Origin of the sequence: [Clostridium] citroniae WAL-17108 (assembly GCF_000233455.1) — a bacterium.
Taxonomy (GTDB): domain Bacteria; phylum Bacillota; class Clostridia; order Lachnospirales; family Lachnospiraceae; genus Enterocloster; species Enterocloster citroniae.
Genome location: NZ_JH376420.1, coordinates 2,026,049 through 2,141,391, shown reverse-complemented (window position 1 = coordinate 2,141,391; position 115,343 = coordinate 2,026,049). Strand labels below are relative to the sequence as shown.

Here is a 115,343-nt window from a genome sequence, read left to right as displayed (position 1 = left end):
AATATGCTGTAAGGGAACAGGGGATCTATGATCCTGTGGGCCGTGAGCAACATGGCCGGGGACAGGGCTGCACTGAACAGAATCCCCCGGGACAAAACAGCATGGCACAGAGCAGCATAGTACAGAGCAGTATGGCACAGAGCAGCATGGCACAGAGCAGCGCGGCACAGAGCGGTATGAAACAGAACTCCGTGGGACAGAATGACGCGGGACAAAACTCCACTGGACAGAATCCCATGGGGCAGAATCCCACAGGGCAGAACCTTATGGGACGGAATGCCATGGCGCAGAACCCTGCGGGACAGGCCTCAGGCGAACCTACAATTGAGGTCCGGGAAGCCGGGGACACGCCTGTGTATTCAGCGGAACAGGTAAACCGCCTTTCCCAGGACGAGGAATTTTCCCAGCTTCTCTACATTGCCCAGAAGTATATGAATAAGGTCTTTACACCAAGGGACTGCCAAGTGTTCGCTTACCTGTATGAGGATCTGGGGATGGGAAGCGAATTGCTGGAGTACCTGGTGGAATACTGTGTACAGAATGGCCATACCTCAGTGCGTTACATTGAGGCAGTGGCCAGGAACTGGCATGAAAAGGGGATCCGCACGGCCCAGGAGGCCAAGGATTATTCATCCGCCTATAATAAGGATTCCTTTGCCGTGATGAAGGCATTTGGAATCAACAGCAGAAAGCCGGCCGCGCCGGAGCAGAAACTAATGGATAAATGGTTCAGGGATTACGGCTTTACCAGGGAGGTCGTGCTGGAGGCCTGTGACAGGACCATCACGGCGATCCACAACCCCAGCTTCCAGTATGCGGATAAGATCCTCACGGACTGGAAGAAGTCCGGAGTCCGCGTTCTGGGGGATATCAGGGAACTGGACCACAAACGCATGGCGGACAAGGAGCAGAATGCCCAGGCCAGGGACAAGCGCCTCCAGAAATATGACACAGGCGTAAGCACCCAGGGCAGCCGTCCCAGAAAAGGAGCTCCCAACCAGTTCCATAATTTTGAACAGAGGGACACGGACTACGATGCCCTGATGTTAAAGCAGGTAAAGGAATGGGTAGGCCAGCAGCAATAGTAAGGAGAACAGACAATGGCACTTAGCAATTCCCAGTATGACGCAATCATGAGGGCATATGGAAGACAGCAGATCGAGAACCACCACCAGCTGGAGGAACGCCGCCGGGAGATTTACAGGAAGCTGCCTGTGATCAGGGAACTGGAGGCGGAGATCGCCGGCCGCTCCGTGGCCTGCGCCAGGAAGCTGCTGGAGGGGGAGACGGGCGTTCTTGACAAGCTGAGGGAGGATCTTCAGGATCTGCGGGAACAGAAAGCCCTGATCATTAAGGCGGCAGGTTATCCGGACAACTATCTGGAGCTACAGTACCGCTGCCCTGACTGCCGGGACACGGGCCTGGTGGACGGAAAGAAATGCCACTGTTTCCTCAAGGCCCAGATGAAGCTGCTCCATGACCAGTCCAATCTGGAGGATGTTCTGGAGCGGGAGAATTTTTCAGCCCTGTCCTTTGCATACTATGATGACAAGGAGATACTTCCTCAGATCGGCATGACCAATGCCGTCTACATGAGACGGGTGGTGAAGGAATGCCGGGATTTTGTAAAGGAGTTTGACAAGCAGCACGAGAACCTTCTGTTTACAGGAAGCACCGGGGTGGGGAAGACATTTCTCACCAACTGTATTGCCAGGGAACTGATGGACACGTACCATTCCGTTGTCTACCTTACCGCCAGTGACCTGTTTGAGGTTTTTTCCAGGAATAAGTTTGACTATGAAAATGCAGAGGATATGAGGGATATGTACCGCTTTATCCTGGACTGTGACCTGCTGATCATCGATGACCTGGGTACGGAGCTGAACAACAGCTTTACCTCGTCCCAGCTGTTCTACTGCATCAATGAGCGGATGAACATGAAGCGCTCCACGATTATTTCCACCAATCTGTCTCCGGCCCGTTTAAGGGATTCCTACACGGACAGGGTGACATCCAGGATCATGAGCGGGTACAGGATGATCCCGCTGTACGGTGGGGATATCAGACTGTTAAAAAAATAACCGCAAAACATGGCAATCCCTAAGGGATATGCCCTTGACGAACCATGGAGAATGATGGTATAAAAGTATATGCCGGTCCGGCAAAGAGGCCGCCGGCTAAAACAGGAGGATTAAAACCATGTTATATGAGGAAAAGATCATTGAGACTATCCCGGTAGGACCGCTGGGTCTGATTCCGCTGAAAAGCTGTACGGAACTGGGGGACAAGGTAAATGCTTATCTGGTAGACTGGAGACGGGAGCGGGAGAGCGAGCACAAATCTACGATTGCATTTTCAGGATATCAAAGGGATTCCTATATTATAAATGCGATTACGCCCAGGTTTGGCTCTGGCGAAGGCAAGGGGCTTGTACTTGAGTCCATCCGTGGGGATGACCTGTATATCATGGTTGACATATGTAATTACAGTCTCACTTATTCCCTTTTTGGAATGACCAACCATATGTCTCCCGATGACCATTTTCAGGATTTAAAGCGTGTGATCGCGGCCGCTGCGGGCAAGGCCCACAGGATCAATGTGATCATGCCTTTCTTATATGAGAGCAGACAGCACAAGCGCTCCGGCAGGGAGTCCCTGGACTGTGCCCTGGCCCTTAAGGAACTGGTAAACATGGGAGTGGAGAACATCATTACCTTTGACGCCCATGACCCACGTGTCCAGAACGCCATTCCTCTCAGGGGATTTGAGACGGTTCAGCCGATTTATCAGTTCTTAAAATACCTTCTGAAAAATGAGACCGATCTTCAAATCGACAGCGACCACATGATGGTCATCAGCCCGGATGAGGGCGGTACGGGCCGTGCCGTGTACTTTGCCAACATGCTGGGACTGGATATGGGTATGTTCTATAAGCGCCGTGACTACACAAGGATCGTCAATGGCCGTAATCCAATCGTGGCCCATGAGTTCCTGGGAGCCAGCGTGGAGAACAAGGATGTGCTGATCATTGACGATATGATCTCATCAGGGGAAAGCGTGCTGGATGTCGCAAAGGAACTGAAGCGCAGAAAAGCCAGAAAGGTATTTGTATGCGCCACCTTTGGTCTATTTACCGGCGGGCTTACCAAGTTTGACGAGTACTATGAAAAGGGTATCATAGACAGGATCCTGACCACCAACCTGGTTTACCAGACTCCTGACCTGCTTGAAAGACCGTATTACATTGACGTTGATATGAGCAAGTACATTGCCCTTATCATTGACAACCTGAATCATGATGCTTCATTAAGCGATCTGCTCACACCTACCAAGAGGATCAACAAGCTGCTGGCACAGTACCGCAGTTAGGTCTTTAGCGTAGGTACGGTGGGCGACACAGCACAGTATGTGTCTGAACCCTGCTGTTCGCAAATGATCCAAAGGCCGTTTTCCGGTAATGAGGGCTGTAAGGTCCCGGGAAGCGGTCTTTCTTTTTCGGGAGCGTACATTGTGTTCGATCGAAGTTTCCCCGGCACCTATCTTTGCGGCTGATTTCCCGCCGGCCGCACACAGATTGATTTAACGTACACACCGTGTACGCCTCACAAATTTATGTACAACCGACAAAAACCCATCTCTCAAATCTGAGTGCCAGGAGATTTTTGGCGAACACCATTATCAAGGGGAGGATATCTTTTATGGAAGACAGGCAGTTTCGCAACCGGATCTACTGGATCACATTTCTGTTCAGTATCCTTGTCATATGGGTGCATTCGTTTAATGCAGAGTTATACCTGGGAGCCACAGAGGCCGCTGCCCGTGCGGGCCGTCTGGAACGTATTCTGGGCGAAGACCTGGGACAGATCGCAGTGCCCGGCTTTTTCATGGTGTCTTCCTATCTGTTCTACCGCAATTTTCAGTGGTCCCTTCTGGCCGCCAAATGGAGATCCCGCATTCAAAGCATCCTAATTCCCTATCTGCTTTGGAATTTTTTGTATTATGCAGGGTATGTGGCAGTCACCCATATACCGGCAATACACGGCCTCATAGGAAAACCTCCCATTCCCTTTAACCTGCCCAACCTTCTGGATGCCCTTATAAACTACGCTTATAATCCCGTATTCTGGTACTTGTACCAGCTCCTTATCCTCATTGCCCTGGCCCCTGTTATCTATCCTGTTTTTAGACGGACTCTGACCGGGGGAGCGGCCCTGCTCCTGATCGCCTTTGCCCTGTGGAAAGGCTGGGATTTTCCGCACCTGAACATGGATGCCCTGTTCTATTTCTGCATTGCCGCCTATATAAGCCTTCACCGCACTGCATGGGGGGCAGGGGCTGAAGCACGCCCGGCACACGCCGGAAAGCTGTTTGCCCTCCTGGGTTCTGCCCTGCTTTTGCTCATTTTTTTGTCCCTTCCGGGAAGCCTTCTGCATGGCAGGGCTCTTGCGATCGTCCTGTACCGGGTATGGGGCGTTGCCGCTGTCTGGTCCGTCCTGGCGGTTCTCCCCCTTCCCCTGGCCGGGGAGTGGATGAAGCATAATTTTTTCCTCTATGCCATCCACTTTGCCTGGGTCCGCCTTTTTAACAAGGCAGGAGCCCTGATCCTGCCTTCTCACCCGGCCTCCGCGCTGGCTGCCTACTTTTTCATGCCCCTTATGATGGTAGCCATCAATACCCTGCTGGTAAAAGTCCTGACCCGCTTTTCACCCGGACTATACCGCATTCTTTCCGGCAACCGCTAAGGCGAGAGCCAAAAGGGACAGGCGGATGCAGACAGGCAGAGGAACCCTGCTGCCTTCCTGCCGCCAAACCTTCCTGTTGCCAAACCTTCCTTTCTATGCTATCCTAAAACTACTTCCGCAGGCATCTACCTGCGACAGCTTTGGTCTGCGCCGCGGCGCGGTCTGTTGGGTGCATGCACAGGCACCTGTGAAGGGGCGGTTCGCCCGGTACTCACAAGGAAAGAACAGCGTGGAAAGGGGGAATCCCGGGAAAATAGTGGTTGACATTTTCATTGAATTATACTATGATTGTAACTGTTAGAGAACATTTGTTCGCATTGGAGGATATGATGGCCAGAGAAGAGAAAAGTAATATAATCAACAGAGATATGAATAAAGAAGAGAAGTTAAAGGCCCTTGATGCGGCCCTGACACAGATAGAGAAAGCATATGGCAAGGGATCCGTGATGAAGCTGGGGGATTCCAGGGCTAATATGAATATCGAGACAGTTCCCACCGGCTCCATCAGCCTGGACATTGCCCTGGGCTTGGGCGGTGTTCCCAAGGGAAGGATCATAGAGGTTTACGGACCGGAGTCCTCCGGTAAGACCACGGTTGCGCTGCACATGGTGGCGGAGGTTCAGAAGAGGGGAGGGATTGCCGGCTTTATCGATGCGGAGCATGCCCTGGATCCCGTGTACGCAAGGAATATCGGCGTGGATATTGATAACCTGTACATATCCCAGCCTGATAACGGAGAGCAGGCCCTGGAGATCACTGAGACCATGGTGCGTTCCGGCGCCGTTGATATTGTGATCGTGGACTCCGTGGCTGCCCTGGTTCCCAAGGCGGAGATCGATGGAGAGATGGGTGATTCCCATGTTGGCCTCCAGGCAAGACTGATGTCCCAGGCCCTCCGTAAGCTGACTGCTGTTATCAGCAAGTCCAACTGTATTGTTATTTTCATCAACCAGCTCCGTGAGAAGGTAGGGGTTATGTTTGGCAACCCGGAGACCACCACTGGCGGACGTGCCCTGAAGTTTTACTCATCCGTGCGTCTGGATGTGCGCAGGATCGAAACCTTAAAGCAGGGCGGGGAAGTGACCGGCAACCGTGTCCGGGTAAAGGTGGTTAAGAATAAGATCGCGCCTCCGTTTAAGGAAGCTGAATTTGATATCATGTTTGGCAAGGGCATTTCCAAGGAAGGAGATATCCTGGACCTGGCAGTTAAGGAGAATATCATAGAGAAGAGCGGTGCCTGGTTTGCCTACGGCGGTGCCAAGATTGGACAGGGCCGTGAGAACTCCAAGCAGTACCTGGCGGATAACCCGGCCATGATGGCTGAGGTGGAGGCAAAGGTAAGGGCCAGATATGAGCTGCCGGGAGCCGAAGAAGCTATGGAGGCGGCTGAGAATGCAGCTGCCAAGACCTTGAAGACCAAGGCACCGGAGGGAGCTAAGACCGAAGATGCTCCCGGGCTGGTATGATGGTCACATCCATCACCCCTGTAGATAAGAAAAAGAGCAAAGTCTTCCTTGAGGAAGGCTTTGCCTTTGTTTTATACAGAGGTGAGGTGGAACGGTTTGGCATAGAAGAGGGAAAGGAACTGGAGGAAGCGGTTTACCGCAGGATCCTGGATGAGGTATTATTAGGGCGGGCTAAGGAGCGCGCCCTATATCTGCTTAAATCCTCAGGCAAGACAGAATCCTGGATGAAAAAAAAGCTTTCCGATTGCGGATACCCCGAAGATGCGGTGGATTATGCCATGAATTTCCTGAAGGAGTATGGTTTTATTAATGACAGGGACTATGCAGACAGCTATATCCGATCCTATGGTGAGAAGAAGAGCCGCAGGCAGCTGGTCTATGATCTGCAGCAAAAAGGAGTGTGCCAGGAGTATATTGAGGAGGCTTTTTCACAATCCAAAGTGGATGATGAGGAAAGCGCCAGACAGCTTTTGTGCAAGCGTTTGAGGGGGAAAAGAGAGATTTCATATGAGGAAAAGGGCCGATTATCTGCCTATTTAGGCAGAAAAGGGTATTCTTATGAGATAATCAACCGAGTTATACGGGAATTAACGGACCATATGGACCAGAATTGGCAGGACTGAAAATTTGTCTATATTGACTGTATTAACGGGAAAATAGAGGGAAGATACTTGACATAATTCTGAAAAAAGTATAAAATTAATACGTTGTAGTTAGTACAATGAAAATTAAATAAGGAGGTGCTCCTGTGTCAGAGATAATGGTCCCTATGATGATTATCGCTATGATAATTGTGGCTATTATTACTTGGTTTGCAGCACGTAACTATGAGCGTAAGCAGTACGACAGCAAAGTAGGAAGTGCAGAAGAGAAATCAAGGGAAATAATAGATGAAGCATTAAAAACCGCAGAGACAAAGAAGCGAGAAGCTCTCCTGGAAGCCAAGGAAGAATCTTTAAAGACGAAAAATGAATTAGAGAAGGAAACCAAGGAAAGAAGAGCGGAACTTCAACGTTATGAAAAACGTGTATTAAGCAAAGAAGAAAACGTTGAGAAAAAGGCAGATGCCCTGGAAAAGAAGGAGGCTGACCTGGTCAGAAGGGAAAATGTTCTCAGTAAGCGCACAGCTGAAGTGGAAGCCCAGTATGAGCAGGGGATACAGGAACTGGAACGGATATCCGGTCTAACCTCCGAACAAGCAAAAGAATATCTTTTAAAATCTGTTGAAGAAGATGTAAAACATGACACTGCTAAATTAATTAAGGAACTTGAAAACAAGGCAAGAGAAGAAGCTGACAAGAAGGCCAGGGATCTGGTGGTGACAGCCATACAGCGCTGTGCCGCGGATCATGTGGCCGAGACAACAGTTTCTGTTGTACAGCTTCCCAATGACGAGATGAAAGGACGCATCATCGGACGTGAGGGCCGCAATATCCGTACTTTGGAGACCCTGACTGGTGTGGAATTGATTATCGACGATACCCCGGAGGCAGTTGTGTTATCCGGATTTGATCCAATACGTAGAGAAGTTGCAAGAATTGCATTGGAGCGTTTGATTGTGGACGGACGTATTCATCCGGCCAGAATTGAGGAAATGGTAGAGAAGGCACAGAAAGAAGTGGAGAACAACATGAGGGAAGAAGGCGAAGCCGCCTGTCTTGAGGTTGGTATCCATGGAATTCACCCCGAACTGGTTAAGTTACTTGGTAAGATGAAGTTCAGGACAAGCTATGGACAGAATGCCCTTAAGCATTCCATTGAAGTGTCCCAGCTGTCAGGACTTCTGGCATCGGAACTTGGAGTGGATGTACGTTTAGCAAAACGTGCCGGTTTATTACATGACATCGGTAAATCCGTTGACCATGATATGGAAGGTACACATGTACAGCTGGGAGCAGATCTTTGTAAGAAGTACAAAGAGTCCGCAACCGTGCTGAACGCAGTGGAATCCCATCATGGCGATGTTGAACCCACCAACCTCATCTCCTGCATTGTTCAGGCAGCTGATACCATATCTGCTGCTAGACCTGGTGCAAGACGTGAGACATTGGAGACATATACAAACAGATTAAAACAATTAGAAGATATCACCAACTCCTTTAAGGGAGTGGACAAGTCTTTTGCTATTCAGGCAGGCCGTGAGGTTCGTATCATGGTTGTTCCGGAGCAGATCAGCGATGACGATATGATATTGCTGGCAAGAGATGTTTCGAAGCGAATTGAGGACGAGCTTGAGTATCCGGGACAGATTAAAGTCAATGTAATACGTGAGAGCCGGGTTACCGACTACGCGAAGTAGTGAATTAGAAAACAAAGATAATGCCCTAAAACCGTAAGAATATAAGATTCTGAGGTTTTAGGGCATTTTTTATATGGGTATTATACCGCCGCGCTTTAGGAGACCGGTTCCCCTCCCTGGGGATTTCCGATCACAAGGGTTCCGTTTGCGATCTCCTCCAGCCGTTTCCTGTCCACGATCACATAACAGTTTCTGGCTTTTTCCAGGACGCCCATGGCGCAGAAGCATTTTAACATCCGCAGCAAGTGGCGGTAGCTGGTGTTAAGGATATCCGCGCAGTTGGTCAGCTGAAATGTAAAGATCTGGTTGACGGAATAGGTAAGGACAAAACGGGAGAGCCGTACCTCCAGCGGTTCCGACAAGGTCTGGGACAGTTCGTTCTCAGAGTTCAGCTTGCAGGTAAGGATCTGGCATATATTCTGCAGGAACAAAAGATCGTTTAACAGAATCTGGCGGTGTTTGGTCAGGTTGATGCCGATACAGGTGCACCGGGTCAGGGCTTTGACGCTGCGGCAGGGCGCCATCTGCCACAGGGAGGCGGCTTCGCCGATAATGGTAAACTGACGGCAGTAGCTGATGCAGGTACTCTTGTCATTGGTGGAGCAGGAGGAGATGATGACCTCTCCGCTTACAAGGAAACACAGGTAGTCGGCGGGATATCCGGCCTGCACAAGATAATCATTTTTATCAAACAGGAGCAGTTCTGAGATGGTGAAAATATCAGCGGACATATAGTTTTCAAGATGGTTGTCCCGGATATAAGAATGCAGTTTTTCTTCATCATACTCCCGTCTCATGTCAGTCCTCCCTCTGCCGCCTGATGGCCTTTCCTCTCCCATTATAGTCAAGGTTTCGGTCTGCCGCAAGAGCGGGAGGCGGTTTTTTGGAAAATTGGCGTAAAATGTAAGTAAACATTATACAAAATGTGACATAGGTCATTTTGCAATGGGAAATCAGTCTGGTATACTTTTTATGATTCATATGCCCTCAGTGCACAACCGTGTGTTCCCCTGTGCGCTGGGAGTGGTAACAGACAAAGAAAACAGCGGTATCATCGAAAGGAGAAACAGGGACATGAAAAAGAAAGTTGTGGTCTGTACATTAGCATTGGGGTTAAGCCTGCTGGCGCTGGCCGGATGCGGCGGTAAAAAAGAGGCATCTGCCGGGGCAAAGGAGTTAAATGTTCAGTTTGTACCCACCAATAATGACGGTTCCATGGAGGCAAAGGCAAAACCCTTTGCAGAATACCTGTCTGAAAAGCTGGGATGTAAAGTAAATGTAACACTGGCCACTGATTATTCCACCATTGTGGAAGCCATGGCTTCAGGAAAGGTGGATATCGGGATCATGCCTCCGGCCGCCTATGTGCAGGCCAGGGATCAGAAAGCGGCGCAGGCGATCCTGACCTCACAGCTGGGAGCTTACAGCCATGAGACAGGCCTTCCTGAGGAGGGAAAGCTCAGTGGAACCTTTAAGGGAGAGGTGCTGGTAAAGGCAGACAGTGACCTTCAGACACTGGAGGATCTAAAGGGCAAAAGAATCGCCACATTAAGCCCCAATTCGGCCAGCGGTTATATTTATCCGGTTGCGGAGATGAAGGATCTGGGAATTGACCCAACCAAGGACTGCACCCTCACCACGGTCAATGATATCCCAAGTGAGATGACCGCTGTCTTAAGCGGGCAGCAGGATGCGTGCTTTGTCTTTGAGGGCGCCAGGAACGTGTTTGCGTCCAAGTTTTCAGATCATGACCTGCTGAAGGACTTAAGGGTCCTCTACCTCACGGAAGGGGACATTCCCAATGACGCCATTGCGGTCCAGACAGATATGGAGCCGGAATTAAAGGAAAAGGTCAAGGAAGTGTTCCTGAACATGAAAGATGATGAAGCAGGCCAGGAGGCCATGTCCTTATGGAACCACAAGGGATATGAGGAAGCAAATGACTCTGTGTATGATACGGTAAAGGACTATACGGCAAAAGCAGCTGAGTAAGGTTGGATGGAAAGGGACGCGTTATGATTATATTTGAACATGTTTCCAAAATATACAGCAACGGCGTAAAGGGGCTGGACCAGGTGGACCTGTCCATTGGAGATGGCGAGCTGGTGGCGGTGATCGGCCTCAGCGGCGCTGGGAAAAGTACATTCCTGCGTTCCATCAACCGTCTGCATGATATTACGGAAGGGGATATACGTATCAACGATGTCTCGGTAACCAGGGCAGGGAAAAAACAGCTAAGGGTCATCCGGCGTCATATCGGCATGATTTCCCAGACATTTAATCTGGTAAAGAGGAGCACGGTGCAAAAGAATGTCCTTTCAGGGCGGCTGGGATATTATCCAACCTGGAAGAGCATTCTGGGAATATTTTCCAAAGAAGATTACAGGCTGGCCAGTGAGGCACTGGAAAAGGTGGGGCTTTTAGACAAGCTCCACTCCAGGAGTGATGAGCTTTCCGGCGGGCAGCAGCAGCGTGTATCCATTGCCAGGACCCTGGTGCAGCAGGCGGATATCATCCTTGCGGATGAGCCGGTGGCATCCCTGGATCCGGTGACCACAAGAAAGATCCTGGAAGACCTGAGACAGATCAACCGGAATATGAAAAAGACAGTGATCATCAACATCCATTCCGTGGAGCTGGCAAAGGAGTTTGCAGGCAGGATCCTGGGGTTCCAGGCGGGCAGGGTTATTTTTGACGGGACCCCGGCAGAACTCACTTCAGAAGAATTGAAACGGATTTACGGAAAGGATATTGGAAGTGAAAAGGAAGGGGCTGCCGATGAAGCTTAAAGATACCATCCATTTCAACTGGTATAAGCATCTGTTCATTGTGCTTGTGATCGGCCTGTGTGTTGCGGCAAGCGCTGGGGTCACAGAGGCGGATATCCTGGATGTGTTCGGAAACCTGGAGCAGATGTCCGGCTTCCTGTCCCGCTTTCTGAAACCTGACTTTTCCTATATTCCCAAGCTGATCGGTCCCATGATCTCCACCCTCCAGATGTCGGTGGTGGGAACTGCCCTGGGGGTGGTGTTTGCAGTGCCGGTGGCATTTTTAGGCACCACCGTGGTGACGGGAAACCGTGTGGTTACATCAGCGATCCGGTTTTTCTTGGACATTATACGCACCATACCCAATTTGCTGTTGGCAGCCCTGATGGTTGCTATTGTGGGGATCGGGGAGTTTACAGGCGTTATGACCATTGCCGTGTTTACCTTTGGTCTGGTTTCCCAGCTTGTGTATGAGGCCATAGAAGCCATAGATGAGGGGCCTATTGAGGCTGCCGTGTCAGTGGGGGCCAACAAGGTGCAGGTTGCGTTCTGGTCCGTGGCACCCCAGATCATGAGCCAGGTGGCCGGGTATACCTTCTATGCCCTGGAGGTAAATGTGCGTGCCTCCGCGGTATTGGGTTATGTGGGCGCGGGAGGAATTGGGATCATCCTTAATTCATCCCTGGCCCTGCTCCAGTACGACAGGGTGTCCATCATCATTCTCCTGATCCTTGTGGTGGTGGCGGCCGTGGACGGCCTCAGCGAGGCGATCAGAAGGAGGCTGGCATGATGACGGATAAGAGAACAAGGAAACAATGGGTGATCGCAGCCGTGGTGCTGGCGGTTCTGGTCTACTCCGCTGCAGGGATTGATTATTCAGGCCTGGCGTATTTTTCACCATCCATGGCAGGGGATGTGTTCCGGGGACTGGCAAAGCCGGCCTGGGGATATATCTATGACGGAAGCGGGGAGGATCTGATCAGCCTTCTGCTTCTCACACTGGGGATCGCATGTTTGGGAACAGCCATTGCAACGATCCTGGCCCTTCCCATTACGCTTTTAAGCTCATCCAACCTGTGGCGTTCCTATCCCTGGGTGGCCAAGGCAGGGAAATTTGTCTGTAATGTGCTGCGGGCATTCCCGGAGCTGGTTTATGCCATTATTTTTGTTAAGATGGTAGGACCAGGGCCCTTTGCAGGCGTGCTGGCCATTGGCGTCCATCAGATCGGTATGCTGGGCAAATTGTATACCGAGGAAATGGAGGCCATGGAGGAGAGCCCGGTGGAGGCCATGACGGCCGTTGGCGCCGGGTTCTGGCAGACCATGTTTTTTGCAAGGATCCCACAGCTTATGCCCATATACAGCTCCCTTTCACTGAACCATTTTGAGATCGCGGTGAGAAGCGCCACCACCTTGGGACTGGTAGGAGCGGGCGGTATTGGAGCGCCTCTGGTATTTGCCATCCAGGCCAGAAACTGGGATAAGGTGAGCGTGATCCTGATCGGTGTGATCGTGGCGGTATTTGCCATTGACAGCCTGGCAGGTTACATTCGCAAAAAGCTGAAATAGGGGCTGAGACAGAAAAAGGAAAGGATATAGGAAATGTATATTTTACATCTGTCAGACATTCATTACAGGAGAGAATTTGGAAAAGGGTTCAGGAACGCCAATGGAGATGGATATCAGAACATGCTGTCCGCCATGCAGAACCCCACGGTTTTCCTGGATGAATGCCTGGACCGGGTGGCAGGGGACCGGGAGACGGTAGATCTGGTGGTTGTCACCGGCGATTTGACGGAAGATGGGAACGCAGAGGATTACAGAAGCCTGAAACACCATATCAGGGAGCGGATCGGGGATGTTCCCCTGGTGGTGACATTGGGTAACCATGATAACAAACAAAGCTTCAGGGAAGGGTGGTTAAAGGAGGGGACGGACGGAGAAAGAACTGCAGGTTCCTGTGACAGCCGGCCCTATCACCAGGTGGAGTGGGTGGATGGGACTGCTGTGATCTCCTTTGACACCTCGGCTCAGGGGGTTCCGGACGGAAGGTTGGACGAGGAACGGCTCAACTGGCTCAGGACTGCCTTAAAGGAAGTGGGAAACCACCCGGCCATCCTGGTAACCCACCACCATCTGCTGTGCGAACAGGGGCAGATCCCGCCCCTGCCGGAAAGCGGCAGACTGTTGGAACTGATCGGGGACAGCGGGATCTTCCTGATCCTATGCGGCCATACCCATCACCACTACGCGGGCCTGGCCGCGGGACGTCCCTGCCACATTGCGGACAGCCTGTCCTTTTGCGGGGATAACGTGGGAGGCGGGAAGGTGCGGTTCCAGGAAAAGTACGGTTATAATAGTTACAGGATAGAAGAGGGTATGGTCAGGATGAGCAGAAGCGAGACCTTTGCAAATGGCCGTATACTGGGCACTCTGACGTTTTAAGGAAACTTCAGGGTGCAGTTTTTTTAGGAGGTAATTAAACATGAGATTGGTTTTAGATACCCACACCCACACCATTGCCAGCGCCCACGCCTACTCCACAGTGGCGGAGATGGCCAGGGCGGCGGCGGACAGGAAACTGGAGCTTTTGGCCATCACGGACCACGGCCCGGCCCTGGCGGATTCCAGCCATAAGCTGCATTTTATGAACTATCATGTGCTGCCCGGGGAAATGTACGGTGTCCGTATGCTTTATGGGGTGGAGCTGAACATACTGGACTTTGAGGGAAATGTGGATCTGGATGAGGAGATCCTTAAGCGGCAGGACCTGTGCATTGCCAGCTTCCACACTGCCTGCACAAAAGCCGGGACCATGGAGGAAAACACACAGGCCTATTTAAAGGCCATGGAAAATCCATATGTGGATATCATCGGGCATCCGGAGGACGGATACATCCCGGTGGATTTTGAACGTCTTGTAAAAAAGGCAAAAGAGCAGGGGGTATTGCTGGAAATCAACAACTCCTCTGTAAAGACAGCATTTTACCGCCTGAATACCAGGGAGAATATGAAGACCATGCTTAAGCTGTGCAAACAGTACCAGGTCCCTGTTTCCATGGGTACGGACGCCCACTATGCGGGTGCGGTGGGCCTGTTTGACCAGGCGCCCCAGGTACTCCGGGAGGTGGATTTCCCGGAGGAACTGGTGGCCAATACTTCAACAGAGAGATTCCTGGACCTTTTGGCCCGGAGAAGAAAGAGGCGCTGCCTGGAAGCCTGAGCCGGACGGGCCGCGCAATATGATACGGGCAGGGACGGGCCGCGCATTATGATACGGGCAGAGACAGGCGCCGCGCATTATGATACGGGCAGGGTGGATGCGGGAACGCCGCATGTGTGGTTCTCACACAGATAGTAAAGAACTCCCTGCCCGGGAATAGGATAAGCGTTTGTAAACGGAGCGATCCGGGACAGGCGATCCTCATTCCCGGGGCACTTAAACAGAATGGAGATAGGCGTTTTTTTCTGCCTCCTCATATAATCAAAAAGCTCATCCGGCGCCTTGTTGTCTGCCGATACACACACCAGCTCCCGGGATATGGAGAGGGCTTTCATAAACGCCATGAGAGAGAAACAGTGGGCCGAGGGATACCCCTTTGCACCGGCTGCAAGAAATGCCAGCTGCCGGTCTGCAAACTCCTGCCATCTTGGTTCTGCCGTGAGGGAGGCCAGTGCAAGAAGCACATGGGCGGCGGCTGAATTTCCGGAGGGAACAGCTCCGTCATAGATCTCCTTTGGCCGATGGATCAGTTCCTGGACATCCCTGCCGTAAAAGTAAAAGCCTCCCTGCCGGCTGTCCCAGAACAGGTCCGCCATCTGCGCCGCCCTTTTAAGGGCCAGTTCCAGGTAATCCACCTCCAGTGTGGCCTCATACAGTGCCAGCAGCCCCAGGCAGTAGTAGGCATAATCGTCAAGATTGCCCGGAAAGGCGCGTTCGCCGTCCCGGTATCTCACAAACATTCTGTGGTTTTCATCCACCAGATGCTGTTCCACAAACATCTGAGCGTTTCGGGCCTTTTTCTCATAGGCCTTTTGATCCAGCAGCAGACCGGCTTTTGCATAAGCCGTGATCATCATTGAATTCCAGGAAGTCAAAATCTTATCATCCCTGTGAAGAGCCATCCGTTTGATACGGTGATCATATACCTTTTTGCAGACCGGACCCATGAAAGGGAAGGTATCTTTATAGCCGGGGTTGTGAAGGAGATTGGGAATGTTCTTCCCCTCAAAGTTCCCCTTTTCCGTAATGCCGAACCACTGGCAGAAATCATCATATTCCCGGGGGGTATCCAGAATCTGTCTGATCTCATCTTTTGAAAATACATAAAACTTTCCTTCCACCCCCTCGCTGTCAGCGTCCTGACCACAGTAGAATCCTCCGTCACTGTCACTTAATTCCCGTTCCACGTAGATCAGGATCCTTTCCGCGATCTGCCTGTAATAGGGATTGTCCGTGAGCCGGTATCCTTCCAGGTAAGCCAGGGCCAGCAGGGCATTGTCATACAGCATTTTTTCAAAATGGGGAACCAGCCAGGCTTCATCCGTGGAATAACGGGAGAAGCCTCCGCCGATCTGATCGTGGATCCCGCCCCGGGCCATGGCTGTCAGCGTTTGTTCCGCCATGTCCATGGCATGATCCTCATCCCGCGCAGCGTAGTACATCATTAGGAACAGAAGGTTATGGGGAGCAGGGAATTTGGGAGCCCGGCCAAAACCGCCGTGTTTTTTGTCAAACATGGCGCTGAGCTCCTTAAATCCTTCATGGGCCAGTTCCCATGATACAGAATCTTCCGTTCTATCCCCGGCCGTTCCCGTGCCATCCATCCCATCTCCGGCCGTTCCCATCCCATCCGCCCCATTCCCTTCCCTGCCGTGGATCAGGGACATGACCTGCCGGCTCATCTGAAGCAGCTGTTCCCGGTCTGTCTCCCAAAGCCCGGACACCTTTTCAAGGAGTTCCGTCAGCCCAGTCATCCCATACCTGGACCTGGGCGGCAGGTAAGTTCCTGCGAAAAACGGTTTTTTATCCGGCGTCATGATGATGGTAAGGGGCCATCCGCCCCGGCCTGTCATGGCCTGGCAGACCGACATATATACCATGTCAATCTCCGGGCGTTCCTCCCGGTCCACTTTCACAGGCACAAAATGGGTATTTAGGATCCGGGCGATTTCTTTGTCTTCAAAGGATTCGTGTGCCATCACATGGCACCAGTGGCATGTGGAGTATCCGATGCTTAAAAACACCGGTTTTCCTTCTGATTGCGCCTTGAGAAACGCCTGGTCGGACCAGGGATACCAGTCCACGGGATTTTCGCTGTGCTGCAGCAGATAAGGGGATTTTTCGCTGTACAGATGATTGGGCATATTGCTTCCTCTCTTTTCCTGATCGTTTGGGAATAGTATCCGCGGTTTTTCGGATCTTAACCGGAAATCAGGAAAGTCTCACCGGCCACCTCCTCTGCCTGGCTGATCCCTAATTCAAGAAGTGCCTGTTTGGTTGACAGAAAGGCTCTCTCAGACAAAAGCCGGAATGTCCCTGCCAGCAATGCACTGTCTTTTGCAGCACAGCTTTCCTGTATCCTGTGGGAGATCATGTTCCATCCGCTGACCGGCCCGGGACCTGTTACTTCCGGGCGCAGGACATTTCCCTCTGACAAAAACAGTGTGATCTTGCGGTAGATGTCCCGTATGGTCATAAGGGGACAGAAACGGATCACTGCCTGCATCACGGCGTTGAGCACAGCTGTAGTGGACTCCTTTGTATCCGGTACAGAGGCGGCCATAGCAATGCTGTCCACAGCCTTCTGTGAAAAATAGGGAAATGAATGCATGATAACAGGCTCGCAGGTCACTGCCAGCAGTTGAAGGGCTTCCAGAAAACCCCTGAGATGATCTTCCATCATCAGTTCCCTGATCTTATAGAGGAGCTCAGGCCCGCTGGCGGAAATGACCCGCGTGCCGATTCCGTTCAAGGTCTTGACCACTCCCAACTGGTTCAGCAGATGGATGGTCCTGCGCATGGTGATCTCAGATACATGGTAGATATCTGCCAGCGCTGACCCGCTTGGCAAAAGCGTTCCAACAGGATAAACACCCTGATTGATTTTACATACAATGTTGATCGCCAGGGTATCGCAGTACCGTGTGCGTCCCTTGCGGGGCGCCCAGGAAAAGACCTCCCTCTGACCCGGTGCCGTGATACCGGGGACTTCCAGCAGGTAAGATTCTATGATTCCATAAAAGATACCGCTTAAATGCTCCAGGCGCTGCCTGATCCGGACAGGGGGAAGCGTTCTGCTGTTCCGGACGCAGTAATCGTATTCCGCTGATACATCCGTCATCAGGTCATCTGCTTTGGAACTTCCCAGCTTGGAGTAAAGGATATCCAGCAGGGCGCTTTCGGCAAATGAGCTGATGTCATAATAGAGACTGAGGGCGGTCCGGCTTCCAAGGGCCAGAAAGGAATTTTCAAACTGCTGGTAGAGATATCTGCCGGGGATGCTGAGAGCGTTTCTGTCACCCGGCTGTACGGACAGGTGGCGGCTGTCACCGTGGATCATGCCGTATAAACAGAGGTCCGGCAGGATTAAATTCAGGGTCCGTATCACATCTAAGAGGGAATGGGCACGTTGTTTGAAAACAGGGCTTTCCAGGTAATCCCTGTATGGTTTGTCAAGGATCGCAGTGGATTTTCCGCGGCAAAGCTTAATAAGGCCACCCTGTTCAAGCATCTTAAGGGCCCTTTGGGCAGGACAGTAGGATACCTGATACTGGCTGGCGATTTCCTTGGCAGAGGGAAAGCGGGTTTCATTATCATAAAAGCCCAGCTGTATTTTTCCTGCCAGGCTCCGATAAATGGTCCGTTCCCTGCTGTTGGAATTGGACATGGGACGTCTTCCTTTCATGAGTATTTATAGTTGCTGAAAAAACATGGTAAGAAATCCATGCTTTAGCAGGAGACAGGGAAGATGCCCGGTGTCAATAGGCGGAGCATACAGCCTGTGAATACTCATCCATCATCCAGTGGAGGTACTGCATCCTTGGTTCGGCTGCATCCGTCTGTTCGGTGATGTCGGACAGGGATGCGGAGAACATGGGACGGCTGTTGGCTGTGGCGCCGGTTAACATAATGTTCAGACGGAACCATAAAAGTCTTCCATCCTTTGCTGGCAGAAGGCAGGCTGTGACAAGATGCTTGCTTCCATTGGCCGCGGCCTCTGTCAGCGCAAGCCTTAATTTGTCAAATTCCTTGGTGTGTTGGCTTAAATACTGGCGCAGACCCATAAAATTGGAAAGAAAATCCTCCTTGGTATAGCCGATCTCCTTATAAAAGGACGCGTTTGCCACCAGAATGGTCAGATCTTCATCCAATATGCACTTGATGATACTGCTGTCCGTACCGGCCATTATTTTGTTGGATTTGTTGGTGGGAGCTGCAGCAGACCTGCTGGGATCACTGTTAATCGATGTATTATTCTGAAGTACCATATTTGAATTGTTCTCCTTTGTCGGTGTAAAAATAATGGATAGATCCCTTTAGCAAACAATATGAAAATCTACCTTGATCATATTATATCTAATAAACGGAATAAAAGCAATAGGGTGATTTGCCTCTTTGGTTGCCTGTGCAACGTACTTTTTAATGGTTTTAAATTATAATGGGCAAAACAGGAAATAACAGGAGGTAGATCAATGAATCTGACATTTACAGGGCTTTTATATGGAGCGGCCGCAGCCTGTCTGGCCGTATCCTTCCGTAAGGACCGGGAAAAGACAAATCAGGCAGTAAAAAAGGGGTTTCGCATGTTTCTGGGAGTGCTGCCCCATTTTCTCACCATCCTTTTGATCACAGGCATTCTATTTACAGCCGTGACACCGGGGATGATCCGGGACGTGATCGGAACCGGGTCCGGTTTCAGGGGAATGGTCCTGTCAGCCTTGACCGGAGCAGTTGCCCTGGTACCGGTGCTGGCAGTGTTTCCTATGGTCTCCCGGCTCCTTGAAAGCGGGGCTGGTATTCCCCAGATGGCAGTGTTTATCTCCACGCTCACCACGGTGGGAATTGCCACGCTTCCACTGGAGATACGGTATCTGGGAGTGAAGGCTTCTATTTTGCGCAACCTTTTTTTCTTTGTGTCCGCATTTATCACATCCTGGGCATTGGGGGTGATCCTGGCATGAAGAACAGGAGGATATGGGGGCTGGCAGCGGCCCTGATCGCTGCATTGATTGTGATCCGGCCGGATGGAGCCAAGGATGTGCTTGTGTATACGGGAAAGGGGACGGTTCAGTTTCTGTGGAATCTGATCCCTGTTTTTCTGTGCGTAGGCCTGATGGACGTGTGGGTGGAGAAAGAAAAAATGATGCAGATCATGGGAACGGATTCCGGGCTTAGGGGTATGGCCATCTCACTGCTGATTGGGATTGTAACTGCGGTGCCTATTTACGCACTGCTGCCCATTGCCGGCATGCTCCTGAAAAAGGGGGGCAGGATATCCAATGTACTCATTTTCCTGTGTTCCAGCGCAAGCGTACGGATCCCTCTTTTGCTGTTTGAGATATCTTCCCTGGGAGCTGCGTTTTCCCTTTGCCGCTTTTTAATGAATCTTCTGGCGGTGTTTGCCATAGCGGCCCTGGTGGAGAGGGCGCTGACACAAACGGAAAGGGAGGAGATGTACAGAAGGAACCAATCCTAAAATACGATTGTGCCAAAGTAAAAAACTGTTTATAATGAAGAGAGGGGAAAGGTGAATTTCCCATTGGGGTAAACGGAGGAGCAGCATATGACAACGGTGATCGAAAAGGGAACAGCGGCTGATACGGACGAGCTGGAACAGCTGTATGGCAGGTTACATGAGCATTTGGGAAAACATATTAATTATCCCGGATGGATCAGCGGTATCTATCCGGCCCGGGACACTGCTGAGAGCGGGATCGGGGAAGGGTGCCTGTATGTGGTCAGGGAGTGCGGGAACCGGGAACCGGGGCCTATTGCGGGGACTGTGATCCTGCGCCGTGAGCCTGAACCGGGATATGAGAAGGCGGACTGGCATACGGACCTGGATTACCGGGACATATTGGTGGTGTACACCCTAGCGGTCCACCCGGATTATCTGAACAAAGGGGTGGGAATGCAGCTGATGGATTTTATCATAAGCCACGCAGAAGCCGAGGGGGCAAAGGCCGTACGCCTGGATGTATATGAAAAGAATCTGCCGGCGATCAGGCTGTACAGAAAGTATGGCTTTCAGTATATTGATACAGTGGATCTGGGATACGGCAAATACGGCCTGGATCGGTTTGAACTGTATCAAAAGCTGTTATAGGCAGCTGGACAGAAAGAAAACACCCCAATACATATGGGGCAGGGATGATGAAGGAGGAACTTTGTGGGAATACGTTTAATTGCGTCCGATATGGATGGCACGCTCCTGGATCGGCATTCTGATGTTTCAGAGGCCAATATCAGGGCCATTCAGGCTCTGGATGAGTATGGAGTGGAGTTTATAATATGCAGCGGCCGCGATTATGGCGGAGCCAAAGCCCTGCTGGAAAGCAAGGGGATCAAGTGTGGGTTTATCTGCCTCAGCGGCGCTGCCGTCTATGACAGGGAAGGAAAACGGCTGCTGGAAATACCCATGGCGCGGCAGGATGTGGCCGATGCCGAGGCAGTGCTTCTAAGCCAGGGGGCAACCATGAAATTCATGACGTCCGGCGGATGGTACAGCACTTCAAAAAGGGAGGCGGTGCTGGACGAACTGTGCAGGCATTGGAACGGCGGCATAGCGGATCCCGGCCGGCTGCCGCCTTCGCTTCGGGAACGGGTTGAGGAGCGGATGGACTCCATCACCTTTATCAGGCATTCCTCGGAGATCCCTTCCCAGGTGTCGGTCTATAAAATATGTGCCGATGACCTGGCGGAGGAAACCGTGATGGAGATAAAAGATGAATTCCAGGCCTATGCGGAGCTGGCAGTGGCCTCCTCCTTTCCCACCAATATCGAGGTCACTGGAAAAAATGCCCAAAAGGGACTGGCCCTTAAGTATTATGCCGGGCGAAAGCAGATCCCGCTGGAGGACGTGATGGTCCTGGGGGACAGTGACAACGACCTGTCTATGTTTACCCAGGACTTTGGCTGGACCGTTGCCATGTCCAACTCCATGCCGTGCATCCTGGAAGCGGCCCGGTACCGCACCCTCTCCAATGAGGAGGATGGGGTGGCCTGGGCGATCAGAACGTATGTGTTTGGAGAAACGGATTAGGGAAATGAATCGGAAAATGGGTTAGGAAAATGATTGGGTCTGGTTTGAAGCGTAGAGCACTGTTTCCAGACAGTCGGAATCAATTCCAAAGCGTATCCGCGCAGCATAATCGGAAGCAGCCTGTTCAAAATATGGACCGGCTCCCGGAATCCGGCTGACTGCTGAGCGGATCGCGGGTTTTATGCATGTGCAGATCTCTTCCACGCAAGAAGATAGGAAGCGGGTCCGCAGCAGGTTGCATTCTTCAACGGTCAGCAGAGGTATATCCAAAGCCCTGGGAGACCATTACAAGTCTTGTATTTAGGCCGTTTTTGTGGTATTATAATGGTGTGGAAAATAGAAAAAACATGGCGCCAAGCATAAGCAGGGCGTTATCAGAGGTGATCTGCGGGCATACCGGCAGATAGCAACAATTTTAAGAAATCCCATACCGGCGTTGATGACGCCGGTATTTTCATGTCCTGACGCCGGAACGGGAGACGGGGGCATGTGAGAGAAGGATCCCAACCACAAATAGAGACTCTTGTCATTTTGCATAAAATTAATTAAATGAATTAAACAATATGACGAAATCAAAAATATCGGAAGAAGTCCATTGACATCTGGTAAGATTTACTATATTATTTGGATACAAGCTGATGGAATAAAGGCAATAATACAGCGCTTATCTGTTCGGCTTTCTTTCACAAGAATTGATTAATCAAATTAACAAATCAAACAAGAAGGAAATATAAGGAGGATGTAAGATTATGAAGTATTTTTTAGACAGTGCAAAGCTTGATGAGATCCAGTATGCGTACAACACATTCGGCATTGATGGTGTGACCACCAACCCGAGACACATTATGTTAAGCGGCAAGCCGTTCCTCACAGCCATCCAGGGAATAGCGGATTGGATCAAATCCGAGAGTCTGGACGGATATGAGCGTTTTCCTGTGTCTGTTGAGATCAACCCACATCTGGATGAGGCGGAGGTGATGGTCACTGAGGCCAGGAAGATCGCGGCCATCAGTTCCAACTTCGTAATCAAGATCCCGGCAACCGAGGCGGGCGTGTCAGCGGCCAGGAAGCTGGAGGCAGAGGGAATCCGCACCAATGTGACACTGGTATTCTCACCGGCCCAGGCCATCCTTCCGGCAAAGAACAACTCCCTGTTCGTCTCCCCGTTTATCGGATGGAAGGAAGCCAACGGAGAGGACTGTAAGGCATACATACAGAACATTGTGGACATTTATAAGAACTACGGCTTTTATGGAAAGACCCAGATCATCTGCGCAGCTATCCGCACACCGAAGCAGATCGTGGACTGCGCGGTGGCCGGAGCCGACATCGTGACCACCGGATTGGCCGTGTATCAGGATACCATGAAGCATGCATTTACAAACCAGGGAATCGGGACATTTATCAATGCATGGGACAACACCATTACAGAGTAAAGGAGGACCTGCTGTGAAGATCGGATTTATCGGGCTTGGCATCATGGGTGAATCCATGAGCGAGAATATTGTAAAAAAACATGATGATACGGTGTATGTATTCGATTTTGTAAAGGGAAAGGTGGAGCAACTGGCTGCAAAGGGCGCGGTGGCCTGCAAGGATTCCGTGGAACTGGCAAAGAATTCGGATGTGATCATTTCCATGGTCCCAAAGTCGGAACATTCCAGGGCAGTGTACGCCGGAATCCTGGATGTTCTGGACTCCACCAAGACCTGTATTGACATGAGTACCATTGATCCCGGCGTTTCCGTGGAGATCGCGGAGATGGTAAAGAAAACAGGGGCCGGATTCATGGATGCGCCGGTTGTAAAGTCAAAGCCTGCGGCTATCGCCGGCAAGCTGGGCATCTACATGGGCGGAGATGAGGAGACATGTGAGAAAATGCGCCCCATTCTTCTGTACATGGGGGAACATGTCAAGCGCATGGGTGAGAACGGCAAGGGCCTGGTGATGAAGATCTGCCACAACGCTCTGGTGTCACAGATCCAGAACGGCGTCAATGAGACACTGGCCCTGGCAGCCAGAAACGGTATTTCCGTCATGGATTATGCGGAAGCGGTCTCCTATGGAGGAGGCCAGAATTTCTATCTGGATTCCAAGAAAGGCCCCATTGAGGAGGAGGATTATACCACGGCCTTTTCTGTGGAAAACATGGCCAAGGACGTGAATATCTGTTTAAAACTGGCAGCGGAATGCGGCCTGGATATGAAGGGCGAGGAAGCGGCCGGCCGGGTTTATGAAAAGGCGCTGGAACAGGGATATGGAAAAGAAGATTTTTGTGCTACGATAAAGGTGGTGAGGGGGGAATCATGACAAGGGATACCATACTGGAACAACTGAACAAGGTGAATGATGTCACGGTTTACTCTGTTCATGACAGGGAATTTATGACATACGGCCGTGTGGTGGAGGGATATGACTTTTCAGACATGATCTCCTATATGGAGCAGCATACTCCCATACCGGAGAATGGGAATATTTACCTGGCTTGTGTCCCGGAGCTGGAGGCGGAACCGGCCGCGGTGCTTGTGAAAGACGGCTGTTACGGCGGTATGGAGATCCAGGTGGGATATTGTAATGGAAGGAATACCACCTACAATGGATTTGAATACCACAAGGGCAGCGAGATCAACGTGGCGGTGACGGATTTTATGCTGGTGCTGGGACATACATGGGAGATAAAGGACAATACATACAAGGTGGAGGACGCGGCCGTGTTCTTTGTGGAAAAGGGAACAGCTGTTGAGATGTACCAGACCACGCTCCACCTCTCGCCCTGCAGGACCAGTGATGAGGGATTTAAGGATATCGTAATTCTTCCAAGAGGAACCAACACGCCGTTTAAGCGCAGACCGGAACCGGCTGACCAGGAGGGAAAACTCCTTTTGCAGCGCAACAAATGGGTGATTGCCCATCCGGAGCGCGAACCGCTGATCCGGCAGGGAGCATACCCCGGACTTCTGGGAGAGAATAAAGAACTGAAATACAAGGCATAAAATATTATGGCGGACGATCCATAAAAAATAAAAAATACCGCCCGGTACAGCTTGTATCCTGGCAGATGGGGCTGGACCCGGGCGGCATACGGTTGAGGCATGTGTACCTCTGACGCATATACATGGTATCACAACGGCCCGACTGAGTATACAGGTAAATTGTACAAAATTAAAAACGGGGGAATAATTTATGGAACATTTGATGTTTACATTAGTGACGTTTATTCTTTTTACCGCCGCAGTGGGCGTGATATCAGCAAAGATCGTAAAGGGCGGGGATGACCAGAAAACCGCCAAGGGATATTTCCTGGCAGGCAGCGGACTGGGAGGCACCTTCATCGCAGGCTCCATGCTGCTGACCAACCTTTCGGCCGAGAACCTGGTGGGCCTTTCAGGACAATCCTATGCGGCCAACATGTCGGGTATGGCGTGGGAGGCAACGGCCGCGATTGCGACCATTGTTATGGCGTTTGTATTTCTTCCTCTGTATCTGAGGAAAGGCTATACCACCCTTCCGGAGTTTATGGAAGAGCGATACGGCATCTTTGTGCGCCGTATGGTATCCATGTTTTTCCTGGTGGGCTACCTCTTAATCGGTATTCCCGTGTGTCTGTACGCAGGCGCCATTGGCTTTAACCAGATTTTTGACCTGTCCAATATCTTTGGGATCAGCTCACAAACAGCCCTTACCATCCTGATCGTTCTGGTGGGCATTATCGGCGCCCTGTACGCTGTTCTGGGCGGCCTCAAGGCAGTGGCTGTCTCCGACACCATCAACGGAGTGCTGCTGGTCGTAGGTTCCGTGCTGGTGGTGGTATTTGGTTTTATTGCAGTGGGAAATGCCAAAGGGGACGGCGGATTTTTCTCAGGAGTCAGCTATGTGTTGGATAATAATTATGAGCAGTTAAATGCCATTGGCGGCAAAAACGATCCTGTCCCCTTTGCATGTATCTTCACCGGCATGGTGTTAGCCAACCTGTTCTACTGGGGCACCAACCAGGTGCTGATCCAGAGAGCTCTTGGGGCTAAGAACTTAAAAGAAGGACAGAAAGGCGTTCTGATCTCCGGTTTCCTGAAAATGATGGTTCCCCTGCTCCTGGTGCTTCCGGGCGTCATCGCGGCAGCTTTGGTGGGAACCGGGCTTGAGAGCAAGGATTTTGCTTATCCGACCCTGGTTGCCAGATCCCTTCCATGGCCGGTGGTGGGATTGTTCTGCGCGGCCCTGTTCGGCTCCGTTATCTCCACCTATAACTCATTTCTGAATGCGGCTTCCACCGTGTTTATGGTGGATATCTACAAACCAATTTTCAACCCCGATCTGTCAGATGAGCAGACCGTTAAATATGCAAAGAACATCGGATGGGGATTTGCGGCATTTGCAATCTGCTTCACCCCCTTCCTGCAGGTATTGAGCACCGGACTGTATGACTTTGGACGGAGCTTTACCGGATTTTACAATATCCCCATTATCACCCTGGTGCTGATCGGTATGTTCAGCAAAAAAGGTTCCTCCCTGGGAGCCGTGGCAGCATCCGTATGGCATGTGTTCTTCTATTCGGGCTACAAGTTCTGGTTCAAGTACATTGACCTGCCCATCACCAATACCATTCTGGGCATCAACTACATGCACATTTATGCGATCTCCTTTGTCATAATGCTGGCTATCATTTTTGTATGTGCCAGGATCAGTCCAAACGACAAGGTATTTGACAACAGCACTCAGAAGAACTTAAGCTACGACATGACTCCGTGGGTACATAAAAATGCAGTGGCATTCTGGCTTGTCTCCTTCCTGGTATATGAGTATTTCCTGTTCTCGCCCGCAGGTCTTGCAACGCCGGACCGCAACATGGGTCTGATCGGCGGAGTGACCCTGGTACTTGTGGCTGAGACCGTGATCTTGTACCTGTCAGAGAAAAAAAAACGGGTGCAGGCAGGCACATGCCGGGCAGTGAACGCTGAGATGTAACCAAAGCATTTTCCAAACATGCCATCAACAATAATCACATTTGGGAGGTTTCACATGGAGTTTATTCGCAATGAAATGGACTGGCAATTAAAATCAGGCGGACACACCATATTAGACTGCAAAATAGGGAAGCCCGCAATCTATGTGGGATACGGGGAAGAGTCCGTGGACATGTACAGAGGCAACTATAAGATCGGGGACTATGTGGTGGAGCGGTGTCCTTTGAGCGTGACAAAGATAACAGAAGGCCCGGAGGGCATTTGCCTTGATATGGAGGGCCGGCTTCAGATGAACGTGAAGGTGGAAGGGGAATGCGCCACTCTCTCCTTTGAACGGGCAGATCCGCGCATCAACCGGTTCTGGTTTCGCGTGGATGCAGACGAGTCGGAATGCTGCTATGGCTGCGGAGAGCAGATGTCCTATTTTAACCTGCGGGGACGGCATTTTCCTCTGTGGACCTCGGAACCGGGAGTAGGAAGGGATAAGACCACCTACGTGACATGGCGCTCCGATGTGGAGAACAAGGCCGGGGGCGATTACTACAATACCAATTATCCGGAACCTACCTTTGTATCCACAAAGCATTATTATCTCCATGTGGATTCCACGGCCTATGCTGATTTTGATTTCAGGAACAAGGCATTTCATGAGCTGCAGATTTGGGAGGTTCCGGCATCCATACGCATCGAGGCGGCTCCCACCTTTGTGGAGCTTCTGGAAAAGCTGACCGCATTCTTGGGCCGCCAGCCGGAGCTTCCGGAGTGGGTGTACAACGGTCTGGTCATTGGGGTCCAGGGCGGAAACGAGCGCTCCTTTGGATTGCTTGAAAAGACCCTGGATAAAGGGATCAAGGTGTCTGCCCTATGGTGCCAGGACTGGTGCGGCAAACGAGTTACCTCCTTTGGAAAACGCCTCCAGTGGGATTGGCAGTACCATAAGGAGATGTACTCCGACCTGCCCAAACACATAGAGGAGCTGCACGGCCGGGGCATCCGCTTCATGGGCTACATCAATCCCTATCTTGTAAATGACGGAGAATTGTACCAAGAGGGAAAGGCAAAAGGCTACTTTGCCACAAAAGGGGACGGAAGCGACTATCTGGTGGATTTCGGAGAATTTTACTGCGGCGTGGTGGACCTGACCAACCCGGACGCCTATGAGTGGTATAAGAATGAAGTCATCAAAAAGCACAGTCTGGACATCGGCATGGACGGCTGGATGGCTGATTTCGGAGAATATCTGCCCACGGATGACATCCGGCTTTACAGCGGCAAATCCCCCATGATTGAACACAACCGCTGGCCGGCCCTCTGGGCAAAATGCAACTATGACGCGGTAAAGGAGAGCGGCAAGCTGGGCGAGGCCGTGTACTTTATGCGAGCAGGAGGAACCGGAAGCCAGAAGTACTGCACCCTTTTGTGGGCCGGCGACCAGTCCGTGGATTTTTCCATCCATGACGGACTGGCTACCGTGATCTGCGCGGCCCTAAGCTCCGGCATGACGGGCTGCGGCCTGAACCACAGCGATATCGGAGGATACACCTCCCTGTTTGACAACACAAGGACAAAGGAACTGTTCCTCCGGTGGTCCGAGATGGCCATGTTCACCCCTGTGATGCGCACCCATGAGGGGAACCGGCCGGATTCCAACTTCCAGTACTATGAGGACGAGGACTGCATGGAACAGCTGGCGCGTCTGGTGGATATCTATACCATGCTGGCACCCTATATGAAAACCCTGGTAAAGGAAAATGCCGAAACAGGCATTCCGGTTCAGCGTCCTCTGTTCCTCCACTACGAGGAGGATGAAAGAGCATACCGGATCCAGTATGAGTACCTCTTGGGCCCAGATCTTCTGGTTGCGCCCGTTTACCTGGAAGGAAAGGATACATGGGATGTATATCTGCCCGAGGGTGAGTGGATTCATCTGTGGACCGGGCAAATGTATGAGGGCGGAGAAGTAAAAGTGGATGCACCACTGGGATATACCCCTGCATTTTACTTAAAATCCTCGGAGTATGCACCGCTGTTTGGGGAGATCCGAAACAGGTATGGGGAGCGCTGTAAAAGATGAGATATGCTGGATTTCTTCTTGTCATACTGCTATCCAACATCATCCAGGGGATTACAGGCTTTGCAGGGACCATCCTTGCAATGCCTCCCAGCCTGATGCTGGTGGGATATGACACAGCCAAACCCGTGCTCAACGTGCTGGGCCTGCTGTCCGGGATCTACGTGTACGCAGGCCACAGAAAACAGGTGAACTGGGCCGAGTTTAAAAAGATCGTTGCAGTGATGGCAGTTGGCATTGTGGGAGGCATTTTTCTCAAAGGCTTTTTTGCGGAAAAGGAACAGGTGCTTTACCAGCTGCTGGGGTTCTTTGTGATCGTGCTGTCCGTACAGGGGATCTGGAAGGTTCAGAAGGAGAAAGAGGAGAGCGGCCAAGGAGATGGGAATACGTTAGGGGGCGGAGGGAATACTTCCCCGGCCCTGTACCTCCTCCTTGTCCCGGCAGGCATTGTCCACGGCATCTTTGTGTCGGGCGGTCCGCTTCTGATCGGCTACCTGACCAAACGGATCAGGGACAAGGTCAGCTTCCGGGCCACTATTTCCACGGTATGGGTGGTTCTCAACACCATCATTCTGCTGGATGATATCCGGTCCGGACTCTGGAATCCGGAGCTGATGAAGATACAGGTTATATCCGTACCGTTCCTGCTGGCCGGGATGGTGATCGGAAGCAGGCTGTTCGCCAAGATGAGCCAGCGGCTGTTCATGATGATTACATATGTTCTTTTGTTCATTTCAGGCATTTCCCTGCTGGTTAAGTAGGAAAATGTAAATGGCGGAAGGTTTATCATTGATTATAAAAGGAGATATAGATTATGAAATACCAAGTTGCATACATACCCATCGGCGTTCCCACCTTTCACCTGGAAAGCGCCCGGATCGAATTTGACAAATCCATCAGGATGATCTCCTCCATCACAGAGGACGGCGTGTACCCGGATAAAATGCTTCTGTCCATGGATGACCTGTGCTCGTTTTTGGATACCATTAACCCTGGTCTGATCATTCTCCAGAACATTACCTTTGCCAATGCCGCCTATGCCAGCGAGGTGCTAAAGCGTTTTGGCTGTCCGGTCCTGTTATGGACCCTGAGGGAGCCTGTGATCGATGGTGGCCGGTTAAGGCTTAATTCCCTGACGGGAGCGTTCTCAGCAGGCAATGCCCTCTGTGCATTCCGCGATGGTGAGTTTGAGTACGTGTTCGGGTCGCCGGAGGAAGATGCCGTGGCCGCTTCTGTGAAGGCTGCCGTGACTGCCGCAAAGATCAAGCACCAGCTGCGCTGCCTGAAAATGGCCTCCATCGGCCACACGCCCCAGGGCTTTGGATTCGGAAGGGCGCTGGATGCGGAGCTGATGCAGGCATTTGGCGTGACCTTGGATTCCATAGAGGCCAGGGAACTGATCGACAAGGCCAGATCCTACACGGACGAGGAGTGCGCCTCCTGCCTGGAGGAGGCAAGATCCATGATGGTGGGGCTGGACCAGACGCCGGAGAACAATGTCAGGGATTTTGCCAGACTCTACAAAGCCTACAAGGACTATGTGGCGGATAACCACATAGGAGCCTTGTCATCCAGGTGCTGGCCCGACTTTTTTACCTCCTTCGGGACACCTGTATGTTCGGTGCTGGCCATGCTCAATGCGCTGGGGATCGCTGCCAGCTGCGAATCCGATGTGTACGGCGCACTGTCCATGTATATTGGGACGCAGATGACTGATAAGGCAACCTTTTTCGGAGATCCTGTGTCCATGGACGAGACGGAGGGGACCATCACCTTCTGGCACTGCGGAATGGCTGCCTGCACCCTGGCAAGAACCGATACGGGGGCACGGGTGGGAGTACATCCAAACCGCAAGATCGGTCCTGTCATGGACTTTGGATGCCGGGCGTGTGACCAGGTGACCGTCTTCCGGGTAGGACGCAAGGCGGACGGCACCTTCCGGTTCTTTATCGCATCCGGCCAGGCCCTGGACCGCCCCAAACAGTTCTGCGGCACCTCCGTGGTGGTAAAGACAGACCATGATGCCAGGGATATCATTGCAAAGAGCGTAAAATCCGGATGGGAGCCCCACTTTGTGGTGATCTATGGAAATGTGGCAGAGGAACTTGCCATGCTGGCCCATATGCTGGGCATGGAGGTATGCGTTTATTAGCATCAGCCTCCAGGGCGTATCCCTGGCCGTGTTTGCCTGACCAAAAGGTTTTTCTTGATTTTAAAAGTAATTGCGCCTATACTGGTATGAGATATGAATTACAAATTTTGTGAAATGGAGGGAGAAGATATGGGCTACACGGGGATTAACCTGGAAAATGTAAAAGTGAGTAACCGCAGTGCCATATTGAAACTCCTCAATGACCGGGGGGCCATGTCCAGAAAGGATATTGCGCTGGAACTGGGTCTGACCCCGGCCACGGTCACCCTGATCTGTACCCAGCTGCTCACTGCCGGAATCCTTGTGGAAAAGGGAGAGATGGAAGAGGAGAAGCGGGCCGGAAGAAAGAAAGTCTCCATTGATATCAATTACCAGTATAAATACGTGCTGTCCGTCAGTATCGAAGCGCCGGAGACCTGTATTTCCATCAGTGATCTGAAGGGAAGGCTGTGCGCCGGCAAAAAGATCAGGACCGGCAGTTCCCTGGAGCCCCGGGTGTTTTTAAAAGAGGTTGCGGATGAGAGCAAGTCGCTGATGTGGGAACAGGGGATTTCCAAGGAATCGGTTCTGGGTGCCGGCATTTCCCTGCCCGGGCCTGTTAAGCGGGATACGGGGGTGAGCCTTCACGCATACCGCATATGGAATGAAGCCGTGCCGGTGGGTGAGTATATGAAACTGTACCTGGATCTTCCGGTGGTGGTGGATAATAACGTAAAGGCATTTGCGGAAGGGGAGCTGATCTACGGCACTGGCAAAAAGCAGGAAAACCTTCTCTTCATCAAATGGGGGCCGGGGGTTGGATCGGCCATTATCATACAGAACAAGATATACGACAGCCAGAATTCCAAGACAGCTGAGATCGGCCATTACATTGTGGAGCCGGGAGGGCTTCCCTGCCGCTGCGGCAGGCATGGCTGCCTGGAGACACACGTGGCCACCCATGCCATTGCAGACAGGGTGAGACGCGCCTGCACCAGGGAATCCATGCCCATGCTCTATGAGTTTGCGGGCGGTGATGTGGAGCGGATCGAAGTGAAAAACATGGAACAGTGGATCGGGATCAAAGATCCGGGGCTTCAGAGGATCATCGATGATATTGTGGAGCGCCTGGCCAGGACCGTGGTGAACACCATTACACTGCTGGCCCCGGACAAGGTGATCATCTACGGATTTATGTTTGAGATGGACCACATCCAGAAACGGTTTCTGGATTACTGTACGTATTACGATCCCATGTATGACGGGGATTATATCCTTAAGTCGGAGCTCAGTGGCCGCATCGGTTATATCGGGCCCCTGGCGGTTGCGGTAAACGAATTATTTCTTGGGACTTGAGAGAAGTGTGGATAACCGGATTTGAGAACAGAACAAAAAGGGCGTGCCTCGGTGATATGATACCAGAGTGCAGCGCCCTTTTTTTATGGATGGATCAGTTTGTGGGGCATAAGGAATTTATTCCCCAAAGAACAGCTTCATATCCTCATCCACGGTGCCGATGCCTGAGATGCCGAAGTTATCCACCAGCACCTTAGCCACATTGGGGCTTAAGAAAGCAGGCAGTGTGGGGCCTAAATGGATGTTCTTAACTCCCAGGTATAACAGGGCAAGGAGTACGATGACAGCTTTTTGCTCATACCATGCAATGTTATAGATAATGGGCAGGTCGTTGATATCCTCCAGGCCGAATACTTCCTTTAATTTAAGGGCGATCACTGCCAGGGAATAGGAGTCGTTGCACTGTCCGGCGTCCAGCACGCGGGGGATTCCCCCAATGTCGCCCAGATCCAGTTTGTTGTATTTATACTTGGCGCAGCCTGCGGTGAGGATAACCGTGTCCTTTGGCAGGGCCTTTGCAAAGTCTGTGTAATAGCTGCGGCTTCCTGCCCGGCCGTCACATCCTGCCATGACCACGAATTTTTTAATGGCGCCTGATTTTACAGCTGCCACAACCTGGTCGGCCAGGGCCAGCACCTGGTTATGGGCAAAGCCGCCGATGATCTCGCCTGTCTCAATCTCTGCGGGAGCCGCGCACTGCTTTGCGTGCCGGATGATCTCAGAAAAGTCCTTTTCCTCCCCAATGGAGCCGGGAATGTGCCTGCAGCCCGGGAATCCGGCCGCACCGGTGGTGTAAAGGCGGTCCTTATAGCTGTCCTTTGGGGGGACGATGCAGTTGGTGGTCATAAGGATGGGGCCGTTAAAGGACTCAAATTCCTCCTTCTGTTTCCACCAGGCATTGCCATAGTTGCCCACAAAGTTGGGATATTTCTTAAAAGCCGGATAGTAGTGGGCGGGCAGCATTTCCGAATGGGTATATACATCCACGCCGGTTCCCTGTGTCTGCTCAAGAAGCATTTCCAGGTCCCGCAGGTCATGGCCGGAAACCAGGATTCCGGGGCGTGTTCCCACACCGATATTGACTTTGGTGATCTCAGGATTTCCAAAGGCCTGTGTATTTGCCTTGTCCAGCAGGGCCATGCCGGACACGCCGTACCGGCCGGTCTCCAGAGTCAGGGCTACCAAGTCATCAGCGGTAAGGGTGTCATCCAGCGTTGAGGCCAGGGCGCGCTGCAGGAACGCATCCACCTGGACATCCTCCTCTAAAAGGACATTGGCGTGTTTGGAGTAGGCGGACAGTCCCTTAAGCCCGTAGGTGATGAGTTCCCGCAGAGAGCGGATGTCTTCATTTTCCGTGGAGAGCACGCCCACCGTGGCTGCCTTTGGCTCAAATGCAGAATCGTCCCCTGACCAGAGGGCTGCATCGGGAAGCTGATCCATGTCTTTTACCAGTAAAAGCAGTTCCTTCTTGGTATCCAGGGTTGCGCGGATACGGCTGACAATGGCCTCTTTGTCAAAATTGGCATTGGTAATGGTGGTAAACAGGTTTAATGTGATCAGGTGGTTGATCTCAGGACGGACCTCAGCGCCTTCCTTTCTCAGCGCGGTGGTGACAGCGGACAGGCCCTTGGTCACATAGACCAGCAAATCCTGCATGGCGGCCACATCCGGCTTCTTGCCGCAGACCCCCACCCGGGTACATCCGGTGCATCCTGCGGTTTCCTGACATTGGTAACAGAACATTTTATTTTCCATAATGATGGATCCTCCTTTTGATTTCCCAAGGTTTTTATTGTGTTGGCTTTAGTATAATATAATCAAAACAACATGTATGTTGTTGAAACAACACAATGCAAAAATATTTTTCGGTTGTCCAGCGCTGACTCTACGGAGCGTTGATTGTAATCCGGCGCGTATGGGGGTATTCTATAGAGGGCTTGGGAATTGTTCCATAGAGGGTTTGGAAATAAATGTTCCAACATATGCAACGGTTCAGGACATCCGATGTGGAAATGGATGCAAAAACGGACTTATAAGCAAGTTTATCACCCGCTTTTGCCCCATTTTTCCGCTTTCCTGAACTGTTGCCAATATTATAGTAAACGGAGGTGGGCATGATGGATTGCGCCAAGGTAGGGGGGCTGATTGCGGGTCTGAGGAAAGAAAAGAAATGGACTCAGAAGCAGCTGGCTGATGCCATGAACATCAGTGACAAGACGATCTCAAAATGGGAGAGGGGACTGGGGTGCCCGGATGTATCCCTGTTAAACCAGCTGTCAGGGATTCTGAATGTAAATATTGAACAGATACTGCTGGGCGATTTAGAGCCCAACACAACAGACGGAGGAAATATGAAAAAAGTAAAGTTTTATGTCTGCCCCAGCTGCAATGCTGTGATGACTTCCACAGGCGAGGGGGAAATTTCATGCTGCGGGCGCAAACTGCCGGCGCTGAGTGCAAAGCCTGAGGACGGGCAGCATTTTCTGAAAGTGGAAACAGTGGAAGATGAATCTTACATTACATTTTCCCATGAAATGACAAAGGAGCATTATCTGAATTTTATCTGCCATGTGACATATGACAGAATGCTGTTTGTAAAGCTGTATCCGGAACAGGGCGGCGAGGTGCGCATTCCAAGAATAAGGGGAGGGAAACTCTATTTTGGATGCAGCCGCCATGGGCTGTGGGTGAATGACCGGACACATTCTGGGGCTAGGAATCAGCGGGATAATCAGTTATAATGGATCCATACCCTTGTCCGCTGAGGGTAAGGATTGAGAAATGAGGATAAGGATTGCATGGGAAGATTATCAGTTGATATCATGGAACTGGAGGAGATGACCCTTTATGGTCTGTGGAAAGGGTCAAATGACAAGACGGTTTCCAGTGATATAGATTTTATGTCAAAGGAATATCATGAGGCAGTGGGACGCCGGGACGGAGAAATCCTTCCCTATTTTGTCCTGTCAAGGAATTACGACAAACAGAGCAGGGAGTTTGAATTGCTGGTGGGAAGCACGCTGGAGCATGAAAACCTGGAACGTCTCATCCTGCCCCAGGGGCCTTATGCCCGGATCACCGTAAGCCCCAGATTCGGCAGATGGTGGGGAATGGCCATCGGGGAAGCTAAGCGGTATTTTTATACCAAATGGCTGCCGGGAAGTCCTTATGAAGCATTGAACCTGGAGTACGAATACCACACCCAAAAGAGTAAGGACAGCCATCCCTCCATTGATATTATGTTTGCAGTGAGAAAAAAGGAGAAGGAGTAAGGATGGGACTGTTGTATCAAAGGGCTGGCAAAGAGGACCTGGATCTGCTGGCAGATACCAGGATCCAGGTGTTAAGGGCGGCCAACCGGCTGGATGATGATGTGGATATGTCCTGGGTGCGCAGGGAATCTTATGAATACTACGCAAAGTCCCTTGGGGATAGGACCCATTGCGCCTATCTGGTATTTGACAAAGACCGGTTTGTGGGGGCGGGCGGCGTGAGCTTTTACCGGGTCATGCCCACGTATCATAATCCTACTGGGTGGAAGGCTTATATCATGAACATGTACACCCATCCGGAATACCGCAGAAAGGGAATCGCGCTCCATATGCTGGATCTTTTAGTGAAAGAGGCAAGGCAGGCTGGGATTGGGTTCATTTCCCTGGAAGCAACGGAGATGGGCAGGCCCCTGTATGAGAAATATGGATTTGTAAAAATGAATGACGAGATGGCACTTCCTTTTTGAAAGACTGGAATCAGTGGGAATAGGAAATGTCTGCGAAAGGAGCAGCAGTATGTTGGAACTTAAGGTGATCCGGGAAGATTTTTCCGTGTGCAGGCTCAGTGACCTTACACAGGCGGATCTGACGGAGGAGTATTATTTTATCGGCAAAACAGATGAGGAACTGTCCCTTGTGTGCAGGACCTGCCGCGTGCCGGGCAATGCCGTTTCCAGAGAGGACGGCTGGAGGGCGTTCAGGATCCAGGGCGTGCTGGATTTTTCATTGATCGGGATCCTGGCAAAGATATCCTCCATTCTGGCGGAGGAGAAGATCGGCATCTTTGTGGTGTCCACCTATAATACGGATTATGTCCTGACCAGGGAGGCTGATTTTGACAGGGCGCTCAAGGCTCTTGGCGCCAGGGGATATGTGATAAAAGACTCATAAAAAGAAGATGACAAAACACTTGACCAATCCTGTTTGCAGGCGTAAACTAAAACAGGAATTGGATTTGGAGGGGCGCAGAAAATAGCACATATTTTCTGCGCCCTTCAGGTATCGAGGTGATGATCATGAACAAGCTGGAGGAATGGGAACAGGCGTTAAAACAGGCTGTGGATACGGGGTATTCCTATGGATTGGCCAGAAGGATGGAAGAATACAAGACCAACCCCGTGCTGGGATACCGCACGGCGGGTTCCGGTGCGGAGCGGGAGACGGGGGAAATGCTGTACAGGGAGATGGAAGCCCTGGGGCTCTCCGGTGTCTGCAGGGATAAGATCCAGGTGGACAGCTGGGAATTTGAACGTGCTGTGATGCGCTTTACGGACAGGAACGGCCGGGAGCACCGATTTCAGCTGGGGGCTTACCAGACCCAGTTTTGCACCGAGGGATTTCAGGAATTTACCATCATTTATCTGGAAAAGGGAACGGCCCGGTCCTATGAAGGCGTGGATGTAAAAGGTAAGCTGGTGCTGATCGACATTAACCAGAGGGAGGAGTGGTGGATCAATTTTCCCGTGTATCAGGCTTATCTGAAGGGGGCCGCGGCCCTGATCGCGGTTCAGGAGCAGGGATATGGGGAGATACATGATACGGCCCTGAATGCCCAGGATATTGCCGGACCCAGGGAGGCTGCCGCATTTTCCATATCCCGGGCTGATGCCGATATCATAAAAGGATCCATGGAGGACCGGGAGGCAAAGGTGCTCTTTGATGCCAGATCAACGGTAAAGCTGGACCAGGAGGATTATAATATCCTGGGATGCATACCCGGGACAGAGCCGGACGAAAAGATACTGCTCACCGCCCACTATGATTCCTATTTCAGCGGATTTCAGGATGACAATGCGGCGGTGGCCATGATGCTGGGAATTGCCCGGAGCTTGAAGCAGATTGGGTACAAGCCCAGGAAGACCCTGGTATTCTGCGCCATGGCAGCGGAGGAGTGGGGCGTGTCAAACTCCAAGTACGACTGGTCCACGGGCGCCTATGAGCAGGTGTTTACCGCCCGTCCCCAGTGGCAGGGGCAGGTGACGGCCAACCTGAATTTTGAGCTGCCAGCCCATGCCCACGGAGCAAAGGACGGGGTGCGCTGCACCTATGAATACGGGGATTTCATGGAAAATTTTCTTCAAGGGATAGAGGTGGACCGGAGCGCCTACCCGGAAGGAGTGGAAGTCCTTTGTCCCATCCAGACATGGTCCGATGATTTTTCCATGGCAATTGGGGGGATCCCCTCCATGGTCAATGACTTCAGCGCAGGGGAATTTATGGAGACCCATTACCATTCACAGTATGATAATGAGAATTTTTACCAGGAACCCGTGTACCGGTTTCACCATGAACTTTACGGCAGCCTGGTGCTGGCCCTGGATATGACCGCGGTGGTGCCCCTTGACTTTAAACGGCTGTTTTGGGCAGTTAGGGACAGCGTGGACCAAACCATATGCGCCAGGACAGGCACGGATGCGGGGCCCCTCCTTGAGGCGCTGAAGCAGGGGGCCGGGGTGGCTGGAGAGCTGTACCGAAAGATCATGGAGCTGAATGAGCAGGAGTGGCCTGTAGGTGCATGGAGGGAGCTGAACAAACGCCTGCTTGATGCGTTTCGCAGGGAACAGGACTGTTTTGTGCGCCTGAGCTGGCATGATGATGTGCTGTTTCCCCAGCAGTCCGTGGAAAACAACCTGAAATCCGTATACCGGGCCCTGGAGTGCCTGGATCACGGAAATGTGAGGGGAGCCCTGGAGGCTGTATATGACATTGACAACAACCGCTATGCATTCCTGTTTGATGAGGAGGTATTCCGGTATTTTACCGAATATGTGCTGGACCAGCCCCCTGACCGGCTGAAATGGGGAACGGGCAGGATCGTCCATCACGAGAACCTGTTTGAACTGGTCCGGGGGTTAAAGGAGAAGCTTGGAGACCCGGAGGCTGATGTGGAGCGGGAGCGCGCTGTGCTGGAACAGGTCCTGGACAATCAGGTGCTGTGCTATAAGGATGATATCAAATACATGACCTTGTCTGCGGGCAGGCTGACACAGATGCTGGGATCATGTGCGGAAATGATCCGGGATATTAATAAGAGGAAACGCATTTAGAGGAAATAAATTCAGAGGAAAAGAGGTTTGAATGCATTATGGAAAGCCAGAGGCTATACCGGGTTAGAAAAGAGGATCTTCCAAAATTGGAGGAGCTGCTGACGCAGTGCTTTTCCAATGACCCTTTGTACTGTAAGCTGATACCGGATCAGGAGACCAGGGAACGGCTGATGCCGGAACTGTTTGAATGCGACCTGACTGAGTTTTTTGAGACATGTGAGATCTATTCCGACAGCCCTGAGATGAATGCGCTGGTGGTGGTATCAGATGAGTCGGAGCCATACAATCCCCTTACATACTATCTGGCCGAGGCCTGGGCCTCCCTGAAGACGGATGAATACCTGATCAGGGAAGATCCAAGCCTTAAGACCCTTTGGAATTTTGTGCTGGGAAAGGATTACCTGAATTCCAGGTGGACCGCGCAGCTGCACCAGGAAAACCGTCTCCATATCATTTACCTGGCCGTAAGGCCCACCATGCAGCACCATGGTCTGGCGGCCATGCTCATGGACGAGATGATCCGTTATGCCGACAGCCATAAGCTGATGATCTCCCTGGAAACCCATAATCCGCACAATGTGCCTCTGTATGAGCATTTTGGGTTCAAGGTGTTTGGCGTGGTGCAGAAGCATTTTTCCCTAAAGCAGTACTGCCTTATCCGGGAAGTCCGGTGAGCCGCGGCAGGCATCAGGGGAATCTTAAGGAAATCTATATTGACATGACATGAAAATGCAGATAAAGTAAGGATATGACAGGGTACGGTGGACTCTAGGAGTCCCCGAGAGTACACTACAGAAAGAAGGAGGTATATAATGCGTATTATAAAGAAAAAAGTGGTGCCGGCACTGCTGGCAGGAGTTCTTGCCGCGGCCATGGTCATACCGTCATATGCTGCCAGCCGTAAGCCCATTAAATCCATCACACTGAGTATAAAGGCCAACATTGTGCCGGGCACGGGATTTGGTGAGGAAGAGATAGAGATCGAGACCAGCAACAGCAGGTTTTCCGTGGATGGTTATGACATACTGAACGATGACTTTGAATGGCGGGATGACTCGGTGCCCAAGATCAGGATCACCCTGACAGCGGATGATGATTACTATTTCCAGTCCCTTCCCAAGGATAAGGTCACATTGAAGGGAGGAGCCCAGTTCCTGAAGGCCAGCAGGGAAGATTCCAGTTCCACCCTGTTGATGGATGTAGAGCTTCCCTCACTCTCCACCTCCATCCGTGACGTGGAGAACCTGAAGCTTTCCGACAATGGTATCGCCACATGGGATCCCATCAGCGCGGCCGGAAGCTATGAGGTAAGAGTTTACAGGGACGACAAGGCAGTGGGATCCGCCATTGTTGTGAACACCAACACCAGCAACTGCCGCGACCGCATGACAAAGGGGGATACCTCCTATACGGTGAAGGTCCGTGCGGTCAGCCGGTTTGACGGTGGGGAGAAGGGAAACTGGGTGGACTCCGCAAGCGTCTACATCAGCAGCGATCAGGCGGCTGAGTTCAGGGATAACCCTACGGGCGGAAGCGGTGCGTGGGTACAGTCCGCGGAGAACGGAAGATGGTGGTATGACAACGGCGATGGGACCTATCCGGCAAACAGCTGGAAGCAGATTGGGGATAAGTGGTATTTCTTTGACGCCCAGGGGTATATGCAGACCGGATGGATCCAGTGGGAAGGCAAGGAGTATTACTGCTCTGAGAACGGCGACATGCTGACCAACTGTATGACGGCGGACAATTACTGGGTCGGTGAGGACGGAGCAAAGATTGCCCAGTAGTGTGAAGTTAATGATAAAAACTGACCAGTGGCGTCAGGCGCTAAAATAAAGACTGCCCTGTGATGTCAGGGCTCAGAAAATGCTGTACAGGCGGATGAAACTGCCTGGTACGGCATTTTTTAATCCATGTTTTGCGGTCCGGACCCATTTCCGGTTGATTAAAAAGGAATTTTATGTCAGAATACAGGAAGGCGGCCGAACCGCAGTGGTTAAAGGCCGGGCTGGGATGTTATCACAGCCGGAAAATGGAGAACGTTTATGTATGATTATATGCTTCCAATGAGCAACAGGGGGATCATAAGTGTGGCAAAGAGGGCCTTTGATCTGGTGGATGCCAGACTGATGGGCCACGGACAACGGGTGGCGTCCATCATGTACCAGCTGATGAAAGCGGACGGCGGCTATGACGGAAGGAAGATGAGGGACATGCTGACCCTGGCCGTGCTCCATGACATCGGGGCTTACAAGACAGAGGAGATAGACAAAATGGTGGAATTCGAGACAGAGAATGTCTGGAACCATTCCATTTACGGCTATCTGTTCTTTTATTATTTCTCATTGCTGAAGGAACTGTCCGGAATCGTGCTCTACCATCACACCCCCTGGAATGTCCTGAGGCGGATGGACCATGTGCCGGACCATATTAAAAAGGCATCCCAGCTTCTCCACCTGGCGGACAGGATCGATATTTATTTTGAACATTCAGCCGGGGATGTGGATTGGCTGAAACAGTACCTTGGGACCCAGAGGGACCAAAACTTCTGCGGGGAGGTGCTCGACCTGTTTGAGGGCATGGATTTTGTGGCGCCCGGCAGCAGTTCGCTCTTTTTGGAACATGAATACATTCAGATCATGGAGGAGGTTCCCTTTTCCTCCAGAGAAAAGCAGTCCATTCTCCGGATGCTGGTCTATGCCATTGATTTCAGAAGCACCCACACCGTGACCCACACCATCACCACCACCATCATCAGTTCGGAGCTGGCCCTGCGCCTTTGCGAACGGGCGGATACCATCAATGACGTGATCTTTGGGGCTATGCTCCACGATCTGGGGAAGATAGGGATCCCGGTGGAAATATTGGAGTTTCCCGGGCGTTTAAGCCCACAGGCCATGAATGTGATGCGCGGTCATGTGAAAATGACAGAGTATATCCTTCAGGACTGCGTCTCTGACGCGGTGAGGGATATTGCCCTGCGCCACCATGAAAAGCTGGACGGCTCCGGGTACCCCTTGGGACTTAAGGAAGGGCAGTTAAACCTGCCCCAGAGAATCGTGGCGGTAGCGGACATTGTAAGCGCCCTCACAGGCACCAGAAGCTACAAGGACGCGTACTCCAAGGAAAAAACCAGCGCCATTGTTTCTGAAATGGCTGAAAAGGGGCTGGTTGACCCGGGGGTGGCTGCCGTGATGGTGGAGAATTATGATGCCATTATGGATTCAGTGCGCAACAGGACAAGGCCGATCCTGGAAAAATACCAGGAAATGCAGGAACAGTATAAGAAATTATCCCATGAAATGAGGGAGTATATGAAAGCCCTATAACTTTTGATTATGTCAATAATTCCAAACTTGTATATTTGCCAAGGTGGAAAATAATCCTGAAAGGTTGAAATACGGCTTTAAATGATATATGATGGAAGGAAATTATATTATTACGGATAGCTATAACTACAAAGAATAGAAGACAGGGGAGATATGTATCATGAATTATAATGTCACTGTGATTCCAGGGGATGGGATCGGACCGGAGATCGTAAGAGAAGCTAAAAAGGTAATGGATCAGGTGGGCATGGTTTACGGACACACCTTTGACTATACGGAGATCCTTATGGGAGGATGCTCCATTGACGCCCACGGCGTTCCGCTGACAGATGAGGCGCTGGAGACAGCCAGGAACAGCGATGCGGTCCTGCTGGGAGCAGTAGGCGGGGATGTGGGCAACTCCAGATGGTATGACGTGGCTCCGAACCTCAGACCCGAGGCAGGACTTCTGGCGATCCGCAAGGGACTGGGCCTGTTTGCCAATATCCGCCCGGCTTATCTTTATAAGGAACTGGCAGGCGCCTGCCCTCTGAAAAAGGAGATCATCGGGGACGGCTTTGATATGGTCATCATGAGGGAACTCACAGGCGGCCTTTATTTCGGAGACAGGTGGACCAAAGAGGTGGACGGCTGTATGACAGCCACAGACACCCTTACATACAATGAAAAGGAGATCCGGCGTATCGCGGTCAAGGCCTTTGATATTGCCATGAAGCGGAGAAAAAAAGTGACCAGCGTGGATAAGGCCAATGTGCTGGATTCCTCCAGGTTATGGCGCAAGGTGGTGGAGGAAGTGGCAGAGGATTATCCTGAGGTACAGCTCTCCCATATGCTGGTTGACAACTGTGCCATGCAGCTGGTCATGAACCCGGGCCAGTTTGACGTGATCCTTACGGAGAACATGTTTGGGGACATCCTTTCCGATGAGGCCAGCATGATCACCGGTTCCATCGGAATGCTGTCCAGCGCCAGCATGAATGAAAGCAAGTTCGGCCTTTATGAGCCGAGCCACGGTTCTGCCCCGGACATTGCGGGCAAGGATATTGCCAATCCCCTTGCCACCATTTTGTCCGCTGCCATGCTTCTGCGCTATTCCTTTGACCTGGACCATGAGGCGGATGCCATAGAGTCAGCAGTACAGTCCGTGCTCACAGAGGGTTACAGGACAGGGGATATCATGTCGGAGGGATGCAGCCAGGTGGGAACCGCTGCCATGGGGGACCTGATCGCGGCAAGAATCAGATAGGCGGATCGCATCAGCAGACCCGATAGGCGGATCGCATCAGCGGGCCGAAACAGCGGAAATTGACGGTTTCAAACCTTAGATAGGTAAATTCAGATAAGTGAAAGGGGATACAACATGAAAAGTGATGCAGTTAAGACAGGAATGCAGCAGGCGCCCCACAGGTCCCTGTTTAATGCCCTTGGTATGACGGAAGAAGAGATGAAAAAGCCCATGGTGGGTATTGTCAGCTCTTATAATGAGATCGTTCCGGGCCATATGAACCTGGATAAGATCGTGGAGGCGGTAAAACTGGGAGTGGCCATGGCGGGCGGTACTCCGGTGGTATTTCCGGCCATTGCCGTGTGCGATGGCATTGCCATGGGGCATATCGGCATGAAGTATTCCCTGGTGACCAGGGACCTGATCGCGGACTCCACGGAGTGCATGGCCCTGGCCCATCAGTTTGACGCCCTGGTTATGGTGCCCAACTGTGACAAGAATGTTCCGGGACTTCTCATGGCCGCTGCCAGGATCAATGTGCCCACCGTGTTTGTCAGCGGCGGACCCATGCTGGCCGGACATGTGAAGGGCCATAAGACCAGCCTTTCCAGTATGTTTGAGGCGGTTGGCTCCTATGCGGCCGGCACCATGTCCGAGGAGGATGTAAAGGAGTACGAGAACAAGGCATGTCCTACCTGCGGTTCCTGCTCCGGCATGTACACTGCCAACAGCATGAACTGCCTGACTGAGGTCCTGGGAATGGGCCTTAAGGGAAACGGCACCATTCCGGCCGTGTATTCTGAGCGCATCAAGCTGGCCAAGCATGCAGGCATGCAGGTCATGGAAATGTACAGGCAGAATATACGACCCAGGGATATCATGACCAAGGACGCGTTTATGAACGCGCTGACCATGGATATGGCCCTGGGCTGCTCCACCAACAGCATGCTCCACCTTCCGGCCATTGCCCACGAGGCAGGCGTGGAGCTGAACGTGGATATTGCCAATGAGATCAGCGCAAGGACACCGAACCTGTGCCATCTGGCGCCGGCCGGACCTACTTATATCGAAGACCTGAACGAAGCGGGCGGAATTTACGCTGTCATGAACGAGATCAGCAAAAAGGGTCTTCTGAACCTGGACTGCATGACCGTGACGGGCAAGACCGTGGGAGAGAACATCAAGGACTGCGAGAACAGGAATCCCGATGTTATCCGCCCTGTGGAACATCCGTACAGCGAGACGGGCGGCATTGCCATCTTAAAGGGAAATCTGGCTCCTAATTCCGCTGTGGTCAAGCGCTCCGCCGTGGCTCCTGAGATGCTGAAGCACGAAGGGCCTGCAAGGGTATTTGACTGCGAGGAGGATGCCATTGATGCCATTAAGGGCGGCAGGATCGTGGCAGGGGATGTGGTTGTGATCCGCTATGAAGGACCAAAGGGAGGACCGGGCATGAGAGAGATGCTCAATCCCACCTCGGCTATCGCCGGTATGGGACTGGGTTCAAGCGTTGCACTGATCACGGACGGACGTTTTTCCGGCGCATCCAGGGGCGCATCCATTGGCCATGCGGCACCGGAGGCAGCTGTGGGCGGCCCCATTGCGCTTGTGGAAGAAGGGGACATTATTTCCATTGACATTGACAATCACCAGCTGAATGTGCTGGTTGACCCGGAGGAGATGGCTGCAAGAAAGGCAAAATGGCAGCCAAGGACCCCGCAGGTTACCACAGGATACCTGGCAAGGTACGCTTCCCTTGTGACATCCGCTGACAAAGGGGCTGTTCTGCAGGTGAAGTAGAGGCCGGTATATATTAAGAGAAAAGGAGTGCGGTAAATATGAGCAAATTGACGGGGGCAGAGATTGTAGTTGAGTGTTTAAAGGAACAGGGAGTGGACACCGTGTTTGGATTTCCCGGTGGCGCGATCCTGAATATATATGACGCATTGTACCAGCATCAGGATGAAATTACCCATATCCTTACATCCCATGAGCAGGGCGCATCCCATGCGGCAGACGGCTACGCAAGGGCCACCGGCAAGGTGGGGGTCTGCATGGCCACCTCAGGCCCTGGCGCCACCAACCTGGTAACAGGCATTGCCACGGCATACATGGATTCGGTTCCCATGGTGGCGATTACCTGTAATGTGACCAACAGCCTTCTGGGCAAGGACAGCTTCCAGGAGATCGATATCACCGGTGTTACCATGCCCATTACCAAATATAATTTTATTGTAAAAGACGTTAAAAGACTGGCCACAGTGATCCGCAGGGCATTCACCATTGCCCAGACAGGACGCCCGGGTCCGGTGCTGGTGGATATCACAAAGGATGTGACCGCTGCCGCCTGCGAGTATGAGAAGGAGGTTCCCGAAGAGATTGTGCGCCAGAGCGATACCATCCGAGAGGAGGACATGGAGCGGGCCGTGGAGATGATCCGCAAGTCCAGAAAGCCCTTTATCTTTGTGGGCGGCGGCGCGGTGCTGTCCAATGCGTCAGATGAGCTGAGAGCATTTGCACACAAGATCCAGGCCCCGGTGGCGGACAGTCTCATGGGCAAGGGGGCGTTTGACGGGTGTGATGAACTGTATACAGGCATGGTGGGCATGCATGGAACAAAGACTTCTAATTTCGGCATAACAGAGGCCGACCTGCTGATCGTGGTGGGCGCCAGGTTCAGCGACAGGGTGACAGGCAATGCGTCCAAGTTTGCAAGGAATGCCAAGATCCTTCAGCTGGATATCGACCCGGCTGAGATCAATAAGAATATTAAGGTGGATGCCAGCGTCATCGGCGATGTGAAGGTGATCCTGCGCAAGCTGAACGCCAGGCTGGATCCCATTAACCATGACGAGTGGATCGCCCATATTGAACGCATGAAGGATATGTACCCCCTGCGCTATGACAAGAACACGCTCACCGGTCCCTTTATTGTGCAGACCATCAACGAGGTGACCCAGGGAGATGCCGTGATCGTCACCGAGGTGGGACAGCACCAGATGTGGGCGGCCCAGTATTACAACCACCGCCAGCCAAGGACCTTTCTCACCTCCGGCGGCCTGGGGACCATGGGATATGGCCTGGGCGCCGCCATCGGAGCCAAGATGGGGTGCAGGGACAAGACGGTCATCAACATTGCGGGTGACGGCTGTTTCCGCATGAATATGAACGAGATCGCAACAGCCACCCGGTACAACATTCCGGTGGTGGAAGTGATCGTAAACAACCATGTGCTGGGCATGGTCCGCCAGTGGCAGACCCTGTTCTACGGCAAGCGCTACTCCCAGACCATTCTTAATGACGGGGTGGATTTCATAAAGGTTGCCGAGGCAATGGGAGCAAAGGCGTACAGGGTGACCCAGAAGGAAGAACTGGAGCCCACCCTCAGGGAGGCCATTTCCCTGAATGTCCCTGTTGTCATTGACTGTCAGATCAGCTGCGATGAGAAGGTGTTCCCCATGGTATCGCCGGGTGCGCCCATTGCGGATGCTTTTGACGATACGGACTTGAAAATTAATTAAAAAGAGTGTATAGTAGTCATTAATACTTCGGAAACGTTATCAGATTACCTTGATAAAGTGCATGGGTAGAGGACAGAGGTACAATGATGTATACGGTCAGACGGCTTCCTTCTGTGAGGATCCTTAAAAGGGTCTGCATAGGTGGAAGTCATCTGTGTATATATATTAAAGAGGAAATGTGCAGTAGCCACAACCATTTAAGGAGGAGAACAAGATGAGCAGAGTTTACAATTTCTCAGCAGGACCGGCTGTATTGCCGGAGGACGTCCTGAAGGAAGCCGCAGCAGAGATGCTGGATTACAGGGGGACAGGAATGTCAGTGATGGAGATGAGCCATCGATCTAAGGCCTATGACGCCATCATTAAAGATGCTGAATCAGACCTGCGGGATCTTTTACATATTCCGGACAATTACAAAGTGCTGTTCCTTCAGGGGGGCGCATCCCAGCAGTTTGCCATGGTGCCCATGAACCTGATGAAGAACAAGGTGGCGGATTACATTGTGACCGGACAGTGGGCCAAGAAGGCATACCAGGAGGGCGGCATATACGGCAGGGCCAACGCCATTGCCTCCAGCGCTGACAAGACCTTCAGCTACATTCCGGACTGTTCCGACCTGGACGTATCAGAGGATGCTGATTATGTTTACATCTGTGAGAACAACACCATTTACGGGACCAAGTTCTGGACCCTGCCCAATACCAAGGGGAAGATCCTGGTGGCGGACCAGTCCTCCTGCTTCCTGTCCGAGCCCGTGGATGTGACAAAGTACGGCCTTATTTTTGCCGGCGCCCAGAAGAATGTGGGACCTGCCGGAACCGTGATCGTGATCGTAAGGGAGGACCTGGTGTCTGAGGACGTGCTTGAGGGAACCCCTACCATGCTCCGCTACAAGACCCATGTGGACGCTGAGTCCCTGTACAATACACCGCCCACCTACGGCATCTATATGTGCGGCAAGGTGTTTAAATGGCTGAAGGCCAAGGGCGGTCTGGAAGCCATGAAGGAATACAATGAGAAAAAGGCTGAGATCCTGTATGATTTCCTGGACCAGAGCAGGATGTTTAAGGGGACCGTGGAAAAGAAGGACCGCTCCCTTATGAATGTGCCCTTTGTCACGGGGAATGACGAACTGGACGCCCTGTTTGTAAAGGAATCCAAGGCTGCCGGCTTTGAGAACCTGAAGGGACACAGGACCGTGGGCGGAATGCGGGCCAGCATCTATAATGCAATGCCCATGGAAGGCGTTGAGAAGCTGGTTGCATTTATGGCTGATTTTGAGGAAAAGCACAGCGACATGCTCTAAAGCAGCGCTGATGTAGAGGAGAATGATAATTATGAAAAAGATTCATTGCTTAAATCCAATTGCCAAATGTGGCACTGATCTGTTCCCTGCTGATTATGAGCTGACCAAGGATGCGGCTGAGGCTGACGGCATCCTGGTGCGCAGCGCTTCCATGCACGATATGGATTTTCCGGAATGTCTTCTGGCCGTGGGCCGTGCCGGCGCGGGAGTGAACAACATTCCCCTGGATGCATGCGCAGAGGCGGGCATTGTTGTATTTAACACCCCGGGCGCCAACGCCAACGGCGTGAAGGAGCTGGTGATCGCAGGTATGCTGGTGGCTTCAAGGGATATTGTGGGCGGCATTGAGTGGTGCAAGGCCAATGCCGAGGATGACAATATTACAAAGGATACGGAGAAGAGCAAAAAGGCTTTTGCCGGATGCGAGATCAAGGGCAAGAAGCTGGGCGTTGTGGGTCTGGGCGCCATTGGTGCGGAGGTTGCCAATGCAGCCACCCATCTGGGGATGGAGGTCTATGGATATGACCCCTATATTTCCGTGAACGCCGCGTGGAGATTGTCCAGGAATGTAAAGCATATTACCAATGTGGATACCATTTTCCAGGAATGTGATTACATAACCATCCATGTGCCCCTGCTGGATTCCACCAAGGGCATGATCAACAGGGAAAAGCTGGCCATGATGAAGGACGGGGTTGTGATCCTTAACTTCTCCAGGGATACCCTGGTAAATGATGACGATATGGCTGCTGCCCTGGAGGAGGGAAAGGTCCGCTACTATGTAAGCGACTTCCCGAACCCCAAGGTGGCCAATATGAAGAATGTCATCCTGATGCCCCATTTGGGCGCTTCCACCCAGGAGTCTGAGGATAACTGTGCGGTAATGGCCGTAAAGGAGATGACCGATTACCTGGAGAACGGAAATATCAAGAATTCCGTGAACTATCCTTCCTGTGACATGGGAATCTGCCAGACAGAGAGCCGGGTGGCTGTCCTGCATATGAATATCCCCAATATGATCGGACAGGTAACAGGTACACTGGCAGGCCAGGGCGTGAATATCTCTGATATGACCAACAAGAGCCGGGATAAGTACGCATACACGCTGCTGGATCTGGAGCACAAGGCCGAGGAGGCCACCATTGAAAAGCTGAGAGCCATCAAGGGTGTCCTGAGGGTGCGCGTGGTCAAATAATGGATCTACCCACTGAGGGTAATGTGATTAGGGCCTTCATGGCTGGGCAACCTGCTGTGGGGCCTTAATTGGTCTGTGAAGCGGATGAGCTTAAGAGAAGGAGAGAGAATATGGCGATTGTGAGACCGTTTGTGTGTGTCAGGCCCCAGGCGGGCAAGGCTGACAGGGTGGCGGCCCTGCCCTATGATGTGTATAACAGGAAAGAGGCCCTGGAAGCGGTAAAGGGGAACCCCCTTTCTTTTTTAAATATTGACAGGGCCGAGACCCAGTTTCCTGATGATGTGGATACATATGACGACAGGGTGTATGACAAGGCCAGGGAGATCCTGGACAGGCAGATCGAAGAGGGGGTCTATGTGACGGATCCCCAGGAAAATTATTATCTGTATGAGCTGACCATGGATGGCCGCAGCCAGACCGGAGTGGTGGCCTGCTGTTCCATTGATGATTATTTAAAGGGCGTCATCAAAAAGCACGAAAATACACGGGAGGATAAAGAGATCGACCGCATCCGCCATGTGGATACCACCAATGCCCACACAGGCCCTATTTTCCTGGCTTACAGACAGGATAATACGGTTAAGGGGATTGTGGAAGGGGTAAAAAAAGAGCAGCCTGTCTATGATTTTGTGACAGAGGATGGGATCGGGCACCGGGTATGGATCATCGGGGACAGGGAGCAGGTTGCAGCCGTGGGCCGCGCGTTTGAGCAGATCCCTGCCACTTACATTGCGGACGGGCACCACAGGGCTGCTTCCGCTGTGAAGGTAGGGCTTAAAAGGCGGGAAGCAGATCCCGGGTATACGGGGGAGGAGCCCTTTAACTATTTCCTGACCGTGCTGTTCCCGGATGAGGAACTGATGATACTGCCTTATAACCGTGTGGTAAAAGATCTGAATGGAATGGACCGGAACGGCTTTTTAAAGGCCGTGGCTGAGCGGTTTGAGGTAAAGGAACTGGGTGCAGAGGCATTTGCCCCAAAAGAAAAGGGTGTCTTTGGAATGTTCCTGGAGGATTCCTGGTACTCCCTTAAGGTCAGGCCCCAGGGCTTAAGCAGTGATCCCGTGGAGGGGCTGGACGTGTCCATTCTCCAGAACCAGCTGCTGGAACCTGTTTTGGGCATAGGCGATCCGCGCACGGATAAGCGCGTGGACTTTATCGGAGGCATCAGGGGGCTGGGGGAACTGGAGCGCAGGTGCCATGAGGATATGAAGGTGGCATTTTCCATGTATCCCACCTCCATCAGCGAACTACTCAGTGTTGCGGACGCAGGGCTTCTTATGCCTCCCAAGTCGACCTGGTTTGAGCCGAAGCTAAGGAGCGGGCTGTTTATCCACAGACTGTCATGAGACTGGAACAAAACTGCATATGAGTTTGCATAAATGAACTGTTATGCTGGAAAAATCCCCTTCTGACAGGCGGGCGCATTGAGACGGGCCTGCCTCAGAAGGGGATTTTTCTGCTGTTTATCCTTCTATATGGTATTCCTTCATCTTTCTCCACAGGGTGGAGCGGCTCATTCCCAGCATGGAAGCTGCCTGTCCCTTGTTGAAACGGCAGAAGGCCAGGGCTTCAAGGATCCGGCTCTCCTCTGCCCGGTGGGCGGCGCTGGAGGTCCCGGCGGTGGAAGGCCCGGCGGTGGAAGGCCCGGCGGTGGAAGGCCCGGCGGTGGAAGGCCCGGCGGTGGAAGGCCCGGTGATGGAGGACCCGGCGGATAGTGCGGATAGATCCGGCGCGGATGGCCCGGATGCGGAGTGGCATTCGGGAAATGCCAGTTTGGCGCATTCCAGGTCCACATAATAATCGCTGCACAGGACAGCCATGCGCTCGCAGATGTTAAACAGATGCCGGACATTGCCGGTCCAGTCAGCCTGTGAGAGGAACTGCACCACCTCCGGCGCCATCCGGATACCGGGGAAATTTTTTCCCATGTAATCAGCTGCCAGCAAGGGGATATCCTCCCGGCGCTGGTTTAAGGGCGGTATGGTGATCCTCAGCACGTCCAGACGGTAGAACAGATCCTCACGGAACAGGTGGTCCTTGACCAGGTTTTCCAGATTTTTGTTGGTGGCGGCAATGATGCGGATATCCACATGGATCACGGAATCGCCGCCCACCCGCATGATCTCCCTCTCCTGAAGTACCCTTAGAAGCTTGGCCTGAAGGGGGAGAGGAATCTCACCGATCTCATCCAGGAAAATGGTGCCGGTATGGGCCAGCTCAAAGAGACCGGTCTTGCCGCTTTTTTGTGCGCCGGTAAATGCCCCGGGAACATAGCCAAAAAGCTCGCTTTCCAGCAGGGTATCGGGAATGGCGGCGCAGTTGACCGCCACAAAGGGGCAGAGGCTGCGGGGGCTGGCGTTGTGGATGCTCTGGGCCAGCACCTCCTTTCCGGTGCCGCTCTCTCCGATGAGAAGGATATTGGAGTTGGTGCGGCTGTATTTTTTTGCGGTCTTTATAACAGAGGCCATGGACGGAGAGGACCCGATCATATCGGAGAAGGTGAGCTTTGCCACAAGGCCCTTTTGATGGAGCTGCTTGCGGATATCACCTTCCAGCCACTGGATCTCATTGACCAGCTGGATGTTCACAATGGACCCTGACAAAAATGTCTGGGTTTTTACAAATGTTTTGCTGATGCTCAGCAGGGTGCGGTTGTACTGCAGGATCTTGTTGGCGTATTCATTGTTGTCGGACAGCAGGTTTTTAAGCTCCAAAGGGAAGGGGATGTCAATGATGCGTTTTCCCAGGCAGTCCTTGTCCAGCCCGAAGATGGACTGGGCTTTTTTGTTTGCAGTGGTGACCCGCCTGGAAGGGTCTATGAAAATGATCCCGTCATGGGAAATATCCAGTATGGTCTGAAGGCGCATGGACTTTTCCTGCTCCTTGCGGAATATATGCAAAGCGCGCTTGGCCGAGGAAAGGGCGTCCCAAAATGCCTCCTCGCTGGTTTCTATGAGCATGTTGGGCACGTGGATCATCTGCGCGTATCGGCAGGTGTTAAGCCCTCCCAGGATCACCTGGCAGCCCTCCCGGATCGCCTGGTCTGCCAGGGCTTCGTTGTTCCAGTTGGGGGAGAGGAGGTAGGTTTTAATGGGGACATCGCACAGGTCGGACAGGCCGGTGATCCCTGCCAGCATATTGCCTGCGGCAATAATGCCGATCTGCTTCTGACCGTAGAGCCGGGTGCATTTGCGGATCGTCCTCAGGATATCCGCGGTGGGAACGGAGATCTGGACCACAGGGATGTCACCGGGAAGGTTGGCCAGAATCTGGGCCAAAAGCCCCCGGGTGAGGATGATGTCGGCATCGATCTTTGTATGTCCGGCATTGGAGTTATTCATAATGATCTCGTCCATGACATAGGTTTCCGAATCCTCCTGTTCATGGAAACGGTTGTGCTGGCTGAGGATTTGGGAGGCGTGGGCGATAAAATTTTCACAGGGTACTACAAGGGCTATCTTTACCATGGATCATCTTCCTTCTTTCTTGTCAGGCATACCCTAATGGTACCATAACCCGGAGAAAAATAGAACAATATGTTTTATAAGAAACAAAATGGTGCATCAAAATAAAACGTAGTGGAAATGAGGACAAAAGGAGGGGGAGGTAACAGCTGGTATTAGTGCTAAAAATAATTAAGTATTTTTAGATAAGATCCACAAAAAATCCGGGCTTTCGGAGAGATCAGCATCTTGGCATGGAATTTGCTTTTATAATCAGTATAAAATGCCGGGACAAGGGCTGCTGCATGTACCCGGCAGAAGGAATCATAAGGAGGATATCAATGCTGAGAAGAGGAGAGGTATTCCGCAACAGGGCCAAGCGCCTTTTGGCGGAAAAGAAAAAGCTGTCAGCCGCCTGGCTGCAGGCAGCCAGCCCCATAACGGCTGAGATCATGGCTAAGGCCGGATTTGACATACTGATGGTGGACATGGAGCACGGGCCCGGGGGGATCATGGATCTGATCGGCCAGCTGCAGGCCGTATCCCATTATGATGTGGTACCCTTTGTAAGGGCGCCCTGGAATGATTTTGTAACCATTAAGCGGATCCTGGATGCCGGCGTCAGCGGGATTCTGGTCCCTTATGTCAACAGCGCTGAGGAAGCAGCCAGGGCGGTAAGCGCCTGCAAGTACCCTCTGGAGGGGATCAGGGGCATTGCTCCCAGTCCCAGGGCCGGAGGATATGGGATGAACCAGAGGGATTATCTGGATTATGCCAATGAGGAGCTGGATGTGCTGGTAGCGGTGGAGACAAAGACAGCGGTGGACCACATTGAGGAAATTGTTAAGACCAATGGACTGGATGGGATCTTTATCGGTCCCATGGACCTGGCCACTTCCTTTGGACATTTCTGCAATCCCAAGGATGAGGAGGTTCAGGAGGCGATCCGCAAAGTGGAGGCAGTGGTCCTGGGATCCGATAAATTCCTGGCAACCGTGGCAGGGAGTTTTGAGGAGGCAAAGAATCTGTATGAAAAGGGATACAGTATGGTGATCATGATGTCAGACACCACCACGCTGGGAAAGGTTGCCCTGGATCAGGTGGAGCAGTTCAAAGAAATGTATCCCCAGAGATGACCGTGACCGTAGGTAAAACACAAGGAGAAGGAGATTGGGAATATGAAAAAAAGAATCATGGCAGTTACGTTGGCAGCAGTAATGGCAGTATCCATGGCAGGGTGTGCGGGAAGCAAGCCTGCCGGCACAAAGGCGGCTGAAACAAAGGCCGCGTCCAATGAAGGTTCGGCCCAAAAAGCGGATACGGCGGGCAAGGATACGGCGGACAAGGATGCTGCGGGGACGGAGGCAGCCGGAGCCGGGAAGGCGGATGATGCAGGTGCGGTCAAGGAAGGCGCGGAGGACAAAGGACAGACGGATTTTCCTAAAAAGCCCATTCAGATCATCTGCCCTGTGAAGGCGGGAGGGGATACGGATTATAACACACGTGTGATCGCGCAGTACCTTTCAAAATACCTGGATGTGAATGTGGTTGTCACCAATGTGGAAGGAGGGGCCACTATTCTGGGAATGCAGCAGGTCCTGGACGGGGAGCCGGATGGGTATACCATGGTGATCAATGGTCTGGACGCTTATATCCCCAATATGATGGGCACAACAGAAATTACCATTGACAGTTTTAAGACAGTAGGCATTCCGCTGTTTGACAATACCACGGTTCTGGTAGCCAATAAGGCGTCCGGTTATGAGAGTATAAAGGATGTGGTGGAACGCACCCAGGCAGCCCCGGGTACTATTGAGTACGGCATGAAGATCGGCGCGGCAAACCAGGTATACGGAATCGCCATGAATCAGGAGTGGGGAGCGCAGTTCAAACCAATGGATATTGGAAACAATGCGGCCAAGATGACAGCGCTGCTGGGACAGCAGACCGATACGGCCGTTCTTGCCTATGCCCTTGCAAAGGATTATTTTGCAACAGGGGAATTCCAGGCCCTTTGCCTGCTGGGAAGTGAAAAGAATGAACTGCTTGCAGATGTGCCCCTGCCTTCCGAATACGGATTAAAGGACATTGATTGCAGTAAGTGGTTCTGGCTGGGGGTACACCCCGATACCCCGGATGAGGTGGTGGATATCCTGTCAGACGCCTTGAAGCAGGTGACAGAGGATCCTGAATTTGTAAAGACCATGGAGGATAATTACCTGACCGTCAGATACATTGCCAAAAAGGACGCCCAGGATTACGCCGACCAGTTCTATCAGGATACACTGGTGCCGTATAAGGACGAATTTTTATCCACCAGCAGCAAGTAAGGTGGAGAAGGGGGTAAAATGTCACATAACAAAAAGGAAATAGGATCAGGCGTGATATTTTTTCTCATTGCAGTTGCTCTGTATGCAGGCTCTTACGCCATTGTGGTCACCACAAACGATGCCATGGGTCCCCAGTTCTTTCCAAGAACCGTTGCCATATGTATGGGGATTCTGGCTGTGGCTCAGGTGGCATCCGGCCTGAAAAAGGAAAGGAAGGAACAGGGATCAGGGGAAAGGAGCGGCTTTAACATAAGGGCCGCTGCCACCATAGGGATCCTCTTTGCATACGCACTATTGGTTCAGACGGTAGGCTTTATCATCATGACAGCGGTCTACCTCCTGGCGCAGATCCTTCTGCTTCTGCCTGAGAAACGTCTGAGATCCGGGAAAGGTATACTGGTCACCGCAGCAGTCTCGGTTGTCACGCCCATATTGATCTACGAGCTGTTCTACCGTGCATTCAGTATATTCCTTCCCACTGGATTATTAGGATAAGGAGGAGGAAAATGCAGCTTATTCAAGGTTTTATGGCAGTGTTCCATCCTGTTACTCTGTCTCTTATTATCGGGGGAGTGGTTGCCGGGATCGTTTTCGGCGCCATTCCGGGACTCTCGGCCTTTACGGCCCTGGCCCTGTTTTTGCCCATCACCTTTGGCATGGAGCCGGTCAACGGTATTGCGTTTCTTATATCTATCTATGTGGGAGGGCTTTCAGGAGGCTTGATCTCAGCCATTCTGCTGGGAATACCGGGCACGCCCTCATCCATTGCCACCTGTTTTGACGGCTATCCCATGGCACAGAGAGGGGAGGCCGGCAAGGCCCTGGGCACTGCGATTGTTTTCTCCTTTGTGGGAGGGATATTCAGCGCCCTTATACTGACCTATCTGGGGCCGGTGATTGCGGGGGTGGCATTAAAATTCGGACCCTATGAGTATTTTGCGGTCATACTCTTTGCCCTGACCACTGTGTCGGGCCTTTCCGCGGGAAATATCAACAAAGGGCTTTTATCCTGTCTTCTGGGCATTGCCTTTTCCTTTGTGGGAATTGACCGTCTCAGCTCCTACACCAGGTACACGGGAGGGATCTCCAGCCTGGCGGCAGGGTTTAACCTGGTCCCGCTTTTGATCGGTACCTTTGCAGTGTCCCAGATCATTGAAACCGCCGCCAAGGGGCCATCGTCCATTCAGCGCGCGCCATCCGCCAGGGTAAAGGGATTTGGACTGAGCCTGAAGGAATTTGTGTACCAGCTGAGAAATGCCATTCCTGCTGCTTTTATCGGATTGTCTGTGGGAATCCTTCCCGGAATCGGGGGAAATGCTTCCAACCTTCTGGCCTACGCTTTTTGCAAAAAGCGGTCCAAGTACCCGGAAAAGTTCGGGACAGGGGTCATGGACGGGATCGTGGCTTCGGAGACGGCTAACAATGCCACCATCGGAGGCGCGCTGATCGTTCTTCTGACCCTGGGGATCCCGGGGGATAACGCCACATCCATGGTGCTTGCGGGATTCCAGATACACAGCATCACACCAGGGCCCCTGTTGTTTAAGACCAGCGCGGACCTGGTATATGCACTGTTTGCGGCATTTATCATAGCAAACATTGTGATGATGGTGTCTGAGCTTTTGGGGCTTCCGCTGTTTGCAAAGGTCCTCAGCATTCCCGGCTCTTATCTGCTGCCCGTGGTGATCGCCTGCTGCTTTGTGGGTTCATTCTCTGCAAACAACCGTGTGTTTGATATACTGGTCATGGTGATATTCGGGCTTGTGGGGTATGTGCTCAAGCGATGGGAGTATCCGCTGGCTCCCATGGTGGTGGGATTCATACTGGCGCCTCTTTTGGAGGAAAATGTAAGGCGGTCCCTGATGCGCACGGAAGGCAGTTTCCTTCCCATCCTGACATCACCCATAGCTCTGGTATTTTTTATCCTTACCGCGGTCATGGTGGTCCTGTCTGTGAGAAGCGAGATAAAGGACAGGAAAAAGCAGCGTGAGACATCAACTGTATAGAGGAGGACCGGATGCTAAAATATAGTGATCTGCAATGGAAGGATGGCCTGGATCCACGGGCCATCCAACTTCTCCTAAAGGAGGAGGCGGAAAAGGACGGTCATAAGATCGTGGTCCTGGATGACGATCCAACCGGAATCCAGACCGTCCATGATGTGCCGGTATACACGGACTGGAGTTATGAGAGTATCCGGCAGGGATTCCTGGAACCGGGGAAGATGTTTTTTATCCTGACAAATTCAAGAAGTTTTTCCAGACCCCAGACCATACGGGCCCACGGTGAGATCGGGCGCAGGCTGGCAGCGGTGTCAAAGGAGCTGGGTATTGCGTTTGCCGTTGTAAACAGGGGAGATTCGACTTTGCGGGGCCATTTTCCCCTGGAAACCCAAACACTGAGGGAGACCCTTGGGAAGCAGATGGGAGAGGAGATACACGGGGAAGTGATCTGCCCCTTTTTTGCCGAGGGAGGCAGATTTACCATGGACAATGTCCACTATGTAAAAGAGGGGGAATGGCTGGTTCCTGCGGGTGAAACGGAATTTGCAAACGATAAGACCTTTGGCTACCGTTCTTCGGATCTGAGGGAATATATAGAAGAAAAGACCGGGGGAACCGATAGGAAAGAGGATGTGATATGCATATCCGCGCAGCAGCTGCGGTCCGTGGATATAGACGGCGTGGAGCAGATGCTTATGAATGCCGGGGGATTTGACAAGGTGGTGGTAAACGCACTGACCTCCCTGGAGATCAAGGTGTTCTGTATTGCACTGTACCGCGCAATGGCAAAGGGAAAGCGTTTTCTGTTCAGCACCGCCGCGGGATTTGTAAAGGAGTTTGCAGCAGTGGAGGACAGAGGATTTCTCACCGGCCGGGAACTGGTTCCTAAGGGGAGGATGGGGGGAGGGCTGGTGGTGGTCGGCTCCCATACCCGCAAAACCACAGCCCAGCTGGAATGTCTGAGGGAACTGCCAAATATCCGCCTGATGGAGTTTGATTCGGATCAAGTGCTGGACCCGGCCGCCATGGAGGAGGAGATCGCGTCCGTGGTAAGGCGGGAGGAAGCATGTATCAGACAGGGGATCACCGCTGTCGTGTATACAAAGCGGCGTCTGCTGTCCGTAAAAGGGGATACGGGAGAACAGGCCCTGGAGCGGTCTGTTAAGATTTCAGAAGCGGTACAGCAGCTGGTGGGGCGTGTTCAGGAACCACCGGCTTTTATTGTGGCAAAAGGAGGGATCACATCCAGCGATATCGGCACCAAAGCCCTGGGAGTAAAAAGGGCCTGGGTTCAGGGACAGGTCCGCCCCGGAATCCCGGTGTGGAGGACCGGTCCGGAAAGCAGGTTCCCCCACATTCCCTATGTCATCTTTCCGGGAAATGTGGGGGAGGATCATACGCTGCGGGACGTTCTTCAGGTTCTGATGGAGCCTTGGTCCTGATGAGGGGAGGTAGGAACCCTACTCCTGGGGCGGGGCGGATGGAGCCGGAGGCGCTGCCTCTGACGGCGTGGCCGGAACAGTGGGGTCCTTGGTCTGGTAGATGCGTTTCCATTCCTTGGTCCCTTCCACCTTCACCGTCTCACACCGGTTCATGTTCAGGAATTTTACCAGCTCATAGCAGCTGACCCAGATTTCGTTGTTGCTCTCCTTCTGGGATTCGTCAAAGATCAGTTCCAGGCCAAAATGAAGATGGGGCTCATTGATATTGTTGGTGTTTTCCGTGCGGCTGTAGCCGGTGCGGCCCAGGTAACCAACCACGTCCCCGGCCTGCACCACGGACCCTTCCTTCAGACCGGACTGATAGGGATAGTTTTTACGGAGGTGGGCGTAATAATAGTACCGCTTGTGGTCAAAGCTGCGGATGCCCAGCCGCCAGCCGCCGTACTGGTTCCATCCGATGGCCTCCACATAACCTGATTCCACTGCGATGACGGGAGTTCCCACCTGGCCCATCATATCGTGGCCCAGGTGCTGGCGCTTGAAGCCGTAGCTTCTGGCCACCCCAAAGTCATCAAAATCACTGTAAGGAAATCCTTTGGCAATAGGGGAAAATGCTTTCAGCCCATATTTGGTCACCCATACGGTGGCAGGATCGCCGGGAGCTCCCCCGGCCACGCCGGAGGGAAGATAGGCGGCAGGCGCTTCGCTGGCAGGGATCTCGGCCTGGAACTGGCCCACCATCCCGTCCAGCACCGCGCCGTAGGCCTCCCTGTAATATGTATAATATTTCATGTCTTTTGTCAGGTCCGCCATGGTGGTCTCGCCGGTTTTCAGCTTTTCCGCCACGGTCTTCATGTGCTCCGGCTTATATTTGCTGAAGTCACCCCCGTATCTTGCACCCAGGTAGGCAAGCAGATCCACCCAGTTTAAATGGATTTCAGCCTGGCAGGTGTCCACATCATAGCGGAACGCCTGGTTCATGGCTTCCGAGGTTACGGCAAAATCCACCCATTTGATATATTCTTTTTTCTTTTCCTCCTGTTTCTCCTGGCCCGGGCCGTTGGTGTCTTCCAGGGGATTGACGGTTCTGGCCAATCTGGCCGCCTGGCTCATCACTGCCTGGCCGGAGTCTGTCCTGTAAAGGAAGATACTCAGACACAGCAGGCTTAAGGCCAGCATTTCACCGTAAATCACCGTTTTTGTACTGATATGCAAATGCTTCCTGAGCATATGGATAAGTTTCATGATATACCGCCTCCTGACAAGGGTTCCCGGAATATTGGGGCTCTATGTTAATCTTATGTTTGTCCGGGCCGGATTATGATTCCGCGCATCAATTCTTTGGGAGTGCGGGGGAAGATGAATATAAGATGAAAAAAAGTCCCGATTACAGTAAAAAAGTGTGCAAAATGCATAAATGCTATTGATTTGATAGATAGAATATGCTAAAATCATGGTGAAAAACATGTAACCGCTTACCTAAATTCAAAGAAAAGTATGGAAAATACAGCAAAACCCATTGGGGAAATACAGTAAAACCGTGTTTGTCCGCGTGGGAGGGGCATGTTTGGGATTTCAACAAGAATAACGAAATATCATTGTTATTTGAAGGAGGGGGAATATTTTTCCTTGCGGAAAACCGGCTTCAGGTTTTGCGGGGAAGCTGTAAGATATAAAATATGTAACCGGTAACATATATAACCGCTAATATAGTTTGGATTATTAAAAAAGGGGGTAGAGGCTGATATGACAATATCTGATATTGCAAAACTGGCAGGTGTTTCTGCTGCAACGGTTTCACGTGTGCTGAACAACAAAGGCTATGTAAAGGAAGAGACCAGACAGAAGATAGAGAATCTGATCCAGGAGAATGGTTACCGTCCCAATGCTGTGGCAAGAAGCCTGACCCGCAGCAATACATCCATGATCGCCGTGATCATGTCCAACAGGCTCAATCCGTTTTTCGCCAATGTCCTGGATGCCATAGAATCCCGGGCCGAGCAGCAGGGATACAGCATCCTGTTTTATAACACCTCGGAGGACAGGGACAAGGAGTGTAAAGCCATTGCCCAGGCCATTGAGCACCGTGTCATGGGGATCCTGCTTCTGCCCGTTCTGGATCCGGACGAGCGGACGGAGGAGCTGCTTGCAGGAGCGGAGGATTCGGGGATACCGGTGGTGCTCATTGACAGGGATTTACATAATAGTGATCTGGATATCGTACTCATTGATAATAAGAAGGTAGTGTACGAGGGAGTCAAACTCCTGATCGAATCAGGCCACAGAAAGATCGGGATCGTCACCTGTCCCGAAGTGGTGAAAAAAGGAAAGACAAGGCTGGACGGTTATGTCCAGTGCCTGAAGGATTACGGCATGGAGATGGAGGATGAATATATTTATCCCGGGGATTTTGATGAGAAGAGCGGATATCAGGCATGTGAAAATCTGCTGGGACTTCCCGATCCTCCCACAGCGGTGCTGGTCACCTGCAGTTCCGCCACCCTGGGCTGCATCCGGTATCTGAATGAGCACAGCCTGCAGATGGGAAGGGATATAGGATTGGTGGGATTTGATGACATTTCCCTTCTGGGCACCCTTGGATATGAAATTACAGTGATGGACAGGCCCATGAAGGAGATGGGGGAGATCGCATACGACCTTCTCACAGAACGCATGGCAAGTCCCGACACAAAAAGGCGCCGCAGGGAGATCCTGCTGCAGACCCGGCTGATCATCCGCGGCAGTGAGAAGCTGCAGGATGTGCAGGCCGTCTCATAGGAGGAGTATTTATGACACAGGGAATCGAAGAGATCATCAAAGGAATTTTGGCAGATCCAAAGCTGACGTACCCTCAGAGGCTGACCGCCCTGGCCGGAGCGGCTGAGAACACGCCGGATCCCGTGCCTCTTAGCAGGGAGGCCCAGTGGTTTGCGGACAGGGATATTGTGTTTGATATGGGAGAGGGAAATGCACCGTACCGTCCCAGATATGTGCTCCCTGACTATGATAAGTTTATGAGGCAGGGAAGCAGGTTCCTGATGCTGGATCCGCCCGGGGATATATGGGATGCGGTGTCAAATCTGCTGATCCTTTACCGCCATGTGCCCTCGGTGATCGCGGGGCCTGTGTACATCGGCCATATCGACAGGCTTCTGGATCCCTTTGTAAAGGATGAGGAGGAGGCGCGCCATGCCATCAGGATCTTCCTGACCCATGTGGACCGCACCATCAGCGATTCCTTCTGCCACGCGGACATAGGGCCTTATGACACAAAGGCTGGCAGGATCATCCTGGAGCTGTCGGCACAGATGCAGCGCCCGGTTCCCAATATGTCCCTGATCTACAATGAGCATACCACGGATGAATTTGCCTGCAAGGCCATTGAAACCGGCCTGGTTACGGCAAAGCCCAGCTTTGTGAACGATGCCATGTACACAGCGGACTGGGGGAGGGAATATGCCATTGTGAGCTGCTATAACGCCCTGCCCATCGGGGGCGGGGGGCTGACCCTTGGACGGCTGAACATGAAGAAGCTGGGGGACGTGGCTGAGAGCAGGGAACATTTCCTGGACCACCTGCTTCCGGCCGCAGTGGCAGCGCAGTGTGAGCAGATGGATAAAAGGGATACATATATTTTGGAGCAGGGAAGATTCCTGGAAAATACCTTCCTTTGCTCCGAGGGATTGATCCACAGGGATAAGTTTGTGGGCATGTTCGGAATGGTAGGCCTGGCGGAGTGTGTGAACACGGTGCTGAAGCTCGAAAAACCGGAGGAACGGTATGGGCATGGCAGGGAAGCGCAGGAATTTGCCCTTTTGATCCTGGACCGGATGCATGAGCAGATCAAAGCATATAAGCCCAAGTACGGACGCTTTGAAATGCATGGACAGGTGGGGATCGCAACAGATACTGGGGTCACCCCCAATACCAGGATACCTGTGGGGGAGGAGCCGCCTCTCCATGACCAGCTTTTATTCACGGCCCTGACCCAGAAGCATTTTGCGGCAGGGATTGGGGAGCTGTTTCCCTTTGAGGAGACAGCCAAGAAGAACCCTATGGCGGTACTGGACATTATCAAGGGGGCTTTTGGGGAGGGAATGCGCTATTTCTCCTTTTACTCCAGCAGTTCGGATGTGGTGCGTGTCACCGGTTATCTGGTAAAGCGCTCGGATATAGAGCGGTTTGACGCAGGAGAGGCCTGCCTTGGCAATTCCACGGTGCTGGGAAGCGGAGCCAGCAGGGGACTTCACATTTTTGAGCGGAGCGTGAGACAGGTACCGCAGGAAAAAGACTAACAGAAAGCCGGGTATACGATATGGGAAAGAAGATTTTATACAGCTGCGACACGGGGATCGATGACGCCCTGGCTATTGCTTACCTTTTGGCACAAAAGGAGTGTGAGGTAGTGGGCATCACTGTCTCATACGGCATGGGACATGTGGGAAATGTGTACAGGAATACAAAAGCCGTGCTGAAACTGTTTGACAGGGAGGATATTCCGGTGGCGATGGGAAGCGACACCCCTTTAAGCGGAATCCCCAATGACTACAGCGGAGGAAGCCGGTTCCACGGGTGCGAGGGCCTTGGAGGGATCCTGGGACCCAGCTCTCCTGAGGATTATGCGGGGGCGAAACCGGAGGAGGCCACCGACTTTATCCTTCAGATGATAAGGACATACGGGAAGGAACTGTACTGGGTCACAAGCGGCCCCCTGACGGATATTGCCAGGGTGCTGGATAAGGACCGGGAAACAGCTGAAAAGGCAGGGGCTGTCTATATCATGGGAGGGGCCATTGCTTCCCCCGGGAATACGGGTCCATACACGGAGGCGCTGGTGGAGGCAAACGTCAGGCTGGATATCCCGGCTACGGCCCAGGTACTGGATTCCAAGCTGCCGGTGGTGCTGGTGGGACTGGATGTGACCAGAAAGACGCTGTTAAGCTTTGAAGACCATGAGCGCTGGCATCAGATCGGCACCAGGAGCGCCCTGTTCCTTTACGAGGCCCTGAAACACTATCTGGGAGCATATGAGAAGTTCCACCCATACCTGGGAGGCTGCGGGCTTCACGATCCCCTGGCAGCCGTGGCAGCCGTCCATCCGGAGATCCTGACCACCATACCCATGCACATGATGTGCTTTACCCAGGGGCCCCAGGCAGGGAAAACAACAGAGAATGTGCTGCGGTGCAATGACAGGGATTATGAGATGAAGGCGGCCGTGTTTGTGGATGTGGATGCATTTTCAAAGGAGTTTTTTGGAAGAGTGGAGGAACTGCTCCGGGAACATTAAGGTGCGGAATGTGAAAGTGACGGAACATTAAGGTGACGAAACAATAAAGCAGACAGATGGAGGTGCATATGGACCGTATCTATGTGGCGGGGTTTGACGTGTTTTATCCGGACTGGAAAGGAAAACGGTATTTTGAGTACCAGGAACTGTGCAGGAAGTATGACTTCGAGATGCAGGCGCAGAAGGCTGCCCCCAATGAGGGGAGGACCCTTGGGGAGAAGGTTTTCCTGAAGAATATCCACTATATTGACAGCAGCGATTACGTGGTTGCCAACCTGAATCCCTTCAGGGGCAGGGAGCCGGACAGCGGAACCTGTTTTGAGATCGGATATGCCTATGCCCTTGGGAAAAAGATATACGGCTATCTGGAGGATGGCCGGACCATGATGGAGAAGACCGGGGCCGGGACAGATGAGCAGGGTTTTACGGTGGAGGATTTTGACATGCCGGTGAACCTGATGCTGGGATGCAGCATGACGGTCATTCCGGGAGACCTGGAGCATTGCCTGGAGCAGATCCGGGAGCGGGAGCAGGCGGAAAGGAGAGTCTGATGGGACATTTGCTGGAAGTAAAGGATGTAACAAAGATCTATGAAGGCGGCGTGCTGGCCAACCACAATGTGAACTTTACAGTGGATGAGGGTGAGATCCATGCACTGGTGGGGGAGAACGGAGCAGGCAAGAGCACGCTGATGAAAATGCTGTACGGTTTGGAGGGCATTACCTCAGGCCACATCTACTTAAACGGCAAGGAGCTGAAGCTGCAGTCCAGCAAGGAGGCCATTGAACACGGAATCGGTATGGTGCACCAGCATTTTATGCTGGTGGATTCCCTGACAGGGGCGGAGAACATGATGCTGGGGCTGGAAAAGACCGGTTTTGTGTCCAACAAAAAACGGGACATCCTGATCACGGACGAGGTGGCCCAAAAATATAATTTTGAAATTGACGCTTCCAGGAGAGTCAGGGACATGAGCGTTGGAATGAAGCAGAAGCTGGAGATCCTTAAGATCCTCTACCGCAGTGCCAAGCTGATCATCCTGGACGAGCCCACGGCCGTGCTCACACCCCAGGAAACAGAGGAGCTGTTTGAGCGGCTGATGGAGCTTAAGGAGCGGGGGATGACCATTATCTTCATATCCCACAAGCTGAATGAAGTGAAGCGCATCAGCGACAGGATCACTGTTTTAAAGGGCGGCGTCACCAAGGGGACGTATCTTACAAAGGATGTGTCCGAGGAGGATATCTCCAACCTGATGGTGGGAAGGGAAATCTCCTTTGAGTATGATAAGGCCCAGGTGGAGGCAGGGGAAGTGGTGCTGAAGGCCCAGAACCTTACGTACGTGGACAAGTTTAAGATCCCCAAGCTTTCCGGGGTAAGCATGGAGGTAAGGAAAGGCGAGATCGTAGGTATTGCAGGTGTTGAGGGAAATGGGCAGAGTGAGCTGATCTCCATTATCACAGGCAACATGCGGGCCCTGGAGGGAAGGATCTTCCTCAATGGACAGGATATTACCAATGAATCCGTTACCAATATCCGAAAGATCGGCATGTCCCATGTGCCTGAGGACCGTATGATCGAGGGCTGTGCTCCTGAGATGAGCCTGCAGGAAAACCTGATCGTATCCAACATTGACACCTTTGCCAATAAGTTCGGCATGGTGGAGAATGCCAAGGTAAAGGAACACTGCAGGGAGCAGATCCATGAGTTCATGGTCAAGGCAAAGGATGAAAACCAGTCCATCGGCAGCCTTTCAGGAGGCAATATCCAGAAAGCCATTGTGGCCAGGGAGTTTATGGCGCCAAGCGACCTGCTTGTGTTAAACCAGCCCACCAGGGGCGTGGACGTGGGGGCGATTTCCTTTATCCATTCAAAAATCCTTGAGATGAGGAGCCATAACAAAGCCATCCTGCTGTCTTCAGCGGATCTGAATGAGCTGATCTCACTCAGCGACCGTATCCTTGTGATGCACAAGGGGAAGATCGTGGGAGCCCTTAGCAACACGCCGAAGGTGACCGAGCAGGAGCTGGGGCTTTATATGCTGGGTCTTAAAAAACAGGAAGGGTTGGGATAAATCATGGAGAATAAGAATCAGAATAAAAAGCCATTTGATATCATGGATTATTTCAGTGTCATGCGGATCGCGGCAGCTCTGCTGCTCTCCATCCTCCTTGTCTTTGTCATCATCTTTTTTGTCAGCCAGACACCTGGGCTGGCTATCCAAAAGCTGATGCTGGGACCCCTGGAGACCAAGAGAAGCTTCTTTAATGTTGTGGTAAGGGCCATTCCTCTGGTATTCACCGGTCTGGGGCTGACCCTGTGCTTAAAGAGCGGTATTTTCAATATCAGTTCAGACGCATCCTTTTACATGGGCGCAGTTGTTGCCACCGCCATTGCCATTGCATGCCCCCTTCCAAACGGCCTGCACCAGCTGGCGCTGATCCTGGCGGCAGCCGTGGTGGGCGGTGTGATCTCCATGCTGCCTGTCATTGTAAATAAGTACACCAAGGTAAACCCGGTGGTGCTGGCCATTATGGCCAATTCCATTTTCTATTATTTCGGGCTGTCCATTATCAGTTCCTTTTTCCTGGAGAAAAGCGGAAGCTGGGGAAGCTACAAGTTTCCGGACCACGCAAAGCTGGGGACCATGATCAAGGGGACCACCCTGCACTACGGTTTTGTCATTGTCATTGCGGTGACCCTGTTTGTGATCTTCCTGATGAACAAGACCTCCTTTGGATACAAGGTGCGGGTGACGGGAAGCAATCCGGCCTTTGCAAAGGCTTCAGGCATTAAGACCGGGTTTGTGATCCTGATGGCCCAGTTTATCGGCGGAGCCATTGCCGGCATGGGAGGGGCCATTGAGATCGTGGGAGTGTACAAGCGTTTCCAGTGGCAGTCCCAGACCGCTTACGTGTGGGACGGACTTCTGATCTATATGCTTGCCAACGGCAACCCCACCTTTATTCCACTGACTGCATTCTTTATCGCATACCTGAGAGTGGGTGCGGAAATCATGTCCAGGTCAACGGATCTGGATCCGGAGATCGTGACATTTTTACAGGGGATCATCATCCTTCTGGTTGCATCCCAGAGATTCCTGTACTTTTTGAAGCAGCGCCATGACCAGAAGATGTCCCTTAAACAGGCAGAAGCAGAAGAAGGAGGTGCAGCAGCATGATGGAGTTCTTTTTATCACCCACATTCTGGAAAACAGTGCTGGCAAGTACAACACCGGTTATGCTTGCAACCCTTGCAGCTAATATGATGACAAAATCAGGGATATTCAACCTGGCCATTGAGGGAACCATGCTGATCTGCGCGCTCACAGGCGTGATTGCCAGCGCCTTTACGCAGAACCTGTGGGTCGGCTGCCTGACGGCCGTGGTCATGGGAGTGTTCATCTCGTTTGTATTCGGCTATTTTGCCCTGGTCATGAAAGGGGCCATGAATGCCTGCGGCGTTGCCGTGAACCTGATCGCAACCGGCGGGACCGTGTTTGTGCTGGTTATGCTCACGGGCAGCAAGGCCAACTCCAGCGCGCTGAAAAGCCTTACCTTCCCGGTTGTGAACATACCGGTCATAAAGGATATACCGGTCCTGGGAACCATATTTTCCGGACAAAACCTTGTGACCTACATAGCGTGGGGGATCGTGGCGGTGACCGCATGGATGCTCTATAAGACAAAACTGGGCATCAATATCCGGGCCGTGGGAGAGAATCCGGCAGCGGCAAAGGCAGCTGGGCTCAGCGTGCTAAAGCACCAGTTTGCAGCCCTTGCCATCTGTGGGATATCCTGTGCCTTTGGAGGCATGTATCTTTCCATGGGCGCTCTTAAATCATTTACAACAGGAATGGTGGCGGGCAGGGGTTACATGTCCCTTGCAATGGATGCCATGAGCCAGGGCAATCCCATTGTGGGGTGTTTAAGCTCTTTGCTTTACGGATTTTCCGATACCATCACCGTTTACCTGCAGCTTTACAGCAAGATCGACCTGAAACTCATTGAAGCGTTCCCATATCTGTTTATCATCCTGGTGCTGGTCATTATCCAGTCCATCCGGAAAATGGTAGCGCGCAGAAAAGAAAAGCTTGCAAGCCTGGAGCAATTACGCTCCCAACAGGCAGCATGATAAACAGTGTACTCTCATAGTTTCCTGAGACTTGGGGAGTACACAATAACAAAGAGGAGGACAATAAAAAATGGCACAGGAATATTATGATCCATGGTCAAACACAAGAACAAAAAATGGTCTGGAGGCAGATCTGGTCATCTCTGCAATGCAAAAGTGCATCAGAAGGGCGGAGGAGGAAACGGCCCTGCGCATGGCATATGAGCTTTACATCACATCCACATTCCATGAGGAGAAAATGTGGAACCGTCTGCTGGTGATCTCTGTGGAGGATGTGGGCTTTGGGGATACCCAGGCGCCTGTTTTTGTAAAGACCATGTACGACCTTCACAAGGAATACCCATATATGGACGGGGACAGGCCTATTTTCTTCATGCATGCGATCCGCTATATGTGCAGATGCCAAAAAGAGCGCTCAACAGACCATATCAAGAATATCATCATGAGGGAATTCGAGGCGGGATATGTTCCTGAGATCCCGGAATATGCAGTCGACATGCATACCATTAAGGGAAGGGCAATGGGAAGGGACGTCTTCTATTTCCTGGATGAGGCCAGCAAGGTACAGCCGCTCTGGGATGAGTATGATGATTCCTACCGTTTAAAGCTTTATGAAATGTGTAAAAAAGAAGCAGAACAGAAAAAGGAGGACAAGTAATGATGAAGAACTGGAAAAGGATTGCAGCACTGGCAATGTCAGCCGTAATGGCGGGCGCAATGCTCACAGGCTGTGGCGGCGGAGGCAAAACCACAGAGGCGGCCAAGGGCAATGAGCCAAAGGCAGAGGCCGGCGCACAAGCGGGTAAGGATGCAGGTGAAGCAGCTGACAGCGGCGAGAAAAAGCAGGTATATGTGTTCATCCGCGACAGGGGCGACTTGTCCTATTGGGACAGCATGGCAGCAGGCGGCGACCGCGCCGTGGCAGATTACGCAGACAGGGCGGACGTGCATGTGGTGGAGACAACGGCTGACCTTCAGGCAAACCTGCAGGCCATGTATGAAGCCGCTGATAAAGGTGCTGACCTGATCATCACTGCTTCCGACTTTAAGGACAACCTGGTGGAGGTTGCCAATGAGTATCCTGACATTGCCTTTACCATTATCAGTGAGGATGTGATCGACCAGTGTGAGAACAACAATGCATACGGCGTGGACTTTGCCACAAGCCAGGCAGCGTTCCTGGGCGGTATTGCTGCGGCTGATGTTGCAGCCAACGGCGCAGAGGGCATGGATCCCACCAATGTGATCGGCTTTATCGGCGGCATGGACGAGTCCCTGGTCATCCAGGAATTCCTGTGGGGTTATATCCAGGGCGCCCAGTACTACAACCCTGACATCAAGATCGTATACAACTATGTAGGCGCATGGAATGATCCCGACACAGCCAAGACCCAGGCCATGACCCAGTACAACGATGCAGGTGCGGACGTGATCTTTGCGTGTGCAGGCGGATCCGGCAACGGCGTCCACAATGCGGCGGAGGAGGCCCAGAAGTTCGTGATCGGCGTGGACAGCGACCAGTCCCAGCTTTATGAGGATGACAAGGCGATCCAGGAGAAGTTCCTGACCTCTGTTGTGAAGGAAGTGGGCAATGCTGTTTACAACGTGATCGGGGAATACCTGGACAACGGCACTCTGCCATATGGAGAGTATGAGGTCCTTGGACTGTCTGACGGCGCTGTAGGCATTGTGGAAGGCGACCAGTTAAACGGAGCACTGTCCGATGAGGGCAAAGCGAAGTTAGAGGAAGCAAAGGCCGGAATCGCGGATGGCTCCATTGAAGTTAAGAGCGCCATCGGCAAGGGACAGGATGAGGTAAAGGCATTCATTAATGAGAATTGCCAGTAAGGGAAGAAAAGGCAGCTGATTGGAATGCTGGAAGATTGGAAAAAAGAAAGATAAGATAAAAAAGAGGTAAACCGCGCGATGGCCCCAAAGCACAGAAGAGTTTGTGCCTTGGGGCTATCGTGTGGTTTGCCTCTTTATTTCATTTCTTATTGTGAGTTAAATAAGGAAGATATCACTTCCGCCAATGCATCAGCCAGTTCCTGATGCCCCTCTTTTGTCAGATGCATAAAGTCATAATGGTTCTGTTCCGTTACCACGGTATTGGCGTCCAGATAATGGCACCCCATCTGGGATGCGATTCCTTCAAATTCTTGGGCCAGGCCTTCTGATTTCTCAGCGCAGCCCATACCCATGGTCTTGCCAACCTGTGTGGCCTCATAGCGCTTGTCAATGGACTTGGGCGTGACCACCAGGATGTTGGCCCTGCCTGTTCTCCAGGCGTCAAAAGTGGAAGCAGCCTTGGCAATCAGGCGCTTTAGGCCCAGGGCAATGCACGCGGCGGAGGCGCCGAAACGCTCCTTTGTATCATTGGTCCCCAGCATGATGACCAGCAGGTCCACCGGCTCGTGGCTCATGAGACAGGGATAGATGTAGTCCAGGCCGGACAGCCCCTCGTGGATGGGGTCTGAAAAGCAGGTGGTCCGTCCGGACAGCCCTTCCTCTATGATCAGATAATTATCCCCCAGCTGTTTCTGCAAAAGGCAGGTCCAGCGCTCCTGCTCATCATAGCGGCCGTCATCCGAAGCGCGGTAGCCGTGGGTGTTGGAATCGCCGAAGCATACAATATGTCTTTTTTTCATCAGCGCGCCTCCTGGATCTACAGGTCCTTTGTATCTTTAACAGCCTGCCTGATGTCATGGTACAGGGCCGCCAGCTGTGGATCGTCAAGGGCCACGGGCAGGAATGGAAGCCGTGGGTCACCCATGGGACAGCCGTCCAGGGAAATGATCCCCTTTACAGCACCGTGCATGGATGCAAAGGAGCAGAGACGGTAGATCAGAGGCGTCACCAGGTTCTGTACCATCTGTGCCTTCTCCCATTCGCCCCGGTTAACCAGATCGTCCATCTTTAAATATAATTCAGGCATAGCGCCGTAGGTGCCGCCGATCCCTGCGTCAGCGCCCATGAGACGGCCCGCGATAAACTGCTCGTCCGGTCCGTTGAATACAAGGAAATCCTTTCCGCCGGCCAGCTTAAAGCGCAGGATGTCCTGGGCCGGGTCGGAAGAGCATTTGATGCCGGCTACTTTTTCATTCTCCAGCATACGCCTGAACAGGTCCATGGAAAGGTTAAAGCCTGTGAGCTGGGGGATGTTATAGATGAAAAATGGGAGATCCGCTGCCTCTGTGATCCTGGTCCAGTGCTGGAACACGCTTTCTTCGCCCATGCGGTAGTATACACATGGAACAGCAGAGGTGGCATTGGCGCCGGCTTTTTCTGCGTGCCTTGCCAGTTCTTCGGAATGCCTGGTATCCGGGCAGCCCACGTGAACAATGATGTTCATCCTTCCGGCCGCTTCCTCCACCACGGTTTCCGTCACCGCCATCCGCTCCTGCGTATCCAGCAGAAAGCCTTCCCCCGTACTTCCGCACACGTACATCTGCCGTATCCCCTTGTTGTAAAAATAATTGACCACGGCCCTGACAGCCTTTAGATCCACACTGCCGTCCGGCTGAAAGGGAGTGTTAAGAGCAACGGTGACCTGTTTGAATTTGTTGACATCATACTTTGACATAATATTTCCCCGCCTTTTATAAAAGATTCATTGGTGCCCTTGTCTACCGAGGGTATCATAGTTGAATCATACCATTGAGAAGACAAAAAATCAATAAAAAGCAGAAACTTTTTTTTGTTTATATTTTATGTTGAAAAAATTTTTTATACATGCTATAGTTGAGTTAATATAGAAAAAATGCATAAAAAAAAGCAGGAGGAGAACAAATATGTGTGAAAGTGTGCTGGAACAAATCAAAGGAGGCCTGATTGTTTCCTGCCAGGCATTAAAAGAGGAACCGCTTTACAGTTCCTATATCATGTCGCGGATGGCATATGCAGCCATGCTGGGCGGGGCGGTTGGGATCCGGGCCAATACGGTTGTGGATATTGAGGAAATAAAAAAGACAGTGGATCTCCCTATTATCGGAATCATCAAGGAAGTATATGGAGACTGTGACGTATACATCACACCAACGATGAAGGAGATCGATGCCCTTGCCGCCTGTGGTGTGGAGATCATTGCCACAGACGCGACCTGCAGGCAGCGCCCGGATGGCCGGACATTGGAAGAATTTTTCATTGAGGTACGGGAGAAATACCCCGACCAGCTGTTTATGGCTGACTGTTCAAACTATGAGGAGGGGATCCGTGCGGCGGAGATCGGCTTTGATCTGATCGGCACCACTATGAATGGATATACCAGTTATACGCTGGGAGCACAGCTGCCTAATATCGATCTGATGAAACGCCTGGTGAAAGACTGCGGCAAACCGGTGATCGCAGAGGGCGGGATCTGGCTTCCGGAGCAGTTAAAGGCCGCCCTGGACGCAGGGGTGCTGGCAGCGGTTATCGGAGGAGCCATCACCAGGCCCATGGAGATCACAAAGAGGTTTGTGTCCGCCATCCGCTAGGCAGGGATTTATTTTATGACAGGATTTAAGACAGAGGATTTAAGACGGAAGATTTAAGACAGACAGGAGGTTACTATGCAAGGAGACTTTTTGATAAAAGTAAGGGCGGTATATAATCAGTTTACAAAAGCGGAAAAGAAGGTGGCGGATTATATCCTGCAGCATCCCAAGGATGTGCTGTTTATGTCCATCACGGACCTGGCCGAGGCCTGTGATGTGGGGGACACCAGTGTGTTCCGTTTCTGTAAGACCATGAATCTGAAGGGGTATCAGGAGTTTAAGATGATGTTGTCCCTGAGCCTTCACGAGGGGGACGGCAAGGACATGGAGCGGCTTGCCGGCAATATCAGCCTGGAGGACTCTTTTGAGGAACTGTCGCAAAAGGTGCTCAATACTAATATCAATGCCCTGACTGAGACATTTTCCCTTCTGAATACGGAGCATTTCCTGAAAGCCATCGACTACCTTGGACAGGCGGACAGAATCTGCTTTTTCGGGGTGGGCGCCAGTCTTCTGACCGCCCTTAAGGCAACCAATAAGTTCCTTCGCATCGAGCCCAAGGTGTATTGTATGCAGGATTCCCACATGCAGGCCATGGTGGCGTCCATGATGAAAAAGGAGGATGTGGCGGTCCTGTTTTCCTATTCCGGCGCCACCAAGGATACCATTCATGTGGCGGAGGTGGCAAAAAAGGCAGGGGCGAAGATCATCTGCGTTACCAGATTTGTAAAATCACCTTTGACCTCCTACGCGGACCTGGTGCTTTTGTGCGGGGCAAATGAGGGACCGCTTCAGGGCGGCTCCACCTCTGCGGAGATCAGCCAGCTGTTTTTGATCGACTTAATGTACTCAGAATATTACAGGCGTTATTTTGATGTTTGTAGTAAAAATAACGAAAAAACTTCGGCCTCTGTCCTGGAAAAACTTTGCTAGGTGGAAAAACTGTCGAACAAAATAGAAAAAAATATTTTTTTTATAATTTATTGACAAAATTATTTTTCTTATATATAATGAGTTTATCAAATATTTCAAGGAGGAGAAATCATGAAAAAAGTTTTATCTCTTGGTTTGGCAACAGCATTAGCGGTTGGAGCCCTGTCTGGCTGTGGCGGAGGCAAACCGGCAGAGACCACTGCAGCGCCTGCAGCAGCGCAGACTACCGCAGCGGGGGCGGACGCTGAGACAACAGCAGGATCTGCTTCGGAAGTGACGGAGATCACCTGGTGGGCATTCCCCACATTTGGTGTGGATACCGGTTATGAGCAGGAGGTGGTTGACGCATTTAACGCCGCTCATTCCGACATAAAGGTTAAGGTTGAGTACATAGACTTTACATCCGGACCGGATAAACTGACGGCAGCCCTTACCTCAGGCACTGCACCTGATATCCTTTTTGACGCCCCGGGCCGTATCATTGAGTTTGGCGAGGCGGGATACCTGGTTTCCCTGGATGATATACTGGGTGACCTTAAGAGCGACCTTACCAGCCAGTCACTTGTGGAAACCTGCGTGGGCGCGGACGGCACAGCCTGGATGTATCCGATTTCTTCCTCTCCATTCTATATGGGTCTGAACAAGGAAGCGCTGGAGAAAGCAGATGCGCTTCAGTACGTGAACCTGGAAGGGGACCGTACCTGGACAACGGAAAACTTTGTTAAGATGTGTGAAGCCCTTCGGGATGCAGCTCCCACTCAGGTTCCGGGTATTGTATACTGCGGCGGACAGGGCGGCGACCAGGGCACCCGCGCACTGGTGAACAACTTATACGGTTCTTCCATCGTGGGTTCTGACGGAACGTGGAACATTGACGCAAACGGTGTTAAGGCCCTTACACTTTTAAAGGAAATGTACGATAACAAGTCCATTGACGCTGGATTTGATATGGCTGCTGCTGATGAACTGCAGAAGTTCCAGCAGGAGACCTGCGCCATGACCTTCTGCTTTGGCACATCCGCAGAGATCACCTACGCATCTGAAGATTATACCCAGATCGCAGTGCCATTCCCATCTGAGGACGGCAAGCCTTCTCTGGAATACCTGGTAAACGGTTTCTGTGTATTTGATAATAAGTCAGATGCCCGCGCAGCCGCATCCAAAGAGTTTATTAAATTTATCTGTGACGATCCTGAATGGGGACCAAAGAGCGTGGTTAAGACCAATGCATTCCCGGTCCGCACCTCCTTTGGCGATTTATATCCCGGAGACGAGCACAAAGCTATGCTGGCTTCCTGGAGCCAGTACTATGGCCCTTATTACAACACACGCGCCGGATTTGCCGCTATGCGTCCTCTGTGGTTCAACATGCTGCAGCAGGTATTTAACGGTACCGACCCACAGGCGGCAGCAGATGAGTTTAACGCATCTGCAAACAGCAACTAACTGAAATATACCATGGACTCCCTTCCTCTGCCGGGTGCGGGGGGAGGGAGTCTGCTTTCAGAACATGTTTGGATGGGATGTTTCCTGCATCCGTTCAGAACGGATATTTTGAACCAATCTTTAGAGAGGAATGAAAGAATATGGAAAAAACAACTGTTTCCAAGCAAAAGGAGAGAAGGCCCGGGAAGGAAAAGGCGCCGGCGCGCAGCATGGTCCTTCAGCGCAGGGAGACCATGGTCTCATATCTGTTCCTGCTTCCGGCATTGTGTTTCTTTGTGGGGTTTGTCATCACTCCTATGGCAATGGGTGTTATTACCAGCTTTACCAACGCCAGCTTTGCGGATCCCAAAGGAACGTTCGTGGGTTTGGAGAATTACATCCGTCTTTTTAAGGATAAGATATTCCTGAAATCGGCTGTCAACACCGTGATCATTGTGGCAGTCTCAGTTCCCGCCGTTACCGCATTCTCCCTATGGGTAGGCTCCGCTATCTACAGAATGCGTTCCGGTATCCGTTCATTTTTCCGCTGCGTCTTTTACCTGCCGGTAGTCACCGGTTCGGTAGCGGTTGTTGTGGTCTGGAAGTGGATGTTTGACAAATATGACGGTCTTCTCAATTATGTGATCAGGAGTTTTGGGGGCCAGCCTCTTCCCTGGACCGCCAGCGAATCCATGGCTTTGTGGTGTATCATCCTGATCCTGTTCACTACCTCCATTGGCCAGCCCATTGTCCTCTATGTAGCTGCCCTGGGCAATGTGGACAGTTCCCTGGAGGAGGCTGCCAAGGTTGACGGCGCCAACAGCTTCCAGGTATTCTGGCGCATCAAGTGGCCATCCATCATGCCCACCACGCTGTATGTTGCCGTCATCACTACCATCAACAGCTTCCAGTGCTTTGCCCTGATCCAGCTGCTGACTTCAGGCGGGCCTAATTACAGCACCAGCACGGTTATGTACCTATTATATGAGATTGCGTTCAAGACAACCAAGGAGTTTGGCTATGCCGATGCAATGGGTGTCGTCCTGGCAATCGTGATCGCCCTGTTCAGCGCCCTGCAGTTTAAGGTCATGAACGGCGGAACAACAGAATAGGAGGACAAAACATATGACAGGCAAAAAGAAAATAGTATCTCCTTATTATGTGGTCACGGTTATCATCCTTGTGTTCCTGGCTGTATTTTTCCTCTTTCCCCTTTATTGGATCGTCACCGGATCTGTAAAGGAAAAGAGCGATATCATCATCAAGTCGGGTGAGATGGTCAAATGGATCCCCACCACTGTTTCCTGGGACAACTTTGCAAGGCTGTTTAAGAGCAAGACAGAACTGTTTGGCATAGGTATGCCCATGGCGATCCGGTGGCTGTTCAACAGCGTGTTTATCTCGGCGACAGCCATGATACTTACCTGTATCACCGCATCCCTGGCAGGCTATGTCCTGGCAAAGAAACGCTTCTGGGGTAAAAGACTGATATTCAGCCTTTTTGTGTGCGCCATGGCGCTTCCCAAACAGGTTATCCTTATTCCATTGATGAAGGAAATGTCGGATCTGGGATTGATCCACTCCGTGTGGGGCTCCATGTTTGCAGTGATCTGTCCCGTGGTGGGCTGGCCCTTTGGCGTGTTCATGATGAAACAGTTTTCTGAAAATATCCCTGTTTCCCTGCTGGAAGCTGCCCGTATTGACGGCGCCGGTGAACTGACAACCTTTATCAATGTGGCGTTCCCCATCATCAGACCGGGATTCGGCGCCCTGGCGATCTTTACCTTTATCAATTCCTGGAACGAGTATCCTCTGCAGCTGGTCATGCTGACCCAGAATGAGTCCAAGACCATTGCCCTGGGTATTGCCAGCAAGCTGAGCGAGATGTCCAATGACTTTGGGCTTATTATGGCAGGAGCTGCCCTGGCTTCTGTTCCTATCATTATTGTGTTCCTTTGCTTCCAGAAGTATTTCACCCAGGGCATTACCATGGGTGCTGTTAAGGGATAAGAGCAGAGCCCGGTCCTTGGCGGCCCGGCACTTGAAGCATGAGATGGTTCGTGATAGAATACCATTAGGTTCTATTTTACATGTGGAGAGGAGAACGGATCATCATGGAAAATTTTGAGTTTTTTATACCCACCCGGGTGATATTTGGAAAGGAAACCCATTTGCAAGTGGGGAAAATTGTAAAAGAATATGGTTTTCACAGGGTATTGGTGCATTTTGGCGGAGCCAGTGCCAAAAAGACAGGGCTTTTGGATGCGGTCCTGGACGCCCTTAAAGCTGAGGGGATCGGCTGTGTGACCCTGGGCGGAGTGCAGGCCAACCCTACGTTATCCATGGTAAGGCAGGGGATCGAACTGTGCCTTAAGGAACATGTGGACTTTGTGCTGGCAGTGGGAGGCGGAAGCGTGATCGATTCGGCCAAATGTATTGCGGACGGAGCAGGCAATCCGGGAGTGGATGTGTGGAGCTACTTCCGCCATGAGGCGGTTCCACGTACAGCGCTGCCTGTGGGCACCATCCTTACCCTTTCGGCTTCCGGCAGTGAGATGAGCGCGTCCTGCGTGATCACTAATGAGGAAAACGGATTTAAAAGAGGCTTTAACAGTCCTACCCACCGCCCCCTGTTTTCTATCTGCAACCCTGAGCTGACGTACAGCGTAAGCAGATATCAGACCGGCTGCGGCACGGTGGATATTATGATGCACACCCTGGAGCGGTACTTTACCCGGACCAGGGACACCATGCTTACGGACCGCATTGCGGAGGGAATCCTGAAGTCCACCATTGAGGCGGGAAGGATCGCGGACAGGGAGCCGGACAATTATGAGGCGCGTGCGACCCTTATGTGGGCGGGAAGCCTTTCACACAACGGACTGACCAGCGCGGGCAGAAGCTTTCTGATGCAGGTGCATCAGATGGAGCATGAACTTTCCGGCATGTATCCGCAGATCGCCCACGGCGCGGGCCTTTCTGCCCTGTGGCCGTCCTGGGCAAGATATGTGTGTTCCCATGATGTGAGCCGGTTTGCCAGGTATGGGGTGAATGTGTGGAATATTGACATGGATTTTGAAAACCCCATGAACACGGCTCTGGCCGGAATACAGGCCACCGAGGATTTCTACAAGAGCCTGGGCATGCCCGTGACCTTAAAGGAACTGGGCGTGGAGCGGGACCGTATTGAGGAGATGGCTGAAAAGTGCACCAATATGGGCCAGCGCAAATTGTCAGGAATTGTTGAACTGGGCAAGGAAGAAATGATAGAGATCTATGGCATGGCCATGGGGGAATAAAAAACAGAGAAGAAATGGACATACGGGCCAGCGGTTGATGAGAACCGCTGGCCCGTATGTTCATACAGGGCAGAAATCATTTCACCACAAACCGCTCCGGCATATGGATCATCTGCCCTGCAATGATCACATCAGGGTCTGTAATGGTATCACGGTTGCATTCATATATTTCCCGCCAAAGGGATGGGTCGTGGTACCACAGGTTTGCCAAGCTGGAAAGGCAGTCTCCTTTCTGGACCATGTATTCGTGTCCCCATCCGTCACTGTTGACTTGGTAATAGGCGGGCTGCCGGTCCATGAAGAAGTGGGTGCCCAAAGGCATGGTATGTTCCACCCCGTCTTTATCCAGAACGCGGAAATACAGGGTTACTTTTATGGTTTTTCCCTTCCCTTTATAGGCTTTGTATTTGTCAGGAAGCAGGGAGAACCAGCGGTCCGGCTCCGCATCGGGATTGGCCCGGTATACGGATGCGGGAGCTCCGTTCACGGCCTCCACGGAGGAGATGGCCATGGGCTCAATAGAAGCGCCCTCGATCCGTTCTGTTTTTCCATCCATCTCCACTTCGCTGAAATAGGAGACATCCGTGTCCAGGCTGAAGTAGGTGTATTGAAAAGCAGAATCCCAGTGATTCACCGGATCGTGCATGAACTGGTCGGAATATGCGTTTTGCTCATGGGACCAGTGGATCCCTCCGCTAAAATTAAACCCCTGGTCTGAGGTACTGAATTCAATATCCGTGGGCGGATACAGGACAGGATTGCCCTTGCTGTCGCTTACTCCTTCCATCAGCCCCACGGGGCCGGAGGTCTCCGCCCGGGCTTCTGCCTGAAAAAAGAGAGCGGAACAAAGGCAGATGGAACCAAATAATAGGAGGGCAGAAAATATCACCCTTCCTGTCCTGCTCATTGATCTTGTCATTCCGGTCCTCCTTTTCTTATACGGCGGCTTTTCAGATGGCAGTGCGGCCGCTCCTTAGAGAGATATGATCTCCCTGTCCTCAGGCACCAGCAGATTGCCGTGATAGTACTCCCTGCCTTCCTCTGTGTACAGTGCTTTGCGCTGGGCCAGCTGTTTGTCCTCCGTGTGCCACAGCACAAGGTTTGGGATGTTCAGCTCCCCGGCCAGTTCACAGGCCTCCTTGACAGTGCTGTGGTGCTTTTCATAGGGGGCAAATATTTCGCGGTCCCGGTACAGGCAGAATGCCTCGTGGAGAAGCCAGTCACTTCCCTCCACATAGGCGCGGCAGTCGGGATTGTATGGTTCATCTCCAGCACAGGTGAATTTAAGCCCGTTCTTTAAGGTGGTGGTAAAACCAAACTGCTTGGCTTTGGTGGAAAGGATGTCAAAAAATGTCACGTCATAATCCAGGATATGGACGGTTTCCACGTCCTCCACAGGAACCAGGAAGATGCGGCTTCCGATCATCTTATAAAATTTGCCCTGCATGGTCAGGCGGCAGATGGTGGAAATGGTTTCCACCAGGTCCTGGTGGCAGTAGATCTGCAGTTCGCCCTCGTAGGCGCCCTTTCTCATAGCGGTTGCGATCATTCTCACCATCCATACGATTCCCAGGATATGATCCGTGTGTTCATGGGTCACAAAGATGTTGTGGATATGGCATATGTCTACATCCATATCCTCCAGAATACGCAGGATGCCGTTGCCGCCGCCCGCATCCACCATAAAGTATTCATCCCCGTCCCTGAGGGCGAAACAGGTGTTATAGCAATGGGTTGCCTGGGCATTTCCTGTTCCAAACACATATAAATTTTCCATATATTTCCGTCTCCTTAGAAAAAATTTTAGATAATCTTAATCAATATTAACTCTTTGTTCAGCTGGAAAAACTTTTCATTTACTTAAGAATATGTTACTATAACTTTAAACAAAATGCAATTGTGATTGGGGAGAATATGACAATGAGGGATTTGGCATATCTGCGGCTTCTGGCAAAGGAATACCCCACGGTTAAGGCGGCGACCAGTGAAATCGTCAATCTCATGGCAATCTGCAGCCTTCCAAAGGGAACGGAATACTTTTTCAGCGATCTCCATGGGGAATATGAAGCGTTCATTCATCTTTTGCGCTCATCCTCCGGTATTACCAGAGAGAAGATCAAAGACACCTTCGGCCACCTGATACCTGAGGATGAACAGGTGCAGCTGGCAAATCTGATCTACTATCCTGAGCGGAATCTGGGCAGAATGATAAAGCAGGGACATTTTACGGAGGATTGGCAGAAAATTACCATCTACCGGCTGGTGCAGAGCTGCAAGGAGGTATCCTCCAAGTACACCCGCTCCAAGGTGCGAAAGAAGATGCCCAGGGAGTTTGCCTACATTATTGATGAGCTGCTCCATGTGGATTACAATGATGACAACAAAAAGCTGTACTACAATGAGATCATCCACTCCATCATTGACAACAACATTGCGGACAAGTTCATCATAGCGCTGTGCCATTTGATCCAGAACCTGACCATTGATAACCTTCATATTATAGGGGATATCTATGACAGGGGGCCGAGGGCGGACATTATCATGAATGAGCTGATGAATTTCCATGATGTGGATGTACAGTGGGGCAATCATGATATTTCCTGGATGGGGGCGGCAACCGGCAACCTGGCCTGTATCTGCAATGTGCTGCGCATTGCCATCAGCTATAACAGCTTTGATGTGCTGGAGGACGGGTACGGCATCAACCTTCGCCCCCTTTCCATGTTTGCGGCCAGGGTGTACCAGGATGACGCCTGCGTGCGGTTTATGCCCAAGATACTGGATGAGAATATCTATGATGCAGTGGACCCCGGCCTGGCTGCCAAGATGCATAAGGCCATTGCCATTATCCAGTTTAAAGTGGAGGGGGCCATGATGAAGCGCCATCCTGAGTACGGGATGGAGAACCGGGTCCTTCTTGACAATATTGATTTTGAACAGGGGACCGTGTCCATTGACGGAAGGCCATATCCCATGATGGATATGAACCTGCCCACTGTGAATCCGGGGAATCCGCTGGAGCTGACCAGGGGGGAAAAGGAACTTCTGCGCACCCTGCAGGCATCCTTTAAGCACAGCGATCTTCTGCACAAACACGTTAAATTCCTCTATTCCCACGGAGGTATGTATAAGTGCTACAACTCCAATCTTCTGTACCATGGCTGCATACCCATGAAAAAGGACGGAACCTTTGATACCATCACCATTGACGGAGTCGATTACAAGGGAAAGGCGCTGATGGATTATTTTGACCGGCAGATGCAGAACGCATATTTTATGCCTGAGGGGACTGCGGGGAAAGAGACTGCCATGGACCTGATGTGGTATCTCTGGTGCGGAGCCAAGTCACCGGTGTTCGGAAAGGACAAAATGACCACATTTGAGCACTATTTTGTGGAGGATAAGGCGACCCACAAGGAGGTCATGAATCCATATTACCAGCTGAGTGTGAAGGAAGAATTCTGCAACCGTTTATTGGAGGAATTTGGCCTTCCCGTGGAGGGATCCCATATCATCAACGGTCATGTGCCGGTGAAGTTAAAGGACGGGGAAAAGCCCATGAAGGCAGGCGGTAAGCTGTTTATCATTGACGGAGGGCTGTCCAAGGCATATCAGAGCACCACGGGGATCGCGGGATATACCCTGATCTATAATTCCCATCACCTGGCCCTGGCGGAGCACATGCCCTTTGACCCCAAAAAAGAGAGCACGCCTAAGGTATCGGTGGTGGAAAAGGTAAAAACCAGGGTCATGGTGGCGGACACGGATAAAGGCCGGGAATTAAAGGGGCAAATCGCTGATTTAAAAGAGCTGGTGGCGGCTTACAGAGAAGGTACCATAAAAGAAAGGGTTGAGTAATGAGTAAGTTAGAATTTTTACAGGGATTAAAAGCTGAGCTGGAAGGGCGTGTACCCCATTCCATCATACAGGAGAATCTGAGATATTATGATTCCTATATTACGGAGGAGGCTGCCAAAGGACATACCGAGGAGGAGGTCATTGAAGGGCTGGGCGGTCCCAAGATCATTGCCAGGACCATTGTGGATGCCGCTCTGGATACGGAAGACCGTCCGGACGGGTTTGACACTTACGGCTCAGGCGCTGCTTATGATGAGGGGACAGGGGGAGGATACACCCAGAGAGAGAGCCAGGATCCCTACCATAAGGACCCCAAATTCCACTATGTGGATTTCAGTAAATGGTACGTCAGGCTGATTGCAGGCCTGGTGGTATTCCTTTTTATTCTCCTGATCATGACCGTGTTCTTTGGGATCATGGGCCTGGCAGGCTGGATCCTGTCCTATATCTGGCCCATACTCCTGGTTATGATGGTGGTGTGGATGTTCAGGGGACCCCGCAGATAAGGGGCTGTTCTGGAAAAAGGACAGCCCTGGCAGAGATATCCTGCTGTAATAATATCCTCTTATAGTTGACAAATATGTAAAATAATTATATACTTTATTTTAACAAATGTAATAATTACGTAACATATTGTAATCGAAATAAAAGGATATAAGGCAGGAAACAGGTTTGAATAAACGTGATTTTTGGAACGGGTTACTGAAGATATCGGGAGTTCTGTGCCTGGTGGCAGGTCTGTCCATTGCATGTCCCCAGGACAGCCAGGCAGCTGCAAGGCAGGCAGAGGTTAAGACGCGGTCATCCTATGTGGTGAAGATTGAAGCCCCGGCCGTGGATGTATATACATACGCAAGCGAGCGTTCAGAAAAGCAGGGCCAGGTCATGAGAGGCCAGACCTACGAGGCGTTGTCCGGCGCCGGCCAGGGATGGGTAAAGATCCGCACCGGAGGACGGGAAGGGTATATCCGGACCACGGGCAATGCATCCGTGGTGGAAAAAGCCCATGAAACCGTTGATGAGAACGTTAAAAAGCGCCGTCAGGTAGTGGAATATGCCATGCAGTTTGTGGGAGGCAGATATGTGTACGGCGGAGTTGACCCCAACCGTGGGGTGGACTGCTCCGGTTTTACGCGGTATGTGCTGTCCAATTCAGCTTCCATCGCCCTGCCCCATTCTTCCAAGGGACAGTCTTCCTATGGGAAGCAGGTGACCGTGGAGGAGATGCAGCCCGGAGATCTGTTGTTCTACAGCGGTTCAGGCGGTATCAACCATGTGGCCTTGTATATAGGAGACGGCAAGATCGTCCACGCCTCCACTGAAAAGACGGGAATTAAAACATCCCCATACGATTACCGGGAGCCGGTTAAGATCGTCAGCCTGCTGTCTTAGGACAGCAGGTTTTTTGCTTTGCAGAGACGCACTTCTAATCCGCCTGATATGTTACATCTTGCACTGAAATTGTTAAAAATGATATTTAAATTATTAAAAATGTCTAAAGATGTTGACGAAATATGAAAATGTGATATAATAAATTCGTAATGAATGTAACACTTATGTAACAAATCAAGAACAGGGTTGCATTCACCATTAAAACAGGATGGGAGATTTCCTTTTAATGAAACGTATGTTAAGTCAACTTTTAAGAACAGGCGCTGTGTGCGGAATGCTGATGGTAATGAATCCGTTTACATCCCTGGCAGCCATCGGACCAGGATTTACAGCAGGTACATATGTAGCGACCATTACATCAGAGAGTGTGAATATCAACAAAAGCCAAGACAGCGAAGAAGTACTGATGACAGCCCAGGTAGGGAATACATACGAGGTATTAGAGGATTTAGGAAACGGATGGATGAAGATCCGTGTGAACGACACCGAAGGATATCTTCCGGTATCCGGTAATGCTACGGTAGAAGAGGTGGCGGCGGATGAGATGGCGGAAGTGCAGCAGGATGCACTGGAGTCTTCCAACAGTTACAAAAGGCAGCAGGTGGTTAATTATGCCATGCAGTTTGTAGGGGGAAGATACAGATACGGCGGCAGCGATCCCCGCACAGGTGTGGATTGTTCCGGATTTACAAGATACGTGCTCCAGAACTCCGCAGGCATCAGCATGAACCGCTCTTCCGGTGGACAAGCCCAGCAGGGTGTGGCCATTGGAGCCGACCAGATGCAGCCGGGAGATCTGCTGTTTTACGGCAGCACAAGGGGTATCAATCACGTGGCCATGTATATTGGAAACGGACAGATTGTACATGCTTCCACGGAGCGCACGGGTATTACCATATCTAACTGGAATTACAGGAATCCGGTTAAGATCATTAATGTGTTAGGATAGATTTTCAAATATAATAAAAGACGCGCCCTGGGACGAAAGTCTCGGGGCGCGTTCTTTTGCGCTGAAATTGTTAAATATGTCCTCCCAGGACAGCCGGGCCTGTGTCCGGGCAGCAAAAAAGGAGCCTGCAAAACTCCCGGTCCTGCGGTGCCCCTTTGATCTGTCACGAAACGTATATGCTTAAGCTACGCACACATTAACAGCCTGTAAGCCACGATTGCCATTGGTAATGTCAAAAGTAACGGACTGTCCATCCTCTAATGACTTGAAGCCATTGGAAGCGATTCCTGAATAATGAACGAAGATGTCCTCGCCATTCTCTGCGTTTGTGATAAAGCCAAATCCTTTTTGTGAGTTAAACCACTTAACTGTACCTTTGTTCATGAAAGATACCTCCTGTAATATAATATGTGTTTCTTGAATAAAAATAAAAATCACATATTTTTGTAAATCATCAACTCGTTCATGACTTACAAAAATATGTGAAATCAGAATTAATCAAAAATACTTTTTTAATATATCATAGGGGAGGGGATTTGTCAAGAGGGAAATTTATCGGCAGCCAGAGATTCCACAGCCAGAGATTCCAACGCCAAAAGTTACGGTTAAAAGTCCCACCGCCAGATGTCCCATACGGAGAAACACCGGATAGGGGAGCTATCCGGTGTTTACTCAAGGGGAGTATAAATAATTAATAAGGATGAGGTCATGGTTTAAGGGAAACCATTTTTCCTCATATTATTTATAATATATTTTCAGGAAAAAAGCAACCTTATTTTGACGATATGGATGTTTAAAGCGGTGAACAATCCCTTGGTTTTATTGTATTTCCACTACGGTGTCTTTTTTGCTCCTCATTTTTGCGGGCAAAAGAGATGGTTTTTGACCGGAATGACATGGAATTATCGTGGCAAAGTCACAAGCGGACAGGGACTTTACTGTTAGATGGTGTGTGGACATATTAAAAAATTCATGAAAATTGCCAGAGATGGAAAAATGAACCCTGTTTAATTTTAGAATAAGAACAGACAGACGTTCTGTTTATTTTTTTGTTTTCTCTGGAATAAGAGGACTGCATTTATGCCATACTAAGGCTGTAACTAAAAAAACGTGTTTTTAGGAGGTAGTGAAGATGTCTAACAAGAATAACTACAACAACGACATGGAAAACAGCTCAAGAAATTGCAAGAACATGGATCAGCAGAATAACAGCCAGAACAATTCTCAGAACAGTTCCAAGAACAGCTCTCAGAACAGTTCTCAGAACAAGTCCCAGAATAGTTCTCAGAACAGCTCTCAGAACAGCTCTCAGAACAATTCTCAGAATTATTCCCAGAACAGCAGCCGCAACAGCAGCAGAAATGAGTCTAATTTCTAATCTGGCAGTTTGTTGTGCAGATCGATCCGGAGTAAAAAAGAAGGCCGCCGCCGTGATAAACGGCGGTCTTTTTTTGTTTCATAGGGTGCGCCCAGTAAAGGGATTGAAGTTCGGTGGGTGAAAGTCCCACGCTGTAAGGTATAAGCCGTACCGCAGCTAGCGAGTCTTGGGTGGGTAGTAGAGATACTGACTGCTAAGCGTAGACAGCGAAACTTGCAGGGCATAACTATATATAGCCTTGATATCAAAATGTAATTGGGAAGGAAGAGGTGCTCCTATTCACTGAAAGCAATACGGCTGTAAACGGTAATGGCGAGAATACAGCCGCTTCCTCGGTTTTTTTAGGTTGGTCATGCAAGGAAGGATTTTAAGTCAACCGGGGAGGTCTGTCTGGATCCAGAGGAGTTGCGTACATCTGGTATGTGGAACAACTGAAGAAGGGAGAACCACAAAATACCCAGCAGAAGTCGGATGGCCGAATAGTACACAGAAGAAATAAAGTTGTGGAAGTCGAGAAGAACCTGTCCTCGCACCTGTCCTCGCACCTGTCCTCGCAGGTCTGTCATGTAAAGTCATACCAAAGAGGAAACATAGTCTGTACACAGAGACGGGAGGAACTATGGAAACGAAATTGGCGAGAATATCACAGCTGTCGAGCGAAAATCCAGACATGGTGTTTACGTCCATAGGACATCAGCAAGCCTGAACTCGTTTTATAATATCGTGCGATACAGGCTGTACTACTGGCTGAATAGAAGAAGCCAGCAAAAAAGCTATACAAAGGAAGGGGACAAAGAACTGATGAAACAGTTTCCGCTTGCCCAGCCACGTATTTATGTCAGTATATACAGATAGCAGTCGATGTATAAGCTTTACAGGGAGCCGAATGCGGGAAAGCCGCACGTTCGGTTCTGAAAGGGGTAAACCCCGTAAGGGGCTTATCTGCTTACCAAATGCCCTCTCCGCTCAAAGGAACGCTGGGATGCTCTCTGCATGGGGATTTTGTGGTTGCAGGCACTTGGACTGGGGCGAAAATCATGCTAGAATATGGGAAGATGCAGCGAATAAAATCTTCTGATGAAAGGTGACCAGCCATGATAAATATGAGAGGTCGACTGACTGCAAAATACCGGTCCATGGAATTGGGAAAAAAGATCCTGGTTATCCTTTTGTCCGTGTCCCTTTTGCAGATCGGAATTATTCTGATGATATCCTACCACTTAAGCTCCGCCATTATAACGGAACAGACACAGGAACTGATCAGCGAGAGTCTGGAACAGAGTGCGGGGAATATAAGGGCAACATTTGAACGTTTTAACAGCGTGATACAGGAGATCTATACCAACCCGGACTATATTGACGACCTGAAGATCATCAATTCCTGGGACGGGGAGGATTATTACCGGTCTAAGCATTCCCTGGAGGACAAGCTGCGGGATATCATATATATGAACGAGGAGATCATGGGGATCGCCATTGTGGGGAAATATGGGGATGAGTGCTTTTATGACAGCGTGACCTTGTCAAGCCGGAAGCCGTATTGTTTCCCTCCCAACCTGAAGAATGATCCGCTGGTAAAGGATGCCATGAAGCAGAAGGGCAGTATTTATTCTCCCCTGACCAGTAAGAACGATGAGGAATATGGAAGCCACTCCTACTTTTTCATAGCCCACCCCCTTGCTGATTTTAACAATTACAAAAGGGGAGCCGAGGGCTGTGTGATTCTGTGTATTGATGAGAGCCGGTTCCGCAGGGTTTACAGCCAGGGAGGCGAGGAGTCCAACATTTCTTTTCTGGTGGATTGTTACGGCAACATGGTATCATTTCCCCAGCAGGGATACCATGATACCAACCTGTTTCCAGGGCGGTCCGGGGTGATGATAGGAGAGGAGGATATGGATGTCCTTAAAAAGGCGTCCTATGATTTTATCAGCAAGATCCATTACTTTCGTGCCGGAAACCTGTCTGTCAATGCCCTCAGCATTCTGAACGGGGAATTCTTTATTGTGAATATCCAGGATCTGAACTACTCCCTGTCTAAGCTGCGCTATCTCCTGATCATGATCTGTCTGGTGGCAGGGCTGGTGGGAGCAGTCTGTTTCCTAATTGTGTATTACATATCACAGGATACGGACCGGTCCGTGAAGAAGATACTAAAGGCCATGAACGAGGCCAATAGGGGAAACCTGGACAGCAAGGCGGTGGTGGAAGGAAATGACGAGTTTGCCAGGATCTCCGAGCACTTTAATGATATGCTGGCAGAGATCAAGAAGGCGAACCAGCAGGAGCGGGAATCCATGGTCCGGGAGAAAAATGCAGAGATACGGTCCCTGGAAGCCCAGATCAATCCACATTTCCTTTACAATACACTGGATACCATCAACTGGCAGGCAATTGAACAGCAGCAGTTCTCCATCAGCCAGATGATCACAAAGCTGGCCCAGATCCTGCGCTACAGTATCCACAACAGCAATGAGATCGTGACGATCCGGACAGAGCTGGAATTTTTGAAAAAGTATATCTATTTACAGCAGCAGCGCTTTGACTACTCATTCCAGTGCTCCATTGATGCGGATGAAAAGGTGGAGGAGTGCTGCATCCACAAACTCCTGCTGCAGCCACTGGTGGAAAATACCATTATCCATGGATTTCCGGACAGCGGGAGGCCGGGGGAGATAGACATATCCATACAGTACACAGAAGAGGGAAATATTTCCATAGAGATCAAAGATAACGGCGTGGGCATGAGCCCTGATCTGGTGCGGCAGCTGAACTCATATGACGGCAGGGCTGACACCCTGGGCAAAACCATTGGAGTCAGGAACGTGATCACCAGGATCAAACTGTATTATGGGGACAAAGGGGATATCCGTTTTGACTCAGACTTGACAGGAACCACGGTGCGCATTGTGATTCCGGAAGTACATTAGGAAGGGGTGATGGAATGAGGATCGTTCTGGTGGAGGATGAACATAAAACCAGGAATGGCATTCTGAATATGATAAAGCAGTTTACCGCCCATGAGGTGGTGGGGGTTGGGGAAAATGGGCAGGAAGGATATGAACTGGTGAAAGAGAAGCAGCCGGACCTGATTATCAGCGATATCAGGATGCCGGTCATGGGCGGCCTGGAAATGCTCCAGAAGCTGTTTGATGAAAAGGTCAGGTTCAATGCAATTCTTCTCACCGGGTACTCGGACTTTGAATATGCAAGGAAGGCCCTCCAGCTTCAGGTGGTGGACTATCTCCTGAAACCGTTGGACGTGGAGGATTTTTTAAAGAATCTAAGCGCCGTGGAGACAAGGATCTGTAATACGAGGATCCAACAGGTTTCCGTGGAACAGCTGCTTATTAATTACAAGGAGTGCCAGGAAGAGCAAAAGGACTCAGTGCGCCTGGTGCTCCAGGAGATGCTTCACATGAATGACAAGACAGAACTGACCTTGTTTTTATTGTCCCCGGGAAGGATGTTTGTGGACCGGGTGGCGGAGTTTATGAACTGTACAAAGGAACTGCTGGAATCACTCTGCATTGAAAATTCCTGTGTCATCTCCGTGCCCGGGGAAAAGCGCATCCTGGTCATTGCGGCCGGCACGGAGAGAAACAGGGGGTTTAAGAACCGGTTTGCCATAAAGGTCCTGCCGGAGCTGGAGGAGATAGGGGCCTGTACCTGTGTCTGCCACCGGGTCTGGGGAATTGAAAATCTGTGGCCCGGGGTGGAACAGATGACAGGCTGGCTGCCCTATGCGTTTTCCCTTGATCCTGACAGGATGATCGATGAGGAGACGGTTGCACAGGTGCGCTACGGGCCATTGGAATATCCTGAGCATTTGGAGAAGTCCATGATCCGCGAACTTCGCAATGGCAACAAGAAGAAACTGGAGGAATACGGAAATAAATTTATCAGGGAGGTTGCGGACAGCAATGGCAGACCGGAAGAGATACGGGAGTGCGCCGTACGCCTGATCGCCAATGTGTTCAATGTGGCCAGGGAGATGAAGGAGTATTTTAACCAGGAAGAGAACATTCAATATTTTATTGAAATGGTCGTATTGAGTGAAAGCAGAAGCGAGGTCCATTACCAACTGGAAAAATTCATACATATGATCTCCAAAGAGCCGGGGGAAGAAATGCCCACGGAGAACGGCATGGTCATGAACGCGGTTTCCTATATACGCACCAACTATAAAGAGGACATCACACTGACGGATGTGGCCAGGATATGCAGGGTGACGCCGGAATACCTGAGCAGGATTTTTTACCGGGAAACAGGGATTAACTTCAGCGCTTTTTTACAAAATTTCAGGATCAGCGCTGCCAAGCGGATGCTGATGACCGGCAATTATAAGATCTATGAGGTGGCTGAGGCCGTTGGCTTTCATGACCAGAAGTATTTTATTAAGGTATTTAAAAAACTCTGCGGGGTGACTCCGTCAGAGTATAGGAAGGAATCCAGGTTATGAGCATAAAAAGGGTTATGCCTGTTGTAATAGGAACACTTATGATCTCCATCCTGATTGTATATGTCCAGTTCCAAAAGGATATCCCGGAGGATAAGTCTGCACAGGACCAAACCGCGGTCATCAAAGTCCTGTCCTGCTATGAGATCATGGGGCAGCAGGAGATATTAAGGCAGTTTGCGGATGAGTTTAATGAACAAAATCCAGGCCTGCGGGTGGAGATGGAATTTATTGACAAGGAAAACCTGAAAAAGGACATATGCCTGAGGGAGGAACGGGGAGATAAGGCGGACATGGTTATCTGCGACAGCCTGGAGATGGCCGGACTTCTTGACATGGATGTGCTGGAAGACATCACCCCCTACATTACCAAGGAGCGGAGGGCCAGCGTCATATGGCCGGATATGTGGCAGGCTGTTATGGATGATGGGAAATACTATGGGATCCCCTTTAGCTGCGATCCCTATGTACTGTTTTCCAATACCGGATATTTTGAGAAAAAGGCTCTGGATGTGCCGGATAACTGGAATCAGGTATTTGAAGTGTGCAACAGCATTGACAGCAGCGGGATTTACGGCCTTGGATTCGGCGTGCGGCGCACAGGGGATGGAGCGCGGCTTTACAGCAGCGTGCTTTACATATGCGGCGGAAGCTACTACAGTCTGGACAGCAGTCCGGGGATCAGGTCCCTGGAACTATTCGACACCCTGAAGCGGTGGGGCTATGTGGATAAAAATGTGATCAATTATACACAGACAGATATTGCGCGGGAATTTGCAGATGAAAAGGCAGCCATGATCATTGCCCCCATCAGCGTAAAAACCTATCTGGACCAGCTAAAGAGCGGTATATCCTACAGGATCACTGCGGTGCCCGGGGAGGTTAGGGAGGGGTATGTCCTGTCAGGGGACAATATAGGGATCCTGAAAAACGGGGACAGAGGCGCCCTTGCATTTATGGGGTATCTGTACCAGCCGGAGGTCAGGACGCGTTTCTTAAATGCCACAGGCACCCTTCCCCTGTTTCAGGCAGAAGCAGGAGAAGGCGGAAATGACAGGGATATGCTGCAGCTGAAAAAGGGGTTTGTCAACCAGGGGATTTTGTTAAAGAGTTACAATTCCTGGTTTGAGGTATCCAGCATCCTTTCCGAATATGTTTGCAGCCTGCTTACAAAGAAAAACATAGATGTGCCCGAAACTGCAAGGAACCTCCAGGATGAGGTGAGGGTTGCGATCATGAACCACTGATGCTTTTTGCGTCAGTGGTTAAAATTTTACCCTTTTTTCAAAAAAGTGGAATATACTTTGGCTGTTTGAAATGATACCATCAGTGTACAAAGAAAAATAAAGGAGAGGGAAAAATGAAAAGAAAATTGATCAGCGCGGCATTGGCCGCTGTTATGGTTTCCAGCCTGGCTGCATGCGGGGCCTCCGGGTCTGCATCCGCCACCGCAGCCCCGTCTGAGCAGCAGAGCGGGAAGGAGGAGACCGGGGCGTCATCAGGGGAAAAGAAGACTCTGACCGTTACATTTAAGGATGATGGCCAGGGAGAAAACCATCCGTGGTATGTATGGCTTAAGAAAAGCTATGAGGAATGGGACCAAAAGGATGGGATCGATCTGGAACTTGCCCCCATCACATCCTCTGAGGGGGATTATTATACCAAAGTTGCCCTGCAGCTGGCGGACAAGAATACCTGCCCGGACATTGTGATCGAGGATACCTTCCAGCTTCCAAGTGATGTAAGCGCCGGATACCTGACTAATCTGGACTCTTATGTGGCCGGTTACCCGGAATGGTCCGATGGGACATATTATGATTCTCTGAAGTCAGGTTCTGTTGCAGAGGACGGCTCTGTCTACGGTATCCCTTATTCCACGGATGCCAGAGGGATCTGGTACAACAAGGAGATCTTTAAGCAGGCAGGTCTTCCCCAGGAGTGGCAGCCGGAGAACTGGCAGGATGTTCTGGACGCGTGCGCTGCCATCAAGGCCAATGTTCCGGATGTGATCCCATTCTGGTGTAATTCCGGTGTGGCAACCGGTGAGGCCACCTCCATGCAGACCTATGAAATGCTGCTGTACGGAACAGGTGAGCAGCTTCTGGATGAGAATGGAAAATGGATCGTAAAGAGCCGGGCTATTGAGGACACCCTGCAGTTTATCAGTGACATTTATACCAATGGCTACGGACCCTCCCTGTCCCTGGTACTTAACGGGCAGGCCACCAACACGGCCAGGCGCGAATATCTGCCCCAGCAGAAACTGGCAATGTCCATGGACGGAGCCTGGATCTGTGCAAACTGGGAGGAGACAGGCGCTTCCCCATGGCCTGAATACCAGGAGATCATGGGATTTGCAGCCATGCCCACACAGAACGGCGGCGGTGTGATCACCATGTCAGGAGGCTGGTCTGTTTCCATTCCTGAAAATTCCGATATGAAAGATGAGGCGTTTGCCTTTATTAAGAAATTAATGGAACCGCCTCTGTACACCGAATCCGTGATCGCCCAGGGAAGTATTGTCACCAGGACGGATGCGGCTGCGGATGAGGCATATACCTCCCTTCCCTTCCGCACGGAAGCAACCGACCTGCTGGAGGGAGCCTTCTTCAGACCACAGAACGAGCAGTATTCAGTTGTGACCAATAATATCCAGACCATGGTGGAGGCGGTTGTATCCGGCAGTACGCCGGAGGATGCCATGAACCAGTATGCCATGGATGTGGCCCGCGTGGTGGGGGATGACAATGTAGTGGAGAAATAAGTTCATCTTTCCCGGAAAGATGAAGCCTGCGGCGGATCGTGTAAGGCGCACATACCTATCATGTCATGCAAAGCATGAGGCGACTTACACAAGTACGTTCAGGCGTACCTGAATTGTGGAGCGGCGATCAGACGGATTACCCTCCACATTTTTATGAAAGGAAGAGTTGTCCAATGACAAACAGACAGGTATATAGTTGGCGGGAGGAGATGAGAAAATCCGTGCTTCTGCTCCCGGCAGTGGCAGTCTTACTGTGCTTTTTCATCGTCCCCATTGTATTGACCGTGTATTACTCGTTTACAAATATGGCGCTCAGCGGTTCCAATGCCAGGAATTTGAAGTTCATTGGCCTGGAGAATTACCAAAGAATGCTGACAGACCCCAGCACCATCACGGCTATCAGGAATACCCTGGTATTTTTGGCGGGCAGCCTGGCAGGACAGACCATCCTGGGGTTTGCAATCGCCTATTTTATGAAACAGAAGGCCAGGGCTTTCCGCAGTGTGGTGGGCCCCTGTTTCCTGGTGGGCTGGGTGATGCCGGAGATTGTGGTGGCATTATGCTTTATGGCCTTTTTTAAGGAAAACGGAACCTTAAACGTGCTTCTGGGCGCTGTGGGGATAAAGGGCATTGCCTGGCTTTATGAACATCCCATGCTCTCGGTGATCATAGCCAACGTGTGGCACGGGACCGCATTTTCCATGCTGAATTTCCAGTCCGCCCTGGATAACGTATCCGGGGAGATAGAGGAGGCAGCCCGTGTGGACGGCGCCAACCGGCTCCAGGTTCTGATCCGGATCATCGTACCCTGCATCAAGGACAGCATTGCCACCAATGTGATGTTAAACACCCTGTCCACACTGGGGGTATACGGACTGATCTACGCCATGACAGGAGGAGGTCCTGCCAATAAGACCACCACCTTGCCCATTTACATGTACAATCAGGGACTTAAGGGAATGCAGCTGGGATTTGGAACTGCCATCGGAATGCTGATCCTTCTGGTGGGCATCATATGCAGCCTGATATATGCCAGGATCTTAAAATCAAAGGATTAGGGAGGAGCGCAGCATGAATAACAAACAGGTCAATTATCTGCATTATATTGTATTGAGTTTTATGGCGCTTACATTCCTTTTGCCCCTGGTGTGGCTGGTGGCGGCGTCACTGGACCCCAATGCCAGCGATGCCCTTAAGACCCCTGCGGCCTGGACCATGGGCAACTTTGTCAGTGTGCTGACGGAAAAAAGCAATCTGCGGGCTTACTGGGTGGGCTTTGTGATATCATTTGTGGAATCACTGGCAGTGGTCCTGCTGTCCTGCCTGGCCGCATATCCGCTGTCCAGATACAAATTGAGCTACAAAAAGGCATTTATGAACATCATACTATTTATGACCGCCCTGCCCATGATCGCCGTGATCGTCCCGGTTTATAAAATGTACCTGAGTCTGGGGCTTTTGGACAAAATCTGGGGAGTGATCCTGTACCTCTCGGCCTCATCCCTTCCCTACGGGCTGTGGCTGATGAAGAATTTTATGGACGCGGTTCCCCAGGAACTGGAGGAGGCTGCCTGGGTAGACGGGGCCACCACTATGAAATCCATTACAGGGGTTGTGCTGCCGTTAATGTTTCCGGGAATCTGCACCGTGTTTATCTACACGTTTTCCAAGAGCTGGGGCAACTTTTTTGTTCCGTATATCCTTCTCAGCTCAGCGTCCAAGATGCCGGCTTCCGTGAAGCTGTATCAGTTTTTCGGCCAGTATGGACTTATTGACTACGGTCCTCTGGCAGCTTATTCCATCATCTACACGCTGCCCTCCATCCTGCTGTACATATTGTCCCAGAATTATATGTCCAAAGGATTCAGTTTATCAGGAGCCGCAAAAGGGTAGAGTTTCAAGATTTAAGGAGGTTAGAAATGATCATGCTTCGCCAGCGGATAGGAAAGTTCCTTTCTTATCTGGAACAACAGATTTACCCCCTGACCCGGGAGGTAACGGATATACGCTTTATCAAGTCGGAGGAAAACTACAGGGGCAGAATGGATCTGAATGCTTCGGAATGGAAGCCCTTTGGCAGCGGGGGGATATGGGGAGGCCACAGAGAGTATTACTGGTTCGACCTTAAGGCAACGGTACCGGAATGCTTTGAGGGAAAATGTGTCTGCCTTGAGATCCTCACCGGAAAGGAAGGGGGATGGGACGCAACCAACCCGCAGTTCTCCTGTTATGTGGACGGCGTGCTGCGCCAGGGATTGGATGTCAATCACCGGGAGGTGGTCCTTTCCGAACATGCTGCGCCGGGGCAGGAGTACCGGATCGTTCTCTCTGCGTTCACAGGGGACCAGAATTTTAACTTAAAACTCAAGGCTTCCCTGAAGGTGCTGGACCGCCTGACCGAACAATACTATTATGATATTTCCGTGCCATATCATACGGCCTGCCTGCTGGACGAGGAGGACCGGGATTATATAACCATCATCAATATCATCAACCAGTCCGTCAATCTTCTGGATTTCCGCAAGGAGGGGTCGCCTGAATATTATGAAAGCCTTGCCAGGGCGCAGCAATACATAACAGAGGAATTTTATGAAAAACGGTGCGGCACCAAGGACAGGCCGACCATCTGCTGTGTAGGCCACACCCATATTGACTGTGCCTGGCTGTGGACCCTGAGGGTCACGCAGGACAAGGCTGTGCGCAGCTTTTCCACGGTGCTGGAACTTATGCGGCAGTATCCGGAGTATAAGTTCATGTCCAGCCAGCCCCTTTTGTACCAATTTGTGAAAAAGAACGCCCCTGAGATCTATGAGGAGATCAGGGAACGGGTCCGTGAAGGGCGGTGGGAGACAGAGGGGGCCATGTTTGTGGAGGCGGACTGCAACCTCTCATCAGGGGAATCCCTGGTGCGCCAGATCCTGTACGGCAAGCGTTTTTTCAAGGAAGAATTTGGAAAGGACAATGTGGTCGTATGGCTGCCGGATGTGTTCGGCTACTCAGCGGCCCTGCCCCAGATCATGAAAAAGACAGGGATCCGGTATTTCATGACCACTAAGATCAATTGGAATGAATTCAACCGCATGCCCTATGATACGTTCATGTGGAGGGGAATCGATGGCACGGAGATCCTGACGCATTTTATGCCCACCAGGGATTATAAGGACACGGCGGACAATGCCAACAGGACCAACTTTTTCACCACTTATAACGGCTTTATCAATCCGTCCCAGGTCAAGGGATCCTGGAAACGGTACAGCCAGAAATACCTGAACCAGGAGACTCTGATGGCCTGCGGCTACGGGGACGGCGGCGGAGGGACCACCAGGGAAATGCTGGAAAACCAGAGGCGGCTATCCAAGGGGATCCCGGGCTGCCCCAACACCAGAATGTCCCATGTAACGGAGTTCTTTGAAAAGCTGGAACAGGATATATGCCAAAACCCCTATCTGCCTGTGTGGAGCGGCGAACTGTACCTGGAATACCACAGGGGCACTTATACCACCATGGCACGGAATAAACGTTATAACAGGAAATCGGAGTTTGCCTGCCAGAACATGGAATGGCTGGGAGTGATGGAGGAATGCCTGCTGGGGGAGGAAGACCTGCCTGGCGGAGGGCATCCGGGAGGGAAGTATCCGGCCCGGCTGCTAAAGGAGAGCTGGGAGACCGTGATGAAGAATCAGTTCCACGATATACTGCCCGGTTCATCCATCAAAGAGGTATATGAAGATTCCAAGGCAGAGTATGAAGAATTGTTGGAACGTGCCGGGCAGCAGATCAGGGAACAGCTTCAAAGGCTGGCGGATCATGTGGATGCCGGAGCCGGGGACGTGGTGGTGTTTAATCCTTACGGCGCTTTGGGAGAAGGGATTGCGGAATTTTCACCGGGGAAGGGGAAAGAGGTAACCGGGCTTCGGGACGGCTCAGGAAAGATTCCGGTCCAGCAGACAGCGGAGGGCCGCTGCATCTTTGAGGCCCTGGGAGTGCCCTCAAGGGGGTACCGTACCTACGGGTATGGGGAGGAGAACGCCATGCCTTCGGAACTGACTGTCAGCGAGAGGGGAATGGAGAACCGGTACTTTATCCTGGAATTCAACGAAAAGGGCCAGTTTTCACGCATTTATGATAAGGAGAACAAGCGTGAGGTCCTGAAGCCGGGCCGGGCCGGCAATGTGATCATGAGCTACGAGGACCGTCCCCACAACTATGATGCGTGGGATATCAATAACTACTATACGGAGAAAAGCTGGGAAGTGGATCAGGTCTCATCTGTTCAGGTTACGGAGATGGGGCCGGTGCGCGCCGCGGTGCAGATCGACCGGCAGTACCTGGATTCAACCATTTCCCAGACTATTTACCTGTATGGCCATACCCCCAGGATCGATATACGGACCAAGGTGGACTGGAACGAGCACCTGATTATGCTGAAGGATATATTCCCGCTGGATGTCCATACGGATGAAGCGTCCTTTGAGATCCAGTACGGCAATGTAAAACGGCCCACCCATTCCAACACCTCATGGGATTTTGCAAAATTTGAGGTATGTGTCCATAAGTGGCTGGATGTGTCCGAGTACGGGTACGGGGTCAGCTTTCTCAACGACTGCAAATACGGCTGCAGCGTAAAGGACGGAGTGGTGGGGCTGACCATGTTAAAGTCCCCTCTGTATCCCAATCCGGATGCGGACAAGGAAAAACACGAGTTTTGGTATTCCATTTATCCCCACAAGGGGGACTGGAGGGAAGCCGGCACGGTGAAACAGGCGTATCTGTTTAATAATCCCCTGATGGCAGCTGTGAAAAACGGATCTGACCGCACCCTCCCGCCACAGTATTCCCTGGTATCCGTGGATGCGGATAATATTGTGATCGAAGTGGTGAAACAGGCGGAGGACAGCCGGGATGTGATCCTGCGAATGTATGAGTGCTTTAACCAGCGCACGGACACGCGCCTCACATGGAGGCTTCCGGTAAAGGGGGCTGCGGAATGTGATATGCTGGAGGCAGAGGAGAGGACGCTGGATGTGGCAAAGGAGGGAACCAGGCTCTCATTTATGCCCTTTGAGATCAAGACCGTGAAACTTATGCTTCAAAGCCCATAGAGAGCAGGGGAAAGTGCGCAAATACAGCACGGGAAATGAAGACGCCGTAACAGGCGGGTCAGTAAAAACCGATAATCATAGAACAATAGAATAACGGAACGGCTAAAAAGCCGGCGTGCAACCAAGTACGCCGGCTTTTTGGTGGTGTCCACGGCCCGAAGCCCCGGGATCAGGCCCGCCCCGCCCAGGTCCGCCCCAAAGTCCCCACAATCCCGGTTTGATCCTTCACCCCATGGACCACACCGCATATATTGATAATAGGACACGTCTGACAGGCTTTTTTGCCGGCCGGCCGTAAAGGAAAGGGCAGGTGAGTAGGAAATGACGACATTTCCAATGATATCATATAGACAATTTGACGAATGGCTGGAGCAGGGAAAAGTGGCCCAGCTGGTGGATCTGCGGGAACCGTGGATGTATGAGCATGACCGCTTGTGGGGAAGTATGAACATTCCCTACGAGGAGCTGGAGTGTAACATGGATCTTATCAGAAGGGACGGTACCGTGGTGTTCTATTGTGACCGGGGGGCGAAAAGCATGGTGGTCTGCCGGGACCTGTGGAGATTGGGCTATGATGCAGTGGATCTGGCTGGAGGAATGTTGAATTACCGGGGGAAATACATTGACAGAAGCCCGGTTTCAGCTATAGAATAGAAACCGTAAGTTTGAGTGATAAAAGCTGTTTTCAGGAGGATAAACCCATGAAGATAATGTTTGCATCGGATATACACGGTTCTGCGTACTATTGCAGGAGGATGCTGGATATATATGAAGGGACCGGAGCAGAGCGCCTGGTTTTGCTGGGAGATATTCTGTACCACGGTCCCCGCAATGACCTGCCAAGGGATTATGCGCCCAAGGAAGTCATTGCCATGTTAAATTCCATGAAGAATGAAATTTATGCGGTTCGGGGAAACTGTGATACAGAGGTGGACCAGATGGTGCTTGATTTCCCCATCATGGCGGATTACGGACTGTTTGTGATCGAGGGCAAAACCTTTTATGCCACCCATGGACATGTGTTTGACCAGGACCATCTTCCTCCCATGAAGGAAGGCGATATCCTTGTTCATGGACACACCCACCTTCTGAAAGCGGAGACAGTTGACAATACACCCTGCGGACGCATCACTGTGCTCAACCCAGGGTCTGTTTCCATACCCAAGGGAGGGAATCCCCATACCTATGCCATGCTTGTGGACGGGGTATTCCGGATCCTCACCCTGGACGGGGACCTGGTAAAAGAAATGAAGCTGTAATATGCGGAGAGGATAATTGATTGAAGACATATGAACTGATCGCACCCTGCCATTTTGGACTGGAAGCGGTGCTGAAAAAAGAGATACTGGATCTGGGATATGAGATATCCCTTGTGGAGGATGGCCGTGTTACCTTTATCGGTGATGATGAAGCGATCTGCCGCGCCAATATATTCCTGCGCACCGCGGAGCGTGTGCTTTTAAAGGTGGGGAGTTTTAAGGCAGAGACATTTGAGGAACTGTTTCAGGGTACAAAAGCCATTGCCTGGGAGGAATATGTGCCGGAGGATGGAAAATTCTGGGTTGCAAAGGCTTCCTCCATCAAGAGCAAGCTGTTCAGCCCCTCTGATATACAATCCATCATGAAAAAGGCAATGGTGGAGCGGATGAAAAAGCATTATGGCGTATCATGGTTCCCTGAAAATGGAGCCAGCTATCCCCTGCGCGTATTTCTGTATAAGGATGTGGTGACAGTGGGTATAGACACCAGCGGCGATTCACTCCACAAACGCGGATACAGGACACTGACCAGCAAGGCGCCCATTACAGAAACCCTGGCAGCCGCACTGATTATGCTGACCCCGTGGAACAAAGAACGCATACTGGTGGATCCCTTTTGCGGAAGCGGGACATTTCCCATTGAAGCGGCCATGATGGCGGCCAATATGGCGCCGGGTATGAACCGCTCCTTCCTGTCTGAGGACTGGAAGAATTTGATCAAGCGTAAATGCTGGTATGAGGCCATGGATGAGGCCAATGAACTGGTGGACAGGGATGTGAAGGCGGACATTCAGGGGTATGACATTGACGGTGATATTGTAAAGGCGGCCAGGGCCAATGCAGAGTCTGCCGGAGTGGACCATATGATCCATTTCCAGCAAAGGCCTGTCAGCGCTTTAAGCCATCCCAAGAAATATGGATTTATTATATCCAACCCGCCGTACGGCGAGCGGCTTGAGGAGAAATCCAACCTTCCAGCCCTGTACAGGGAGATCGGGGAGCGCTATGCTGCCCTGGATGCATGGTCCATGTACCTGATTACTTCCTACGAGGACGCGGAGCAGTACATTGGGCGCAGGGCGGACAAGAACAGGAAGATCTACAATGGTATGATGAAGACATACTTTTACCAGTTCATGGGACCAAAGCCTCCCAGACGCAGTCAGGAGAGCAGAGAGAATTGAGAAACAGCAATACCTTTATTTCATATACAGGCCAGAAGTGGCTGATATTGGCCCTGGCCGGCGTTTTGCTGGCGGGGTCTGTTTCCGGTTGCGGCAGTCTTGGGGCGGGAAATCCCCGGCAGGAGATGCAGCAGGAGACGCAGGAGAGCTTATCAGGCACGCAGGAGAACAGCGCCGGCCATACGGCCGGCCGGACTGACGGGGGAGAGACGGGAAAGGAAGAAGAACGGGAAAAAGAAACGAAGGAAAAGGATACACAGGAAAAAGAGACAAAGGATGAGTATAAACCATATATATGGAACCGGGGTTACGGACCGCAGGTAAAGCTGCCGGCTGCCTATGACTACAGGACAGAGGGAAGGGCGCCCCAGATCGGCAACCAGGGATCCCTGGGAACGTGCTGGGCCTTTGCATCCCTCACCGCTCTGGAGTCTTCCCTGCTGCCTGGGCAGAGGATGACATTTGCAGTGGACCACATGTCCATGCACAACAACTTTCTTTTAAGCCAGGATGAGGGCGGGGAGTACACCATGTCCATGGCCTATCTTCTGGCATGGCAGGGGCCTGTGCTGGAATCCGAGGACCCTTACGGGGACGGTTATTCGCCGGATGGTCTAATGCCCAGGAAGCATGTGCAGGAGATCCAGGTCCTGAAGGCCAAGGATTATGATGCCGTTAAACGGGCCGTATACCTGGAAGGAGGGGTGCAGAGTTCTCTGTATACCTCCATGAGGGATTACCAGAGCGAGTCCGTGTACTATAACCGGGAAACCAATTCCTACTGTTATATGGGCAGCGAAAAGCCGAACCATGATTCCGTGATTGTTGGATGGGATGACAATTATTCCAGGGAGAATTTTAATATGGACCTGGAGGGGGATGGGGCGTTTATCTGTACCAACAGCTGGGGTGAGGATTTTGGGGACCAGGGATATTTTTACGTATCCTACTACGACACCAATATCGGGGTTCATAATATTGTCTACACAGGCGTGGAGCAGGTAAATAATTACGATAGGATCCACCAGAGCGATCTGTGCGGCTGGGTGGGCCAGATCGGATACGGCCAGGACGAGGCATGGTTTTCCAATGCGTACAGGGCCGGTTCCGGGGAAATGCTGGCAGCCGCCGGATTCTATGCAACGGACAGTGATACCCAGTATGAGCTTTATGTGGCCAGACATCTGCCTGAGGCCGGGGATCCGGAACTTGAAAAGGCGCTGAACAGCCGCACACTTCTGGCACGGGGTAAGCTGGCCAATGCGGGGTTTTATACAATTCCCCTGGAAGAAAAAATACTATTGGATGATGATGAAAAATTTGCTATAATAGTTAAAATAATAACACCCGGGACCGTCCATCCGGTTGCCATAGAATATGATGCCGGGGACGGGATCGCTTTGGTGGACCTAAAGGACGGGGAGGGTTATCTAAGCCATGACGGCAATGTCTGGGAACATGTGGAGGAAACCCAGGGCTGCAATATCTGCCTGAAGGTTTACACCAAGTATAAATAATTGAAGTATAACAGATGAGGATCGGAAAAATGGGACACAGAATCATTTTTGCCACTGGCAATGAAGGAAAGATGAGGGAGATCAGAGCCCTCTTGGGAGATCTGGGGCTGCCTGTGCTGTCCATGAAGGAGGCAGGTGTGGATCTGGACATCGTGGAGGACGGAACCACCTTTGGGGAGAACGCTGAGATCAAGGCCAAAGCGGTCTGGAAGGTGACAGGCGATATTGTGCTGGCAGATGATTCCGGTCTGGCGGTGGATTACATCGGCGGCGAACCGGGGATATACTCCGCAAGATATATGGGGGAGGATACCTCCTATGAGATAAAGAACAGGAATATCATTGACCGGCTGAAGGATGCCGGGGGCAGGTCCCGCAGCGCCCGGTTTGTGTGCAACATAGCGGCCGTGCTGCCGGACGGACGGGTCCTTCATACGGAGGAGACCATGGAGGGAATGATAGCAGAAGAACCTGCCGGAAGCGGAGGGTTTGGGTATGATCCCATTCTTTTCCTGCCCGAGTATGGTCTGACATCGGCTGAGATCACCATGGAGGAGAAGAATAAGATCAGCCACAGGGGGAAAGCCTTAAGGGCAATGAAAGCGGCTCTTGAGAAAGTGCTTAAAAGAGAGATGGAGAGGACGCAGGATGAAAATATTAATTGTCAGTGATACTCATAGAAAAGACGGAAACCTGAAACAGGTCATTGCCCGGACAGGACATCTGGATATGCTGATCCATCTGGGAGACGCGGAGGGCAGCGAGCATATGATCGCGTCCTGGGTCAATGAGGACTGCGACCTTCAGATGATCCTGGGCAACAATGATTTTTTTTCCAATCTGGAACGGGAAAAGGACATTATGATCGGTGGTTACAGGACCCTTCTGACCCATGGACATTATTACAATGTATCGGTGGGCGCCGAGTACCTTGCAGAGGAAGCCAGGGCCAGGGGCTTTGACATAGCCATGTTCGGCCATACCCACAGGCCGTTCTATGAGGTGGACAGAAAGCCCGGGGATAAGGATCTGATCGTGCTGAATCCTGGCAGCCTCTCCTATCCGCGCCAGGACGGACACAAGCCGTCCTATATGCTGATGGAGATCGATAAGGAAGGGGAAGCCCATTTTTCCCTGAATTTCCTGTAAATTCGGGCAGAAGAAAAGATAAAATACTTATTGACATTCTCATAGGCATAGTATATAATAACTCTTGCGTCTTAAAGACGGGAGAGAATGACGGGTATATTATGCCGGTGCCGGGGTGTGGCTCAGCTTGGCTAGAGCGCCTGGTTTGGGACCAGGAGGTCGCAGGTTCAAATCCTGTCACCCCGATTTTCAACTCAATAAATTGCATATATGCAGGTGTAGTTCAATGGTAGAACACTAGCCTTCCAAGCTAGATACGTGGGTTCGATTCCCATCACCTGCTCTGAGAGAGAAGCCTTACAGGGCTTCTTTTTTTGTATTATAAAACAGTGTTGGCATGATGGGATCCGGAAATGTCTGTGAACAAAGTAGCAGAGATAAGGAGGAAATTGTTAACAAGTTTCAAACAATTTATTTTAAAAGGAGTAATTATTACATTGATTGAAATAAAGTTTCGTTATACAATGGATTTATTGACAATTTAGTTTCATTTCTTATAATTAAAAGTGAGGACGGGATATGATGAAAAATGTATTGGTAAGACTGCAGGAGTACAGGGTACAGGCCAACGGAGCGGAGAAGGACCTGGTCCGGTATCTGCTGGAAAAGCCGGAGGAAGCATCCAAACTCAGCATCCATGTTCTGGCTGAGAAGACCTATACCTCGGCGGCCACGATCATCCGGCTGTGCAAAAAGCTGGGATTCAGCGGCTACAAGGAATTTAACAGTTCCCTGAATTACGAGCTTGCACTGCGCAGTGAAGCGCGTAAGGACATCAGCACGGAAATCAGCCGGGATGACGGACTGAAGGACATTGTGGATAAGGTTACTTACAGAAGCATACAGGCGTTGGAGGACACTCGCAAATTAGTGGACCTGGACGAACTGCAGAACTGTGTGGACATCATTGAGAAGGCTGAGACCGCAGGGCTGTTTGGGATCGGATCCTCTCTGCTGGCAGCCAGGGATATGTATCTTAAGTTCCTCAGGCTTAACAAGCCCTGTATCTGCAATGATGACTGGCATTCCCAGCTGGTGTGCGCCAGGAACCTGACAAAGGAGGATGTGGCTGTCATATTCAGCTACTCAGGCCTTACCAGGGAAATGCTGACCTGCGCCAGGGTGCTGAAGGAACAAAACGTTCCCATTATCACCGTGACCCGGTTTGCGGAAAATGATCTGACACGTCTGGCTGACTGCAAACTGTATGTGTCTGCCAAGGAACTGCTGGTGAGGACAGCGGCAACCGCATCCAGGATATCCCAGCTGAATATCATTGACATCCTGTTTACCGCATATGTGAAGAATAATTACGAAAGAAATATTGCCAGGCTCAAAAGCAATGTGATAACAAAGGACATTATATAAGTTCATTTTCACATCGGATGTCCTGAACAGTTACGTATATTTTAAGGAAGGAAGGACGATCATGGAACTCTTAACCTATAACCAGGCATATGAAGCCCAGGTGGTGGAACTCTGGAACCAGGAGCTTTTCGCCGACCCCATAACCGTACATAAATTCCGCCGGCAGGCACTGTTGGACGACAACTTTGATTCGGATCTGTGCTATGTGGCCAGGGAGGATGAAAAGACAGTGGGATTCCTGCTGGCCACCAAACGTAAATTTCCTTATCTGGAACGCGGCACAGAGCCGGAGCGGGGATGGATCAATGTGATGTTTGTGGCAGGGGAATACCAGGGAAAAGGGATTGGCACTGAACTCCTTTTGAGGGCTGAGGGGGATCTAAAGGCAAGGGGAGCAAAGAACATCACCCTGGCAGCCTATAGTCCCAGTTACTTTTTCCCGGGTGTGGATACTGAGAATTACCCTGGGGGCGCTTCATTTTTTGAAAAGCATGGCTATGTACAGGGAAAGACCAGCTACTCCATGTGCAAAGACCTGCACGGCTACCGCCTGTCGGATGAGACAAAGAAACGGTTAAAAAAGGCAAATGAGGCAGGTTTTTGTTTTAAGATGTTCACTTACCAGTACGCGGTGGACCTGCTGAATTTTGCCCGGGATGAATTTGGCGGGGGATGGAAACGCAACTGCCTGCTGACCATGCAGCATGACCGGGCAGAGGACTGTATCCTGCTGGTCCTGGACCAGCAGGATCAAATATGCGGATTCTGTACCAGGATGATCGATGAGAATCCCATGCGCTTTGGTCCCATTGGGACAGCGGAGCGTGTGAGGAATCAGGGGCTTGGCAGCATCCTTTTTGACCTGGCTCAGCTGGAGATGGAAAAGCGGGGGATCTATCACCTGTATTTTGTATCCACGGATGAACCGGGGCGCAGGTTCTATGAACGCCATGGAGTTCATGTGTTCAGGACATTTAAAGATTACCGGAAAAATCTATAGGGGAGGGAACAGGATATGGAAATTGCAAAACGCGTGGTGAGTATTGGAGCCCATTCATTGGATGCTGAACTGCTGGGAGGGCCTTTGGTCATAAAATATGCAAAGCAGGGCAGCCGCTGCACCCTGATTCATGTGACACAGGGCAGGCTGGAGGATCCCAATGCGGCAGAAGAGGAAAAGCAGGCGTATCTGAAGTCGCTTCTGGACCAAAACCAGAGGGCGGCCAAGGCTCTGGGCGGGGATACCATCTGGCTGGGATATGTGTCCAGCAGCATGCCCTCCCTGGAAGACTTTGCCGGACGCTTGGAAGAATATTTTGAGGAGGAGAAAGTGGAACTGGTCATCACGCACTGGCGCGGTTCCATGCATCCAAGACATATCAATACCCATGACGCAGTGACATTGGCAGTGAAGCATTTAAGGAAAAAAGGAAACCCCATCCGTCTTGTGTACGGGGAGACCTTTGAGGATCTCCAGGGCTTTATCCCCCAGGCATATTACAGCCTCAGTGAGGAGGAGACGGACCAGTGGTTCAGGGCCCTTAAGGAGTACCAGGTATTTAAGGGGGAGATCAATGATTTCCCATATATTCCTTATTATACCACCAATCTCAAGGTAAGGGGAATTGAATCAGGAAATGACTGCAATACAGTGGGCTATATGTATGCAAGCCAGATAGAGGAACGCTTATGGTAGGGTTGAAGGGAAAAGATAAGGAAGTATTATCCGGTTTAAAGACAGAGAGCAGGAACCCCAGGACATTGGACCTGGACCTGATGAGTGTGGGGGAACTCCTGACCGTGATGAATGAAGAGGATAAAAATGTCATTGAGGCGGTAAAACAGGCGCTGCCGCAGATCCAGGAAACCGTGGAAGCGGTCATCTGTGCGCTGAACAAGGGGGGGAGGCTGATCTACGCCGGAGCCGGAACCAGCGGAAGGCTGGGGATCCTGGACGCGGTGGAGTGCCTGCCCACATTTTCCACCACGGACGAGGTGGTGGGGATCATGGCAGGAGGTGAGAAAGCCTTTGTCCACGCCCAGGAGGGAGTGGAGGATTCCAAAGAGGAGGGCAGAAAAGACCTGGAGCATTTAAAGGTGGATGAGCGGGATGTGGTGGTGGCCCTTTCTGCTTCCGGGCGCACCCCATACTGTATCGGCGCATTGGAATGTGCAAGGGAAGCAGGCGCATGCTGCGTGGGGCTTTCCTGCAACCGGCCGGCAGAGCTTACGGATTATTCGGATATCGCCATTGAGGTGGACGCCGGTCCTGAGATCCTCACAGGGTCTACCAGGCTGAAGGCGGGTACGGCTGAGAAAATGATCCTGAACATGATCTCTACCGCGGCCATGGTGGGGATCGGGAAAGTATATGGAAATCTTATGGTGGATATGCGGGCCACCAACCTGAAACTGGTGGAGCGGGCCAAACGGATCGTGTCCATGGCCTGCGGCTGCACGGAGGAGACAGCACAGGCAGCCCTTGAACTGGCGGATGGAGGGATCAAGGCAGCGATCGTCATGATTCTGACAGGGATAACGGCAAAAGAGGCAAAGGAACGCCTGGAGATTCATAAGGGATTTGTGAGGAAATGTTTGGATGGTACACACGGCCGTGACTGAAAGGAGGAACTGCAATGGCAGATTTGTATGTAAGGATTGACGACAGGCTGATACATGGACAGACCATCGTGGCGTGGTGCCCCACTCTGCAGATCAAGGAGATCGTGGCGGTGGATGATGTGAGCGCCAAGAATCCCATGCTTAAGACCATTATGACCATGGGGGTTCCGGGCACGTACAAAACGCATATTGTTACAACAGAAGAAGCCAGGGAGATATTGAAAAAACCGGGAAGCGGCAACCGGCTGATGATCGTAAAACAGCCTGAAGCCCTGACCGCGCTGAAGGAGGAGATCGCAGGAGCCAAGGCGGTTATGCTGGGAAACCTGGCTAAAAAGGAGGACTCCAGGCACAAACTGGACGGAGCCACGGGAATCTTTTATCTCAGTGACCGGGATGTGGAGATCTTGGATGGATTTGCTGCTGACGGACTGGATGTATTTTTCCATCAGCTGCCAACTTCAGCCAGGACCACGTGGGAAGCGTTTAAGAAAACAATTTAGCGTATAGGAGGGGAAGAAATGAGTGTCATACAGATTATAGCGATTTCACTGTTTGTGTATCTGGGTTCCATTGGCTCCATTGTGGGAAATACCATAGGGTGGTACACCCTGGGAAGACCCCTGGTGGCTTCCTTTGTGGTGGGCGTGATCATGGGGGATCTGCAGACAGCCATGATCGTGGGCATTGCCCTGCAGATCATGTACATGGGCAATGTGACTCCCGGCGGCGCCGTGGCCTGGGACTTGTCCTATGCCACCTACATTGGTACGGCCGGCGCTCTGGTATTTGGAACCGGCATGGAAAGCACACAGGTCATCGGCCTGGCCGTGGTGTTTGCGGGAATCGGCGGACTGGTGGGACAGATGGTATGGAACCTGTCCTATGCCCTGAACCTGCCTTTAAACCGCCTTGCCAACAAGTACGCAGAGGCTGGTGAGACCGGAAAGATGTATATTCCCAATGTTGTATGCGGGCAGCTGATCGGTCTGGCCTGCCGTTTTATTCCGGCAGTGATCCTTCTGACCACCATGACAGCCGCATCGGCGCAGGCGGATTTTGCGTCCATGATACCGGGCTGGCTCACAACCCTGCTCAGCACCTTTGGCGGCATGATGGCGGCTCTTGGAATGGGGATCATCATCTCGTTCCTGTTAAAAAAGCAGTGGCAGATATGCATTTTCCTGCTGGGCTTTGTACTTGTAACTTATTTTAACTTAAACACCATGGCGGTGGCTGTGATCGCAACCCTGCTGGCAGTGATCTACTATGTGTTTCAGATTGAGCAAAAGGAGGCAAGGGCATGAGCAGGCAGTTAAGCAAAAAAACATTGGATCAATCATTCTGGAACTGGTTTTTCTGGAACGGCTGCTCCCAGCAGGCGGAGAGTATGCTGGGCATGGCCTTTGGCCAGTCCATGGCTCCTGTTGTGGAGGAACTGTATGACACCAAGGAGGAAAAGGCCCAGGCTTTGAAACGCCACGTGACCCTCTTTAACACAGAGGCACAGGTGGGATCCATCTGCAACGGCATTGTATGCGGCATGGAGGAAGCCAATGCCAATGGACAGTGCACGCCGGATGTGATCAACACCGTAAAGGTGGCTCTGATAGGCCCCACATCCGCCATTGGCGATTCACTTTGGGTGGCCACCATTATCCCCATTCTCCTGACCATATGCATGTCCATTTCACAGGGGCTTGACAGTTCCATGGCATGGGTGGGGGCTGTCATCTATCTGCTGGCTTATCCGGTCCTGACCTGCATCCTGTCCAGGAAATTGTTTTACTTTGGGTACAAGTCAGGTCTGGAGGGCATGTCCGGATTTATGGCAACCGGTAAAATGGATATTCTCACCAACTCCATGAATTTCATGGGACTTTTGGTAGTAGGCGCCCTGACCGCGTCCTTTGTCAGCTGCTCCATCCCGTTCCAGATTGTAAAGGATGTATTTGACGCGGCTACCGGGGAGGTGCTGGCAGGACAGGTGATATTTAACGCAGACGCCACAATCAACAACATTTTCCCAAGGCTGGTGCCTTTGGGGCTGACCCTGGGCGTATACTGGCTGTACGCCAAGAAAAAGTGGTCGCCCCTTAAGCTGATGGGGCTGATACTGGTCCTGGCAGCCATACTGACCGGTATTGGGTATATGAGCGGGTTCTACGCATAGCCGGCCGCCCTCAGGGCAGCTGTCTTAAAAAGGGGAGTAAACAATAGAAACCAGGAGGAGCTTAAGTGACAGGACTTGTAGTGACAGGCCACGGGCAGTATGCGCAGGGAGTGATGAGCGCCATCGAGCTGGTGGCCGGTGTACCGGAACAGGTACAGGTGGTTAATTTTGTAAAAGGGGAGGGCATAGAGGAACTGAAGTCCCATATGGTGCAGGCGATTCGTGACCTGGAATCGGATGATGTGCTTCTTATGACCGATATCCTGGGCGGATCGCCCTTTAATGTGGCGGTGCAGCTGCTGGCGGAACCGGTTGGAAAAAATCTCAAGGTGGTGGCGGGAGCAAACATGGCATCCGTTGTCCAGGCCGTGTTCATGCGGGAAAATGTTCCCTTTGAGCAGCTTCCGGGCCAGGTGATCCAGGCGGGCAGAGAGGGAATCGTGGATGTGTCGGCTATGATGGAAGGAGCCGTGTAGAGGGACTCCATGCGCCTTATAAGAAATGCCGGAAGATGCTTTAGCAGTTCTCTTTAAAGAGGTTCAAAAAGGGTCTTCAAAAAAAATATAAAAAAGTGCTTGCAATCTTCAGAAACCTATGGTAAACTATCTCTCGTTGACAACGGTAGACGGACAAAGTGTGACATCATGGTAAGTTGTCAGCGAGTGTGAGTCTGTAGCTCAGTTGGATAGAGCAACGGCCTTCTAAGCCGTGGGTCGGGGGTTCGAATCCCTTCAGGCTCATTGAGCGCAAGCTCTGAATTGAATAATTATGTATGGTGGGTATGGCGAAGTTGGTTATCGCGCCAGATTGTGGCTCTGGAGGCCGAGGGTTCGAATCCCTCTACTCACCTTTCCCTTATGGGAATTTTTTTTTATCTGGATATTTTATCTGAGATTTTTGGGCCGTCGCCAAGCGGTAAGGCACAGGACTTTGACTCCTGCACTCGAGGGTTCGAATCCCGCCGGCCCAGTTAACATAATTGACAGGGCAGCTGTTCTGCCCTGACCAGCAGATGTACCGGTAAAGGTATGTCTGCTTTTTTGTTTCTAAAAATTTGTTCCGCCGAGAAGAAAGGAATATAAATTTTATGGATTATACAGAAAGCCATCACAGAATACTCACAAATTCCAGGTATGCTGGTTAAATGTGGAAATCTTGAGAGAAACAGGGAGGTAGGGTCCGCAGGATGACAAATGAGCAGTATTACGATTTTATCAAGCCTTATGAGGATGCCAGGCGCGTTCTGAACACCCGCATGGAGGTGTTAAACCACACCCTGTATAAGGAACGGTCCGTTTCCGGCCCCATACACAACATCCAGAGCCGGATCAAGGAAAAGCGGAGCATTGAGGAAAAACTCAGGCGTTTGGGGTTTACGGACAGTATGAACAATGCCAGGAATGAACTCCAGGATATTGCGGGAATCCGCGTTATCTGCTATTTTGTAAATGACATTTATAACATGGTGCATATCCTCAAACGACAGACCGATCTGGTCCTGATCAAGGAAAAGGATTATATACGGGTTCCAAAGCCTAATGGTTATCGGAGTTACCATCTGGTCCTGGGCATTCCAGTATACTGTCTGGACACCATGGAGTATTTTCCGGTGGAGGTGCAGTTTCGGACCATGGCCATGGATTTCTGGGCCAGCATGGAGCACCGGGTGTGCTATAAAAAGAAACCGGAAAACAAGGAGTGGCTGGAGCAGGAATTCTGCCGTTATGCCCGAATCCTTAAAGAGATAGAGAGCGAATTTGAAATCCATAATGAAAGAAAATAAAGTGCTTTATAACCGGCATTCAGGGATTTTTCCCCGGATGCCGTTTTTTTCCCGCTTTTGTACATAATAATGGGTAAGGATTTCCATGATAAAGGATATGGAGGTAACAGTTATGCAGAAAATATGGATATGCGGGGCCAACGGGCGGGTGGGCAGAAAGATGACGAAGATCTTAAAGTCCCAGCCGGTGGAACTGCTTTTAACAGATATGGATGACCTGGACATCACGGTTTCCAGGGATGTGATGGAATATGCCAATATTAACAGGCCCCATTTTATTGTAAACTGCGCGGGAATGACGGACCTGGGCCAATGCGGGCAGAACAAAGAGGAGGCCTTTAAGGTCAATGCCCTGGGAGCCAGGAACCTGAGCATAGCGGCCAGGATGGGGAAGGCCAGGCTGGTGCAGTTTTCCACAGATGATGTGTTTGACGGTAACAGCCGGATCCCCTATACGGAGTTTGACACTCCGGCGCCTCTGACCGTGTATGGAAAATCCAAGCTGGCGGGAGAAAATTTTGTAAGGGAATTCTGCAGCCGCCATATCATTATCAGAAGTTCATGGATCTTTGGGGAAGGAAGCCCCTATCTGGAGACCATACTGGATATGGCTCAGAGGGGCAAGACCATACAGGCGGCAGGGGACCAGTTCGCGTCTCCCACAGGGGCAAAGGAACTGGCTGAAAAGGCCGTGGAACTGATGTATCACGGGGAAGACGGCCTTTACCATGTGACTGGCAGGGGGATCTGCAGCCGCTATGAGTTTGCCAAGGCTGCGGTAAGCCTTTTGGAACTTGATACCCAGACCGGTATTCGGACCGGTGCCCGTGTGGTGGAGGTAAACTCGCCTGAGGACAGGCTCAGCGCCATGAGGCCGTCATACAGTGCTCTGGATAACATGATGCTCCGCATATCGGGCATTGAGCAGCTGCCGGAATGGCAGGTTATGCTGGAGGCGTTTATGGAGCGCCGGAAAAAGAGGCGGGAGGGACGGCTGGTCAAATGAAAGAAAAGAGGAAAATAGGTCTTACAACAGCTATTTTTATCGGGCTGATACTGGGCGCTGTCACGGGGATTCTGCTTCATTATGTGGTCCCCGCCGGACCGGTCCGGGACAGCGTGGTTATAGACGGTATTTTTTATGTGGTGGGAAACGGTTTCCTGCGCCTGATGCAGATGCTGGTGGTCCCACTGGTATTCTGCTCCCTGGTGTGCGGCAGTATGGCCATGGGGGATACAAAAAAGCTGGGGAGAATCGGGGTAAAGACACTGGGATTCTATCTTGTGACAACAGCCCTGGCCATCACTGCGGCCATTCTGACCGCCAATGTGATCGATCCCGGCAAAGGGCTTGACATGACCTCCATTGAGACAGCGGACGTGGCCATTGGGGAGCGCGCCAATCTGGCGGATACCCTTCTTGCTATCATCCCCACCAATCCCCTCCATGCCCTGGCAAGCGGTGACATGCTGTCCATCATCCTGTTTGCTCTGTTCGTTGGTGTGATTCTGGCAGGCCTGGGGGAGAGCGGGGAGACTGTGGGGAATTTTTTCAGCCAGTTTAATGATGTGATGATGCAGATGACCGTAATGGTCATGAAGCTGGCCCCTTACGGCGTGTTCTGCCTTACGGCCAGGACCTTTTCCGGCATTGGCTTTGATGCCTTCGTGCCATTGCTCAAATATATGGCCGGAGTCATGATCGCCCTGGCTATTCAGTGCCTGGTGGTCTATATGGTGATCCTAAGGGTATTTACAGGCCTTAGTCCGGGTAAATTCTTAAAAAAGTTCCTGCCTGTAATGGGATTTGCCTTTTCCACAGCCACCTCCAATGCCACCATACCCATGTCCATTGACACACTTCACAGAAAAATGGGAGTTGCCAAACGGGTATCCTCCTTTACCATTCCTCTGGGAGCCACCATTAATATGGACGGCACGGCCATTATGCAGGGCGTGGCCGTGGTGTTTGCCTCACAGGCGTTCGGCATTCACCTGGCCATGGCTGATTACCTTACAGTCATCCTCACAGCCACCCTGGCGTCCATAGGCACGGCCGGAGTGCCCGGGGTGGGACTGATCACCCTGTCTATGGTATTTGCCTCTGTGGGGCTTCCTGTGGAGGCTATTGCGCTGATCATGGGCATTGACCGAATCCTGGATATGAGCCGGACTGCGGTGAATATTACGGGGGACGCGGTGTGCACTACCATTGTGGCCAGCCAGGACGGGGCGGTTGACCGGGAGGTGTTCAATGACCCGGAGGCCGGGGCGGGAATGGAGGAGTGAATCCGGGAGTCAGGAGCGGTCTGGGGAGAAAGGGAGCGGACCGGGGAGAAAGGAACGGACCGGGGAGAAATTTCTTGACGTTCCCTGCTGCGGATTTTATACTGGTACCAGGAGATTCCGAGAGTACACGGAGAAAAGGCAGGAGGATGTCATGAACGTATTTGGGATGGAGTTTAAAAGCAGGGAAGAGAGGGAGCGGGAGGAACAGGAGTACCTGTACCGCATTTTCCCTGGAGGGAATGAGCAGAAGGACCGGGTGGAAAAAGAACTGACATCCAGGCTGCCCGGCCTGGACGGCAAAGGACTGATGCTCTATTATATCCTGCTGCGGGATGCCATGACGGGCAGGGATGGGATGTGCTTTGAGGATGCGGCGGCCAGGATATCCAAGAAACAGCGCATTCTAAAGGCAACGCCTGAGATGCTGTCAGTGGTAAGGGCTGTTATGGATGAAAATTCATGAGGACAAAGACGACAGTGCTGAACGTACGGTTTCCGGGTGTGGGTGGATCCTCTCCTTCATGCTGGGTAAGGACCATATAAAAGCAGTGCGGATCTTTTGGACAGCCATGAAACTGTGAGCAGGGAAATGCTGGATGAGAAAAAAGCAGATGAGGCCATCACCATCTATCAGTCCAGATTCCCTGACCTTAAGATGGCGGCAAGTCTTAAGAGTAAGCTGAAGGTGACAGAGGACAGCTGAGGTTTTATCCTAAATTTATTCATATAATTTGTACATATAATTTATATATACAAAAACCCCGCAGATATCATACCTGCGGGGTTTTATTCATGCGCCAGAGAAGATTCGAACTCCCGACACTACGGTCCGTAGTTCCCATATTTTTGTTTTATAGCTTTCGTGTAGATTCACTATTTCTGAAAAAGCTAGGTTTTATGCGGGTTTTCGGTCTCCTTGTGTTTTGTAAATTTTACCCATTCACGTATTTTTTATGGACTTTTTTAAATCGTGTCCATAAATAGTCCATAAATTTTTTGATTTATTTCCCATATAGGGCCTGGGCAATCATATCGGAAGCATGATGATCTGCCTTTTGAAGGACGTGCCCATATATATCAGTCGTGGTACTGGTTTGGTTATGCCCCAGACGTGCAGCAACGGTTACAATATCTATTCCTGAGTACAACAGGATGCTGGCCTGGGAATGCCGGAACTTATGAGGGTAAACGTGCGGTAACCCTTCAGCCTTCTCAAATTTCTTGGTCCAGATGTTTAGGCTGTTAGGATCCATCACGGTACCATTTTCCTGAATGAATAAATATCCCTCCATATTGTAATCTGGGATTTCAATATATTCCCTCTCCTTTTCTTGATAAGTTTTATATTCCTGTAGCAAGGCTGCCATCTCATCTGATATGTGGATAGTGCGTGAGCGGCGTCCTTTGGGTGTATCTGCGAATAGTCCAAGATTCTTTATCCGTTGAATGTTTCTGTTTATTAGAATCTCATTCCGGTCGAAAGAGATTACTGACCAGCGGATGCCAAAAAGTTCGCCACGCCGTATTCCAGTATCAGCCAGCAGGCAGATCATAATACGATATTTAAAGGGATACCTCTCCAAAGCTTGTCTAATTTGAATGATTTCGTCAATCTCAAAAAATTCAGCTTCTTTGTGAATAACTGAGGGGGCTGTGGCAGCAGAAGCGGCATTAAAAGCAAGGTTTTCCTTTGTGCGGGCCATCTCTAATACAGAATGTAAAAAGGTGTGGTAGTGGTGGATTGTTTTAGCGGATAATCCATCTTCTCCACCAGGCGAGATGATATCAAATAACTCTGAAATATCCTTTCCAAGAGCAGCTGATAGTTTCCGGGCGGTCTCGATATTCAGATTATGTTTTTGAATTGCAAGAGTGACTGTGTTAGAACAGATTCCGGCAGCATCGGCCAGGGCCTTGTTCGTGAGTTTCTGGCGGTTACGTTCAGCAAGAAGTTTGTCATTGGCGACAGCCTTGACATCCTTACGTGATTCCGGTTTTTGGAGCTTGATGTAAAAGTCATCCAGATGTTTTGCTTTCAGCTTATCCAGCCGGATGGAACCTATCTCAGCATCTATTCTTGGCATGAGGGATTCATAGAAAGCAACAGATTTTTTCTTGTTTCCGCTTTTAAGTTCAATATAGCGCCGACAGTATTCTGATAGCGTACTGTTTTCCATCGATACTCGGCCTTCTCTACATTTGGCCTCAAACGCTCCCATTTCCTTTTCTAGGGCTTTTTTGATTGCCTTCTCAGATTTATATGTCTGAGGTACTTTCCAGCTCTCTGTGTATGGTTTAAGCTTCTTACCAGCATTGTCGCGGCCACGGAAGACCTGAATCTGATAGGAGATGATGTTTCCATCCTT

The 115,343-nt window shown here is 51.3% G+C and carries 103 protein-coding genes and 5 tRNA genes (2 of these 108 running past the window's edge); 95 read left to right on the top strand and 13 right to left on the bottom strand.

The features are described 5' to 3' along the window. The 7 genes from HMPREF9469_RS09800 to rny form a co-directional block, all read left to right on the top strand. Positions 1-1,085: the 3' portion of a DnaD domain protein gene (locus HMPREF9469_RS09800; RefSeq protein WP_007861421.1), read on the top strand. The gene continues 367 nt to the left of window position 1, outside the view; 1,085 of the gene's 1,452 nt are visible here — the last part of the coding sequence; its start codon lies off the left edge, out of view; the stop codon is at positions 1,083-1,085. Positions 1,086-1,100: 15 nt separating this feature from the next. Further along, positions 1,101-2,081 carry an ATP-binding protein gene (locus tag HMPREF9469_RS09795; protein ID WP_007861420.1) on the top strand — a complete coding sequence of 327 codons (981 nt, stop codon included), beginning with the start codon at positions 1,101-1,103 and terminating at the stop codon, positions 2,079-2,081. A 118-nt stretch (positions 2,082-2,199) separates the two neighbouring features. Continuing rightward, positions 2,200-3,369: a ribose-phosphate pyrophosphokinase gene (locus HMPREF9469_RS09790; protein ID WP_007861419.1), complete on the top strand. Its 1,170-nt coding sequence runs from the start codon at positions 2,200-2,202 to the stop codon at positions 3,367-3,369. A gap of 329 nt (positions 3,370-3,698) precedes the next feature. After that, positions 3,699-4,742, top strand: a complete 1,044-nt coding sequence (locus HMPREF9469_RS09785) for an acyltransferase family protein (RefSeq protein WP_007861416.1) — start codon at positions 3,699-3,701, stop codon at positions 4,740-4,742. 329 nt (positions 4,743-5,071) lie between these two features. Continuing rightward, positions 5,072-6,208: a recombinase RecA gene (gene recA / locus HMPREF9469_RS09775; RefSeq protein WP_007861415.1), complete on the top strand. Its 1,137-nt coding sequence runs from the start codon at positions 5,072-5,074 to the stop codon at positions 6,206-6,208. Next, on the top strand, positions 6,205-6,831 hold the full coding sequence (locus HMPREF9469_RS09770; RefSeq protein ID WP_007861414.1) for a regulatory protein RecX: 627 nt from the start codon (positions 6,205-6,207) through the stop codon (positions 6,829-6,831). The genes recA and HMPREF9469_RS09770 overlap by 4 nt, the downstream gene beginning before the upstream one ends. 125 nt (positions 6,832-6,956) lie before the next feature. Next, positions 6,957-8,507 (top strand): ribonuclease Y, encoded by a 1,551-nt coding sequence (rny, locus tag HMPREF9469_RS09765; protein WP_007861413.1) that lies wholly within the window; start codon positions 6,957-6,959, stop codon positions 8,505-8,507. 95 nt (positions 8,508-8,602) lie between these two features. Here the strand turns inward: rny and HMPREF9469_RS09760 are convergent, their stop codons facing one another. Further along, entirely contained in the window at positions 8,603-9,304 is a 702-nt protein-coding gene (locus HMPREF9469_RS09760; protein WP_007861412.1) for a cyclic nucleotide-binding domain-containing protein, read from the bottom strand. 277 nt (positions 9,305-9,581) lie between these two features. Between HMPREF9469_RS09760 and HMPREF9469_RS09750 the strand changes: the two genes are divergently transcribed. Genes HMPREF9469_RS09750 through HMPREF9469_RS09725 form a run of 6 tightly spaced genes read left to right on the top strand, consistent with a single transcriptional unit; the run spans position 9,582 to position 14,498 of the window. Continuing rightward, a complete protein-coding gene (locus tag HMPREF9469_RS09750; RefSeq protein ID WP_040415860.1) occupies positions 9,582-10,499 on the top strand; it encodes a phosphate/phosphite/phosphonate ABC transporter substrate-binding protein in 918 nt (305 codons plus the stop codon). 23 nt (positions 10,500-10,522) lie between these two features. Next, on the top strand, positions 10,523-11,296 hold the full coding sequence (gene phnC, locus HMPREF9469_RS09745) for a phosphonate ABC transporter ATP-binding protein (protein ID WP_007861409.1): 774 nt from the start codon (positions 10,523-10,525) through the stop codon (positions 11,294-11,296). Then, complete coding sequence (gene phnE, locus HMPREF9469_RS09740; RefSeq protein WP_007861407.1) at positions 11,286-12,065, top strand: phosphonate ABC transporter, permease protein PhnE; 780 nt, start codon at positions 11,286-11,288, stop codon at positions 12,063-12,065. Before phnC ends, phnE (HMPREF9469_RS09740) begins: the two co-directional genes overlap by 11 nt. Then, a complete protein-coding gene (phnE, locus tag HMPREF9469_RS09735) occupies positions 12,062-12,844 on the top strand; it encodes a phosphonate ABC transporter, permease protein PhnE (RefSeq protein WP_007861405.1) in 783 nt (260 codons plus the stop codon). The genes phnE (HMPREF9469_RS09740) and phnE (HMPREF9469_RS09735) overlap by 4 nt, the downstream gene beginning before the upstream one ends. 33 nt (positions 12,845-12,877) lie before the next feature. Next, a complete protein-coding gene (locus tag HMPREF9469_RS09730) occupies positions 12,878-13,720 on the top strand; it encodes a metallophosphoesterase family protein (protein WP_007861403.1) in 843 nt (280 codons plus the stop codon). Positions 13,721-13,760: 40 nt separating this feature from the next. Beyond that, positions 13,761-14,498: a phosphatase gene (locus HMPREF9469_RS09725; protein WP_007861401.1), complete on the top strand. Its 738-nt coding sequence runs from the start codon at positions 13,761-13,763 to the stop codon at positions 14,496-14,498. A 77-nt stretch (positions 14,499-14,575) separates the two neighbouring features. On the opposite strand, the gene HMPREF9469_RS09720 is transcribed toward HMPREF9469_RS09725, so the two are convergent. From HMPREF9469_RS09720 to HMPREF9469_RS09710, 3 genes are all read right to left on the bottom strand, one after another. Then, the gene (locus tag HMPREF9469_RS09720; RefSeq protein ID WP_007861400.1) at positions 14,576-16,642 is read right to left on the bottom strand and encodes a thioredoxin domain-containing protein; all 2,067 of its coding nucleotides are present in this window, start codon (positions 16,640-16,642) and stop codon (positions 14,576-14,578) included. 56 nt (positions 16,643-16,698) lie between these two features. Next, entirely contained in the window at positions 16,699-18,165 is a 1,467-nt protein-coding gene (locus HMPREF9469_RS09715) for a GntR family transcriptional regulator (protein ID WP_007861398.1), read from the bottom strand. Between the two features lie 91 nt (positions 18,166-18,256). After that, complete coding sequence (locus HMPREF9469_RS09710) at positions 18,257-18,766, bottom strand: PAS domain-containing protein (RefSeq protein WP_007861397.1); 510 nt, start codon at positions 18,764-18,766, stop codon at positions 18,257-18,259. A 204-nt stretch (positions 18,767-18,970) separates the two neighbouring features. On the opposite strand from HMPREF9469_RS09710, the gene HMPREF9469_RS09705 reads away from it, so the two are divergent. From HMPREF9469_RS09705 to HMPREF9469_RS09650, 12 genes are all read left to right on the top strand, one after another. Further along, positions 18,971-19,459, top strand: a complete 489-nt coding sequence (locus tag HMPREF9469_RS09705) for a hypothetical protein (protein ID WP_007861396.1) — start codon at positions 18,971-18,973, stop codon at positions 19,457-19,459. After that, positions 19,456-19,974, top strand: a complete 519-nt coding sequence (locus HMPREF9469_RS09700; RefSeq protein ID WP_007861395.1) for a permease — start codon at positions 19,456-19,458, stop codon at positions 19,972-19,974. Before HMPREF9469_RS09705 ends, HMPREF9469_RS09700 begins: the two co-directional genes overlap by 4 nt. Positions 19,975-20,061: 87 nt before the next feature. Further along, the gene (locus HMPREF9469_RS09695; protein ID WP_007861394.1) at positions 20,062-20,604 is read left to right on the top strand and encodes a GNAT family N-acetyltransferase; all 543 of its coding nucleotides are present in this window, start codon (positions 20,062-20,064) and stop codon (positions 20,602-20,604) included. 63 nt (positions 20,605-20,667) lie between these two features. Further along, a complete protein-coding gene (locus tag HMPREF9469_RS09690) occupies positions 20,668-21,540 on the top strand; it encodes a Cof-type HAD-IIB family hydrolase (protein ID WP_007861393.1) in 873 nt (290 codons plus the stop codon). A 749-nt stretch (positions 21,541-22,289) separates the two neighbouring features. Further along, positions 22,290-22,976 (top strand): transaldolase family protein, encoded by a 687-nt coding sequence (locus HMPREF9469_RS09685; RefSeq protein ID WP_007861392.1) that lies wholly within the window; start codon positions 22,290-22,292, stop codon positions 22,974-22,976. Between the two features lie 13 nt (positions 22,977-22,989). Continuing rightward, the gene (locus HMPREF9469_RS09680; protein WP_007861391.1) at positions 22,990-23,850 is read left to right on the top strand and encodes an NAD(P)-dependent oxidoreductase; all 861 of its coding nucleotides are present in this window, start codon (positions 22,990-22,992) and stop codon (positions 23,848-23,850) included. Positions 23,851-23,861: 11 nt separating this feature from the next. Beyond that, a complete protein-coding gene (locus HMPREF9469_RS09675; RefSeq protein WP_207636592.1) occupies positions 23,862-24,533 on the top strand; it encodes a DUF4867 family protein in 672 nt (223 codons plus the stop codon). A gap of 190 nt (positions 24,534-24,723) precedes the next feature. Then, positions 24,724-26,502, top strand: coding sequence for a solute:sodium symporter family transporter (locus HMPREF9469_RS09670; protein ID WP_007861388.1), 1,779 nt, complete (start codon positions 24,724-24,726; stop codon positions 26,500-26,502). 54 nt (positions 26,503-26,556) lie between these two features. Then, positions 26,557-28,575, top strand: coding sequence for an alpha-glucosidase (locus HMPREF9469_RS09665; RefSeq protein ID WP_007861386.1), 2,019 nt, complete (start codon positions 26,557-26,559; stop codon positions 28,573-28,575). Next, the gene (locus tag HMPREF9469_RS09660; protein WP_007861385.1) at positions 28,572-29,333 is read left to right on the top strand and encodes a sulfite exporter TauE/SafE family protein; all 762 of its coding nucleotides are present in this window, start codon (positions 28,572-28,574) and stop codon (positions 29,331-29,333) included. Before HMPREF9469_RS09665 ends, HMPREF9469_RS09660 begins: the two co-directional genes overlap by 4 nt. Before the next feature lie 53 nt (positions 29,334-29,386). Then, entirely contained in the window at positions 29,387-30,724 is a 1,338-nt protein-coding gene (locus HMPREF9469_RS09655) for a fucose isomerase (protein ID WP_007861384.1), read from the top strand. A 129-nt stretch (positions 30,725-30,853) separates the two neighbouring features. Then, positions 30,854-32,059, top strand: coding sequence for an ROK family transcriptional regulator (locus HMPREF9469_RS09650; RefSeq protein WP_007861383.1), 1,206 nt, complete (start codon positions 30,854-30,856; stop codon positions 32,057-32,059). Positions 32,060-32,176: 117 nt separating this feature from the next. Here HMPREF9469_RS09650 and hcp read toward each other — a convergent pair whose 3' ends face one another. Further along, on the bottom strand, positions 32,177-33,814 hold the full coding sequence (hcp, locus tag HMPREF9469_RS09645) for a hydroxylamine reductase (RefSeq protein ID WP_007861382.1): 1,638 nt from the start codon (positions 33,812-33,814) through the stop codon (positions 32,177-32,179). A gap of 362 nt (positions 33,815-34,176) precedes the next feature. Here hcp and HMPREF9469_RS09635 point away from each other — a divergent pair, with 362 nt between their 5' ends. The 14 genes from HMPREF9469_RS09635 (at position 34,177) to HMPREF9469_RS09565 (ending at position 50,303) form a co-directional block, all read left to right on the top strand. Then, positions 34,177-34,800, top strand: coding sequence for a helix-turn-helix domain-containing protein (locus tag HMPREF9469_RS09635; RefSeq protein ID WP_007861381.1), 624 nt, complete (start codon positions 34,177-34,179; stop codon positions 34,798-34,800). A 57-nt stretch (positions 34,801-34,857) separates the two neighbouring features. Further along, positions 34,858-35,331 carry a GyrI-like domain-containing protein gene (locus HMPREF9469_RS09630; protein WP_007861374.1) on the top strand — a complete coding sequence of 158 codons (474 nt, stop codon included), beginning with the start codon at positions 34,858-34,860 and terminating at the stop codon, positions 35,329-35,331. A 2-nt stretch (positions 35,332-35,333) separates the two neighbouring features. Further along, complete coding sequence (locus HMPREF9469_RS09625) at positions 35,334-35,798, top strand: GNAT family N-acetyltransferase (protein WP_007861373.1); 465 nt, start codon at positions 35,334-35,336, stop codon at positions 35,796-35,798. A 52-nt stretch (positions 35,799-35,850) separates the two neighbouring features. Further along, complete coding sequence (locus tag HMPREF9469_RS09620) at positions 35,851-36,222, top strand: ACT domain-containing protein (RefSeq protein ID WP_040415855.1); 372 nt, start codon at positions 35,851-35,853, stop codon at positions 36,220-36,222. Between the two features lie 125 nt (positions 36,223-36,347). Next, positions 36,348-38,378 (top strand): M28 family peptidase, encoded by a 2,031-nt coding sequence (locus HMPREF9469_RS09615; protein ID WP_007861371.1) that lies wholly within the window; start codon positions 36,348-36,350, stop codon positions 38,376-38,378. 38 nt (positions 38,379-38,416) lie between these two features. Continuing rightward, a complete protein-coding gene (locus HMPREF9469_RS09610; RefSeq protein WP_007861370.1) occupies positions 38,417-39,052 on the top strand; it encodes a GNAT family N-acetyltransferase in 636 nt (211 codons plus the stop codon). Positions 39,053-39,190: 138 nt separating this feature from the next. Next, positions 39,191-40,165 (top strand): hypothetical protein, encoded by a 975-nt coding sequence (locus HMPREF9469_RS09605; RefSeq protein ID WP_007861369.1) that lies wholly within the window; start codon positions 39,191-39,193, stop codon positions 40,163-40,165. 258 nt (positions 40,166-40,423) lie between these two features. After that, on the top strand, positions 40,424-41,707 hold the full coding sequence (locus tag HMPREF9469_RS09595) for an HD domain-containing phosphohydrolase (protein WP_007861368.1): 1,284 nt from the start codon (positions 40,424-40,426) through the stop codon (positions 41,705-41,707). Between the two features lie 160 nt (positions 41,708-41,867). Continuing rightward, the gene (leuB, locus tag HMPREF9469_RS09590) at positions 41,868-42,953 is read left to right on the top strand and encodes a 3-isopropylmalate dehydrogenase (protein WP_007861366.1); all 1,086 of its coding nucleotides are present in this window, start codon (positions 41,868-41,870) and stop codon (positions 42,951-42,953) included. A gap of 114 nt (positions 42,954-43,067) precedes the next feature. Beyond that, positions 43,068-44,732 (top strand): dihydroxy-acid dehydratase, encoded by a 1,665-nt coding sequence (gene ilvD, locus HMPREF9469_RS09585; RefSeq protein ID WP_007861365.1) that lies wholly within the window; start codon positions 43,068-43,070, stop codon positions 44,730-44,732. A gap of 38 nt (positions 44,733-44,770) precedes the next feature. Then, positions 44,771-46,453, top strand: coding sequence for a biosynthetic-type acetolactate synthase large subunit (gene ilvB, locus HMPREF9469_RS09580; protein WP_007861363.1), 1,683 nt, complete (start codon positions 44,771-44,773; stop codon positions 46,451-46,453). Between the two features lie 214 nt (positions 46,454-46,667). Further along, the gene (gene serC / locus HMPREF9469_RS09575) at positions 46,668-47,759 is read left to right on the top strand and encodes a 3-phosphoserine/phosphohydroxythreonine transaminase (protein ID WP_007861360.1); all 1,092 of its coding nucleotides are present in this window, start codon (positions 46,668-46,670) and stop codon (positions 47,757-47,759) included. A 31-nt stretch (positions 47,760-47,790) separates the two neighbouring features. After that, positions 47,791-48,954, top strand: coding sequence for a phosphoglycerate dehydrogenase (locus tag HMPREF9469_RS09570; protein WP_007861358.1), 1,164 nt, complete (start codon positions 47,791-47,793; stop codon positions 48,952-48,954). A gap of 110 nt (positions 48,955-49,064) precedes the next feature. Beyond that, the gene (locus tag HMPREF9469_RS09565; protein WP_007861357.1) at positions 49,065-50,303 is read left to right on the top strand and encodes a DUF1015 domain-containing protein; all 1,239 of its coding nucleotides are present in this window, start codon (positions 49,065-49,067) and stop codon (positions 50,301-50,303) included. A 117-nt stretch (positions 50,304-50,420) separates the two neighbouring features. Here HMPREF9469_RS09565 and HMPREF9469_RS09560 read toward each other — a convergent pair whose 3' ends face one another. Continuing rightward, entirely contained in the window at positions 50,421-52,424 is a 2,004-nt protein-coding gene (locus HMPREF9469_RS09560; protein ID WP_007861352.1) for a sigma-54-dependent Fis family transcriptional regulator, read from the bottom strand. A 317-nt stretch (positions 52,425-52,741) separates the two neighbouring features. Between HMPREF9469_RS09560 and HMPREF9469_RS09555 the strand changes: the two genes are divergently transcribed. The 5 genes from HMPREF9469_RS09555 to HMPREF9469_RS09535 are packed head-to-tail and all read left to right on the top strand — an operon-like array spanning position 52,742 to position 58,175. Beyond that, entirely contained in the window at positions 52,742-53,536 is a 795-nt protein-coding gene (locus HMPREF9469_RS09555) for an HpcH/HpaI aldolase family protein (RefSeq protein ID WP_007861350.1), read from the top strand. Between the two features lie 42 nt (positions 53,537-53,578). Continuing rightward, complete coding sequence (locus HMPREF9469_RS09550) at positions 53,579-54,730, top strand: tripartite tricarboxylate transporter substrate binding protein (RefSeq protein ID WP_007861348.1); 1,152 nt, start codon at positions 53,579-53,581, stop codon at positions 54,728-54,730. Between the two features lie 18 nt (positions 54,731-54,748). Then, positions 54,749-55,225, top strand: coding sequence for a tripartite tricarboxylate transporter TctB family protein (locus HMPREF9469_RS09545; RefSeq protein WP_007861347.1), 477 nt, complete (start codon positions 54,749-54,751; stop codon positions 55,223-55,225). A gap of 11 nt (positions 55,226-55,236) precedes the next feature. Beyond that, positions 55,237-56,736: a tripartite tricarboxylate transporter permease gene (locus HMPREF9469_RS09540; RefSeq protein ID WP_007861346.1), complete on the top strand. Its 1,500-nt coding sequence runs from the start codon at positions 55,237-55,239 to the stop codon at positions 56,734-56,736. A gap of 11 nt (positions 56,737-56,747) precedes the next feature. Next, entirely contained in the window at positions 56,748-58,175 is a 1,428-nt protein-coding gene (locus HMPREF9469_RS09535; RefSeq protein WP_007861345.1) for a four-carbon acid sugar kinase family protein, read from the top strand. Positions 58,176-58,193: 18 nt separating this feature from the next. Here the strand turns inward: HMPREF9469_RS09535 and HMPREF9469_RS09530 are convergent, their stop codons facing one another. Further along, positions 58,194-59,420, bottom strand: a complete 1,227-nt coding sequence (locus tag HMPREF9469_RS09530; protein ID WP_007861344.1) for a M23 family metallopeptidase — start codon at positions 59,418-59,420, stop codon at positions 58,194-58,196. A 501-nt stretch (positions 59,421-59,921) separates the two neighbouring features. Between HMPREF9469_RS09530 and HMPREF9469_RS09525 the strand changes: the two genes are divergently transcribed. From HMPREF9469_RS09525 to HMPREF9469_RS09485, 9 genes are all read left to right on the top strand, one after another. Next, on the top strand, positions 59,922-60,953 hold the full coding sequence (locus tag HMPREF9469_RS09525; protein ID WP_007861343.1) for a LacI family DNA-binding transcriptional regulator: 1,032 nt from the start codon (positions 59,922-59,924) through the stop codon (positions 60,951-60,953). Positions 60,954-60,964: 11 nt separating this feature from the next. Beyond that, a complete protein-coding gene (locus tag HMPREF9469_RS09520) occupies positions 60,965-62,470 on the top strand; it encodes a YjjI family glycine radical enzyme (protein WP_007861342.1) in 1,506 nt (501 codons plus the stop codon). 20 nt (positions 62,471-62,490) lie between these two features. After that, positions 62,491-63,465, top strand: coding sequence for a nucleoside hydrolase (locus tag HMPREF9469_RS09515; RefSeq protein WP_007861341.1), 975 nt, complete (start codon positions 62,491-62,493; stop codon positions 63,463-63,465). A gap of 68 nt (positions 63,466-63,533) precedes the next feature. Beyond that, entirely contained in the window at positions 63,534-64,016 is a 483-nt protein-coding gene (locus HMPREF9469_RS09510) for a nucleoside 2-deoxyribosyltransferase (protein ID WP_007861340.1), read from the top strand. Further along, positions 64,016-65,539 (top strand): ABC transporter ATP-binding protein, encoded by a 1,524-nt coding sequence (locus HMPREF9469_RS09505; RefSeq protein ID WP_007861339.1) that lies wholly within the window; start codon positions 64,016-64,018, stop codon positions 65,537-65,539. Before HMPREF9469_RS09510 ends, HMPREF9469_RS09505 begins: the two co-directional genes overlap by 1 nt. A 3-nt stretch (positions 65,540-65,542) precedes the next feature. Then, on the top strand, positions 65,543-66,646 hold the full coding sequence (locus HMPREF9469_RS09500; protein WP_007861338.1) for an ABC transporter permease: 1,104 nt from the start codon (positions 65,543-65,545) through the stop codon (positions 66,644-66,646). Further along, positions 66,643-67,599, top strand: a complete 957-nt coding sequence (locus HMPREF9469_RS09495; RefSeq protein WP_007861337.1) for an ABC transporter permease — start codon at positions 66,643-66,645, stop codon at positions 67,597-67,599. Before HMPREF9469_RS09500 ends, HMPREF9469_RS09495 begins: the two co-directional genes overlap by 4 nt. 70 nt (positions 67,600-67,669) lie before the next feature. Then, positions 67,670-68,257: an AAA family ATPase gene (locus HMPREF9469_RS09490; RefSeq protein ID WP_007861336.1), complete on the top strand. Its 588-nt coding sequence runs from the start codon at positions 67,670-67,672 to the stop codon at positions 68,255-68,257. After that, entirely contained in the window at positions 68,257-69,447 is a 1,191-nt protein-coding gene (locus tag HMPREF9469_RS09485; RefSeq protein WP_007861335.1) for a BMP family ABC transporter substrate-binding protein, read from the top strand. The genes HMPREF9469_RS09490 and HMPREF9469_RS09485 overlap by 1 nt, the downstream gene beginning before the upstream one ends. 146 nt (positions 69,448-69,593) lie before the next feature. On the opposite strand, the gene HMPREF9469_RS09480 is transcribed toward HMPREF9469_RS09485, so the two are convergent. Both HMPREF9469_RS09480 and HMPREF9469_RS09475 read right to left on the bottom strand, forming a co-directional pair. Further along, positions 69,594-70,247 (bottom strand): GDSL-type esterase/lipase family protein, encoded by a 654-nt coding sequence (locus HMPREF9469_RS09480; RefSeq protein WP_007861334.1) that lies wholly within the window; start codon positions 70,245-70,247, stop codon positions 69,594-69,596. A gap of 17 nt (positions 70,248-70,264) precedes the next feature. After that, entirely contained in the window at positions 70,265-71,182 is a 918-nt protein-coding gene (locus HMPREF9469_RS09475) for a dihydrodipicolinate synthase family protein (protein WP_007861332.1), read from the bottom strand. A 208-nt stretch (positions 71,183-71,390) separates the two neighbouring features. Between HMPREF9469_RS09475 and HMPREF9469_RS09470 the strand changes: the two genes are divergently transcribed. The 6 genes from HMPREF9469_RS09470 to HMPREF9469_RS09445 all read left to right on the top strand — a co-directional run bounded on the left by HMPREF9469_RS09470 (position 71,391) and on the right by HMPREF9469_RS09445 (position 77,731). After that, complete coding sequence (locus HMPREF9469_RS09470; RefSeq protein WP_007861330.1) at positions 71,391-72,074, top strand: N-acetylmannosamine-6-phosphate 2-epimerase; 684 nt, start codon at positions 71,391-71,393, stop codon at positions 72,072-72,074. A gap of 75 nt (positions 72,075-72,149) precedes the next feature. Next, complete coding sequence (locus HMPREF9469_RS09465; protein WP_007861328.1) at positions 72,150-73,007, top strand: MurR/RpiR family transcriptional regulator; 858 nt, start codon at positions 72,150-72,152, stop codon at positions 73,005-73,007. Positions 73,008-73,118: 111 nt separating this feature from the next. Next, the gene (locus HMPREF9469_RS09460) at positions 73,119-74,453 is read left to right on the top strand and encodes an ABC transporter substrate-binding protein (RefSeq protein ID WP_007861319.1); all 1,335 of its coding nucleotides are present in this window, start codon (positions 73,119-73,121) and stop codon (positions 74,451-74,453) included. A gap of 140 nt (positions 74,454-74,593) precedes the next feature. Beyond that, positions 74,594-75,544, top strand: coding sequence for a carbohydrate ABC transporter permease (locus HMPREF9469_RS09455; RefSeq protein ID WP_007861314.1), 951 nt, complete (start codon positions 74,594-74,596; stop codon positions 75,542-75,544). Positions 75,545-75,557: 13 nt separating this feature from the next. Beyond that, positions 75,558-76,442: a carbohydrate ABC transporter permease gene (locus tag HMPREF9469_RS09450; RefSeq protein WP_007861313.1), complete on the top strand. Its 885-nt coding sequence runs from the start codon at positions 75,558-75,560 to the stop codon at positions 76,440-76,442. Positions 76,443-76,546: 104 nt separating this feature from the next. Continuing rightward, on the top strand, positions 76,547-77,731 hold the full coding sequence (locus HMPREF9469_RS09445; RefSeq protein ID WP_007861312.1) for an iron-containing alcohol dehydrogenase: 1,185 nt from the start codon (positions 76,547-76,549) through the stop codon (positions 77,729-77,731). A gap of 76 nt (positions 77,732-77,807) precedes the next feature. Here HMPREF9469_RS09445 and HMPREF9469_RS09440 read toward each other — a convergent pair whose 3' ends face one another. Both HMPREF9469_RS09440 and HMPREF9469_RS09435 read right to left on the bottom strand, forming a co-directional pair. Continuing rightward, positions 77,808-78,650 carry a LysM peptidoglycan-binding domain-containing protein gene (locus tag HMPREF9469_RS09440; RefSeq protein WP_007861311.1) on the bottom strand — a complete coding sequence of 281 codons (843 nt, stop codon included), beginning with the start codon at positions 78,648-78,650 and terminating at the stop codon, positions 77,808-77,810. 54 nt (positions 78,651-78,704) lie between these two features. Beyond that, positions 78,705-79,508, bottom strand: coding sequence for an MBL fold metallo-hydrolase (locus tag HMPREF9469_RS09435; RefSeq protein WP_007861310.1), 804 nt, complete (start codon positions 79,506-79,508; stop codon positions 78,705-78,707). Positions 79,509-79,651: 143 nt separating this feature from the next. Between HMPREF9469_RS09435 and HMPREF9469_RS09430 the strand changes: the two genes are divergently transcribed. The 4 genes from HMPREF9469_RS09430 (at position 79,652) to HMPREF9469_RS09415 (ending at position 83,930) form a co-directional block, all read left to right on the top strand. Next, entirely contained in the window at positions 79,652-81,589 is a 1,938-nt protein-coding gene (locus HMPREF9469_RS09430) for a fructose-bisphosphatase class III (protein WP_007861309.1), read from the top strand. Then, a complete protein-coding gene (locus tag HMPREF9469_RS09425; protein WP_007861308.1) occupies positions 81,589-82,095 on the top strand; it encodes an HAAS signaling domain-containing protein in 507 nt (168 codons plus the stop codon). Before HMPREF9469_RS09430 ends, HMPREF9469_RS09425 begins: the two co-directional genes overlap by 1 nt. A gap of 166 nt (positions 82,096-82,261) precedes the next feature. After that, positions 82,262-82,981: a C40 family peptidase gene (locus tag HMPREF9469_RS09420; protein ID WP_007861307.1), complete on the top strand. Its 720-nt coding sequence runs from the start codon at positions 82,262-82,264 to the stop codon at positions 82,979-82,981. Between the two features lie 226 nt (positions 82,982-83,207). Beyond that, positions 83,208-83,930, top strand: coding sequence for an NlpC/P60 family protein (locus HMPREF9469_RS09415; RefSeq protein WP_007861305.1), 723 nt, complete (start codon positions 83,208-83,210; stop codon positions 83,928-83,930). 180 nt (positions 83,931-84,110) lie between these two features. Here the strand turns inward: HMPREF9469_RS09415 and HMPREF9469_RS09410 are convergent, their stop codons facing one another. Further along, entirely contained in the window at positions 84,111-84,314 is a 204-nt protein-coding gene (locus tag HMPREF9469_RS09410; RefSeq protein WP_007861303.1) for a cold-shock protein, read from the bottom strand. A 748-nt stretch (positions 84,315-85,062) separates the two neighbouring features. Here HMPREF9469_RS09410 and HMPREF9469_RS09405 point away from each other — a divergent pair. The 32 genes from HMPREF9469_RS09405 (at position 85,063) to HMPREF9469_RS31995 (ending at position 113,680) form a co-directional block, all read left to right on the top strand. Beyond that, positions 85,063-85,308 carry a hypothetical protein gene (locus HMPREF9469_RS09405; protein ID WP_007861299.1) on the top strand — a complete coding sequence of 82 codons (246 nt, stop codon included), beginning with the start codon at positions 85,063-85,065 and terminating at the stop codon, positions 85,306-85,308. A gap of 1,094 nt (positions 85,309-86,402) precedes the next feature. Then, on the top strand, positions 86,403-88,238 hold the full coding sequence (locus HMPREF9469_RS09400; protein WP_007861297.1) for a sensor histidine kinase: 1,836 nt from the start codon (positions 86,403-86,405) through the stop codon (positions 88,236-88,238). Positions 88,239-88,252: 14 nt separating this feature from the next. After that, complete coding sequence (locus tag HMPREF9469_RS09395; protein ID WP_007861296.1) at positions 88,253-89,770, top strand: response regulator transcription factor; 1,518 nt, start codon at positions 88,253-88,255, stop codon at positions 89,768-89,770. Then, entirely contained in the window at positions 89,767-91,014 is a 1,248-nt protein-coding gene (locus HMPREF9469_RS09390; RefSeq protein ID WP_007861295.1) for an ABC transporter substrate-binding protein, read from the top strand. The genes HMPREF9469_RS09395 and HMPREF9469_RS09390 overlap by 4 nt, the downstream gene beginning before the upstream one ends. 113 nt (positions 91,015-91,127) lie before the next feature. Continuing rightward, entirely contained in the window at positions 91,128-92,531 is a 1,404-nt protein-coding gene (locus HMPREF9469_RS09385) for an extracellular solute-binding protein (protein ID WP_007861294.1), read from the top strand. Between the two features lie 173 nt (positions 92,532-92,704). After that, positions 92,705-93,589 (top strand): carbohydrate ABC transporter permease, encoded by an 885-nt coding sequence (locus HMPREF9469_RS09380; RefSeq protein ID WP_040415234.1) that lies wholly within the window; start codon positions 92,705-92,707, stop codon positions 93,587-93,589. A 13-nt stretch (positions 93,590-93,602) separates the two neighbouring features. After that, positions 93,603-94,424, top strand: a complete 822-nt coding sequence (locus tag HMPREF9469_RS09375; RefSeq protein ID WP_007861292.1) for a carbohydrate ABC transporter permease — start codon at positions 93,603-93,605, stop codon at positions 94,422-94,424. A gap of 26 nt (positions 94,425-94,450) precedes the next feature. Beyond that, positions 94,451-97,633 (top strand): alpha-mannosidase, encoded by a 3,183-nt coding sequence (locus tag HMPREF9469_RS09370; RefSeq protein ID WP_007861291.1) that lies wholly within the window; start codon positions 94,451-94,453, stop codon positions 97,631-97,633. A 321-nt stretch (positions 97,634-97,954) separates the two neighbouring features. Further along, on the top strand, positions 97,955-98,287 hold the full coding sequence (locus HMPREF9469_RS09365) for a rhodanese-like domain-containing protein (protein ID WP_007861289.1): 333 nt from the start codon (positions 97,955-97,957) through the stop codon (positions 98,285-98,287). A 47-nt stretch (positions 98,288-98,334) separates the two neighbouring features. Further along, on the top strand, positions 98,335-98,892 hold the full coding sequence (yfcE, locus tag HMPREF9469_RS09360; RefSeq protein WP_007861287.1) for a phosphodiesterase: 558 nt from the start codon (positions 98,335-98,337) through the stop codon (positions 98,890-98,892). A gap of 20 nt (positions 98,893-98,912) precedes the next feature. Further along, positions 98,913-100,076 carry a THUMP domain-containing class I SAM-dependent RNA methyltransferase gene (locus HMPREF9469_RS09355; protein WP_007861285.1) on the top strand — a complete coding sequence of 388 codons (1,164 nt, stop codon included), beginning with the start codon at positions 98,913-98,915 and terminating at the stop codon, positions 100,074-100,076. Next, positions 100,073-101,593 (top strand): lectin like domain-containing protein, encoded by a 1,521-nt coding sequence (locus HMPREF9469_RS09350; protein WP_007861284.1) that lies wholly within the window; start codon positions 100,073-100,075, stop codon positions 101,591-101,593. The genes HMPREF9469_RS09355 and HMPREF9469_RS09350 overlap by 4 nt, the downstream gene beginning before the upstream one ends. Before the next feature lie 29 nt (positions 101,594-101,622). Next, positions 101,623-102,264 (top strand): RdgB/HAM1 family non-canonical purine NTP pyrophosphatase, encoded by a 642-nt coding sequence (gene rdgB / locus HMPREF9469_RS09345; protein WP_007861282.1) that lies wholly within the window; start codon positions 101,623-101,625, stop codon positions 102,262-102,264. Beyond that, positions 102,242-102,742 (top strand): metallophosphoesterase family protein, encoded by a 501-nt coding sequence (locus HMPREF9469_RS09340; RefSeq protein ID WP_007861280.1) that lies wholly within the window; start codon positions 102,242-102,244, stop codon positions 102,740-102,742. Before rdgB ends, HMPREF9469_RS09340 begins: the two co-directional genes overlap by 23 nt. 111 nt (positions 102,743-102,853) lie before the next feature. After that, positions 102,854-102,928, top strand: a tRNA-Pro gene (locus tag HMPREF9469_RS09335). A 26-nt stretch (positions 102,929-102,954) separates the two neighbouring features. Beyond that, positions 102,955-103,025: transfer RNA gene (locus tag HMPREF9469_RS09330), tRNA-Gly, on the top strand. A gap of 236 nt (positions 103,026-103,261) precedes the next feature. Beyond that, positions 103,262-104,110, top strand: coding sequence for a MurR/RpiR family transcriptional regulator (locus tag HMPREF9469_RS09325; protein WP_007861278.1), 849 nt, complete (start codon positions 103,262-103,264; stop codon positions 104,108-104,110). A gap of 61 nt (positions 104,111-104,171) precedes the next feature. After that, a complete protein-coding gene (locus HMPREF9469_RS09320; protein WP_007861276.1) occupies positions 104,172-105,110 on the top strand; it encodes a GNAT family N-acetyltransferase in 939 nt (312 codons plus the stop codon). 15 nt (positions 105,111-105,125) lie between these two features. Next, positions 105,126-105,806, top strand: a complete 681-nt coding sequence (locus HMPREF9469_RS09315; RefSeq protein ID WP_007861274.1) for a PIG-L deacetylase family protein — start codon at positions 105,126-105,128, stop codon at positions 105,804-105,806. Next, entirely contained in the window at positions 105,800-106,732 is a 933-nt protein-coding gene (gene murQ, locus HMPREF9469_RS09310; RefSeq protein ID WP_007861272.1) for an N-acetylmuramic acid 6-phosphate etherase, read from the top strand. Before HMPREF9469_RS09315 ends, murQ begins: the two co-directional genes overlap by 7 nt. Before the next feature lie 14 nt (positions 106,733-106,746). Beyond that, positions 106,747-107,235, top strand: coding sequence for a PTS sugar transporter subunit IIB (locus tag HMPREF9469_RS09305; RefSeq protein ID WP_007861271.1), 489 nt, complete (start codon positions 106,747-106,749; stop codon positions 107,233-107,235). Positions 107,236-107,253: 18 nt separating this feature from the next. Then, entirely contained in the window at positions 107,254-108,039 is a 786-nt protein-coding gene (locus HMPREF9469_RS09300) for a PTS mannose/fructose/sorbose/N-acetylgalactosamine transporter subunit IIC (protein ID WP_007861270.1), read from the top strand. Continuing rightward, entirely contained in the window at positions 108,036-108,905 is an 870-nt protein-coding gene (locus tag HMPREF9469_RS09295) for a PTS system mannose/fructose/sorbose family transporter subunit IID (protein WP_007861269.1), read from the top strand. Before HMPREF9469_RS09300 ends, HMPREF9469_RS09295 begins: the two co-directional genes overlap by 4 nt. Positions 108,906-108,970: 65 nt before the next feature. Next, positions 108,971-109,381: a PTS sugar transporter subunit IIA gene (locus HMPREF9469_RS09290; protein WP_007861265.1), complete on the top strand. Its 411-nt coding sequence runs from the start codon at positions 108,971-108,973 to the stop codon at positions 109,379-109,381. A 190-nt stretch (positions 109,382-109,571) separates the two neighbouring features. Next, positions 109,572-109,645: transfer RNA gene (locus HMPREF9469_RS09285), tRNA-Arg, on the top strand. A gap of 34 nt (positions 109,646-109,679) precedes the next feature. Continuing rightward, a tRNA-His gene (locus tag HMPREF9469_RS09280) sits at positions 109,680-109,755 on the top strand. Between the two features lie 48 nt (positions 109,756-109,803). Next, a tRNA-Gln gene (locus tag HMPREF9469_RS09275) sits at positions 109,804-109,875 on the top strand. A 216-nt stretch (positions 109,876-110,091) separates the two neighbouring features. Then, entirely contained in the window at positions 110,092-110,688 is a 597-nt protein-coding gene (locus tag HMPREF9469_RS09270; RefSeq protein WP_007861263.1) for a GTP pyrophosphokinase, read from the top strand. Between the two features lie 112 nt (positions 110,689-110,800). Then, positions 110,801-111,694, top strand: coding sequence for a dTDP-4-dehydrorhamnose reductase (rfbD, locus tag HMPREF9469_RS09265; protein WP_007861262.1), 894 nt, complete (start codon positions 110,801-110,803; stop codon positions 111,692-111,694). Then, the gene (locus tag HMPREF9469_RS09260; protein WP_007861260.1) at positions 111,691-112,977 is read left to right on the top strand and encodes a dicarboxylate/amino acid:cation symporter; all 1,287 of its coding nucleotides are present in this window, start codon (positions 111,691-111,693) and stop codon (positions 112,975-112,977) included. Before rfbD ends, HMPREF9469_RS09260 begins: the two co-directional genes overlap by 4 nt. Positions 112,978-113,128: 151 nt before the next feature. Then, entirely contained in the window at positions 113,129-113,440 is a 312-nt protein-coding gene (locus tag HMPREF9469_RS09255) for a hypothetical protein (protein ID WP_007861254.1), read from the top strand. Between the two features lie 96 nt (positions 113,441-113,536). Beyond that, positions 113,537-113,680, top strand: a complete 144-nt coding sequence (locus HMPREF9469_RS31995; RefSeq protein ID WP_156200059.1) for a hypothetical protein — start codon at positions 113,537-113,539, stop codon at positions 113,678-113,680. 298 nt (positions 113,681-113,978) lie between these two features. Here HMPREF9469_RS31995 and HMPREF9469_RS09250 read toward each other — a convergent pair whose 3' ends face one another. Further along, a protein-coding gene (locus HMPREF9469_RS09250; RefSeq protein WP_007861251.1) for a tyrosine-type recombinase/integrase crosses the window boundary here: on the bottom strand, positions 113,979-115,343 show its 3' portion. Its footprint extends 27 nt past the window's final position; 1,365 of the gene's 1,392 nt are visible here — the last part of the coding sequence; the start codon falls outside the window, past its right edge; its stop codon occupies positions 113,979-113,981.

Excerpts from the sequence above, each read along its gene's own strand:
- HMPREF9469_RS09555 (WP_007861350.1), top strand. The coding sequence starts at position 52,742 with ATGCTGAGAAGAGGAGAGGTATTCCGCAACAGGGCCAAGCGCCTTTTG.
- HMPREF9469_RS09380 (WP_040415234.1), top strand. The coding sequence starts at position 92,705 with ATGACAAACAGACAGGTATATAGTTGGCGGGAGGAGATGAGAAAATCC.
- HMPREF9469_RS09630 (WP_007861374.1), top strand. The coding sequence starts at position 34,858 with ATGGGAAGATTATCAGTTGATATCATGGAACTGGAGGAGATGACCCTT.
- HMPREF9469_RS09540 (WP_007861346.1), top strand. The coding sequence starts at position 55,237 with ATGCAGCTTATTCAAGGTTTTATGGCAGTGTTCCATCCTGTTACTCTG.
- ilvB (WP_007861363.1), top strand. The coding sequence starts at position 44,771 with ATGAGCAAATTGACGGGGGCAGAGATTGTAGTTGAGTGTTTAAAGGAA.
- HMPREF9469_RS09610 (WP_007861370.1), top strand. The coding sequence starts at position 38,417 with ATGGAAAGCCAGAGGCTATACCGGGTTAGAAAAGAGGATCTTCCAAAA.
- HMPREF9469_RS09445 (WP_007861312.1), top strand. The coding sequence starts at position 76,547 with ATGGAAAATTTTGAGTTTTTTATACCCACCCGGGTGATATTTGGAAAG.
- HMPREF9469_RS09320 (WP_007861276.1), top strand. The coding sequence starts at position 104,172 with ATGGAACTCTTAACCTATAACCAGGCATATGAAGCCCAGGTGGTGGAA.
- HMPREF9469_RS09760 (WP_007861412.1), bottom strand. The coding sequence starts at position 9,304 with ATGAGACGGGAGTATGATGAAGAAAAACTGCATTCTTATATCCGGGAC.
- HMPREF9469_RS09430 (WP_007861309.1), top strand. The coding sequence starts at position 79,652 with ATGAGGGATTTGGCATATCTGCGGCTTCTGGCAAAGGAATACCCCACG.
- HMPREF9469_RS09525 (WP_007861343.1), top strand. The coding sequence starts at position 59,922 with ATGACAATATCTGATATTGCAAAACTGGCAGGTGTTTCTGCTGCAACG.
- HMPREF9469_RS09395 (WP_007861296.1), top strand. The coding sequence starts at position 88,253 with ATGAGGATCGTTCTGGTGGAGGATGAACATAAAACCAGGAATGGCATT.
- HMPREF9469_RS09450 (WP_007861313.1), top strand. The coding sequence starts at position 75,558 with ATGACAGGCAAAAAGAAAATAGTATCTCCTTATTATGTGGTCACGGTT.
- HMPREF9469_RS09325 (WP_007861278.1), top strand. The coding sequence starts at position 103,262 with ATGATGAAAAATGTATTGGTAAGACTGCAGGAGTACAGGGTACAGGCC.
- HMPREF9469_RS09605 (WP_007861369.1), top strand. The coding sequence starts at position 39,191 with ATGCGTATTATAAAGAAAAAAGTGGTGCCGGCACTGCTGGCAGGAGTT.
- HMPREF9469_RS09370 (WP_007861291.1), top strand. The coding sequence starts at position 94,451 with ATGATCATGCTTCGCCAGCGGATAGGAAAGTTCCTTTCTTATCTGGAA.
- HMPREF9469_RS09305 (WP_007861271.1), top strand. The coding sequence starts at position 106,747 with ATGGCAGATTTGTATGTAAGGATTGACGACAGGCTGATACATGGACAG.
- murQ (WP_007861272.1), top strand. The coding sequence starts at position 105,800 with ATGGTAGGGTTGAAGGGAAAAGATAAGGAAGTATTATCCGGTTTAAAG.
- HMPREF9469_RS09340 (WP_007861280.1), top strand. The coding sequence starts at position 102,242 with ATGAAAATATTAATTGTCAGTGATACTCATAGAAAAGACGGAAACCTG.
- HMPREF9469_RS09295 (WP_007861269.1), top strand. The coding sequence starts at position 108,036 with ATGAGCAGGCAGTTAAGCAAAAAAACATTGGATCAATCATTCTGGAAC.
- HMPREF9469_RS09725 (WP_007861401.1), top strand. The coding sequence starts at position 13,761 with ATGAGATTGGTTTTAGATACCCACACCCACACCATTGCCAGCGCCCAC.
- HMPREF9469_RS09705 (WP_007861396.1), top strand. The coding sequence starts at position 18,971 with ATGAATCTGACATTTACAGGGCTTTTATATGGAGCGGCCGCAGCCTGT.
- serC (WP_007861360.1), top strand. The coding sequence starts at position 46,668 with ATGAGCAGAGTTTACAATTTCTCAGCAGGACCGGCTGTATTGCCGGAG.
- HMPREF9469_RS09550 (WP_007861348.1), top strand. The coding sequence starts at position 53,579 with ATGAAAAAAAGAATCATGGCAGTTACGTTGGCAGCAGTAATGGCAGTA.
- HMPREF9469_RS09465 (WP_007861328.1), top strand. The coding sequence starts at position 72,150 with ATGCAAGGAGACTTTTTGATAAAAGTAAGGGCGGTATATAATCAGTTT.
- HMPREF9469_RS09385 (WP_007861294.1), top strand. The coding sequence starts at position 91,128 with ATGAAAAGAAAATTGATCAGCGCGGCATTGGCCGCTGTTATGGTTTCC.
- HMPREF9469_RS09495 (WP_007861337.1), top strand. The coding sequence starts at position 66,643 with ATGATGGAGTTCTTTTTATCACCCACATTCTGGAAAACAGTGCTGGCA.
- HMPREF9469_RS09570 (WP_007861358.1), top strand. The coding sequence starts at position 47,791 with ATGAAAAAGATTCATTGCTTAAATCCAATTGCCAAATGTGGCACTGAT.
- HMPREF9469_RS09535 (WP_007861345.1), top strand. The coding sequence starts at position 56,748 with ATGCTAAAATATAGTGATCTGCAATGGAAGGATGGCCTGGATCCACGG.
- HMPREF9469_RS09565 (WP_007861357.1), top strand. The coding sequence starts at position 49,065 with ATGGCGATTGTGAGACCGTTTGTGTGTGTCAGGCCCCAGGCGGGCAAG.
- HMPREF9469_RS09490 (WP_007861336.1), top strand. The coding sequence starts at position 67,670 with ATGGCACAGGAATATTATGATCCATGGTCAAACACAAGAACAAAAAAT.
- HMPREF9469_RS09505 (WP_007861339.1), top strand. The coding sequence starts at position 64,016 with ATGGGACATTTGCTGGAAGTAAAGGATGTAACAAAGATCTATGAAGGC.
- HMPREF9469_RS09615 (WP_007861371.1), top strand. The coding sequence starts at position 36,348 with ATGAACAAGCTGGAGGAATGGGAACAGGCGTTAAAACAGGCTGTGGAT.
- HMPREF9469_RS09460 (WP_007861319.1), top strand. The coding sequence starts at position 73,119 with ATGAAAAAAGTTTTATCTCTTGGTTTGGCAACAGCATTAGCGGTTGGA.
- HMPREF9469_RS09410 (WP_007861303.1), bottom strand. The coding sequence starts at position 84,314 with ATGAACAAAGGTACAGTTAAGTGGTTTAACTCACAAAAAGGATTTGGC.
- HMPREF9469_RS09545 (WP_007861347.1), top strand. The coding sequence starts at position 54,749 with ATGTCACATAACAAAAAGGAAATAGGATCAGGCGTGATATTTTTTCTC.
- rdgB (WP_007861282.1), top strand. The coding sequence starts at position 101,623 with ATGGGACACAGAATCATTTTTGCCACTGGCAATGAAGGAAAGATGAGG.
- HMPREF9469_RS09595 (WP_007861368.1), top strand. The coding sequence starts at position 40,424 with ATGTATGATTATATGCTTCCAATGAGCAACAGGGGGATCATAAGTGTG.
- HMPREF9469_RS09260 (WP_007861260.1), top strand. The coding sequence starts at position 111,691 with ATGAAAGAAAAGAGGAAAATAGGTCTTACAACAGCTATTTTTATCGGG.
- HMPREF9469_RS09415 (WP_007861305.1), top strand. The coding sequence starts at position 83,208 with ATGAAACGTATGTTAAGTCAACTTTTAAGAACAGGCGCTGTGTGCGGA.
- HMPREF9469_RS09440 (WP_007861311.1), bottom strand. The coding sequence starts at position 78,650 with ATGACAAGATCAATGAGCAGGACAGGAAGGGTGATATTTTCTGCCCTC.
- recA (WP_007861415.1), top strand. The coding sequence starts at position 5,072 with ATGGCCAGAGAAGAGAAAAGTAATATAATCAACAGAGATATGAATAAA.
- HMPREF9469_RS09720 (WP_007861400.1), bottom strand. The coding sequence starts at position 16,642 with ATGCCCAATCATCTGTACAGCGAAAAATCCCCTTATCTGCTGCAGCAC.
- HMPREF9469_RS09685 (WP_007861392.1), top strand. The coding sequence starts at position 22,290 with ATGAAGTATTTTTTAGACAGTGCAAAGCTTGATGAGATCCAGTATGCG.
- HMPREF9469_RS09750 (WP_040415860.1), top strand. The coding sequence starts at position 9,582 with ATGAAAAAGAAAGTTGTGGTCTGTACATTAGCATTGGGGTTAAGCCTG.
- HMPREF9469_RS09390 (WP_007861295.1), top strand. The coding sequence starts at position 89,767 with ATGAGCATAAAAAGGGTTATGCCTGTTGTAATAGGAACACTTATGATC.
- HMPREF9469_RS09790 (WP_007861419.1), top strand. The coding sequence starts at position 2,200 with ATGTTATATGAGGAAAAGATCATTGAGACTATCCCGGTAGGACCGCTG.
- HMPREF9469_RS09560 (WP_007861352.1), bottom strand. The coding sequence starts at position 52,424 with ATGGTAAAGATAGCCCTTGTAGTACCCTGTGAAAATTTTATCGCCCAC.
- HMPREF9469_RS09710 (WP_007861397.1), bottom strand. The coding sequence starts at position 18,766 with ATGGTACTTCAGAATAATACATCGATTAACAGTGATCCCAGCAGGTCT.
- HMPREF9469_RS09700 (WP_007861395.1), top strand. The coding sequence starts at position 19,456 with ATGAAGAACAGGAGGATATGGGGGCTGGCAGCGGCCCTGATCGCTGCA.
- HMPREF9469_RS09485 (WP_007861335.1), top strand. The coding sequence starts at position 68,257 with ATGATGAAGAACTGGAAAAGGATTGCAGCACTGGCAATGTCAGCCGTA.
- HMPREF9469_RS09660 (WP_007861385.1), top strand. The coding sequence starts at position 28,572 with ATGAGATATGCTGGATTTCTTCTTGTCATACTGCTATCCAACATCATC.
- hcp (WP_007861382.1), bottom strand. The coding sequence starts at position 33,814 with ATGGAAAATAAAATGTTCTGTTACCAATGTCAGGAAACCGCAGGATGC.
- HMPREF9469_RS09770 (WP_007861414.1), top strand. The coding sequence starts at position 6,205 with ATGATGGTCACATCCATCACCCCTGTAGATAAGAAAAAGAGCAAAGTC.
- HMPREF9469_RS09670 (WP_007861388.1), top strand. The coding sequence starts at position 24,724 with ATGGAACATTTGATGTTTACATTAGTGACGTTTATTCTTTTTACCGCC.
- HMPREF9469_RS09365 (WP_007861289.1), top strand. The coding sequence starts at position 97,955 with ATGACGACATTTCCAATGATATCATATAGACAATTTGACGAATGGCTG.
- rfbD (WP_007861262.1), top strand. The coding sequence starts at position 110,801 with ATGCAGAAAATATGGATATGCGGGGCCAACGGGCGGGTGGGCAGAAAG.
- yfcE (WP_007861287.1), top strand. The coding sequence starts at position 98,335 with ATGAAGATAATGTTTGCATCGGATATACACGGTTCTGCGTACTATTGC.
- HMPREF9469_RS09435 (WP_007861310.1), bottom strand. The coding sequence starts at position 79,508 with ATGGAAAATTTATATGTGTTTGGAACAGGAAATGCCCAGGCAACCCAT.
- HMPREF9469_RS09455 (WP_007861314.1), top strand. The coding sequence starts at position 74,594 with ATGGAAAAAACAACTGTTTCCAAGCAAAAGGAGAGAAGGCCCGGGAAG.
- HMPREF9469_RS09650 (WP_007861383.1), top strand. The coding sequence starts at position 30,854 with ATGGGCTACACGGGGATTAACCTGGAAAATGTAAAAGTGAGTAACCGC.
- HMPREF9469_RS09405 (WP_007861299.1), top strand. The coding sequence starts at position 85,063 with ATGTCTAACAAGAATAACTACAACAACGACATGGAAAACAGCTCAAGA.
- HMPREF9469_RS09730 (WP_007861403.1), top strand. The coding sequence starts at position 12,878 with ATGTATATTTTACATCTGTCAGACATTCATTACAGGAGAGAATTTGGA.
- HMPREF9469_RS09635 (WP_007861381.1), top strand. The coding sequence starts at position 34,177 with ATGGATTGCGCCAAGGTAGGGGGGCTGATTGCGGGTCTGAGGAAAGAA.
- HMPREF9469_RS09520 (WP_007861342.1), top strand. The coding sequence starts at position 60,965 with ATGACACAGGGAATCGAAGAGATCATCAAAGGAATTTTGGCAGATCCA.
- HMPREF9469_RS09515 (WP_007861341.1), top strand. The coding sequence starts at position 62,491 with ATGGGAAAGAAGATTTTATACAGCTGCGACACGGGGATCGATGACGCC.
- phnE (WP_007861405.1), top strand. The coding sequence starts at position 12,062 with ATGATGACGGATAAGAGAACAAGGAAACAATGGGTGATCGCAGCCGTG.
- HMPREF9469_RS09270 (WP_007861263.1), top strand. The coding sequence starts at position 110,092 with ATGACAAATGAGCAGTATTACGATTTTATCAAGCCTTATGAGGATGCC.
- phnC (WP_007861409.1), top strand. The coding sequence starts at position 10,523 with ATGATTATATTTGAACATGTTTCCAAAATATACAGCAACGGCGTAAAG.
- HMPREF9469_RS09655 (WP_007861384.1), top strand. The coding sequence starts at position 29,387 with ATGAAATACCAAGTTGCATACATACCCATCGGCGTTCCCACCTTTCAC.
- HMPREF9469_RS09665 (WP_007861386.1), top strand. The coding sequence starts at position 26,557 with ATGGAGTTTATTCGCAATGAAATGGACTGGCAATTAAAATCAGGCGGA.
- HMPREF9469_RS09715 (WP_007861398.1), bottom strand. The coding sequence starts at position 18,165 with ATGTCCAATTCCAACAGCAGGGAACGGACCATTTATCGGAGCCTGGCA.
- HMPREF9469_RS09255 (WP_007861254.1), top strand. The coding sequence starts at position 113,129 with ATGAACGTATTTGGGATGGAGTTTAAAAGCAGGGAAGAGAGGGAGCGG.
- HMPREF9469_RS09625 (WP_007861373.1), top strand. The coding sequence starts at position 35,334 with ATGGGACTGTTGTATCAAAGGGCTGGCAAAGAGGACCTGGATCTGCTG.
- HMPREF9469_RS09500 (WP_007861338.1), top strand. The coding sequence starts at position 65,543 with ATGGAGAATAAGAATCAGAATAAAAAGCCATTTGATATCATGGATTAT.
- HMPREF9469_RS09510 (WP_007861340.1), top strand. The coding sequence starts at position 63,534 with ATGGACCGTATCTATGTGGCGGGGTTTGACGTGTTTTATCCGGACTGG.
- leuB (WP_007861366.1), top strand. The coding sequence starts at position 41,868 with ATGAATTATAATGTCACTGTGATTCCAGGGGATGGGATCGGACCGGAG.
- HMPREF9469_RS09530 (WP_007861344.1), bottom strand. The coding sequence starts at position 59,420 with ATGAAACTTATCCATATGCTCAGGAAGCATTTGCATATCAGTACAAAA.
- HMPREF9469_RS09375 (WP_007861292.1), top strand. The coding sequence starts at position 93,603 with ATGAATAACAAACAGGTCAATTATCTGCATTATATTGTATTGAGTTTT.
- HMPREF9469_RS09475 (WP_007861332.1), bottom strand. The coding sequence starts at position 71,182 with ATGTCAAAGTATGATGTCAACAAATTCAAACAGGTCACCGTTGCTCTT.
- HMPREF9469_RS09480 (WP_007861334.1), bottom strand. The coding sequence starts at position 70,247 with ATGAAAAAAAGACATATTGTATGCTTCGGCGATTCCAACACCCACGGC.
- HMPREF9469_RS09425 (WP_007861308.1), top strand. The coding sequence starts at position 81,589 with ATGAGTAAGTTAGAATTTTTACAGGGATTAAAAGCTGAGCTGGAAGGG.
- HMPREF9469_RS09300 (WP_007861270.1), top strand. The coding sequence starts at position 107,254 with ATGAGTGTCATACAGATTATAGCGATTTCACTGTTTGTGTATCTGGGT.
- HMPREF9469_RS09695 (WP_007861394.1), top strand. The coding sequence starts at position 20,062 with ATGACAACGGTGATCGAAAAGGGAACAGCGGCTGATACGGACGAGCTG.
- HMPREF9469_RS09795 (WP_007861420.1), top strand. The coding sequence starts at position 1,101 with ATGGCACTTAGCAATTCCCAGTATGACGCAATCATGAGGGCATATGGA.
- HMPREF9469_RS09470 (WP_007861330.1), top strand. The coding sequence starts at position 71,391 with ATGTGTGAAAGTGTGCTGGAACAAATCAAAGGAGGCCTGATTGTTTCC.
- ilvD (WP_007861365.1), top strand. The coding sequence starts at position 43,068 with ATGAAAAGTGATGCAGTTAAGACAGGAATGCAGCAGGCGCCCCACAGG.
- HMPREF9469_RS09315 (WP_007861274.1), top strand. The coding sequence starts at position 105,126 with ATGGAAATTGCAAAACGCGTGGTGAGTATTGGAGCCCATTCATTGGAT.
- phnE (WP_007861407.1), top strand. The coding sequence starts at position 11,286 with ATGAAGCTTAAAGATACCATCCATTTCAACTGGTATAAGCATCTGTTC.
- HMPREF9469_RS09785 (WP_007861416.1), top strand. The coding sequence starts at position 3,699 with ATGGAAGACAGGCAGTTTCGCAACCGGATCTACTGGATCACATTTCTG.
- HMPREF9469_RS09400 (WP_007861297.1), top strand. The coding sequence starts at position 86,403 with ATGATAAATATGAGAGGTCGACTGACTGCAAAATACCGGTCCATGGAA.